General features: G+C 62.8%; 74 protein-coding genes, 6 tRNA genes, 3 rRNA genes and 6 pseudogenes (1 of these 89 running past the window's edge). 54 read left to right on the plus strand and 35 right to left on the minus strand.

What is annotated here, in order from left to right; all coding sequences use genetic code 11:
- The 3 genes from QZ656_RS00005 to QZ656_RS00015 form a co-directional block, all read left to right on the plus strand.
- Nucleotides 1-381: SapC family protein (locus QZ656_RS00005; RefSeq protein ID WP_291991487.1), on the plus strand; the 381-nt coding region annotated here is incomplete at its 5' end.
- A gap of 74 nt (nt 382-455) precedes the next feature.
- Complete coding sequence (locus tag QZ656_RS00010) at nt 456-2,249, plus strand: GspE/PulE family protein (protein WP_291991488.1); 1,794 nt, start codon at nt 456-458, stop codon at nt 2,247-2,249.
- 152 nt (nt 2,250-2,401) lie between these two features.
- Nucleotides 2,402-3,580 carry a Fic family protein gene (locus QZ656_RS00015; RefSeq protein ID WP_291991489.1) on the plus strand — a complete coding sequence of 393 codons (1,179 nt, stop codon included), beginning with the start codon at nt 2,402-2,404 and terminating at the stop codon, nt 3,578-3,580.
- A gap of 33 nt (nt 3,581-3,613) precedes the next feature.
- On the opposite strand, the gene QZ656_RS00020 is transcribed toward QZ656_RS00015, so the two are convergent.
- From QZ656_RS00020 to QZ656_RS00035, 3 genes are read right to left on the minus strand one after another with little or no spacing between them, the layout of a single operon-like run.
- Nucleotides 3,614-4,849 (minus strand): RtcB family protein, encoded by a 1,236-nt coding sequence (locus tag QZ656_RS00020; protein ID WP_291991490.1) that lies wholly within the window; start codon nt 4,847-4,849, stop codon nt 3,614-3,616.
- A 37-nt stretch (nt 4,850-4,886) separates the two neighbouring features.
- Nucleotides 4,887-7,340, minus strand: coding sequence for a PAS domain S-box protein (locus QZ656_RS23985; protein WP_366522050.1), 2,454 nt, complete (start codon nt 7,338-7,340; stop codon nt 4,887-4,889).
- Nucleotides 7,312-7,827: a Tar ligand binding domain-containing protein gene (locus tag QZ656_RS00035; RefSeq protein ID WP_291991491.1), complete on the minus strand. Its 516-nt coding sequence runs from the start codon at nt 7,825-7,827 to the stop codon at nt 7,312-7,314. Before QZ656_RS00035 ends, QZ656_RS23985 begins: the two co-directional genes overlap by 29 nt.
- Before the next feature lie 332 nt (nt 7,828-8,159).
- Between QZ656_RS00035 and QZ656_RS00040 the strand changes: the two genes are divergently transcribed.
- From QZ656_RS00040 to QZ656_RS00070, 6 genes are all read left to right on the plus strand, one after another.
- Nucleotides 8,160-11,696, plus strand: a complete 3,537-nt coding sequence (locus tag QZ656_RS00040) for a PAS domain S-box protein (protein WP_366522052.1) — start codon at nt 8,160-8,162, stop codon at nt 11,694-11,696.
- Nucleotides 11,697-11,797: 101 nt separating this feature from the next.
- Nucleotides 11,798-13,321, plus strand: coding sequence for a bacteriohemerythrin (locus QZ656_RS00050; RefSeq protein WP_291991492.1), 1,524 nt, complete (start codon nt 11,798-11,800; stop codon nt 13,319-13,321).
- A complete protein-coding gene (locus QZ656_RS00055) occupies nt 13,318-15,792 on the plus strand; it encodes an EAL domain-containing protein (RefSeq protein WP_291991493.1) in 2,475 nt (824 codons plus the stop codon). Before QZ656_RS00050 ends, QZ656_RS00055 begins: the two co-directional genes overlap by 4 nt.
- A gap of 37 nt (nt 15,793-15,829) precedes the next feature.
- On the plus strand, nt 15,830-16,129 hold the full coding sequence (locus QZ656_RS00060) for an antibiotic biosynthesis monooxygenase (RefSeq protein WP_291991494.1): 300 nt from the start codon (nt 15,830-15,832) through the stop codon (nt 16,127-16,129).
- A 34-nt stretch (nt 16,130-16,163) separates the two neighbouring features.
- Nucleotides 16,164-17,234 (plus strand): cobalamin B12-binding domain-containing protein, encoded by a 1,071-nt coding sequence (locus QZ656_RS00065; protein ID WP_291991495.1) that lies wholly within the window; start codon nt 16,164-16,166, stop codon nt 17,232-17,234.
- A gap of 40 nt (nt 17,235-17,274) precedes the next feature.
- Complete coding sequence (locus tag QZ656_RS00070) at nt 17,275-18,513, plus strand: ATP-binding protein (protein ID WP_291991496.1); 1,239 nt, start codon at nt 17,275-17,277, stop codon at nt 18,511-18,513.
- A 35-nt stretch (nt 18,514-18,548) separates the two neighbouring features.
- Here QZ656_RS00070 and QZ656_RS00075 read toward each other — a convergent pair whose 3' ends face one another.
- The 11 genes and pseudogenes from QZ656_RS00075 to QZ656_RS00125 form a co-directional block, all read right to left on the minus strand.
- Nucleotides 18,549-21,482 carry a chemotaxis protein CheB gene (locus tag QZ656_RS00075; protein WP_291991497.1) on the minus strand — a complete coding sequence of 978 codons (2,934 nt, stop codon included), beginning with the start codon at nt 21,480-21,482 and terminating at the stop codon, nt 18,549-18,551.
- A gap of 198 nt (nt 21,483-21,680) precedes the next feature.
- Nucleotides 21,681-22,796: a patatin-like phospholipase family protein gene (locus QZ656_RS00080; RefSeq protein WP_291991498.1), complete on the minus strand. Its 1,116-nt coding sequence runs from the start codon at nt 22,794-22,796 to the stop codon at nt 21,681-21,683.
- A gap of 266 nt (nt 22,797-23,062) precedes the next feature.
- Nucleotides 23,063-24,598: a PAS domain S-box protein gene (locus tag QZ656_RS00085; protein ID WP_291991499.1), complete on the minus strand. Its 1,536-nt coding sequence runs from the start codon at nt 24,596-24,598 to the stop codon at nt 23,063-23,065.
- The gene (locus QZ656_RS00090) at nt 24,595-25,833 is read right to left on the minus strand and encodes a diguanylate cyclase (protein WP_291991500.1); all 1,239 of its coding nucleotides are present in this window, start codon (nt 25,831-25,833) and stop codon (nt 24,595-24,597) included. Before QZ656_RS00090 ends, QZ656_RS00085 begins: the two co-directional genes overlap by 4 nt.
- A 19-nt stretch (nt 25,834-25,852) precedes the next feature.
- On the minus strand, nt 25,853-27,376 hold the full coding sequence (gene kaiC, locus QZ656_RS00095; protein WP_291991501.1) for a circadian clock protein KaiC: 1,524 nt from the start codon (nt 27,374-27,376) through the stop codon (nt 25,853-25,855).
- 3 nt (nt 27,377-27,379) lie between these two features.
- Nucleotides 27,380-27,685: a circadian clock protein KaiB gene (kaiB, locus tag QZ656_RS00100; protein ID WP_291991502.1), complete on the minus strand. Its 306-nt coding sequence runs from the start codon at nt 27,683-27,685 to the stop codon at nt 27,380-27,382.
- Nucleotides 27,682-28,557, minus strand: coding sequence for a PAS domain S-box protein (locus tag QZ656_RS00105; RefSeq protein ID WP_291992096.1), 876 nt, complete (start codon nt 28,555-28,557; stop codon nt 27,682-27,684). Before QZ656_RS00105 ends, kaiB begins: the two co-directional genes overlap by 4 nt.
- Nucleotides 28,558-28,752: 195 nt before the next feature.
- Nucleotides 28,753-28,905, minus strand: a pseudogene (locus tag QZ656_RS23990) (PAS domain-containing protein); the annotation flags it as partial.
- A 47-nt stretch (nt 28,906-28,952) separates the two neighbouring features.
- A complete protein-coding gene (locus tag QZ656_RS00115; protein WP_291991504.1) occupies nt 28,953-29,246 on the minus strand; it encodes a circadian clock KaiB family protein in 294 nt (97 codons plus the stop codon).
- Complete coding sequence (locus QZ656_RS00120) at nt 29,243-29,608, minus strand: response regulator (RefSeq protein ID WP_291991505.1); 366 nt, start codon at nt 29,606-29,608, stop codon at nt 29,243-29,245. Before QZ656_RS00120 ends, QZ656_RS00115 begins: the two co-directional genes overlap by 4 nt.
- A 41-nt stretch (nt 29,609-29,649) precedes the next feature.
- Nucleotides 29,650-31,170 carry an ATP-binding protein gene (locus tag QZ656_RS00125; RefSeq protein WP_291991506.1) on the minus strand — a complete coding sequence of 507 codons (1,521 nt, stop codon included), beginning with the start codon at nt 31,168-31,170 and terminating at the stop codon, nt 29,650-29,652.
- Nucleotides 31,171-31,784: 614 nt separating this feature from the next.
- Here QZ656_RS00125 and QZ656_RS00130 point away from each other — a divergent pair.
- From QZ656_RS00130 to QZ656_RS00145, 4 genes are all read left to right on the plus strand, one after another.
- Complete coding sequence (locus tag QZ656_RS00130; RefSeq protein ID WP_291991507.1) at nt 31,785-32,627, plus strand: caspase family protein; 843 nt, start codon at nt 31,785-31,787, stop codon at nt 32,625-32,627.
- 152 nt (nt 32,628-32,779) lie between these two features.
- Nucleotides 32,780-33,472, plus strand: a complete 693-nt coding sequence (locus tag QZ656_RS00135) for a hypothetical protein (protein ID WP_291991508.1) — start codon at nt 32,780-32,782, stop codon at nt 33,470-33,472.
- A gap of 1,051 nt (nt 33,473-34,523) precedes the next feature.
- Nucleotides 34,524-39,512: a CHAT domain-containing protein gene (locus QZ656_RS00140; protein ID WP_291991509.1), complete on the plus strand. Its 4,989-nt coding sequence runs from the start codon at nt 34,524-34,526 to the stop codon at nt 39,510-39,512.
- 129 nt (nt 39,513-39,641) lie between these two features.
- Nucleotides 39,642-41,612 carry a tetratricopeptide repeat protein gene (locus QZ656_RS00145; RefSeq protein ID WP_291991510.1) on the plus strand — a complete coding sequence of 657 codons (1,971 nt, stop codon included), beginning with the start codon at nt 39,642-39,644 and terminating at the stop codon, nt 41,610-41,612.
- A 42-nt stretch (nt 41,613-41,654) separates the two neighbouring features.
- On the opposite strand, the gene QZ656_RS00150 is transcribed toward QZ656_RS00145, so the two are convergent.
- From QZ656_RS00150 to QZ656_RS00165, 4 genes are all read right to left on the minus strand, one after another.
- Nucleotides 41,655-42,611, minus strand: coding sequence for a ParB/Srx family N-terminal domain-containing protein (locus tag QZ656_RS00150; protein WP_291991511.1), 957 nt, complete (start codon nt 42,609-42,611; stop codon nt 41,655-41,657).
- A 128-nt stretch (nt 42,612-42,739) separates the two neighbouring features.
- The gene (locus tag QZ656_RS00155; RefSeq protein ID WP_291991512.1) at nt 42,740-43,153 is read right to left on the minus strand and encodes a cytochrome b5 domain-containing protein; all 414 of its coding nucleotides are present in this window, start codon (nt 43,151-43,153) and stop codon (nt 42,740-42,742) included.
- Nucleotides 43,150-44,427, minus strand: coding sequence for a ferric reductase-like transmembrane domain-containing protein (locus QZ656_RS00160; protein ID WP_291991513.1), 1,278 nt, complete (start codon nt 44,425-44,427; stop codon nt 43,150-43,152). Before QZ656_RS00160 ends, QZ656_RS00155 begins: the two co-directional genes overlap by 4 nt.
- A complete protein-coding gene (locus tag QZ656_RS00165) occupies nt 44,424-44,834 on the minus strand; it encodes a hypothetical protein (RefSeq protein ID WP_291991514.1) in 411 nt (136 codons plus the stop codon). The genes QZ656_RS00160 and QZ656_RS00165 overlap by 4 nt, the downstream gene beginning before the upstream one ends.
- A gap of 131 nt (nt 44,835-44,965) precedes the next feature.
- Between QZ656_RS00165 and QZ656_RS00170 the strand changes: the two genes are divergently transcribed.
- The 9 genes from QZ656_RS00170 (at nt 44,966) to QZ656_RS00210 (ending at nt 55,396) form a co-directional block, all read left to right on the plus strand.
- Nucleotides 44,966-46,039, plus strand: a complete 1,074-nt coding sequence (locus QZ656_RS00170) for a Druantia anti-phage system protein DruA (RefSeq protein ID WP_291991515.1) — start codon at nt 44,966-44,968, stop codon at nt 46,037-46,039.
- A 38-nt stretch (nt 46,040-46,077) separates the two neighbouring features.
- Nucleotides 46,078-46,752 carry an ISAs1 family transposase gene (locus QZ656_RS00175; protein ID WP_291991516.1) on the plus strand — a complete coding sequence of 225 codons (675 nt, stop codon included), beginning with the start codon at nt 46,078-46,080 and terminating at the stop codon, nt 46,750-46,752.
- Nucleotides 46,753-47,271: 519 nt separating this feature from the next.
- Nucleotides 47,272-48,615, plus strand: coding sequence for a trigger factor (tig, locus tag QZ656_RS00180; protein WP_291991517.1), 1,344 nt, complete (start codon nt 47,272-47,274; stop codon nt 48,613-48,615).
- A gap of 32 nt (nt 48,616-48,647) precedes the next feature.
- A complete protein-coding gene (gene clpP, locus QZ656_RS00185) occupies nt 48,648-49,277 on the plus strand; it encodes an ATP-dependent Clp endopeptidase proteolytic subunit ClpP (protein WP_291991518.1) in 630 nt (209 codons plus the stop codon).
- 47 nt (nt 49,278-49,324) lie between these two features.
- Entirely contained in the window at nt 49,325-50,599 is a 1,275-nt protein-coding gene (gene clpX / locus QZ656_RS00190) for an ATP-dependent Clp protease ATP-binding subunit ClpX (protein ID WP_291991519.1), read from the plus strand.
- Between the two features lie 80 nt (nt 50,600-50,679).
- Entirely contained in the window at nt 50,680-53,100 is a 2,421-nt protein-coding gene (gene lon / locus QZ656_RS00195) for an endopeptidase La (RefSeq protein WP_291991520.1), read from the plus strand.
- 103 nt (nt 53,101-53,203) lie between these two features.
- A tRNA-Val gene (locus tag QZ656_RS00200) sits at nt 53,204-53,279 on the plus strand.
- A 30-nt stretch (nt 53,280-53,309) separates the two neighbouring features.
- Nucleotides 53,310-53,386, plus strand: a tRNA-Asp gene (locus tag QZ656_RS00205).
- A gap of 102 nt (nt 53,387-53,488) precedes the next feature.
- Nucleotides 53,489-55,396, plus strand: coding sequence for a SurA N-terminal domain-containing protein (locus QZ656_RS00210; RefSeq protein ID WP_291991521.1), 1,908 nt, complete (start codon nt 53,489-53,491; stop codon nt 55,394-55,396).
- A 271-nt stretch (nt 55,397-55,667) separates the two neighbouring features.
- Here QZ656_RS00210 and groL read toward each other — a convergent pair whose 3' ends face one another.
- Together groL and groES are read right to left on the minus strand one after the other, a co-directional pair.
- Nucleotides 55,668-57,329 (minus strand): chaperonin GroEL, encoded by a 1,662-nt coding sequence (gene groL, locus QZ656_RS00215; RefSeq protein ID WP_291991522.1) that lies wholly within the window; start codon nt 57,327-57,329, stop codon nt 55,668-55,670.
- Between the two features lie 100 nt (nt 57,330-57,429).
- Complete coding sequence (gene groES / locus QZ656_RS00220) at nt 57,430-57,720, minus strand: co-chaperone GroES (RefSeq protein WP_291991523.1); 291 nt, start codon at nt 57,718-57,720, stop codon at nt 57,430-57,432.
- Nucleotides 57,721-58,241: 521 nt separating this feature from the next.
- Between groES and QZ656_RS00225 the strand changes: the two genes are divergently transcribed.
- On the plus strand, nt 58,242-60,194 hold the full coding sequence (locus QZ656_RS00225) for a malonate decarboxylase subunit alpha (RefSeq protein WP_291991524.1): 1,953 nt from the start codon (nt 58,242-58,244) through the stop codon (nt 60,192-60,194).
- 59 nt (nt 60,195-60,253) lie between these two features.
- Here QZ656_RS00225 and fabI read toward each other — a convergent pair whose 3' ends face one another.
- Both fabI and QZ656_RS00235 read right to left on the minus strand, forming a co-directional pair.
- A complete protein-coding gene (gene fabI / locus QZ656_RS00230) occupies nt 60,254-61,087 on the minus strand; it encodes an enoyl-ACP reductase FabI (RefSeq protein ID WP_291991525.1) in 834 nt (277 codons plus the stop codon).
- Nucleotides 61,088-61,322: 235 nt separating this feature from the next.
- Complete coding sequence (locus tag QZ656_RS00235) at nt 61,323-61,907, minus strand: DUF882 domain-containing protein (protein ID WP_291991526.1); 585 nt, start codon at nt 61,905-61,907, stop codon at nt 61,323-61,325.
- Between QZ656_RS00235 and QZ656_RS00240 the strand changes: the two genes are divergently transcribed.
- Genes QZ656_RS00240 through QZ656_RS00250 form a run of 3 tightly spaced genes read left to right on the plus strand, consistent with a single transcriptional unit; the run spans nt 61,906 to nt 66,352 of the window.
- A complete protein-coding gene (locus QZ656_RS00240; RefSeq protein WP_291991527.1) occupies nt 61,906-63,669 on the plus strand; it encodes a L,D-transpeptidase family protein in 1,764 nt (587 codons plus the stop codon). The genes QZ656_RS00235 and QZ656_RS00240 overlap by 2 nt on opposite strands.
- Before the next feature lie 53 nt (nt 63,670-63,722).
- The gene (locus QZ656_RS00245) at nt 63,723-65,417 is read left to right on the plus strand and encodes a TIGR00341 family protein (protein WP_291991528.1); all 1,695 of its coding nucleotides are present in this window, start codon (nt 63,723-63,725) and stop codon (nt 65,415-65,417) included.
- Nucleotides 65,414-66,352 (plus strand): mechanosensitive ion channel domain-containing protein, encoded by a 939-nt coding sequence (locus QZ656_RS00250; protein WP_291991529.1) that lies wholly within the window; start codon nt 65,414-65,416, stop codon nt 66,350-66,352. The genes QZ656_RS00245 and QZ656_RS00250 overlap by 4 nt, the downstream gene beginning before the upstream one ends.
- Nucleotides 66,353-66,373: 21 nt before the next feature.
- Here QZ656_RS00250 and QZ656_RS00255 read toward each other — a convergent pair whose 3' ends face one another.
- The gene (locus QZ656_RS00255; RefSeq protein ID WP_291991530.1) at nt 66,374-66,541 is read right to left on the minus strand and encodes a hypothetical protein; all 168 of its coding nucleotides are present in this window, start codon (nt 66,539-66,541) and stop codon (nt 66,374-66,376) included.
- 128 nt (nt 66,542-66,669) lie between these two features.
- Here QZ656_RS00255 and QZ656_RS00260 point away from each other — a divergent pair, with 128 nt between their 5' ends.
- Nucleotides 66,670-68,823, plus strand: coding sequence for a helix-turn-helix domain-containing protein (locus tag QZ656_RS00260; protein WP_291991531.1), 2,154 nt, complete (start codon nt 66,670-66,672; stop codon nt 68,821-68,823).
- A gap of 42 nt (nt 68,824-68,865) precedes the next feature.
- On the opposite strand, the pseudogene QZ656_RS00265 reads toward QZ656_RS00260, so the two are convergent.
- Together QZ656_RS00265 and menB are read right to left on the minus strand one after the other, a co-directional pair.
- Nucleotides 68,866-70,842: pseudogene (locus QZ656_RS00265) on the minus strand (ATP-dependent helicase); the annotation flags it as partial.
- A gap of 469 nt (nt 70,843-71,311) precedes the next feature.
- Nucleotides 71,312-72,150 (minus strand): annotated as a pseudogene (gene menB, locus QZ656_RS00270) (1,4-dihydroxy-2-naphthoyl-CoA synthase).
- Between the two features lie 118 nt (nt 72,151-72,268).
- Between menB and QZ656_RS00275 the strand changes: the two are divergent.
- From QZ656_RS00275 to QZ656_RS00295, 5 genes are all read left to right on the plus strand, one after another.
- Nucleotides 72,269-72,469: a hypothetical protein gene (locus tag QZ656_RS00275; protein WP_291991532.1), complete on the plus strand. Its 201-nt coding sequence runs from the start codon at nt 72,269-72,271 to the stop codon at nt 72,467-72,469.
- Between the two features lie 9 nt (nt 72,470-72,478).
- A complete protein-coding gene (locus QZ656_RS00280; RefSeq protein ID WP_291991533.1) occupies nt 72,479-75,280 on the plus strand; it encodes a sensor histidine kinase in 2,802 nt (933 codons plus the stop codon).
- A gap of 157 nt (nt 75,281-75,437) precedes the next feature.
- Complete coding sequence (locus QZ656_RS00285) at nt 75,438-75,806, plus strand: response regulator (RefSeq protein WP_291991534.1); 369 nt, start codon at nt 75,438-75,440, stop codon at nt 75,804-75,806.
- Nucleotides 75,807-78,005: an exonuclease domain-containing protein gene (locus tag QZ656_RS00290; RefSeq protein WP_291991535.1), complete on the plus strand. Its 2,199-nt coding sequence runs from the start codon at nt 75,807-75,809 to the stop codon at nt 78,003-78,005.
- Nucleotides 77,986-79,449: a DUF294 nucleotidyltransferase-like domain-containing protein gene (locus tag QZ656_RS00295; RefSeq protein ID WP_291991536.1), complete on the plus strand. Its 1,464-nt coding sequence runs from the start codon at nt 77,986-77,988 to the stop codon at nt 79,447-79,449. The genes QZ656_RS00290 and QZ656_RS00295 overlap by 20 nt, the downstream gene beginning before the upstream one ends.
- 127 nt (nt 79,450-79,576) lie before the next feature.
- Here the strand turns inward: QZ656_RS00295 and QZ656_RS00300 are convergent, their stop codons facing one another.
- The 3 genes from QZ656_RS00300 to QZ656_RS00310 form a co-directional block, all read right to left on the minus strand.
- The gene (locus QZ656_RS00300) at nt 79,577-80,002 is read right to left on the minus strand and encodes a thioesterase family protein (RefSeq protein WP_291991537.1); all 426 of its coding nucleotides are present in this window, start codon (nt 80,000-80,002) and stop codon (nt 79,577-79,579) included.
- Between the two features lie 143 nt (nt 80,003-80,145).
- Nucleotides 80,146-80,322, minus strand: coding sequence for a hypothetical protein (locus tag QZ656_RS00305; protein WP_291991538.1), 177 nt, complete (start codon nt 80,320-80,322; stop codon nt 80,146-80,148).
- Nucleotides 80,323-80,406: 84 nt separating this feature from the next.
- Nucleotides 80,407-80,634 carry a hypothetical protein gene (locus tag QZ656_RS00310; RefSeq protein ID WP_291991539.1) on the minus strand — a complete coding sequence of 76 codons (228 nt, stop codon included), beginning with the start codon at nt 80,632-80,634 and terminating at the stop codon, nt 80,407-80,409.
- 134 nt (nt 80,635-80,768) lie between these two features.
- Here QZ656_RS00310 and gcvA point away from each other — a divergent pair, with 134 nt between their 5' ends.
- Entirely contained in the window at nt 80,769-81,725 is a 957-nt protein-coding gene (gcvA, locus tag QZ656_RS00315) for a transcriptional regulator GcvA (RefSeq protein ID WP_291991540.1), read from the plus strand.
- A 348-nt stretch (nt 81,726-82,073) separates the two neighbouring features.
- On the opposite strand, the gene QZ656_RS00320 is transcribed toward gcvA, so the two are convergent.
- Nucleotides 82,074-82,523 carry a phasin family protein gene (locus QZ656_RS00320; protein ID WP_291991541.1) on the minus strand — a complete coding sequence of 150 codons (450 nt, stop codon included), beginning with the start codon at nt 82,521-82,523 and terminating at the stop codon, nt 82,074-82,076.
- 303 nt (nt 82,524-82,826) lie between these two features.
- Between QZ656_RS00320 and QZ656_RS00325 the strand changes: the two genes are divergently transcribed.
- Entirely contained in the window at nt 82,827-84,224 is a 1,398-nt protein-coding gene (locus tag QZ656_RS00325) for a wax ester/triacylglycerol synthase domain-containing protein (protein ID WP_291991542.1), read from the plus strand.
- Between the two features lie 42 nt (nt 84,225-84,266).
- Here QZ656_RS00325 and QZ656_RS00330 read toward each other — a convergent pair whose 3' ends face one another.
- The gene (locus QZ656_RS00330; protein WP_291991543.1) at nt 84,267-84,593 is read right to left on the minus strand and encodes a hypothetical protein; all 327 of its coding nucleotides are present in this window, start codon (nt 84,591-84,593) and stop codon (nt 84,267-84,269) included.
- Between the two features lie 95 nt (nt 84,594-84,688).
- The gene (locus tag QZ656_RS00335) at nt 84,689-85,756 is read right to left on the minus strand and encodes an IS630 family transposase (protein WP_291991544.1); all 1,068 of its coding nucleotides are present in this window, start codon (nt 85,754-85,756) and stop codon (nt 84,689-84,691) included.
- A 541-nt stretch (nt 85,757-86,297) separates the two neighbouring features.
- Between QZ656_RS00335 and QZ656_RS00340 the strand changes: the two genes are divergently transcribed.
- From QZ656_RS00340 to rrf, 10 genes are all read left to right on the plus strand, one after another.
- Nucleotides 86,298-87,617 carry a replication-associated recombination protein A gene (locus tag QZ656_RS00340; RefSeq protein ID WP_291991545.1) on the plus strand — a complete coding sequence of 440 codons (1,320 nt, stop codon included), beginning with the start codon at nt 86,298-86,300 and terminating at the stop codon, nt 87,615-87,617.
- A 180-nt stretch (nt 87,618-87,797) separates the two neighbouring features.
- Complete coding sequence (gene serS / locus QZ656_RS00345) at nt 87,798-89,081, plus strand: serine--tRNA ligase (protein WP_291991546.1); 1,284 nt, start codon at nt 87,798-87,800, stop codon at nt 89,079-89,081.
- Nucleotides 89,082-89,206: 125 nt separating this feature from the next.
- Nucleotides 89,207-89,296: transfer RNA gene (locus tag QZ656_RS00350), tRNA-Ser, on the plus strand.
- 330 nt (nt 89,297-89,626) lie between these two features.
- Nucleotides 89,627-90,076, plus strand: coding sequence for a DUF4337 domain-containing protein (locus QZ656_RS00355; protein WP_291991547.1), 450 nt, complete (start codon nt 89,627-89,629; stop codon nt 90,074-90,076).
- Between the two features lie 318 nt (nt 90,077-90,394).
- Nucleotides 90,395-90,471 (plus strand) — tRNA-Met (locus QZ656_RS00360).
- 163 nt (nt 90,472-90,634) lie between these two features.
- Nucleotides 90,635-92,172: ribosomal RNA gene (locus QZ656_RS00365) — 16S ribosomal RNA — on the plus strand.
- Between the two features lie 62 nt (nt 92,173-92,234).
- Nucleotides 92,235-92,311 (plus strand) — tRNA-Ile (locus QZ656_RS00370).
- Between the two features lie 98 nt (nt 92,312-92,409).
- Nucleotides 92,410-92,485 (plus strand) — tRNA-Ala (locus tag QZ656_RS00375).
- A gap of 235 nt (nt 92,486-92,720) precedes the next feature.
- Nucleotides 92,721-95,706, plus strand: a 23S ribosomal RNA gene (locus QZ656_RS00380).
- A gap of 93 nt (nt 95,707-95,799) precedes the next feature.
- Nucleotides 95,800-95,913, plus strand: a 5S ribosomal RNA gene (gene rrf, locus QZ656_RS00385).
- Together the 16S, 23S and 5S rRNA genes with 3 tRNA genes alongside form the textbook arrangement of a ribosomal RNA operon.
- A 411-nt stretch (nt 95,914-96,324) precedes the next feature.
- On the opposite strand, the gene QZ656_RS00390 is transcribed toward rrf, so the two are convergent.
- Entirely contained in the window at nt 96,325-96,729 is a 405-nt protein-coding gene (locus QZ656_RS00390) for a hypothetical protein (RefSeq protein WP_291991548.1), read from the minus strand.
- On the opposite strand from QZ656_RS00390, the pseudogene QZ656_RS00395 reads away from it, so the two are divergent.
- Nucleotides 96,676-98,182: pseudogene (locus QZ656_RS00395) on the plus strand (ISNCY family transposase). The gene QZ656_RS00390 and the pseudogene QZ656_RS00395 overlap by 54 nt on opposite strands.
- A 525-nt stretch (nt 98,183-98,707) precedes the next feature.
- On the opposite strand, the pseudogene QZ656_RS00400 reads toward QZ656_RS00395, so the two are convergent.
- Nucleotides 98,708-99,676: pseudogene (locus QZ656_RS00400) on the minus strand (IS5 family transposase).
- Nucleotides 99,677-100,225: 549 nt separating this feature from the next.
- Here QZ656_RS00400 and QZ656_RS00405 point away from each other — a divergent pair.
- From QZ656_RS00405 to QZ656_RS00430, 7 genes and pseudogenes are all read left to right on the plus strand, one after another.
- Entirely contained in the window at nt 100,226-102,820 is a 2,595-nt protein-coding gene (locus tag QZ656_RS00405) for a bifunctional aconitate hydratase 2/2-methylisocitrate dehydratase (RefSeq protein WP_291991549.1), read from the plus strand.
- Nucleotides 102,821-103,013: 193 nt separating this feature from the next.
- Nucleotides 103,014-104,705 carry a class I SAM-dependent DNA methyltransferase gene (locus QZ656_RS00410; protein ID WP_366522053.1) on the plus strand — a complete coding sequence of 564 codons (1,692 nt, stop codon included), beginning with the start codon at nt 103,014-103,016 and terminating at the stop codon, nt 104,703-104,705.
- Entirely contained in the window at nt 104,702-105,133 is a 432-nt protein-coding gene (locus QZ656_RS00415) for a DUF1016 N-terminal domain-containing protein (protein ID WP_366522054.1), read from the plus strand. The genes QZ656_RS00410 and QZ656_RS00415 overlap by 4 nt, the downstream gene beginning before the upstream one ends.
- A gap of 174 nt (nt 105,134-105,307) precedes the next feature.
- Nucleotides 105,308-107,461 (plus strand): helix-turn-helix domain-containing protein, encoded by a 2,154-nt coding sequence (locus QZ656_RS00420; protein WP_291991550.1) that lies wholly within the window; start codon nt 105,308-105,310, stop codon nt 107,459-107,461.
- A gap of 66 nt (nt 107,462-107,527) precedes the next feature.
- Nucleotides 107,528-107,581 (plus strand): annotated as a pseudogene (locus QZ656_RS23995) (hypothetical protein); the annotation flags it as partial.
- A 114-nt stretch (nt 107,582-107,695) separates the two neighbouring features.
- On the plus strand, nt 107,696-108,229 hold the full coding sequence (locus QZ656_RS00425; RefSeq protein ID WP_366522056.1) for a DUF1016 domain-containing protein: 534 nt from the start codon (nt 107,696-107,698) through the stop codon (nt 108,227-108,229).
- Between the two features lie 380 nt (nt 108,230-108,609).
- A complete protein-coding gene (locus QZ656_RS00430; protein WP_291991551.1) occupies nt 108,610-110,091 on the plus strand; it encodes an IS1634 family transposase in 1,482 nt (493 codons plus the stop codon).
- A 423-nt stretch (nt 110,092-110,514) separates the two neighbouring features.
- Here QZ656_RS00430 and QZ656_RS00435 read toward each other — a convergent pair whose 3' ends face one another.
- A complete protein-coding gene (locus tag QZ656_RS00435) occupies nt 110,515-111,768 on the minus strand; it encodes an IS4 family transposase (RefSeq protein ID WP_291991552.1) in 1,254 nt (417 codons plus the stop codon).
- A gap of 242 nt (nt 111,769-112,010) precedes the next feature.
- Here QZ656_RS00435 and QZ656_RS00440 point away from each other — a divergent pair, with 242 nt between their 5' ends.
- Nucleotides 112,011-112,793 carry an SIR2 family protein gene (locus QZ656_RS00440; protein WP_291991553.1) on the plus strand — a complete coding sequence of 261 codons (783 nt, stop codon included), beginning with the start codon at nt 112,011-112,013 and terminating at the stop codon, nt 112,791-112,793.
- Between the two features lie 10 nt (nt 112,794-112,803).
- Nucleotides 112,804-114,315 (plus strand): type I restriction endonuclease, encoded by a 1,512-nt coding sequence (locus QZ656_RS00445; RefSeq protein ID WP_366522057.1) that lies wholly within the window; start codon nt 112,804-112,806, stop codon nt 114,313-114,315.
- On the opposite strand, the gene QZ656_RS00450 is transcribed toward QZ656_RS00445, so the two are convergent.
- A protein-coding gene (locus QZ656_RS00450) for a helix-turn-helix domain-containing protein (RefSeq protein WP_291991554.1) crosses the window boundary here: on the minus strand, nt 114,219-115,343 show its 3' portion. It continues 1,029 nt past the right edge of the window; the window shows 1,125 of its 2,154 coding nt (coding positions 1,030-2,154); its start codon lies off the right edge, out of view; its stop codon occupies nt 114,219-114,221. The genes QZ656_RS00445 and QZ656_RS00450 overlap by 97 nt on opposite strands.

A 115,343-nucleotide genomic window follows, 5' to 3' on the forward strand; every position in this document is an offset into this window, starting at 1 on the left:
CGCTATCCCTTCGTTTTCGCGAGCAGCGCCGACGGCAAGCCGACGCCCTTCGTCGACAAGGTGCTCGAATTTCTCAAGGATTATCAGGCGCAATTCGAGCGCACCCGCGTTTTTTGCCGCCGCCTCAAGGAGTTTGGCGTGCTCGAACCGATGCCGGCCAAGGTGACGACGCCCAAGGGTGAGCAGCTGACGCTCGCCGGCTTCCTGGTCGTCGGCCGCGACAAGCTGCGCGCGCTCTCCGGCGAGACCTTGCAGCAGCTGGCGAAGAGCGACGAGCTCGAATTGCTGTATCTGCATCTGGCATCGATGCGCAACTTCAACGAGGTCAAGGACCGGCTTATCGGGACGCTGGCCGACGCGCCGCCAGCCGCCGCGGCCTAGCGCTGCGGTGGCGGCGTTGAGCGGCGCCGGCCTTGTCCGGTATAGTGGCCGCTCAACGTCCAGGAAGCGCACCGATGTCCGAAGCAGCGGCCAATACCATCCACGAACATCGTCTGACGCTCGCCGAACTCCTCGGCTGGCTGGTCGAAGACCAGCTGGTCGGCCAGGCCGAGGCCGACCTGCTGCTCAAGGAGAGCCGCCTCAATCGCCTGGTCGCGCATCCGCTGGTGATCCTCGCCGACCAGAAATGGAAGTCGCACCAGGAGCCGCCCAGGGCGCTGACTCTCGAAGAACTCGGCGCCTGGCTGGCGCGCCGGATTGGCCTCGACTACCACCATATCGACCCGCTGAAGGTCGATTTCACGGCCGTCACCGAAGTCATGTCGAGTGCCTACGCGACGCGCTTCGGCATTCTGCCGATCAAGGTGACGACGCGTGAAGTGCTGGTGGCGACGACGCAGCCCTTCCTGCGCGACTGGGAAAAAGAGATCCGGCCGATCGTCAAGAAGGACATTCGCCGGGTCCTCGCCAATCCGGTAGACGTCGCGCGCTACCTGGTCGAGTTCTACAATCTGGCGCGCTCGGTAAAAAAGGCTTCGCAACTCGGCGGCCAGGGGGGCAACCTGTCGTCGTTCGAGCAACTCGTCGAGCTCGGCCGGACCAATCGCCAGTTCGACGCCAACGACCAGCACATCGTCAATATCGTCGACTGGCTGTGGCAGTACGCCTTTGAACAGCGCGCCAGCGACATCCACATCGAACCCCGGCGCGAAGTCGGCATCGTCCGCTTCCGGATCGACGGCGTCCTGCATCAGGTCTATCAGATTCCGATGAGCGTCATGGCGGCGATGGTCAACCGCGTCAAGATTCTCGGGCGCATGGACGTCGTCGAGAAGCGCCGGCCGCAGGACGGGCGGATCAAGACGCGCACCGCCGACGGTCAGGAAGCCGAACTGCGGCTGTCGACCTTGCCGACCGCCTTCGGCGAAAAACTGGTGATGCGTATTTTCGACCCCGAGGTGCTGGTCCGCAGTTTCGCCGACCTCGGCTTCACTGAAGACGATCAGCAGCGCTGGAAGACGATGTCGGAAAGGCCGAACGGCATCATCCTGGTCACCGGCCCGACCGGATCGGGCAAGACGACGACGCTGTACTCGACGCTCAAGCAACTGGCGACGCCGGCGGTCAATGTGTGCACCATCGAAGACCCGATCGAAATGGTCGAAGGCGCGTTCAACCAGATGCAGGTGCAGAACGTCATCGACCTCGGCTTCGCGCAGGGCGTCCGCGCGCTCATGCGGCAGGACCCGGACATCATCATGATCGGCGAGATTCGCGACCTGGAAACCGCCGATGTGGCGATCCAGGCGGCGCTCACCGGCCACCTGGTGCTGTCGACGCTGCACACCAACGACGCTTCGGCGGCGGTCACCCGCATGCTCGACCTCGGCGTTCCCTCGTACCTGCTCAGCGCGACGGTGCTCGGCGTCATGGCGCAACGGCTGGTGCGCATCCTCTGTCCGCATTGCAAGCAGGAGCACAAGGCCAATGCCATCGAGGACACCATGTGGGAGCAGCTGGTCGCACCGTGGAAAGCCAACCGGCCGGCGCGCTTCTACCGGCCGGTCGGCTGCCTCGACTGCCGGATGACCGGCTACCTCGGGCGCGTCGGCCTGTACGAGATTCTGCTGCTGTCAGCCGACGTCAAGCTGGCGATCAGCGAAAACAAGGACATCGCCAAGATCCGCGAGATGGCTTTTCGCGAAGGCATGAAACCCTTGCGCATCTCGGGAGCGATGAAAGTCGCCGCCGGCGTCACCACCCTGGCGGAAGTCTTCAAGGTCGCGCCGCCGATCGAACACGCCTGATGCTGGCCGATCCCGGCCAGAGTCGCTGCGTTCGTCGCGTATGATTACGTCTGCATTGGACATTCCAGATCATCCAGGGGCCTGTCGGCTTTCTTCAAGTGACTAATTTAAATATATTAAGGACTTCTTTGTGATTGGACATCCGGTCGGACATGTTGCCGCCAACTCTGCCTGAAATTTCTCGCCGCATCGAAACCGATCGTTGTCGTCCGTTTTGCTTCCAGATTGGCGTCGACGCGGCGGCACTGGTGCTGCCGATGCAGCGCGTAGAGGATGCGCACCAACGCTTCAAGGCAACGCCACTCGCGCACGTCGCCAAGCGACTGGAGCGTGAGGTCATTGCGGGCAGCGTTTTCGGTACCAACACCATCGAAGGCGGCACCTTGAGCGAAGAAGAGACCGTCGCCGCGATGGAACTCGACCCGGCCCAGATTCAGCAGGTCGAGCAGCGTCGAGTGCTCAACATCAAGGCCGCCTACGACCGCGCCGCGCAGGCGGCAACAGACCCATCATGGCGGCTGTCAGTCGACTTCATCAAGCAAATCCACGCCCTGATTACCCACCAGTTGCCGCACGCGGACAACCGACCCGGGGTGATTCGCAACAATCCCAAGGAACGCCTTACGCACGTCGGCGACAGCAGTCACGGTGGCCGTTACAAGCCACCCCAGTACGAGGGCGACATCGTACGCTTGCTCGACGGGCTGATCGGCTGGCACTCGGAGCTCGTTGCCGGCGACGTACATCCATTGATCCGCGCCCCGCTGGTCCATTATTACTATGAGCTGATCCACCCGTTCTGGGACGGCAACGGCCGTGTCGGGCGGGTGCTCGAGGCGGCTTTGCTGCTGGCGGCGGGTTACCAGTACGCGCCGTTCGCGCTGGCACGCTACTACCTTGAACAGATCGACGTCTATTTTTCTCTTTTCAACGCTTGCCGCAAGGCGGCAGAAAAGCATCGACCACAGCCGCACACCGCATTCGTCGTCTTTCACCAGGAAGGCATGCTGACCACGATCAATCGCCTCCATGACCGCGTCGACGGTCTGGTCAGCCGGCTGCTGTTCCAGACCCGCTGCCGCGAGTTGCTCGACAGCAAGAGCATCAACGCACGCCAATACACCATCGTTTCGCAGCTGCTGGCGCAGGCGCCGATCGATCTACTGGCGCTCCGTCAAGTGCCGTGGTACGCCAGCCTCTACCTGAAGCTCAACGACAAGACGCGCAGCCGTGACCTCAGCAAGCTGCGCGACTGCGGGCTGATCTTTCTCGATGCCGACAAGCGACTATGGCCGGGTAGCGCTCGCCCCGAGAAGCGGCCGCCACTCTGAAGCGGAGCATTGCTTTGCCGCTGCGGCCTTGCTTCAGCCCTTGACGCAAAGCACCTGCCGCAGCCTATGTACGACCTCGACCAGCGTGCGCTGGGCGTGCATCACCGCGTCGATGTCCTTGTAGGCCAGCGGGATCTCGTCGATGACTTCGGCGTCCTTGCGGCACTCGACGTGCGCGGTGGCGCGTTGCTGGTCGGCGAGCGTGAACCGCCGGCGCGCTTCGTTGCGGCTCATGACGCGGCCAGCGCCGTGGCTGCACGAGCAGAATGATTCGGCGTTGCCGAGGCCGCTGACGATGTAGCTACGGCTGCCCATCGAGCCGGGGATGATTCCCAGCTCGCCGCGGCGTGCCGAGAGCGCGCCCTTGCGGGTGACGAAGACTTCGCTGCCGAAGTGCGTTTCCTTCTGGACGTAGTTGTGGTGGCAGTTCACGGCGGCGGCGTCGATCGTGAAGCGCTTGCCGATCACCTGCCGCGCGGCGCCGACGACGTGCGCCATCATCAGCTGGCGGTTGCCGCGCGCGTAGTCCTGCGCCCAGCTGACGGCCTCGAGGTAATCGTCGAAGTGGACGCTGCCTTCCTTGAGGTAGGCCAGGTCGCGGTCGGGCAGATTCGCCAGATGCTGACGCATGTCGGCCTGCGCCAGCGCGATGAAGCAACGGCCGATGGCGTTGCCGACGCCGCGCGAACCCGAGTGGAGCATGAACCAGACGCGCTGTGCCTCGTCCAGGCAGACCTCGATGAAGTGGTTGCCGGTGCCCAGCGTCGCCAGGTGCTGGTGATGATTGCAGTCGCGCAGCCGCGGGTATTTGTCGGCGATGCGCTTGAAGCCGGGCAGCAGGCTCGCCCACAGCGCGTCGACGGCGGCCGGCGGTTTCTGCCAGCTGCCCTGGTCGCGCTGGCCGCGGCCGACGTTGCGGCCATGCGGCACGGCGCCTTCGATCGCCGAGCGCAGGTCATACAACTGGTCGGGCAGGTCGGCGGCGGTCAGCGTGCTGCGCGTGGCGATCATGCCGCAACCGATGTCGACACCGACTGCCGCCGGGATGATCGCCGCGCGCGTCGGAATGACGCTGCCGATCGTCGAACCCTTGCCGAGATGGACGTCGGGCATCACCGCCAGGTGGTGGAAGATGAAGGGCAGGCGGGCGGTGTTGAGCAGCTGCTGGCGCGCCGCGGGCTCGACCGGGACGCCTTCGGTCCACATCCTGATCGGCGTGCCGTCGGCGACTTCGATCACTTCGCTGGCGCTGCTCGTGGTGCCTGGCATGCTCTGTCCGATGGCGCCGCCAGTGGAGCCGGTGGCACTACCAAGTAGCCGCTGCAGAGTCCGCCGCAGCGGCCGCAACCGCCGCGGCTGGCGGCCGTTTTGCCGGCAGCAGCAAGCGGAATCGGGAGCCGACGCCGAGCTCGCTGCTGGCCTCGATGCGCCCACCGTGGCGCTTGGCGATGCCGTAGGACAGCGACAGCCCGAGGCCGGTCCCCTGGCCGACCGGCTTGGTCGTGAAGAAGGGTTCGAAGATGCGTGGCAGGTGCTCGGGCGCGATTCCCTTGCCGCTATCCTCGACCTCGACCCAAACATCGTCGCCGGTGCAGCCGGTGCGCAGGCTGATCGTTCCCCGCTGCTCGATGGCGTGCGCCGCGTTGACCAGCAGGTTCAGCAGGATCTGGTTGATCTGCGCCGCGATGCATTCGACTTCCGGAACGCCGGCGTATTCCTTGCGGAGCTCGGCCTTGTATTTGATCTCGTTCCAGACAATGTTCAGCGTGCTATCGAGCCCGGCCTCGAGGTCGGCGAACTGCCACTCGGCGGCGTCGATGCGCGAGAAGTCCTTGAGGTCCTGGACGATCTTGCGGACGCGCTGCAGGCCGGCCAGCGATTCGTCGATCAGCGTGCCGACGTCGTCGCGCACATAGTCGAGGTCGGCGGCTTGCCGGGCTTCGTTGATTGCCGCCAGCACCGCCGGATGTTCGGCGAGGATGGCGTCGGCCTCGCGGTAGGCGTCGATTACCCGCAGCAGACCACCGACCTCGCCCCTGAGGCTGCCGAGGTTGGAATTGACGAAGCCGACCGGGTTGTTGATTTCGTGCGCGACGCCGGCCGCGAGTTGGCCGACCGAAGCCATCTTCTCGGACTGCAGCAGCTGGTTCTGCGCTTCCTCGAGCTTGCCGTTGAGCTCGGTCAGGCGCTTGACGTGGGCGTGCATTTGCCGTTCGGCGGCGTATTGGTCGGTCACATCGACGCCGGAACTCAGCGTGCCGGTCACCGTACCTGCGGCATCACGCAGCAGGGCGTTGCTCCACGCCAGACGGCGGACCTGGCCGGCAGTGGTCAGGATCTCGTTCTGGTTCTCGGCAGCGATGACGCCGCAAGGCGCACCGGCCATCCAGCTCAAGAAACTGCGGCGCAAGGACTCACGTTGCGGCGCCGGGATATAGCGATCAACCCAGTCGTTGCCGACGATTTCGGTTTCGCTGCGGCCGAGCAGCTCACAGCCGGCCCGGTTGATCATCCGCACCGAGAGGTCGCAATCGATGACGACGATTACCGCTCGCGCCACGTCGAGGTAGCCCTGCGCCTGTTTGAGCGCGTCGCGCAAGGCCGTTTCGGCAGCCTTGCGGGTCGTGCTGTCGCGAATGATGCCACTGTAGAAACGCTCGCCGCGCACCGCATAGGCATTGATCGAGAGATCGATCGGGAAGCGCGATCCGTCGCGGCGCAGCCCCTCGAGTTCGACCGTCTTGCCGAGCACGGGCCCCTCACCGGTGGCGAGATGATGTGCCAGGCCGTGCTGATGTGCCTGGCGCAGTTCGGCGGGTATCAACATCGCCAGGTTCTGATCGTGCAGGGCGGTGGCCGGCTGCTCGAAGATCGTGCAGATCGCCGGGTTGAACGAGCGGATCAAACCCTGCTCGTCGATCGTGATCACGCCGTCGCGCAGGTTTTCGAGGACGCTGCGCAGTTCCTCTTCCTTGCGACGCAACTGCTCATCGGTCGCCGTCAGTTGCTGATTGCGCTGGTGCAACTCGGCCAGCAACTTCTGGCGCGCGCGCTCTGCCGTCCGTTGCTCGCTGATGTCGCGAAAGACGACGACGGCGCCAAGCGTGCGCTCGCCGGCGGCGATCGGCGACCCGGCGAAGTCGACCGGAAAGCTGCTGCCGTCCTGGCGCCAGAAGACCTCGTCGCTGGCGGCGCTCGGTTCCTGGCGAAGTCGGGCGCCGGAGAGTGGGCATTCGGCAGCCGGATACGGACTGCCGTCGGCGCGCGTATGGTGAAACATCGCGTGCGGTCGCTTGCCGAGCATCTCGGCCGCGCTCCAGCCAAGCAGGCGCTCGGCGGCCGAATTGACGTAGTTCATCCGGCCTTCGGCGTCGGTTCCGTAGAGCCCCTCGACCATCGATTCGAGGATCGACGCTTGGCGCTGCTGCAGCAGAGCGATCACCTGGCGATCGTTGTGCAACAAATCGGCGGTCTCGCCAAGCGCCACGATGATGCGCCCGAACTCGCCGCGATGACTGCCCTGGACGCGCGTTTCGAAGTCGCCGTTGCCGATCCGCTTGAGCGCCTGTTCGATAACCTCCAGCTTGTACATCACGTAGCGGAAGAGGTGGTGCGAGAAAAACAGCAGGATCGCCAGGCCGACGATGAACAGCAGGCCGCTGCCTAACAGGATATTGCGGTAGACGCTTTGCGCAGCGGCGTAGGTCTTGGCCACGTGCCCTTCCTGCAGCTCAATCAGCTGCGCGACCGGCGTCGCCACCTGCAACTGCACGGCCCACCAGTCGTCCTTCAGGAAGCCGGCGATCGCCGGCAGATCGCCAGCGGCAAGGATGGCGTCGAGGTGCGCGAAAAAAAGGCGGCAAGTCGGGAATTGCGCGGTCTATGGTTTCGCCCAGATCCTGCTCGTCGCTGCTGGCGGTTCCTTGTGCTGTCGCGCGATAGTCTGCCCAGGCCAGCGGAATGGCTCGGCCGGCAGCGCCGGCGTCGAGGCGCGCGCCCGCGGCACTGCGGTCGTCGTTGAGGACGCCGTAGAGCTGTGCGCGCAGGCGCGTGACTTGCTTGTCGATCAGAATCAGGTTCTGCGTCGGTGCGATTTCCTCTTCCAGGACCTGCCGCAAGCTCTCCTGACCGCGCCAGCTTCCCCACATGCCGAGGCCGACGACGCTGGCCAGCGTCACGCCGCCGATGCAGGTGAACAACAGCAGGCCCTGGCGGATGCTCAGTGTTCGGAGGATCGGTATGCTCATGCCACGGAGCACCCGTAGAAAGCGTTTGCCGGTAGCGCGGCCGACCATCGCCAGTCGCCCGGTCTTGTTCTGCGATGCCTAGACCCGCCTTTCAGACTGCTCACGCTTGCCCTTTCCCGATACTCTTGTGGTATTCGCCGCGCTGCTCGGCACTTTATCAGAGCACACTCCGCTCTGCTTGTCGTCAGACGCTGCCTGGCCATGCAGCCGCGGCAAGGCATGATATCCCCTGATCGGCAATGGTTTGATGGTCTTTTGCCTGCGCTGGGCTTATTCTCTCTCGCCACGAAGCAAAAAGTGCATTCACCCCGACCCGGAGAAGCCGCAGAGTCATGTCCGAGCCACGCTCGCCGACGTCGCCAGATCAACAGCCGATGGTTGCCGGAACGGCGCGGCCCGCGCCGGCCGCGCACTTCAGCCGCTATCTGGCCGCCGGAATTCTCTGCGTGAACCTCGTGGTTGCCGGTGGCGTGCTGTTTTTTCTTGACGGCTCGCGCCGCGACAAGGAAGAGAAAGCCCAGGATCGCGCCTTGAGCGTGCTGCGCCTGATCAGCAAGGACGTCGACAATCAGTACCGGCGCATCGACGTCAGCCTGCGCGCGGTCGCCGAGGAACACGCCGGGCAGCTCGCCCTCGGTCGCGTCAGCCACGAAGACTGGCTCGCTCGCGTCGCCGGGCGGCACCCGGCGCTCAATTTCATGCGCATCGCCGACGCCGCCGGCGAAGTCATTTATTCACCCGGAGACGCTGAAAAGGACCGCGCCAACGTCGCCGACCGCGACTACTTCGTCCGCTTGCGCGACGATCCGCAGGCCGGGTTGGAGATCACCGCGCCGCTGCTCGGGCGAACGTCGGGCAAGATGGTCGTCGTGCTGGCGCGGCGGCTGGCCGATCGCGCGACGCGCTTCGACGGCGTCGTCGTGGCGTCGATACCCGTCGACTACCTGAGTGGCCTGCTCGGCGAGGTGCCGGTAGGCCCGCAGGCTTACGTCGGCCTGCTCGATTCGCAGCTCAACTGGGTCGCCTCGACGGCGCCGCCGGCGGCTCTCGGCGCGTCGGCGAAACTGCCACTGGGCGAGGCGCTGCGCCAGTCGATTGCCGGCGGAGCCAAGCACGCTTCGCTGGTCGTGACGCTTGCCGACGTCGCCTATCTGCTGAGCTACGTGCGCAGCGATTCTTATGGCTTCTACACCGTCCTTGCCGAGCCGCGTTCAGGCCAACTGGCCGATTGGCGGCACGAGGCCTGGCTGGCCGCTGCCGGCGTCGCGCTGTTCGCGCTGCTGAGCAGCTTGCTCGGGCTGCTGTTGAGTCGCAACTGGCGCCAACACGCGGCGGCGACGGCCATTCTGCGCGAACGCGACGAATGGATCCGGCAGGCGGAGCGCATCGGCGGCCTTGGCCTCTACTCCTTCGAAATAGACCGCCAACGGTTTTTCGTCAGCGAGGCCTTGTATGAGATCGCTGGCATCGACGCCGCTTACCCGCATACCTGGGCTGGCTGGCTGGCGCTGGTGCACGCCGATGACCGCGATGCGCTCGATGCTGCCTTCAAGCAGGTGCTGGCAAGCGGACGCGATCTGCCGGGTATCGACTACCGGATCATCCGGCCACTCGATGGCCGCATGCGCTGGGTGAGAAGCTCGGCGCATCTGCGCGCCTCGGCCGAATCAATGACAGCGGCGAAATCACCGAAAGCAACGCTGATTGGCGTGCTTCTTGATATCAGCGAGCAAAAGCGCGACGAGGAAAAGCTTCGTGAAAGCGAAGCCGACCTGAGCGCGGCGGTCGATCAGGCGGCTGCCGGCATCGCTTTCGTCGCTCCCGACGGCCGCTGGCTGCGGGTCAACGATCGCCTGTGCGAGATCGTCGCCTACCCGCGCGCCGAGCTGCTGACGCTGCGTTTCCAGGACATCACGCATCCGGACGACCTGGCGATCGATCTGGCGCAGCTCGGGCGGGTGCTGCGCCGGGAAATCGACAGCTACACGCTGGAGAAGCGCTACATCCGCAAGGATCGCCGCTGCATCTGGATCAACCTCAGCGTCTCGCTGATTTTCAACGACGACGGCACGGCCAATCACTTCGTCTCGATCATCGAAGACATCGACGCGCGCAAGAGCGCCGAACGCGAGCTCGGCCGCACGCGCGAACTGCTCAGGAGTTTTCTCGATCACCTGCCCGGGCTGGCGTACATCAAGGATCAGTCGCTGCGCATGGTGCACGTCAATCGCCGTTGCCACGAACTGCTGCACCTTGACCCCGAAGACGTGATCGGCAAGACCAACGCCGAGATCTTTCCCGGTGAACGCGGCGAAGCGATCAGCGCTCGCGATCGCCAGGTGCTCGCTTCCGGCAAGGGCGAGATCGCCGAGCGAAGTTACGGGGGCAACAGGTATCAGTCGATTCGCTTCGTGATCAAGCAGAATGACGATCTGCCCCTGCTTGGCGGCATCACGATCGACGTCACGGCGCGTTACAAGCTCGAGCAGCGGACAGCGGCGCTGCTCGAAATCAACGAGCGCGGCGGTACGCTGCCCGAGAAGGAGTTCCTCGCTTACGCGCTCGAAGTTGCCGAAAAGCTGACCGTCAGCGGTGTCGGCTTTCTGCATTTCATCGACGACGAGGAGACCATCGCCCTGTCGACCTGGAGCGCGGGCGCGCTGCAGCGCTGCAGCGCGAGCTTCGACACGCACTACCCGATCAGCCAGGCGGGAATCTGGGCCGACTGCTGCCGCGAAAAACGCGCCGTGATGTTCAACGATTACGCCGCGCATCCCGCCAGGCGCGGTCTGCCCGACGGGCACTCGCCACTGCTGCGGCTGATCTCGGTGCCGGTGCTCGATGACGGCGCGGTGCGGATGATCGTCGGGGTCGGCAACAAGGCTGGCGTCTATGACGACTTCGACGTCACCACCGTGCAACTGATAGCCAACGACGTCTGGAACGTCGTCCGCCGCGGGCGCGCCGAGGCCGCCCTGTCGCTTCGCCTCGCCGAAGTCACCGAACTCAAGGATCAGCTCGAGCAGGCACACCTGCAGTTGCTGCAATCGGAGAAAATGTCGGCGATCGGCCAGCTCGCGGCCGGCGTCGCGCACGAACTCAACAACCCGATCGGTTTCGTCTACTCCAACCTTGGGACGCTCGCCGACTACGTCGACGACCTGCTGGCGATCGACGCCGCTGCTGACCGGGTGGCGCGCTTGTCGACCGTGAGCGACGATGGCGCGGTCGACGAACTGCGCCGGCTCAAGCTCGAGTGCGATCATCGCTTTATCGTCGAAGACCTGCCGAAGTTGATCGCTGAAAGCAAGGAAGGGCTCGAACGTGTGCGCCAGATCGTCATCGATCTCAAGGATTTCTCGCGTGTCGGCGAGGTCGAGTGGCAGTGGGCAGACCTCGAGCAGGGTCTCGACAGCACGATCAACATCGTCTGGAACGAGCTCAAGTACAAGGCCGACGTCGAACGTCACTATGCCGGGCTGCCGCCGGTCAATTGCCTGCCCGCGCAGCTCAACCAGGTGTTCATGAACCTGCTGGTCAACGCCGCGCAGGCGATCGAGACGCACGGAACAATAGTCATCCGGACGGGCAGCGAGGCCGACGCCGCCGGCGTCGTCAGCGCCGTCTGGGTGGCAGTCGAGGATAGCGGGCGCGGCATGTCGGACGAGGTCCAGAAGCGGCTGTTCGAGCCCTTCTTCACCACCAAGCCGATTGGCCAGGGGACCGGACTCGGCCTGTCGATCGCCTTCGGGATCGTCGCCAGGCATCACGGCCGTATCGACGTCGCCTCGGCGCCTGGCCGAGGGTCGACTTTTCGCATCAGCTTGCCGATCGATGGCGCCGCCAGCGTCGCGATGAGCGTAGCATGAGCAAGCGTATCGTTCCGGCCGCTGTCGCGGCCCCAGAATGAGCATCCGCCGTCGTCGTCGACGACACGCGTTTTCCGGTTCAACCCGACGAAAGAACGAAGATGGCATTCATGGACTGGAGCCGGCACTTCGTGACCGGCATCGCGGTAGTCGATAGCCAGCATCGGGGGCTGGTCGAGCTGATCAACGAGGTCGCACCGCTGCTCGGCGGCGGCGATGCGCTGGGCGCGGACACCGCCAGAAGCGTCCTCGATCGTCTCTGGGAATACGCGCTGACGCATTTCCGCGACGAGGAGCAGATCATGCGCCACGGCGGTCTCGATCCCGACGAGCTGGCGCATCACCTGCGCAGTCATCACGGTTTCGTCGACGAGGTGAAGCTGATGCAGCGCCAGCTCGACGCCGAAGGTCTGTGCAGCGGCCACGATCTGCTGCGCTTCCTGGCCAGCTGGCTGACCTTCCACATTCTCGTCGAAGACCAGCTGATGGCGCGGCAACTGCAGCTGATCGGCGCCGGTCACAGCGCCGCCGAGGCGGCGCGGCTGGCGCACGAGGCCAAGGAGGATTCGGCGCGGGCGGTGCTCGTCGACGCGCTGGTCGAGCTCTTCGCGGTCGTCTCACGGCGCAACAAGGCGCTGCTCGGCAGCAACGAACGACTGCGCGCGACGCAGGCGACGCTGGCCGAAGTCAACGCCAACCTCGAGCGGCAGGTCGCCGATCGCACCCGCGAACTGGCCGGCACGAACGCCGAACTGCTGCGCGAGCATGACGAACTGCGTGACGCGCTGCAAGCCGTCGAACGCAGCCAGGGCCGCTTGCTGCAGTCCGAGAAAATGGCCGCCGTTGGCCAGCTCGCGGCCGGCGTTGCGCACGAGATCAACAACCCGATCGGTTTCGTCAGTTCCAACCTCGGTTCGCTCAAACTCTACGTCGCGCGCTTGCAGGATCTGGTCGACGCCGCCGCGCCGGCGCTGGCGGCGCTGCCAGCCGATCATCCGGCGCGGCTGGCTGTCGAAGCGGCATGGCAAGCCGCCGACGTCGAGTTCCTGCGCCAGGACATCCCCGAGCTGATCGGCGAGTCGGCCGACGGACTGGCGAGGGTGCGCAAGATCGTCGCCGACCTCAAGGATTTTTCGCACGTCGACGCCGCCGAGTGGCAGGACGCCGACCTCAACCACGGCCTGGAGAGCACTTTGAACGTGGTCTGGAACGAACTGAAGTACAAGGCCAAGGTGCTGCGCGAACTCGCTGAGCTGCCGGCGGTGCGCTGCCTGCCGGCGCAGCTCAACCAGGTGTTCATGAACCTGCTGGTGAACGCCGGCCAGGCGATCGCGAGCCGCGGCACGATCACCCTGCGCAGCGGTCATCAAGGTGACTACGCGTGGGTCGAAGTCGAGGACAGCGGCAGCGGCATGTCGGCGGCCGTCCAGGCGAGGATTTTCGAGCACTTCTACACCACCAAGCCGATCGGTCAGGGGACCGGTCTGGGCCTGGCGATCGCCTGGGAAATCGTTCAACGCCACCAGGGGACGATCAGCGTCGACAGCCAACCGGGGCAGGGTAGCTGCTTTCGCGTCAGTCTGCCGATAGCCGGCCCGCAGCCCGGCGGGGAGGCGACGTCTTGAGCACTCCGACGCCGCAGGAATCGATCTACGACACCCTCGGCCTGCTCGTTATCCGCGTCGATCGTGAACTCAGGGTCTGGTACGTCAATTCCTTTGGCTTGCGCCTGCTTGGTTTCAGCCGCCTCGGACAGGTTTTCCGCCGCCCCCTGGTCGAGCTCTTTGGCGCCGATGCAAAGCTTGGCCCCGAGCTCCTGGCCGAGCTTCGCGACTGCAGCGCACACAGCGGCAGTCGCCAGGTCGAAGCGCCGCTGACCACCAGCGACGGCCGGCAACTGTGGTTTTCATGGTTGATCGAGTACCGCGCCAGCAGCGATTCTCTCCTGGCGCCGATTTTTCTGATCGGCACCGACGTCACGCGCGTGCACCAGAGCCTGGCATCAGCGCTGCTGTTTCGCGACATCGCCGAGAACAGTCCGCTGGCGATCGTGATTACCGACGCCGAGCTGGCGATCCTCTTCGCCAATCCGGCGGCGCTGGCGATGTCCGGCTACGCCGTCGACGAGGTGCTCGGTCGCCAACCACAGATGTTTCGCTCGGGGCTGACTGCCGACGACACCTATCGCGAGCTGTGGAGCGCGCTCAGCGCCGGCCTGGTCTGGAGCGGCGAGTTCGTCAACCGTCGCAAGGATGGCGAGCTCTATACCGAGAAGAAGACCATTTCACCGATCTTCGACCAGGCGGGAAGGCTTTGCTTCTACTTCGCCATCGGCGAAGACGCATCGCGGCAGCGCGAGGTCGAGAAGCGCCTGCAGGCGCTGAGCACCACCGACATGCTGACCGGGCTGCGCAACCGTAGCGGTTTCCTCGCCGACCTGACGCGACTGACCCAGCAGGCGACCGCCGCCAAGACGGGCGTCGCCGTCGTCCATCTGAATATCGATGATTTTTCGAGCGTCAACCGGCTGCTCGCGCACGAGGATGCCGACCGCGTTCTGGTCGACATCGGGCGCCGGCTTGACGCCACCGTGCGCGACGCGGACGTCGTCGCCCGCCTGGGCAACGACGACTTCGCGCTGGTGCTGTCGGCGCCGGGCTTTAAGCTGACCGAGCACTGCGAAGACGTCTCGGAGCGTCTGCTCGCCGCCCTGCGCGCGCCGTTTGTCGTCGGCGCGCAGACCATCGAGCTGACGACGTCGCTCGGCATCGCCTGTTTTCCGGGTGACGGGCTCGACGCCGGCGAACTCCTGGCGCGCGCCACCAGCGCGACGCGAGCCGGCAAGCGCGATGGCGGCGACACCGCCGTCCGCTTCGACCAGGCGGCGATCAGCGACGACGCTGATCGCCGCGAGTTGCTCGGCGACCTGCGCCACGCCGTCGACCGCCAGCAGCTGCGGCTGCACTATCAGCCGCAGCTGAGCCTGCAGACCGGCGTGCCGACCGGTCTCGAGGCGCTGCTGCGCTGGCAGCATCCCGACAAGGGGCTGATAGCGCCCGGGCGCTTCATACCCTGGGCCGAGGAAAGCGGGCTGATCATTTCGATCAGCGAGTGGGTGTTCGGCGAGGCCTGCCGGCAGATGCGCGAGTGGCTCGACACCGGCTTGCCGCCGATCAAGGTTGCGGTCAATCTGTCGGCGCGTCATTTCCGCTTTCCGAAGCTGTATGCGACCGTCGGCGACGCTCTGACCCGCTATCGCATCGACCCGCGAACGCTCGAGGTCGAGATCACCGAGGGGACCATGATGCACGACGTGGCGATCGCCACGCGGACCTGCGAGCGACTCAAGGAAATGGGCGTGCGGCTGTCGCTCGACGATTTCGGCACCGGTTATTCGTCGCTCGCTTACCTCTCGCGCTTGCCGATCGACGTCGTCAAGATCGATCAGTCGTTTATCCGCGACGTCACCAGCAATCCGACCAACGCCGCCATCGCGCAGGCGACGATTGCCATGTCGCACAAACTCGGCAAGATCGTCCTCGCCGAGGGTGTCGAGACCGAGGAGCAGATGCTCTACCTGCGGCGCAACGATTGCGACGAGATGCAGGGCTACTGGTTCTCACGACCGCTGCCGGCCGACGAGGTCGCCGCCTTGCGGCGCTCGGGCAAATGTCTCACTTTCGGCGCCGGCAGCGCCGCTAGCCAGCCGACGGTACTGCTGGTCGACGACGAGCCGAGTATTTTGTCGGCCTTGCGGCGGCTACTGCGCCGCGAAGGCTACCGGGTGCTGGTCGCCGATAGCGGTGCCGCGGCCTTCGTCGTCCTCGCCCGCGAGTCGGTCGAGGTGATTGTCTCCGACCAGCGCATGCCGCAGATGAGCGGTACCGAACTGCTGGAAAGAGTCAAGAAGATGTACCCGCGAACGGTTCGCCTGGTGCTCTCGGGTTATTCCGAAATTACCGCCGTTACCGACGCGATCAACAAGGGCTCGATCCACAGGTACCTCAGCAAGCCCTGGGACGACGAAGTCCTCAAGAGCGAGATCCGCGAGGCCTTCCGGGCCTGGAAGGAACGCTTTGGCCAGGATCGAGGCTGATCGGACATTCGCCGCGTATGAGGAGGAGGAAAAGACGATGTTTGTCGCCCTGAGCCGTTTTGCCGTTGCCAACGCGATGGAGGACGCCGTGCGCGCCGCCTTTGTCGCGCGTCCGCACCTGGTCGATGAGGTGGCCGGCTTCGTGCGCATGGAAGTGCTGCGCCCGCAAGGTCATCCCGAAGAGTTCTGGCTGATGACCTGGTGGCTCGACGAAGGTGCTTTCGACGCCTGGCATCACAGCCATGCCTATCATGATTCGCATGGCGGTATGCCCAAGGGTTTGAAGCTGCTGCCCGGTCGCACCGAGATCCGTCGCCTCGAGCGGATCGCCGAATGATCGGCCACAGTGGCCACCGAAGCAGGAGTGCGCAATGACTACCAGCAGTTGTTACCTCAGCGATGGCGAAACCATCGAACGTTTCCTCGCCCTGCGCGACGAAGCGATTGCCCATGCCACGGCGGCGAGCGTGGCCGCCTGGCCAGAGTTGTTCGCCCGGCGCGGTCCGCGGGCGCGCGAAGCGTGTGCCGAGGACATCGCTTTTCACCTCGACTTCCTGCGGCCGGTGCTGGAGAGTGGCGATCTGTCGCCGTTCACGGCTTATCTCGGCTGGCTGGCGCAGGTCCTGTCGTCGCGCGGCATTGCCGGCGATTCGCTGCCGCGCTCGCTCGACGACCTGGCCGAGTTCTTCGGCGGGCGATTGGCTGGCGCCGCGGCGCCGGTCGTCGCGGCGCTGAGCGCCGGTCGCGCGGCGCTGGCAGGTGGCCTGCTGGCTCCGTCCTACGATCGCCCTTGTCCCGATCCCTGGGAAGAAGCCGAGCCCTTCAGCAAGGCCGTTCTCGCCGGCCAGCGGCGCCAAGCGTCGGCCTTGTTCAACACCGCCCTCGACCGCCAGCGCTCGCTGCCGGCTGCTGAAATCCACGTCATCCAGCCGGCGCTCTACGAAGTCGGCCGCGGCTGGCAGCAGAACCGCGTTTCCGTGGCCCAGGAGCACCTCGCGACGGCGATGGCGCAGAGCGTGATGGCACAAGGTTTCGCACGCTTCGCACCGGCTGCCGACAATGGTCGCAAGGCGCTCTTCGCGTGCCCGACCGGCAATCACCACAGCGTCGGCCTGCGGATGGTCGCCGACGCCTTCGAGGTCTCGGGCTGGACGGTGCATTTCCTTGGTGCCAACGTGCCGCTGCCGGCCTTGATCGACCAGATCAGGGAGCTGCAACCCGATCTGGTCGGGCTGTCGGCGTCGCTACCGCAACAGTTGCGCGGCCTGCGCGAAGCAATTGCCGCGCTACGCACGAGGCTTGCCGGCACTGGCCCGCGCCTGGTCGTCGGCGGCCTGGTCTTCAACCAGTTCCCACTCCTCGCGCAGAGTTTTGGTGCCGAGCTGCTCGGCGCCGACGCATTGAGCGCGGCGGCAGCGGCCAGCGCGCTGCCGAGCGACTAGCCGGCACATGCAGCAGGGCTTGCTACAGGCGCTGCGATCGGTGGCGTTTGCCGAAATCAGCGTTTCGGGACGTTTGATCTCGGCCAACGATGGCTTGCACGTGCTGCTGCAGCGTTCGTCAGGCGAAGTCGTGGACGACGTCGCGCCGTACTTCAGCAATCCGAATTTCGCCGAATTGGTCGCCAGCTTCGAGCGCGCAGCACCCGGCGATATCTTGCACCAGGGATTGCTCACTTTTCTTGACGAGCTCGGCGAGCCGCACTCGCTGCTGGCCAGGGTCTTTCGCCATGGCGATCATCTGGCGCTGCTCGCCGAGCACGACGTCGGCGAGAATCAGCGCCTGCTGGCGACGGTGCTGGGACTCAACGACGAGCTCGCCGAGCAGCAGCGCGTGCTGGCTCGGGCGAATCGCCAGCTGGCCGCGGAAAAGGCCGAGCAGCGGCGCCTGCTGCAAGAGCTGGCGGCCGCGCAGGCGCATTTGGTGCAGTCCGCGCAGCTCGCTTCGGTCGGCCAGCTGGCGGCCGGCGTTGCGCACGAGATCAACAACCCGATCGGTTTCGTGCGCGCCAACCTGACGACGCTCGGCAGCTATGTTGATGATCTACTGAGCGTCGTCGATGCCTATGCGGCTGGCGAAGCGCTGCTCGCCAGCGACGCCGCGCTGCTGGCCGGCATCGAGGCCTTGCGCGCGCGTTGCGATCTTGACTTCGTCCGCGCCGATGCGCCCGAACTGGTCGCCGAGTCGGCCGCCGGTATCGCGCGCGTCGCGCGCATCGTCAGCGACCTCAAGGATTTTTCGCGTATCAACGAGTCCGAATGGCAGGTCACCGACCTGCACGCCTGCCTGGAAAGTACGCTCAACGTCGCCAGTCATGCCCTGCAGAAGGTGGTGGTGGTTCGCGAGTACGGCGCTCTGCCGGCGCTCTACTGCTGCCCGAGTCAGCTCAACCAGGCGTTCATGAACCTGCTGGTCAACGCCATCCAGTCGCTGGACGGTTCCAGACCGGGGCAGATTTTCCTGCGCAGCGGTGTCGTCGGCGATCAAGGCTGGATCGAAATCGAGGATAACGGGCAGGGCATTGCGGCGGCGAACCTGGCGCGCATTTTCGACCCCTTCTACAGCACGCGAGCGATCGGTGCCGGCACCAGGCTCGGGCTGTCGTCGGCATGGGGAATCGTCAGTGGCCACGGCGGCCGCATCGAGGTGCGCAGCGAGCCTGGCGTGGGGAGCTGCTTCCGGGTCTGGCTGCCCTTGTCGCGGACGGCGGTCAGCACCTAAGGGCGGCTTCGCCGACGACCGCCCGGTTCAGGCGCTCAGCCGCGCCGGGCGATTTCGATGGCCAGCAGGATCAATGGCCGTTCGCCGATGATGCGCCGCGCGTTGAGCTGCATGTGCAGGGGGCCGACGCCGGGCAGGTCGGCGTCGACGGCAAAATCTTCGATCACCTGATCGCTCTCGAGGATCGTTCCCAGCAGCTCGCGCAAGGCCGGCAGGTCCCACTGCCCGTCGCCCAGGTCGTACAGCCGCCCGCCGATCGTTTGCTGGCTGTCGACCGCGAAGCGGCGGTAGAACGAACGACTGGCGGCGACCACCTGCAAGTCGCCGTCGAGGACCAGCAAGGGTTCGCGTAGCGTATCGACGATGCTTTCGGAAAACTGCTGCGCGCTGCGCGCGCGTGCTTCGGCGGCGACGCGCTCGCTGACGTCGGTGAAGGTAATGACCACGCCTTCGAGGTCGTCATCGAGCGCGCGATAAGGCTTCAGCCGCGCCTGGTAGCACTTGCCGGCGATGCTCTGCAGCTCGCGTTCGCCGGGCTGCTGCGTAGCGAGCATCGAGCGGACGTCGGAAAGCAGGTCGCGACCGACGATGTTGGCCTTGATATCGGCCAGCGGCCGGCCAATGTCGCTGGCGACCAGCGGATAGAGCTCGGTCGCCTCGTGCGTGAAGCGGCGGACCCGCAGCTGTCGATCGAGGAAGATGATGCCGCCGCTGACGTTGTCGAGCAGGTTCCTGACGTCGCTCTGCGCTTTTCCCAGGTGTTCGAGGTTGGCCTGCAGCTCGCTGTTCACCGTTACCAGCTCTTCATTGATCGACTGCAGCTCCTCCTTGGACGTTTCCAGCTCCTCGATCGCCGATTGCAATTCTTCATTGGTCGACTGTAGTTCTTCGTTGGTCGACTTCAGATCCTCGTTGGTGATCTGCTGTTCCTCGATCGTTGCCTGCAGGTTCTCCCAGGTGTGCGCCAGGTCGCGTTCGAGTTCTTCGACGCGGCGCGTCTCGGGCGACTCCCGGCCGAGCGCCTGCCTGGGCGCTTCGCTGGTTGACGCGAGATCGTGAAAACTCACCAGCAGCAGCTGTTCACTGCCGTCCGGCGTGGCCAGCGGGCGCACGCTCAGGCTGAGCGCCTGCAGCTCACCGTCGATCAGCAGCGCCAGCCGCCGCGGACTCGGCGGGACACCACAGGCGGCGCCGCTTAGAGCGGCGCGCAGTTCGGGGCGCAGATCAGCGAGCGCCATGTCGACGACGTTGAGCGTCGCCTGTCCCGGCGCCGGGCGCAGGAAGCGGCCGGTGTCGCCGTGCACGAAGATGATGTTGCCGCTGCCGTCGGTGACCACCGATGGCGGCGCGAACGACTGCAGCAGCGCTTGCCGCGCAAGGTCGCCGAGATCGTTCTGCTCGCCCTTGCGGATCAGCGCTGCGCGGGGCTTGTCGGGGCGGCCGAAGCCTGGGGCCAGGCTGGCGATCATCCAGGCGCGGCTGGTGGCACTGTTGCCGATCGCCCGGTAGAAGCGCCACCTGCGGTTGAGCGGCGCGAACAGTTGGTCATGCCTGTCGAGCCCCTCGGCCGGCGACAGGAACAGTACGCCCTGCGGTCGCAAGGCGTGGTGCAGGATGGGAATCAGGCGGTCTTGCGCGGCCGCTTCGAGGTAGATCATGAGGTTACGGCAGCTGATCAGGTCGAGCCGGGTGAACGGCGGATCGCTGATGACGTTTTGAACGGCGAACACCAGCATGTCGCGAATCTCTTTCTTGACCCGGTAGCCGGCGTCTTCGGCAAGAAAGAATCGTTGCAGCCGTTGCGGCGTCAGATCGGCGGCGATGTTCGGCGGATAGAAGCCGGCGCGGGCGATGGCGATCGCTTCCTCGTCAAGGTCGGTGCCGTAGATCTGGACCTTGAACGCCCGCTGCGTCTCTTCGAAGAACTCGTGCACCACGATGGCAATCGAGTATGCCTCCTCACCGGAGGCGCAGCCGGCAACCCAGATCCGCAGCGCGTAGTCGGCAGCCTTGCCGGCGAGCAGCGCCGGCAGGATCTCGCGTTGCAGAACGTCGAAGGCGTCCGGGTCGCGAAAGAAGGCGGTGACGTTGATCAACAGGTCCTTGAACAGCGCCTGTGCCTCATCGGGATTCTCCCCGAGAAAAGTGCGGTAGTCGTCGATGTCGTGCAGTTGCCGCTGCATTATCCGTCGCGCGATACGCCGGCCGACGGTGCCCTTCTTGTAGTTCGAGAAATCGTGACCGGTGGCGGCGTGCAGCAGCTGCAGCACGGCGTCGATTGCGGCCTCGGGGGATTCGGGGGATTCGGGGCTCTCGACGAGCTGCTGTGCAGTGGCCAGCAGGATTGTTGCCATGCCGCCAACCGGTAGCACGTGCGTGGCATAACCCGAGGCGATGGCACTGGTCGGCATGCCGGCGAATTTTGCCGACGTCGGCTCCTGGACCAGGGTGATGCCGCCTGCGCCGTGGATGGCGCGTAGCCCGAGCGTGCCATCGCTGCCGCTTCCGGAGAGTACGATGCCAATCGCCTTGTCGCCCTGGTCGTCGGCCAGCGTACGCAGGAAAGCGTCGATCGGCATCCGCCGACCACGTGGCAGGGCGGGAGGGGAGAGGCACAGTCGCCCCTGCTCGATGGCCATGTCGTGGTTGGGCGGAATGATGTAAACCGTGTTCGGAGTCACCGTCACCTGATCCTTGGCCTCGAGCACCGGCATGGCCGTTGTGCGCTGCAGGATCTCGGCGAGCAGGCTGGCGTGGTCGGGATCGAGGTGCGGAACGAGAACGAAAGCCAGGCCGCTGTCGGCCGGTAGTTGCCGGAAAAACTCCTGGTAGGCCTCGAGCCCGCCGGCCGACCCGCCGATGCCGACAATGGCGAAGCGGCCGCGCCCGCTGCGCTCTGCCGGCGCGTCGGGCGCGCTCGCCGGCGCCGGCCCGGGGGGCTGATCGACTCTTGCCTGATTTTTTTCCATCGCTTTGCCTCCGATGTTTCGCGAGCCTGCTCGCGACAGGATACTACGCCAGCCCTGCGGCGGCTGTGGCTTTCTGCGCGCCGGCCGGGCGGCGCGCGCTCTGCTGGCAGAGGCGCCTGCGCGGCCGAGCTCGGATCGATTGGCGCCGCTCAGGCCGCTTGCTGCTGACCTGCCGGCGCCAGCCACGACGCCATCGCTTCAGGCCAGTGGCCAGGCACCGACGGGCCAGCCGCGCGGTGCGTCGATCGGCAGTTGCGCGCGCTCGCGCAGGGCGCTGTCGGCGAGCGCGTAGCCCCAGTTGATCAGCTGCCCCTGCTCTTTGGCGGTCAATTCCCGGAGTCGCGTCGGCAGGTGCTGGAGGCAGGCGGTGGCCGCGCTGTCGTTGGCCAGCGCGTGGTAGTCGTCGTAATCGCCGATGGTCGTGCCGATTCCCCAGTAGGCGCCGCGCCGTCGACCATCTGCGAAATCGTCAAGCAGCGAGCGTTTGCGCAGCGCCCGCGCCTGGTCGATCAGGATGTCGCGGACGCGGACGAGCTGCAGGAGGTCGTCCTCGAAAGGCGATTCGTCGATTTCGAAGGGTGCCCCGCCGTCGCTGACCAGAACGATGTCCACCGTGTCGAGCAGCGCTTCGACACCCATGTTGTCATGGATGCTGCCATCGGCGAGGACGATTCGCCGGCGCAAGCTGTCGAGATTGGGCAGGTCGCGTCGCGCATCGGCCCAGCTGCCTGCTTTGGTTTTCAGCAGTAGCGGCGAAAAGATCGGCGGAAAAGCGCTGGACGCGGCGACGGCATCGGCCAGCAGCACCTCGCTGGTGTGCGAGACGCCGAGCAGGTAGTCGGCGATGTAGTTCTGGCAAAAGCGGAAGTTACGCCCGGTCTGCATGTTGGTCGCGTGCAAGGTGAAGCGTGGCGCGCGGTCGTTGGCGGGAGTTGCGATCTGCCGTAGGCGCGTGTCGCCGAAGAGATCCCTGGCGTAGCGCCTGGCGAGGAATTCAGCCGAAGTGACAAAGGGCGTCAGGTGGCCGAGCAGCGCGCTGCCAAGGTCGACGGTCTGGCTGCAGAAGGTGCGCACGGGTTGCGCGACGACCGCGTCGAAGTTGTCGGCGTGGTCGTCGACAAAGCTGAGCTGACGCCAGCGGTGGGCGACGATGCCGGCCAGAATCGAGCCGCCGGAAACGCTGCTAATGCGCGTCAGGCGGCGCAGCAGCCCGGCGTCGTTGAGCCGCCAGAGACTGCCCAGGCCGAACAGCGCCGCCCGGAAGCCGCCGCCGGACAAGGCCAGGCCGATCGTCAGTTGCTGGTCGAGTTTCATGGGCTTCCTCCTGGTGATTGCTGCGAGAGCCCGTCGATGCGCTGGGTAGCGCTGCTGGCTGGCGTGCGGCGCTGGCCTGCCGGCCGCTTGACGCTCACTGAAGGATAGGAAATTGGGCGGCGCATGGCCAGGGTAGCTGTGCTGGTCACGAGCACTGCTGGCGACGCCGGCCGGCCAGCGGATCGCAGTGGCGCCTGGGCGGGCGAGCGGTCCGAGGACACGCTTTGCGGCGAAGCTCTAGCGGATATCTCCGGCGCGAATCATGATCAGGTCGCGGCGGGCAGGGGATCGACAGCCGCGCAATTGATCGGCAGCGTGACGCGGAAACAGCAGCCTTCGGCAACGTCCGAACGCACTTCAATGCGTCCGTGGTGACGCTGAACGATGCCAAATGAGAGCGACAGGCCGAGGCCCGTACCCTGACCCACCGGCTTGGTGGTGAAAAAAGGTTCAAACACGTGCGGCAGATCCTCTGGCGCGATTCCTTGGCCGGTGTTGTGGATCTCGATCCAGACGGTCTCGGCATCGCAAGCGGTACTGATCGTGATCCGGCCATACCCTTCGATCGCCTGTGCCGCATTGACCAGCAGGTTCATCAGCACCTGATTGATCTGCGGCGGAATGCAGTAGATTTCTGGCAGCTTACCGTAGCGCTTGTCGACTTTCGACTTGTATTTGATTTCGTTCCAGACGATATTCAGCGTGCTCTCCAGCCCCTGATGCAGGTCGCACCACTGCCAATTGCTGTCGCCGGGGCGCGAGAAATCCCGCAGGTCGAGCACGATACGGCGAACACGTTCGAGGCCCTCGCGCGACTCGCCAAGCAGCGCCATGACATCCTTGCGCAGCGCGGCGTAAGCGATTTCCCCCTTGATCTCTTCGATCCGGGCGGCGCCCTCGCTGCTGCGCGAGCTGTCTTCTTCGTAGGCGTCGACCAGCCTTAGCAGCTTCATCGTGTACTCGCCCAACATCTCCAGGTTGGAGAGCACGAAACCGAGCGGATTATTCACTTCGTGGGCAACGCCGGCGGCCAGTTGGCCAATTGCCGCCATCTTCTCCGCATGCAGCAATTGCGTGTGCGCCGCCGCGAGTTCCTCCTGGTGCTTTTTGTGCTTCGTCAGATCGGTGTAAGCGCCGACCAGATGGGTGAGCGCGCCATCGGCATCGTGAATTTTCGAAATCGCGAGCAAGGCCGGGTAGAGTGAGCCATCGCGATGTCGATTGACCACTTCTCCGCGCCAGGAACCCCTTTCGACAATCGACTGCCACATCTCGTCATAGAAAGCCGCGTCTTGCTGGTCAGACTTGAGCAGGCGCGGCGTCATGCCGAGCACGTCGGCGGCGCTGTAGCCGGTAATCACCTCGAACGCATGATTGACACGAACGATGACGCCGTCGGGCCGGGTAACGACGATGCCTTCCTGGATGCTTTCGAATACCTGCCTGTCCAGCGCCATTTCGTCCAGCAGCGCGCGCCGTACGGTCGTGTCGCGCAGGCTGACGGCAATTGCCGCTTGCCCCAGCCACTCAAATCGCGAGGAGCGCATCTCGGCCATGCCGATGTGGCCCGCGCCATCGATATACTCGATTTCGACGTGTCGACTGCCGAGCGTGAGCGGCAGGCCAAGGTTCTCGCCAATGAGGCTACGACCGCCGAACATATGCTGAGCCGTATCGTTGGCGTAGAGAACACAGCCCGACAGGTCGAGCACCAGAAGGCCATCCGGAATCGCCGAAAACAGGCCGAGGATGGTCTCTTCCTCATGCAAGGAGACTTGCGGTGGGTGGGCGTCAGCGGTCATTGGACAAGCTCTTTTGGCGTTGGGTTAAACAGACGGTAGCAATTCTTGCCGTCCCGCTTGGCCTGGTACATCGCCTGATCGGCATGGCGCAAGAGCGTCTCGGCATTGGCCGGGTCGCCTGGATACAGCGTCGCGCCAATACTGGCGGACACGGAAAGAACGGCATCGCCGATATGGATCGGATCGGCGACGACGCGCAACATCCGCGCCAGCACCGATTCGCATTCCCTGGCGTGCTCCAGGTCAATCAGCACCGCGACGAACTCGTCACCGCCGAGCCGTGCCAGCGTATCGCCCTCGCGCACGACACTCTTGAGCCGCTGCGAGACGGCTACCAGCAGCTGGTCTCCGACTTCGTGGCCGTGCGCATCATTGGCCGCCTTGAAACCGTCCAGGTCAACGAAGACCACCGCCAGCATGCGATTGCGGCGCAGACTTTGCGCGATGGCCTGCTGGATACGGTCGGTCAACACCACCCGGTTGGGTAGCTTGGTCAAAGCATCGTAATGCGCCGCGTACTCGAGTTGCGCGACTTGCTGCTCATGTTTCTTGAGCGCGGTGACGTCGTGGAACAAACCGACGTAGTTCTGCGTCTTGATGTCAGCATCACGCACGGCACTGATGGTCAACAAAACGGCATACTCTTCACCATTCTTGTGGCGACCCCAGACTTCACCCGACCAATACCCCAAGGTCTTGAGTTCATGCCACATGGCACGGTAGTACTCGGCTGCTTGGCGCCCCGAGCTGAAGACGCGCGGGTCCTGACCCAATGCCTCTTCGCGGCTGTAGCCCGACAAGCCGACGAAGGCATCATTGAGCTGGACAATGGTGCCGCTGGCATCCGTGATGACGATCCCCTCGCGGGCGTGCGCAAAAACGCTGGCCGCCAGTCGCATTTTGGCCTCGGCCAACACCCGCTCGGAAACATCGGTAAGGACAACCAGGTAGGCATCCCGCCTGCCCCAGCGTGTCTTCTGGACTCGCACCTGCGCATGACCAGGCTCCTTGGTCGAACGTACAATCTGGATTTCGGTTGCCAGCCCTTCCTCGAGGATCGGCACGCCCAGCTCAGCGCCCAGCAAGGCCGCTGCTGGCCTGTTGAACAGTTCGCCCGCGCTGGGGTTGCAGTAAAGCACTTTTCCTCTGCTATCAAGAATCAGGATGGCGTCACGCGTCGTCTCGACAATGGCGTTGAAGCGCTGGCGGTTTCCCTGCAATTTCCGGTTATCCACGTGCGACGCCCCCTCTGGCCTACTCTCCCAGTTCCTCCCTGAACAGCGAGCCCATTCTTTCGATGTCCGGCTGCGAAACCTGCATCGGCTGGCCGGAAAGGATCCCCGAAATGCCGTGGAACTGCGCTCCGATATGCATCCCCTCGCCGTCGATGGAATACTCCCGGATCCCCTTGTCATGCATCGACCCGCGCATCTTGAGCACCGTGATTCCCCGTCGCATCTCGCCGAACATCTCGACGTAGCGCAGCAGAATGATCGAGTCGGTAATGGTGGAAATATGTTCCTCGGTGATCGAGGTGCCGCCTAGCAGAGTGGGTGTTGTCGACGAAAACAGCCCGACGATTTCCTGGTGCTTGATGAACGACGTTATGCCGATGACGAACTCTCTGAAACTCTTGCCGGTGGAAACGCGCTCGAGCGCCGAAAGACTATCCACTGCGACGCGGGTCGGTTTGAAGGCAACAATCTCCCTCTTCATCCGGATCAGGTGGTCTTCGAGCCCCATTACCTCGGGATAGGTACAGACGACCTTCAGCTTGCCGTCGCGCTCCATCTTCTCGAAGTCCATGCCCCAGCCCGAGGCATTGCGAAAGAGCTGCTCGCGGCTTTCCTCGAAAGCAAACAGCAGGCATTTATCGTTCTGCTTTTGTCCACCGCTGACGAAAGCCGTGACCAGAAGCGTCTTGCCGCAACCGGTCGCGCCGGAAACGAGAATGATCGAGTCGCGAAAAAAGCCGCCGCCGCACATCGTGTCGAGTTCGTCGTTGCCCGAGCTGACGCGCACCGTAGACGACTTCTGCTCGAGCTTGGTCTCGGACAGGGGAATGACCACAACGCCTTCGCCGGGGATTACCGTAAAGGGGAACTCACCCTTGCCGTGGTCGGTACCGCGAAACTTGAGAATCTCCAGCGTCCGGCGCCGCTTTTCGTCGTCGAGGACGTTGCGCAGGATGATCACGTTGTCGGCAACGAACTCCTCGACACCGAAGCGGGCCAGCGAACCGTACTCCTCGGTTCTCTCTGCGGTCAGAATCGCCGTTACACCCATTCTTTTCAGGGCTACGGCCATGCGATGGAGCTCCCGGCGGACCGTCGGCGCTTCGGAAAGCTGACTGAAGACGGCGCCCAGCGAGTCGACCGACACGCGTTGGGCGTGCACCTTGTTGACCGCATGCTCGATGCGCGCCACCAGGGCGCCGAGGTCGTAGCTGCCGGCCTCGACAACTTCCTGGTCGGGTTGTGGACTGGCGTCGACGAAGGCCAGCTTGCGCTCGACCACGAACTCTCCGAGGTCCCAGCCGAAACTGAGCATGTTGCGCATGATGTCTTCAGGGGATTCTTCGAAGGTGACAAAGACCCCCCCCTCGCCTCTGCGGATCCCCTCGAGAAGGAACTGGACGGCAAACACCGTCTTGGAACTTCCCGCCGTTCCCGACAAGAGACAGGTACGACCCTTGGGAAGCCCACCCACCGAAACATGCTCGAAACCGGGGATGCCGGTTTCAAGCTTTTCTACCGCCGTAATCGCCGAAGTTGACATGAGTTATTTCCCCGTTTCTTTGTTGAAACCGTCGACCCGGCTGATATCGAGGCCCAACAGCACTTTTTCCGTATCACTGAGATCGCCGATGACTCGCCGCAAGGGCGGCGGGAGTTCCTTCACCAGGGTCGGCGTCGCCAGGATCTTCAGGTCTTCGGCCAGCTGTGGCTGCTCGACGACATCGATCACGGTCATTTCGTACGTCCCTTGCAACTCTTCCGCGCAGATGCGCTGCAGGTTCCTGATGCTCCTCTCGGAGCGCGGGGTCTGCCCGGTGACAAAGAGCGTAAGTCTGAACTTCTTGTTCATGCGGATTCCTTCTTCGGCCTGCGCCTGGATGCTTTGCTGTTCGCCGCGTCAACGGGGTCGAGCGGTCTCGGTGAGCGATAGTAGTTCTTACGATAAAACGAGACCAGATATCCCATCAACTCCAACACCAGGAAGCGCCCTTCTTCAATCATGGCTTTCGCCTTCATCGGCGGAACGGTCTTTGCATTATTTGCCAGTGTCATTGAGTGCAACTCGGCGACATCACGCGCTCCCGCCTGCAGATAGCCCATATCATCCGCCAGTTCCCGAAGCTGGTCCGAGACGGGGTTTTCGGCCTTGAGTGCGAGGTTCTCCAGTGCCAGCGCCAGAATCTCACCGTACCTCGAAACCAGTTCGGCAAAGACATCCCGGGCGGACTGCGAAAGTGGGACGACACTATACATGCTGCTGACGACCGATAGTGAAGCGGGATTGGCGATTGCCTCCCTGCGTTCGAGTTCCTCGCGTATCTTCTCGGATTGCCGCAGCTGCAACTTCGCCGCTTCCAGTGCGGCCTCGTCGGCCTTGCGTCGGGTCAGATCGGAAAAAATGCCGACCAGATGTGTGACCTGAGCATCGGCGTCTCGAATTCGCGAGATCGAGAGCAACTCGGGATAAAGCGATCCGTCCTTGCGTCGATTGACGACCTCGCCCTGCCAGAAGCCGTTTTTGGCAATCGCTTTCCACATCAGCGTGTAGAAGGCGCGATCGTGCTCGTGCGACTTGAGAATGCGCGGCGTACGGCCAAGCGCTTCTTCCGCGCTATAGCCGGTGATCTCGGTAAAAGAGCGATTGACGCTAACGATGACGCCGTCGGGACGGGTGACGATGATGCCTTCACGAGCGCTCTCGAACACCCGCCCGGCGAGCACCAATTGCTGCGCCAGCGCGCGTCTCTCGGTCGTGTCGCGCAGGCTGACCGCAATCGCCGGCTGGCCCAGCCAGTCGAACGCCACGGCGCGCAGCTCTGCCCAACCGATGCGGCCGGCACTATCGATAGACTCGATTTCGCTACAGCTGTTGCCCAAATCAATCGGCAGACCGAGGTTTTTTCCAAGCAGCGGGCGGCCACCGAACATGTGATGGGCGCTGGTGTTGGCGTAGAGGACGACGCCCGCATCATCAAGCACAACGATGCCGTCCGGCATCGCCGAAAACAGACCGAGAACGGCGCCCTTGTCGAACGATGACTCTAGTTGAAGCCGTGGATCAGCAGTCATTGGGCAAGTACTTGGTCATTGGCGTGGGGGATAGCGGGCGTCATCGTTCAGCGGCTCTGGTTTGGCTTTCCATCGCTGGCAATGATCGAGAGGATCTTCTCGGACTGGGCAATGCCACCGAGCAGCTTCAGGATCGGCAAAGGCACGATCCTTACCAGGGTAGGTGTGGCGAAGACGTCGCTCTGCAGCGCCTTTTCCGGCTCCTCGAGGACATCGACCACTTCCAGCGTCCAGTTTCCAGGACCGACTTCGGCGTCCATCGCCTGGCCCAGATTGGCCACCTGTTGCCGTATTTCGTCATTGGCGCCAGCGACGAACAGGCTCAATTGCAGTATGCTCATGGCTTGCTTTCCGTATCGTGGGGTGCTAAGTCGCTTGCCGTGATCGCTTTCGCGATCATTCGAATCTGCTCCGGCGACAGGGGTTTGGCAGCCAGTTGGAAAGACATGCCGTCTTCCCTGGCCTGGCGCAGTCGTTCCAGATACTCCTGCGCAAAGGCCGTAGCGATGTACACCGCTATCGTCGCGTCCATGGCTTGCAGTCGACGCAGAGTTTCCACCCCGTCCATGCCCGGCATGTTGAGATCGAGAAATACCAGATCGGGGCGCCGCGCAGCGGCAAGCTCCAGTCCGACCGGCCCGCTGTCGGCGAGCTGGACATCGTAGCCCTCGTCGATCAGCGCAAGCTCGAAGGCGTCACGCACCGCACGATCATCGTCGACTACCAGAATTACTTGCGCTGCCATCACTTTTCCTCGCGAAAAACACCAATTTCGATAGCGAAAACAGCGCCACCACCCGGCGCATCAGCCTGCGTCAGCTGCCCCCCGGCATTGTCAATCAACTGACGAGAAACTGCCAGCCCCAGGCCGGTCCCGCTGCCGGTCGACCGGGTGGTAAAAAACGGATCGAAAATCCTGGTCCGGAGGGCTTTCGGAATCCCCGGGCCGTTGTCGGCGATGCTCAGCACGGCGCGTGCTGTCTCGGGCTGCTCGAGCAGCGTAAGAGTCACCCGATGCGGCGCCGGCGACTCTTGGCAGGCGTGGCAGGCATTGAGCAGCAGATTGAGCAGCACCTGCTGCAGGGCATCACCGGTGCAGCGCAGGCGCGGCACCAGCGCTGGCAGGCGAAGATCGAAGGCCACGTCGGCCTGACGCATCTCCCCTTCAATCAGCGCCAGAGTGTCGGCAATGACCCGTGCCGGGTCGCAGTGCTGATTGGCAGCCGCTGGCTGCATACGCGCGTACACCAGCATGTTCTTGACAATGCGGGCAACGCGCTCGACTTCTCCGACCGCACGTTCAAGCATCTCGCGCGGCCGCCCGGGTTCCAGCTTGTCGATGGCGTAGGCGAGGTAGCCGTGGATACCCATCAGAGGATTGTTGACCTCGTGGGCAACACCACCGACCAGGGTGCCCAGGGCGCTCAGCTTTTCCATCTGTACCGCTTTGGCCTGTGACTGCTTGAGTTCCTGATAGGCGGATGCCAGTTTCGCCGTGCGCTTGACCACCTTCTTTTCGAGCTCCAGGTTCAGCGTTTTCAGCGCCTCGGCTGCCCGCGCTTGCGCTGCTCGCGCCCGATTCAGCTGCGCCGACATGTCGTTGAAAGTACGGGAAAGTCGACCAAACTCGTTGCCGCTGGTGATGGGCAAGGCGTGCTCCAGATCGCCGCTCGCCGCGCGCTCCAGTCCGGTGAGCAACAAGCTGAAACCCTGGCTTAGACGTCGCGACAAGAAACCCAGGGCCAGCACGCTGAAGAGAGACGAGGCGACCAGCACCGTGATGATCCGCGTATCCGCGGTGTGCTGGATGCGCTCCATCGACTGGCGCTGCAGATCGGCAAGTTGCTGCACCTTGAAGCGCAAGACCTGAACGTTAAGCAGCAGGGCCGCCATCACTTCTTCACGCGCAATATCGTGGCCGTCGAGCAACAAGTTCATCAGGCGGCCATTGTCCGCAAGATCTGTGCGGATGGCATCGAGCAGCCCGGCGCTTGCCGGCTCGCTGAAGTGCGCGTCAGCCAGCAATTCGCTTACCGCGGCATGCTGTTTGCGTGCCTGCATGGCGACTCGGGGACTGGTGTAGAGCATGTGCTCCTGATTCAGGATGATCAGGCTGGCAATCTCGCGGCTAGCCTGCTCCGCTAGCTGTGCCCCGTAGCGCGACTGATCGACGTCTTTCCAGGACGCCCAAAGGAGCGCGCCGACCAGCAGGGCGAAGACCCCGGGAAGCAGCGCGGCCAGTCTGAGTTGGCTTCGGATGAGCACGCGATCAGGCTCGGGAAATGACCGTAGCCGCTTCGTCGCGAGCCACGCTTTCGGCGCACAGGAGACGCCGCACGGCATCCGGATGTTGGCGCACGCCATCGTCTCGGCCAAGGAGCAAGAAAGGACTGACTGCCAGCCCGGAGGCGGTCCCGAGGGCCGCGAACGGGCGTGCGACACGAAAAGCGCTGCCGATAGCAGCGACGAAATCGATCAGCGGCTCTTTCGCCGCAGCCACCGTGCCGTCCAATGTCTTTCTCCTTGCTTGCCACTGCCAGTGAGAGCGGGTACGGTCATCGCTTTCTTGATCTCGGGAATCTCGACGTGCCATGACCGTTAGCTTGCCTGGTCGCCCCCTGCCAAGAGTTCCGGGAGCCGCCGCATGGCGTTTCCCGCGACTATACGCTTAACGACGGCAGCCCGATTCGAGCACCGGGCATCTGATCTACAACAGCCGCTCGCGAGCTCGCCATTACGAGGTCGACGGCAGTGGCGCTGGCGCCGCGCTGCAGTTCGCGACCGTGAGCAGCGTGCCGGCGACGCTTGTTATTCAGTCCCGGCTTGCTAGACTGAAGCCGGCAAGCCGGCAGCAAGTCATTAAACGACAGGAGACCGTGATGAGCAAACGCGCACTTTGTATGGGCATCAACAACTACCCGGGCACGCACATGGACCTGCACGGTTGCGTGAACGACGCCAACGACTGGGCCGCCGAACTGACGGCGCGCGGGTTTTCGGTCAGCAAGCTGCTCGACAGCCAGGCGACCAAGGCGGCGATGGTCAACGCCATCGAGTCGCTGATTGCCGGTGGGGTCAGCGGCGACGTGCTGGTCATCACCTACTCGGGGCATGGCACCTACGTTCCCGATAGCAACGGCGACGAGGTCGATGGCCTCGACGAGGCGCTCTGCCCCTACGATATTCAGACCGGTGGCGGGCCGCTGATCGACGACGAGATCAATACCCTGTTCGCCGCGCGCAAGGCCGGCGTGCGGCTGCTGCTGATTTCGGACAGCTGTCATTCGGGTACCGTGACGCGCGCCGCTGCGCCCGATTCCGACGCCGCGAACGCGCCGCGCCCGCGTTTCATGCCGATGGCTAACTGGCTGCCGGCGGACAAGTTGCCGCCGGCAATCGGCGGCCACCTGGTCAGCGCCGTGCCGGGCGTTGCCGGCGTTTCGCCTTTCGCCGGCGCGTTGTCGCCGATGCTCGGCGACCTGCTGCTGGCGGGCTGCCAGGAAGGACCAAACAACTTCAGCTACGATGCGACGATCAGCGGCCGCCCCTGCGGCGCCTTCAGCTATTACGCGATGAAGACGCTGAAGAGACTGCCGGCCAACGCCACCTACGCGCAGTGGCACGCGGCGATCAGTCCGGGGTCGCTGCCGTCGGCGTCGTATCCGCAGAGCCCGCAGATCTTTGGTAGCGCGGACGCCTGCAGCCGGCCGATTTTTACCTGAAGTTCCGGGGGCGCGCTAGCGCCAGGCGCCGGCCGGCGCTTGCCGTGCCCGATGCTGGCGGCTGGCCAGCCGCCAGCCGCCAGCTGTCAGTCGCGTCAGCCCGTTGCTGGGCTGGCAGCGCCGCATGCAAGCAGAACCTCCTGGAGTAGACCATGGCGAAAACCACCACTCTGAATCTCACGGGTCGACCGAGCGACCGCAAACAATTGCCGGTTCTGCTGCAATCGACGCGGCGTTCGGCCGATGGGGCGGAGGCGGCCGACGATCCCTTCCTGCCGCCCGACTACCTGCAGCTGCGGGCCAGTTTCGACGTCGGCGCGGCGGTCCGTGGTGGCGCTGCCAGCGCCCAGCAGTACGAAGCCCAGGACGACGAAGTGCTGGTCCTCGAACTGGCTGACGGCGGCGTGTTGATCACCAGCGCCGGCAAGCTCAAGGCGGCGCTGCAACGTAGTCGCCCCGAGCTGCTCGGTGCCGACGGTGACATTCTTTTCGATCGGCTGCGCGGCGACGCGGCGGCGCGCGGGGCCATCGGCGACGCTGTCGGTGGCCTGGTCAGCAAGGTCTTCGCCCTGGCCGTCGGCACCGGCAGCGATGCGATCATCGACGCGGCGCGCGACAAACTCGTCGAACTGGGGCAGGGCGGGGGTGGCGAAAAGCAGCAGCTGGGCGTCAGCTGGCTGGGCACCAGGGAAGCCGAAATGATAGAGGGGTTATGTAATACTGGAGTACGAGCGAGGGAAAACGTAAGCGGTGAACGGGGGATAGCGCTAGGGGGTGGGGAAGGAAGGGAAGGGGAAGGGCAGGGGGGGGGGTGCGGCAGGGGGGTGGGTGGGGTGCCTGGCTGACATAGGTACTGGTAGGAACAAGAACGGATGAAAAGACACGGAGGAAGGGAGAAAGTGATGACCATGGGCGACGTCAGAGGCAAAGTGACGCAAGAAGGTAGCCAGGTGAGGAGCTGATCAATCTGTGCACGAGCGCGACAGCGGCGAGAAGGGGGGGACGGCGAGTTGACATCCTTGTGATCTCGGAGACGGCGTGGAAGGTCGCAAGTGAAGCGACACCATACTGGTACAAAATAACTAGAAAGACGGATGGAGGGATGTATGCGTGTATACAAATGGATGGCGTGGGTAGAGTTGGAAACGCGTAAAGGTTAACAAGCTGTCATATATTGGTGGCAGACACAGAGAGAAGGGAAGGAGAAAGGATGTACGGCTGAACGAATCAGAGACATGCGTAATCACTACTCAGGAAATGATGTGACTGGCGTCCACAATCATGAACACTTCACTAGCAGTTACAGGCATGGCCAGTAGTGGCAGTTATACTGCCTAGGGAAGGGAAAATGACAGTGGAGCACACAGCAACCTATATAGCCGGATAGCACCAGAGTCATCAGAGCGAAAACAGAGGACACCATAACAGAAAAATTGTCATCTGAAAAAAAACTCGCGACAATGGCGCGCCGGGATTCAGCTCATCCTGGTTTGTCGCCGTGGTCGCGTGACAGGTGGGTCATGGATTTCCAAATACGGGTGGGTGGAGGTAGCTAGATTGTACTCAGGATAAACTGCGGGATATGTTATGTACAAGGAACTACATACAAATGGCACGAACTGTTCAAATAATACGCAAAGAATGGCTGGTAGTGTACCTAGGTAAGGCCAGAAGGGGATGATCGAAAAACAAGAGAATCGCGCGGAACGCAAGACGGTCTCCAAGTGAACAAGCGGAGAGCGAATACAAAAAAATGAAGAAACATACAGGATGCAATCGGGAGGACAAATAACAGCGCAAAAAGCAAAGTGAAACAAAAGACAAAAGAAAGAGGAAAGAGGAATAGAAAAAAGAAAAACCGAGCAGCGCGCGCAGCTACGGCGCCTGGCCGGCGCGTTGGCGATCAAGAAGCTGCAGCTGCAGCGCTACGTGCGGGTGGCCAGCCCGGCGCAGGGGACGCGGCTGGCGAGTGGCAACCTCGATCTCTTCCTCTCCGGCGTGCTGACTCTGATCGGGCAGGTACCGTTCTTTTTTGGCAGTCCGTTCTTCTCGGCCTTCAAGCGGGTGGTGCTGGAAATCGCCCGCAATCGCACCAATGCCCATCTGGTGCCGGGAATCGAAGCGATGCTTCCCGATTCACCGATGGCCCGTCTGTTACGCGACGCACCGGTGCGCGCCGGCATCGAAATGGCGGTGATCGCCGGCGACAGCGAAGGCGGCAATCTGCTCAAGCGCCTGGGGGTGTTGCTGACCGATTTCCTGCTTTTCGATAATGTCGATAACGATCTGGTCGTCGACTCCGCGTCGATGTTCGCTGGTATCGCCCCGCAGGCCGGCGCGCGCGCCCTGTTCGACCGCGGCCCGGACGTTTCGCATTTCCGCTATTTCGCCAATATTGACACCCGCGCCGCCCTGCGCGACTGGCTGGTGCTCAAGGACTTGCCAGCGCTGGCCACGTTCCAGGCGCTGCCGGGCACCTTCGGTGAAGCCGAAGCCGCGGCGGCGGCACGCACGGCCGGCGTCTTGCGCGGCAGCCCGGAGCGATTGGCCGAGCTGCCGGTGCTTGTCGTCCTGCCCGGCGTCATGGGTTCGCACCTGGCGGTGGACGGCAAGGATCGCGTCTGGTTCGATCCGCTCGACATTGCCACCGGTGGCCTGGGCAAGATCGCCTGGGGCAAGTCCGGCGTCGCAGCCGAGAAGCTCTTCGACATGTTCTACGGCGACCTCTGCAACTACCTGTCGGCCAGCCACCGCGTCGAGCGTTTCGCCTACGACTGGCGGCAACCGCTCGACGTGCTGGCCGACCGCTTTGGCGAATTCATCGAGCGCCTGCTGCAAGAAACCAGGCAGCCGATTCGGCTGCTCGCGCACAGCATGGGCGGCCTGGTCGTTCGCGCCAGCATCCACAAGCATCAGGAGGTAATCAACGAGCTGATGGCGCGCGACGGCGCCCGGCTGGTGATGCTCGGGACGCCCAATCAGGGCGCCTACTCGATGGTCGAAAACCTGCTCGGCAAGGGCGATACGCTGCGTTCGCTGGTCCGTCTCGACGTCACCCATGACATGCGCGAAGTGCTGCAGATCGTCGCGGGTTTTCGCGGCGCGCTGCAGTTGCTGCCCAAACCCGGTTTCGTCGATACCTTCCAGGGGCAGGACGATGGTGGCCTCGCCGGCCAGCGTTTCGAGCTGGCCGCGACCTGGCAAGCGTATCAGGCCAAGGTCTTCGACTTCTGGTTCGGCAACGGCAAGTCGGCGACTCCCGACCAGCAGCAACTCGACGCGGCGAGCTGGCTGTGGCAACAGGATGGCCCGGCGACGCCGGCACTGCCCGCGGCCTACAAGGACAAGACGACCTACGTCTATGGCGTGGCGCGCAATACCCCCTGCGGTATTCGCGAAGAAAACGGGCGGCTGAAAATGGTCGGTACGACGCTCGGTGACGGTACCGTCACCTGGGCCTCCGGACGCATCGACAACGTCGGCAATTACTACTACCTGCCGGCCAGGCATGGCGACATGCCGTCGACCCGCGAGTATTTCCCGGCGCTTGGCGAACTGCTGCAGAGCGGTGCGACGAGTGGGCTGCTGCGCAGCCCGCCGGCGCTACGTGACGGCGCGCAGCCACAGCCGGTGCCGGTGGTCTACGACGCCGGGCCGCCGACGCTGGATGGCGGCGAGGCGGTCGCCCGCGGCCTGCTCGGCGGTTCGCCGCGCAGTCGTATCGAGGCGCGGCCGCGACGCCGGCTGCAGGTGGCAGTGCGGGCGATGGACCTGCGCTTCCTGACGCAGCCGGTGCTGCTGGGTCATTACGAGCAGGATCCGATCGCCGGTGCCGAGGCCTTGATCGATCTTGAGCTGCTCGCTGGCGACCTTGGCCAGCGCTACGACCTCGGTCTCTACGCCGGGCCGCGCGGCACCGCGACGGTGGTCTTGCGCGTCCCCAACGAGCACGAACGTCGGCGCGGCAGCCTGAGCGGCGCCATCGTCACCGGTCTGGGCGCTTACGACGGCAACCTGAGCGTCGCCGATCTCACCGAGGCCGTGCGCACCGGCGTCCTGCGCTACCTGCTGCAGGTTATCGACGTGCTCGGCAAGGAAGATCGCGAACTGCCGCTGGCGACGCTGCTGCTTGGCTACAACTCGTCGGCCAACCTGTCGGTCGCGGCTTCGGTGGAGGCCTTGCTGTGTGGCGTGATGGAGGCCAATGCGCGCTTCCACGAGACGACGCGGCTGAATATTCGAGTCGGCCGACTCGAGATCGTCGAGTTGTATCAGGATACGGCGATAGCCGCGCTGTACGCGCTGCTGCGGATGCCCGAGCGGCTCGCCGAACTGACGCGTCGCTACGGCGTGACGCTGCTCTGCCGACCGCAACTCGAGGAGGGCGAAGGGTGGCGCCGGCGCCTGTTCGACAGTGGCAAGCCGAGTTACTGGCCGCGTCTGATCGTCACCGACGCCGACCGGCAGGACGGCGACAGCGCTGGCGAGCGGCAGCCGGCGGTCCGCTGCCAGGACGGCGATGGCGCTGACCCCGGCCAGCCGGTCGCGCGGCGGCCACGCACGGCGATTGCCGAACGCCTGCGCTTCCTGTACGTCGGTCAGCGTGCGCGTGCCGAGTCGGTGGTCCAGCAACGGCAGCCGGGGCTGGTCGAGATGCTGGTGCGCCAGCAAACCCAGTCGGCGGTGTGGCAGGAGGACTTCGGCCGTGTCCTGTTCCAGCTGCTGGTTCCGCACGACTTCAAGGACGCCGCCCGACAGCTCGAAAACATCGTCCTGGTGGTCGACGATTACACCGCCAACCTGCCGTGGGAACTGATGTTCGCCGACGATCGGCGCAGCAGTGGTAAAAAACTGCCATTGGCCGTGCGCACGCCGGTGGTCCGCCAGCTCGCGGCGACGCGATTTCGTCGGCAGGTGCGCCAGGGACTTGAGCGCAAGGCCTTCGTCGTTGGTAACCCGTCGGTCGAGGGTTTCGCCGCCGCATTCCGCGACCCGCAGCAACCCGCTGCCGGCGACCCGCCGCCGCTGGCCGGTGCCGAGAGCGAAGCCTACGCGGTGGCCGGCGTCCTGCAGGGCCTCGGCTACAAGGTGGTCGAGGCGATCGGTAGCGACTGGCGCGCTGGCGACGTATTGACCCGGCTCTACCAACAGCCGTATCGCGTGGTCCATATTTCGGCGCACGGCATTTTCGACCAGTTGCACGTCGATGGCCGGCGCCGTACCGGCGTCGTGTTGTCGGATGGCCTGTTGATCACCGCCGCCGAGATCGAGGCCATGGAAACGGTTCCCGAACTCGTTTTCCTGAGCTGTTGCCACCTCGGCAAGGTTGATAGCGGCGCGGCTGGCGCGGGCAACGGCGAGCGTACCGTGCGTGACGGCAACCGCCTGGCGGCGAGCATCGCGCGTGAGTTGATCAACATCGGCGTGCGCTGCGTGGTTGTCGCCGGTTGGGCGGTAGACGACCAGGGCGCGATGATTTTCGGCAAGGCGTTCTACCAGCACCTCCTGCACGAAGGGCTGTCCTTTGGCCTGGCGGTCTTCGAGGCCAGGAGGGCGGTGTGGGAAGCGCGTCCGGACGATATCACCTGGGGCGCCTATCAGGCCTACGGCGAACCCGGCTGGCTGGCTGAACCGTCCCTGCCTGGCAAGCGCCGCGAGCAGGACGCTTATGTCTCGCCAGACGAGTTGCTCGACGAATTGGCGAGTCGCCGCGCCGGCCTGGCGCGCCGCACAACGCGGCTGACGCGGCGCGAGATAGACGCCCAGCGGGCGAGCGTCGAGCGTTTGCTGAACGAGCGTTGCCCGGCGGCCTGGCGGCCGCTGCCGGCCGTGCAGGCGGCACTGGCGATGTTGTGGGCCGACCTCGGCGACTTCGAACAGGCGCACGCCGCGTACATTGCTGCGCTGCAGGCTGAGGATCGTGGCGGCCAGGTGCCGATCCGGGCGATCGAGCAATTGGCCAACCTGGAAGCGCGGATGGGTGAAGAGTCCGGCCGGGAAGGACTCATCAAGAGCGCGCTGGAACGTTTGGCCGCTCTCGACGACATCCTCGCGGCGTCTGATCCGGCGGCAGCTGCAGTGGCTGCGGAGGCGCCGATCAACGCCGAGCGTTGCGCCTTGCGCGGCAGCGCGGCCAAGCGCAAGGCCAGCGTCTTCGCCCGCGAAGTTCTCAAAGCAAAAAAGACCCGCCCCGAAATCGACGCGGCGGCGGCGAAGGTGGTCGACGCCCTGCAACAAAGCGCGGCCTTTTATGGTCAGGGCGAAGGGCGGCCGGGGGCGCCCGATTTCCGGCCGTACAACGCTTTGAACCGCCTGGCTTTGACGGCGCTGTGCTTGCCGCCGGACGCCGATCGGCAGGCCGCCGTCGATCTGGCGCGCAAGGCCGGGCAAGCGGCCAGCGAGGCTTTTCGGCGCAGCGCCAGCGTCTGGGACGGCGTCATGAAGGCCGAGGCACTGCTCGTCGAGCGCCTGCTCGACGGCGAACTGAGGGACGCTGGCGACGCCGGTCAGCGGGCGCTCGACGACGTCGCGTGCGCCTACCGCGAGACCTTGGCGACGCTCGTCGTCAAGCCGAAGGACCTGGATTCGGTGGTCGCCCAGATCTGCCTGTTGTCCAGGTTCTGCGACGCCCGGCAGCTCGCCACCGGCGAACCCGGGTGGCAACTGGCGGCCGATCGGCTGATCGATCTGGCCGGGCAGATCGGCCCCGGCTTGTGCCAGCGCAACGATCGGCCAGCCGCCGCCGATGCCGCCGATGCCGCCGATGCCGCCGAGGTCGCCGAGGCCACCGAGGCCACCGAGGCCACCGAGGCCACCGAGGCCACCGACGAGTCGCCGGCAGGCGCTGCGGCGGGCACGCGTCAACGCGGCGCACGCAAGCGCTAGCGCACCGGGATCGGCGATCATGCGGCGCGCCGGCCGTTGGCGGGACCTGAGCAGAACGGCCGACAAGGCCAGCCAGACGCCGACGCGCCGCCGCCTTGCCGATGACCCACTTTGCCGCTGGAGCACTGCATGAAACCACACGCCTTCGTCGCCATGCCCTTTGGCCGCAAGCCGGGACACGATGGTCAGCCGATCGACTTCAATCGGGTCTACGCCGAATACATCCGGCCGGCGCTGGAACTGGCCGGCCTGGAGGTCTTCCGGGCCGACCACGAACAGCGCGCGGGCGACATCCGTGCCGACCTGTTCCAGGAGCTGCTGATCGCCGACCTGGTGGTCGCCGACCTGACGCTGGACAACGCCAACGTCTGGTACGAGCTCGGTGTCCGGCACGCGCTGCGGGCACGCGGCGTGGTGCTGGTGCAAGGGCCGCGGCGCGATCAACCCTTCGATCTGCATACCGACCGCAAGCTGCGCTACGCGCTACGCGACGGCGCGCCGGACCCGCTGACTCTGGAGGCCGAACGCGCGGCCTTGACGGCGATGGTTCGCGCGACCATGGCCAGCTCGACCCGGCGCCAGGTCAGCCCGGTTTTTCAGATGATTCCCGGCTTGCTGCAGCCGCCATGGCGGCAGTTGTTGCTGGCCGAGCACAACGAGTTTTCCGAAGCCTACGGCAGCTGGTCGCGGCGCCTCGAGATCGCGCGCCAGAAGGACCGCCCGGGCGATATCCTGGTCCTCGCCGACGAAACGCCAATGCGCGCCTTGCACCTGGAAGGCAAGCGCGCCGCCGGCAACGCGCTGCTCAAGCTCAAGCAGTACGCGCTGGCGCTCGAGCAGTTCGAGACGGCGCTTGGCATCGACGCCGACGACCAGAGCTGCCGCGAAAAGAAGGCCGTTTGCCTGGGCCGTCTGGGGCGTTATGAAGAGGCCCGGGTATGGGTCAGACAGCTTACCGACGATTACCCACGCGACCCCGAGTGCTGGGCGCTGGCCGGCGCCGTCGCGAAGGCAAACTGGAGCGCGCGGTGGCGACAGTCGGGTTTGACGCCGGCACAGATGCACGCCGCCGCGTGTCACGAGAACGCCGCGCTTGGCGCGGCGATCGAGCCCTACCACGGCGCCTTTGTCAGCGATCCGGCGCACCATGGTGCGGGCATCAATGCGCTGACCCTGCAGCTGTTGCGCCGGCACTGCGCCGGCACCAGCAGCCAAACGGTAATCGACGCGCTGCGCGGCGGCGTGTTGTGGGCCAGCCTGGCCGCGCAGGAGCGCGATAGCCAGGACTACGCGGCACGCGCCAGCTACGCCGAGTGCTGCCTGCTGGGCAATTCGCTCGACAGTGTTCGCCAGGCTTACGGCGACATGGTCGCCGCCGCCAACCGGGACTGGTTCGCTCTTGATTCGTCGCGGGAGACGCTGACGCTGCTGCGCGACGTCGATTTTCGCCCCGTCGAGACGGCCGCCGCGCTGGCCATCGTCGAGCGCGAGATGGCGCGCAGCAGTCGGCCTTTCGAGCCGCGGCTGGTGCTTCTTTTCAGCGGCCACATGATCGACGCAGCGGGCCGCGCCGAGCCGCGTTTCCCGGTCGATCGGGAAGCGCTGGCGGCCGAGAAAATAGCCCAGACGCTTGACCAGCTGGCCGTTGGCCCCGACGATCTGGCGCTGTCGCAGGCAGCCAGCGGCGGCGACCTGCTGTTCCTTGAAGCGTGTCGGGCGCGCGGCGTGCGCCTGCAACCGATGCTGCCTTTCGAGGAACCCGAGTTCATCGAGCGCTCGGTCTTGCCCGCCAGCAACGGCGAGCACTGGCGGCAGCGTTACTTCAGCCTGACCAACGACCTCGATGAGGGACCACGGATCATGCCCGCCGAACTCGGTACGCTGCCACGCGACGTGGCCGGTGCCGACCTCAACGCCTTCGAGCGCTGCAACCTGTGGTTGCTGTACACCGCGCTGGCCTGCGGCATCGACAAGCTACGCTTCGTCTGCCTGTGGAATGGCGGTGGCGGCGACGGCCGGGGTGGAACGGCGCACATGTATCAGGAGGTCAGGCGGCGGACCGGGCGGGTGAGCTGGATAGACACGCGGACGCTGTGGTGACCCTCGGGCCAGGCGCGGCAGCGCTCGACCGCGCGCTGACGATCAGTCGCAGCGCTTCGGCTGCGGAACGCCGGTCTGCGCCTGCGGATGGTAGCCAGCGCCATCGCCCAGTGCCTGCAGTGCGGCCGGTGCCGCAGCCGCCTGCATGGCCGCCGGCAGCGCCTTGACCATTTGCGCATACTGCTTGTCGAGGCACTGCCGATCGAGCGGATCTTGCTGCGAACACGCGGCTATGCCTTGCAGTTCGGTCTGTACCGCCGGGACGCTGCCGAGGTAGTGGCCCCACTTGAATTCGAGGAAGAAGACGTTGGCGGCACAGCTCGCGGCTTTGGCAAACTGCTGCTGGCAAGTCGTTTCTTCGTCGTCCTGCTCACTTCCCGGGGCGTCGCACTTGACGTAACCGCAGCTGCCACGGACCCACGCCGACAGCGTCCGCATCGGATCATCCTGCATCGCGCCGATGCTCGCTGGCAGCTGACTGGGCTTGATGTCCTGGTCGGCGGGATTCTTCAGCCAGGTATTGTTGTGCTTGACCATCAACGCCCAGAACGCATCCTCATGCAGTTCGGACCAGTCGGCGATCAGGTAGGCGAAGACCTTCTTTTCCTTCTCCTTGAGGTCGGCGTTCCAGATCGCGGCTGACAGGTGGTGGTGGTCGGTCAGGTAAAAGACGCCACCCGGGCCGCGCACCAGGGGCAGCCAACGTTTTTCTGCCTGCAGGTAGCTCTTCAGTTTGCCGGCCCTGGCCTTGGCCGTGATCTTGTCCGCCTTGCACGCGGCCGCGTCCATGCCCACGGCCGACTGCGTCGGATGCAGCGCCTTGACGGCAATGACGCAGCCTTTCTTTTTCTTCTCCTTCAGGCTGACCATGCCATCGTCCTGGTCGACGACCTCGGTGTGCTTGCCGCATTGCTCGATCTTGCGGTCGTTCCTGGCTTCGGCCGTTCCGATCAAGCCGAGCAGCAGCAATCCGGAAAGCATGATGGTGATCGCGCGCATCTCTTCACTCCTTTATTGAACCAGGATGGTGCAACGGATGGCGAGCGGCCTGGCCGGCCGCCCGGATCGCCTGCAGTATCCGGGCGCCAGCAGGGCAAGTCAAATGCGTGCGCCGGTCGCGGTGCACGTCATGGTCGCCGCAGCGTGGCGATTCGGTATCGCGCCAGCAAGCGATCAGCGCGCACCGAGTGCGCTTTGCCCTTGCCTTTGCTCCGATACGCTTGCGTCGCCTCGCGGCCGCACCAGGCGACGATGACTTCGAGCTCGCTGGGGTGTTCGGGAAGATAGTTGCTGAGGTCGTAGACTTCGCCGTCGATCGCCATCCAGCAATCGTCGATTTGCGTGTGCCGGGCGACTTCAGCGAGCGACCGAGCGTTGTCCGGCGTGCCGACCAGGGCGCCGGGAACGGCGGCATCCAGCAGCGGAGCTGGTGCGGCGGCAGCGGTGGCGTTTTCGGCCGGCAACCACAGTGGGCTGGCGGCGAAGCCGATTACGGCGAGCCAGAAAGCGAGCGTCGCGTAGATGAACAGCCGGCGCGTCATCGGAAGTCGAAGCTTTCGCAGTGGATCGCCTGGTCGGCAACGCCGCGCTGCCGCAGAGCCGGCGTGATCGCCGCCAACAGCGCCGGCGGACCACACATCTGTACCTGCCTGTCGGCGAGCCCGGACACCCGCTCGAGCACGCGAGCCAGGTCGGGCTGGTCGTCGCCGGACGCCTCGTCGAGCAATTCAAACAGACGGTCTTCGTTGGCAAGTTCGTGCAGTTCGTCGACAAAGGCGGCGTCGCTTCGCTGGCGATACAGGTAGATCAGCGTCGTTGGCTGCTGGCAGCGCTCGGCACGCAGCCTGGCGATGAACGGCGTGATGCCGATGCCGCCGGCTACCCACAGTTGCGGTGCCGTCTGTAGCGCGTCGAGAAAGTTGCCGAAGGGGCCCTCGAGACGCACCAGCACGCCTGGCTCGAGCGCCTGGATGCGGCGCGAGCAGGGGCCCAGCGCCTTGACGGTGATCCGCAAGCGGCCCGCGTGGTCGCTGGCGCTGACGGTGAACGGATGGTATTCGCCGCAGCCGCGGTAGTGGACGCCGTCGGCGAACGCGGCGAGGACGAACTGGCCTGGCGTCACCACCAGCGCCGACGCGCAGGGCGCCAGCGACGCTTCGATGGTGTCGGCGGCCGCGGTGTCGACCTGCGTCACCCGATAGGGATGGGCGCTCAGGCCAAGGTCGCTGGCCAGCAGGCGCCAGGCCAGAGCGGCCATTGCCAGGGTCAGCAGGGCGAGAAACATCGGGTCATTGCCGAGCAGTACGTAGATGTGCGTCAGGCCGAGGAGCGCGCCGGCGCCGAGGACGAAATGAAATGCGCGCCAGCGTCGGTAGGGCAGGTGTACGGCGAAAGTCGTCGTCAGGCCGAGCATCAGCAGCAGCAGTCCGCCCCAGCCCAACCACAGCGGCCACGATTGCGCACCCGGGTCGAGCGTTTGCCAGGCCAGTTGCGGCGCTTCTGCCCAGCCGTCGAGCGCCAGCGCCAGCGGGTGGCCGAGTAGCAGCAGATAGGCGACCAGGCCGCAACGATGGTGCCAGCGATAGCTCAGCTCAAGGCCGCCGAGGAGTTTCGCCAGGTGCGCCTGACGGACCATCAGCAGCAAGCTGGCGACGAGCAGGCCGCTGGCCGCCCAGCCGCTGACGATGCCGACGCTGCGCCACGGCGTCAGGCCGCCGGGGAAGGCCCAGACGACGGCGGCGAGTGTGATCGACAGCGCCGCCAGCGGCGCCACGGCGCGGCGGATCGCGGAAACCGAGGTGGCGGCGGCGGTCACTGCAGCCTGCCGCGGGCACGCAGCTTGTCACAAGCCGCTTCGCGCGGTGGCGCCAGTTCAGTCCCGGCACGATGGGCGCGCGCGGCCATTTCGGCGTGGTGAGCGTTCTGGTACGTCTTGCAGTCGTCGTAGCTTGTGAAGCGGCGCATCGTTCGCTGCTGCTCGACGCGCTCGTCGGGAGTCATGAACTGCCAGCCGTAGGTGTTCTGGCGGGCGGCGTACCAGGGACCTTCGGCGAGCGCTGCAGCGAGCAAGAGCAGCCACAGCACGCTCGCCAGCAGGGTCGTGCGCAGGAGTTTGTTGATCACATCGAGCGTCCCTGGCGTCTGTTTCTCGGCGCCGGAGTTCAGGCCTTTGCCGGCTAGCGCCGAAAATAGCTCGTCGGCCGCCGTGTCAATCATGCCCATTTCAGATCTCGCCGACAAGTCGAACAGCAACAAGCGCCAGGGTGGATTTGTCCTCTCAGGCAACGCACAGGCAATCAAGCAGTTAGTTCTTCCCCCTGGACATTCGCGCCGGAAGTCCGTATAAATGGCGCATGGAAAGCGTTCTTGGTGCATTGCGTGTTCGCTTGGTGGGCAAGAGCGAAGAGGCTCGCTATCGGGAGTTGATGGCAGAGCATCACTACCTGGGCGACCTGGCGAAGATCGGGCACACGCTTTGGTACGTGGCCACCTACGGCGAAAAGTGGACGGCCTTGCTGAGTTTCTCTGCGGCGGCCTGGAAATGCGGCGTTCGTGACCGCTGGATCGGCTGGGACTATCGGCATCAGTACGATCGCTTGGGCCTGGTCGCCAACAATAGTCGCTTTCTGATCCTTCCCGATTGGCATTACCCCAATCTCGGCTCCAAGGTGCTCTCGCTGTGCGAGCGACGGATCGCAGAGGACTGGCAGGCGCATTTCGGGAAGCCGCTGTTACTGCTGGAGACCTTTGTGGACCCCTCGCGCTTCCAGGGGACCGTCTATCGCGCCGCGAACTGGACGCCTCTGGGGCTGACGCAAGGCTTTCGCCGCACCCGAGAAGGCTACAGCGCCCACCCGACGTCGCCCAAAGTTGTCTTTGTTCGCCCCTTGCAGGCGGACGCTCGCGGCCAACTTTCCCGCTCGATACTCAACCCCCGCTATCGCACAGGAGCGCCCAGGATGATGCTCACCGCCGAACAGATGCGCACGCTTCCCGATTTCTTTACCGGCATCGCCGACCCGCGGCGCGCGCAAGGAAGACGCCATCCCCTGCCGGCCGTGCTGGCCATCGCCACGGCGGCGGCGTTGTGCGGAATGCAGGGCTACAAAGCCATCGCCGGGTGGGCCAAAGACCTCACACCGAAAGCACGCGAGCGTTTCCGCTGTCGTCGCGAGAAGGGCGTTTACCGCGTACCCAGCGAGTTCATCATTCGTGACGTCCTGATCCGCGTCGATCCCACGGCACTCGACCAAGCGTGTCAGCAGTGGAACAAGGCCTATGCTCAAGACGACCCCAGTCTGGCGGTCGACGGCAAGACCATGCGCAATGCCCATGACGAGCACGGTCAGCAAACGCACATCATGAGTGTGGTCGGGCATCAGACCGGCGTCTACCACACCCAAAAAAAGTCGGCACCTTGCCCGTAAATGGCGGGGACGAGCTCAAGCAGACCAATGAAATCGGGATGTTCATACCCCTGCTCGATGCGATCGATATTCAGGGCAAGGACATCACCGCCGACGCGCTACTGACACAGCGCAAGCTGGCGACCTACCTGGTGGAGCGCAAGGCGCACTATCACTTCACGGTCAAAGGCAATCAGCCAACACTGCAAGCCGATATCGCGCTCCTCTTCCAGGATCGGAAGGGGGCAGACTTCATGGCGGTTTCGCCACCTGACCATGGTCGGATCGAGACTCGGCGTATTTGGTGCAGCAATGCCCTCAACGCCTATCTCGACTTCCCGCATGTCGGCCAGGTGTTCTTGATCGAGCGCGAAGTGCTGCACAAGAAGAGCGGCAAGCGGACGCACGAAATCGCTCTCGGGATCACCAGTCGCCCTCCAGAACAGGCCAGCCCACAGCAAATCCTCGCCATCAATCGCGGCCATTGGTCGATAGAGAACCGCTGTCACTACGTCATCGACTGGAACTACGACGAGGACCGTAGCCGTATTCGGACTGGTTACGGACCCGAGAACATGTCACGCCTGCGCCGCTTTGCCGTCGGAATCCTGCACCACTTCTCCGACGGCAAAACCAGCATTTCCGAAAAAATGCGCCACCTCAACCGCAACATCCGATTGGTCTTCGACTACCTGCGCATGACCAAAAATTCTACAGGCCACGTATCACCTTGATCCCGGCACGAGAACAAATTTACCGTGCAACAAGCGCCGTGCCCACGCTTGAGCGCTGTCGGCGAGGGCGATTTGCGCCGCGTCTGACGCCTGGCCCGGCCGTGCGGCAGCGCCGCGTAGGAGCGGCTGACAATGCCGCTGGTCGCCGCCCGCTGCGGCCGCTGTCACGAGCGCTCGGGCGTCGGCGCCGGCCGTCAACGGGTTTCGACCCTTGGCGTATTGCTGTAGAATCTTGTGCTTTTCGTATGCAGTGCGGTGAGGTCACCGTACCGACATGGACGCGAAACCAGCCCGGAGAAGTTCCCCGATGGCGAGCTCGCCGGCCAGCGGATGTTTTGCAGGCACTCTTGAAGAACCATTGCCTTGTGCATGGCGCACTCGGCGGGTTTTGCAGGCTTGCTTGCCAGCCGCTTACCTGCCGCCTCTTCGGTCTGGCTGCCCGGCGCTGCCGGACCGTGCCAGCTCTCCCGGCCGACCCGGGGTCCACCTACCTTTCAGCCCGTATCACAAGGATTCTTAATGGAAACGAATGCTGCCAATACCGACACCGATGCACCCGCCGAAGCTGCTGTCGCAGCCGCCAACGCGCTCGAGCGGCGCATTGAGCTGTCGGTAGCCATCGCCGATCTCGAAAAAGACGTCGAGCTGCGCCTGAAGCGCCTCGGCAAAAACGTCAAGATGGCGGGCTTTCGGCCGGGCAAGGTACCGTCGCAGATTATCAGGCAGCAGTATGGCGACCAGGCGCGCAGCGATGCTCTGGGCGAGATTCTCAAGGCGCAGTTCAGCGATGCCGTGAGCGCGCAGCAATTGCGTATCGCCGGTACGCCGCAGATCGAGTCGAAGGATGGCGGCAGCACGACGCATATTGAGTTCTCGGCGGTTTTCGAAGTATTTCCCGAGATTGTTCTGAGCGCCATCGCCGATCTGCAAGTCGAGCGACCCGTCCTTGAAGTCGGCGTCACCGAAATTGACGGGACGATCGAAATCCTGCGCAAACAACGTGTCCGTTATGATCCTGTCGATCGTGCGGCGGCCACCTCTGACCGGGTGAGCATCGATTTCCTCGGCAAGAAGGACGGTGTGCCCTTCCAGGGTGGCCAGGGCCAGGACTACCAGTTTGTCCTCGGCGAAGGCCGGATGTTGCCGGACTTCGAGAGTGCCGTCATCGGTACCCGCCCGGGCGAAAGCAAGTCCTTCGAGATGACTTTCCCGAGCGAGTATTTCTCCAAGGAATTGGCGGGTCAGACGGTGACTTTCGAGATCACCGTCAAGGAAGTCGGTGAGCCGATCCTGCCGGAAGTGGATGCCGACTTTGCCAAGGCGCTCGGCGTCGAAGACGGGGATCTGGCCAAGATGCGTTCCGAGATCGAGGACAACCTGCGGCGCGAGGTCAAGAAGCGTCTGCAGGGCAAGGTCACGACGCAGGTCATGGATTCGTTGCTGCAGGCCAACCCGATCGACGTTCCCCTGGCGCTGGTCGACAGGGAAATCGAGCGCTTGACGCAACTGGCGCGCCAGGATATGGAACAGCGCGGCATGAAGGTGAAGGACGTGCCGATGCAGCGCGAGTGGTTTGTCGAGCAGGCGACGCGCCGGGTACGCCTCGGGCTGATTCTTTCCGAGATCGTCAAGCAGAACGGACTGCAGGCCAGACCGGAGCAGGTGCGAGCGCTGGTCGAAGAGTCGGCAAAGAGTTACGAGCATCCGGAAGAGGTCGTCCGCTGGTACTATGCGCAGCCTGAACGCCTCGGTGATTTCGAGAGTGAGGCGATGGAGGTCAACGTCGTAGACTGGATGCTGGCCGGCGCGCAGGTGCTTGACAAGCCAGCGGTTTTCGCTGAGTTGATGGGCCAGGCGTCCTGAATATGCAGCGGTCTGCAAGCAGAGGAGCCGAGATGAGTATTGACCACGGCAGCAACTGGAATCCGCAGGGGCTCGGTTTGGTCCCGATGGTAATCGAGCAGAGTGGTCGGGGCGAACGCGCCTACGATATCTACTCGCGCTTGCTCAGGGAACGGGTGATTTTCCTGGTCGGCCCGGTGAATGACGTCACCGCCAATCTGGTGGTTGCGCAGTTGCTTTTTCTGGAAGCCGATAATCCCGACAAGGACGTCCACTTCTACATCAACTCGCCGGGTGGCTCGGTGTCGGCTGGCCTGTCGATCTACGACACCATGCAATTCATCAAGCCGGACGTGTCTACACTGTGCATGGGACAGGCGTGTTCGATGGGCGCTTTCCTGCTTACCGCCGGGACGCATGGCAAGCGTTTCGCCTTGCCCAATTCGCGGGTGATGATTCACCAGCCGATGGGTGGCTTTCAGGGGCAGGCTTCGGACATCGCGATTCACGCCAAGGAAATTCTGTCGCTGCGCGCCAAGCTCAACGAGTTGATGGCGCAGCACACCGGACAGCCGATCGAGCGCATCGAACGCGACACTGATCGCGACAATTTCCTTTCGGCGCAGGAAGCGGCCGAATATGGTCTGATCGACAAGGTGCTGGCCAATCGGGACGCACTTTGATGTCGCGTCCAGCTAGTCTCGATACCGATCGACAGTGAGGTAGGCGAATGTCGGAAAAGAAAAGTGGCAGCGAGAAGCTGCTGTACTGCTCATTCTGTGGCAAGAGTCAGCATGAGGTGAAGAAACTGATTGCCGGGCCGTCGGTGTTCATCTGCGATGAGTGCATCGAGCTGTGCAACGATATCGTCCGTGACGAAATCGCCGGCGATCAGGGTGGCAAGGGCGCCGATGGCGATCTGCTGCCGACGCCGAAGGAAATCGCGGCCCTCCTCGACCAGTACGTGATCGGGCAGAACCAGGCCAAGCGGATTCTGTCGGTGGCGGTGTACAACCATTACAAGCGCTTGCGTCACCACGGCAAGTCCGGCGACGACGTCGAACTGGCGAAGAGCAACATCCTGCTGATCGGCCCAACCGGGTCGGGCAAGACGCTGTTGGCGCAGACGCTCGCCCGGATGCTCGACGTGCCCTTCGTGATGGCCGATGCGACGACGCTGACCGAAGCGGGTTACGTTGGCGAAGACGTCGAGAACATCATTCAGAAATTGCTGCAGAAAGCTGATTACGATACCGACAAGGCACAGCGCGGCATCGTCTACATCGACGAGATCGACAAGATCTCGCGCAAGTCGGACAACCCGTCGATCACCCGCGACGTTTCGGGCGAGGGCGTGCAGCAGGCGCTGCTCAAGCTGATCGAAGGGACGGTTGCGTCGGTGCCGCCGCAGGGCGGGCGTAAGCATCCGAACCAGGACTTCGTGCAGGTCGATACGACAAACATCCTGTTCGTTTGTGGCGGCGCCTTCGATGGCCTCGAAAAAGTCATTCGCGCGCGCTCGGAGCGCGGCGGTATCGGCTTCGGTGCCGAAGTGAAAAGCAAGGACAACAAGAAGGCGATCGGCGAGATCCTGCGTAGCGTCGAGCCCGAGGACCTGATCAAATTTGGCCTGATTCCCGAGTTGATCGGGCGACTGCCGGTGCTGGCGACGCTCGAGGAGCTGTCGGTCGCGGCGCTCGTCGAGATTCTCGTTGAGCCCAAGAACGCGCTGGTCAAGCAGTACCAGAAACTTTTCGCGATGGAAGGTGTGGCACTCGAAATACGCCCGGCGGCGATGATGGCCATCGCCAAGAGAGCGCTTGAAAGGAAGACCGGTGCGCGCGGCCTGCGTTCGATTCTCGAGTCGGTCTTGCTGGACACCATGTACGAACTGCCCGGCATGGACAATGTCTCAGAGGTCATTGTCGACGAGAACACGATCGTTGGCGACGCCCAGCCCATCCTGATCTATGCGGGGCAATCGAAGGTATCCGGCGGCAACTGATGTGCTGGCCGCGGCTGGCGGCTTGAAATATGGGTTCGTGCCACCATCTCGGAGCATGGACCTCAACCTAAAGGGCACAAATGTCTGCAACCCCCAAGTTGGCTAGCGAGCTAGTCGAACTGCCGCTATTGCCTCTGCGCGACGTGGTGGTCTTTCCGCACATGGTGATTCCACTTTTCGTCGGACGACCGAAGTCGATCAAAGCCCTTGAAGTCGCGATGGAAGCGGGCAAGAACATCCTGCTCGTCGCCCAGAAGTCTGCCGTCAAGGACGAACCCGAAGCCGAGGATCTCTACGACATCGGCTGTGTGGCCAATATCCTGCAGATGCTGAAGTTGCCCGATGGCACCGTCAAGGTGCTGGTCGAAGGCACGCAGCGTGCGCGTCTGGATGCCATCGAATCGCGCGACGAAATGTTCTTCGCGCGCACCCGCCCGGTGCTCGCCGATGATGAGGTCAATCACGAGGTCGAGGCCTTGCGGCGTGCGGTGATCGCGCAGTTCGACCAGTACGTCAAGCTGAACAAGAAAATTCCGCCGGAGATCCTGACCTCGATCGCCGGCATCGAAGAGGCGGGACGGCTGGCCGATACGATCGCCGCGCACCTGCCGCTGAAGCTCGAGCAGAAGCAGGAAGTCCTCGAGATGTTCGACATCCGCGCGCGCATCGAACGACTGCTGACGCAGCTCGAAGCCGAGATCGATATTCTCCAGGTCGAGAAGCGGATCCGCGGTCGCGTCAAGCGTCAGATGGAAAAGAGCCAGCGCGAGTACTACCTCAACGAGCAGGTCAAAGCGATCCAGAAGGAGCTCGGCGAAGGCGAAGACGGCGCCGACATGGAGGATCTCGACCGCAAGGTCAAGCTGGCTGGAATGGGCAAGGAGGGGCTCGCCAAGGCGCAGGCGGAACTTCGTAAGCTCAAACTGATGTCGCCGATGTCAGCCGAAGCGACGGTGGTGCGCAATTTCATCGAAACGCTGATTGGCCTGCCGTGGCGCAAGCGGACGCGAACCAGCAAGGACCTGGCGGCGGCCGGCAAGATTCTCGACACCGATCACTGGGGCCTGGAAAAGGTCAAGGAAAGGATCATCGAGTATCTCGCCGTGCAACAACGTGTTGACCGGCTCAAGGCGCCGATTCTCTGCCTGGTTGGTCCTCCCGGCGTTGGCAAGACGTCGCTTGGCCAGTCGATAGCCAGGGCAACCGGCCGCAAATTTGTCCGCATGAGCCTCGGCGGCGTACGCGACGAGGCCGAAATTCGTGGCCACCGGCGGACCTATATCGGCTCGATGCCCGGCAAGATTCTCCAGAACATGAGCAAGATCGGCGTCAAGAACCCCTTGTTCCTGCTCGATGAAGTCGACAAGATGGGCCAGGACTTCCGCGGCGACCCGAGTTCGGCACTGCTCGAGGTGCTCGATCCCGAGCAGAATTCGACCTTCGTCGATCACTACGTCGAAGTCGAGTACGATCTGTCGGAAGTGATGTTCGTGGCCACGGCCAATACGCTGAACATTCCGGCGCCGCTGCTCGATCGCATGGAAGTGATCAGGCTCTCGGGTTACACCGAAGACGAAAAGGTCAACATTGCGCTGCGCTATCTGCTGCCCAAGCAGATCAAGAACAACGGCCTGCGCGCCAACGAACTGACGGTCGCCGAGAGCGCACTGCGCGACATCGTTCGCTACTACACGCGCGAGGCGGGGGTGCGGTCGCTGGAACGCGACATCTCCAAGATCTGCCGCAAGGTGGTGAAGACGCTGTTGCTGCGTCGGAGCCAGCAGAAAGTCGCGGTCAGCGCGCGCAACCTGGACAAGTTCCTCGGCGTTCGTCGCTTCAATTTTGGTGTCGCCGAGCGCGAGAACCAGGTCGGTCAGGTGACCGGGCTGGCGTGGACCGAGGTTGGCGGCGAATTACTGACCATCGAGTCGGTGGTTCTGCCGGGCAAAGGCAAGACGATCACCACCGGCAAGCTCGGCGAAGTGATGCAGGAGTCGGTGCAGGCGGCGGTTTCGGTGGTGCGCAAACGCGCCGCGTCGCTGGGAATCGACCATGATTTCTACCAGAAGAGCGACATTCACATCCATCTTCCGGAAGGCGCGATTCCCAAGGATGGACCGTCGGCCGGCGTCGGGATCTGCACGGCGCTGGTGTCGGTGCTGACCGGTATCCCGGTCCGCTGCGACGTGGCGATGACCGGCGAGATCACCCTGCGTGGCGAGGTTCTGCCGATTGGCGGGTTGAAGGAGAAACTGCTGGCGGCGGTCCGGGGCGGTCTGGCGCGGGTGCTGATTCCGGAGGAGAACGTTCGCGATCTCGCCGAGATTCCGGACAACATCAAGAACAAGCTGGAGATCATCCCGGTCAGGTGGATCGACCAGGTGCTCGAGCACGCGCTCGAACGCAAGCCGGAAGCGCTGTCCGGCGAGGTGACGCCGACACCGGCGGCTGCCGGAGCGGCCGCCGACAGCCCTGGTGGGCAGGCGCTGATCACCCATTAGGGCGATTGCCGGTAGCGTTCAGAGAGCGCTGCCGGCGCCGCTCGCTCTGGCCAAGTGGCCATGGATGCGCTAGAATCGCGCCTCCGCGTTGGGGTCTCACGACGGGTGCTTAGCTCAGTTGGTAGAGCGCTAGCCTTACAAGCTGGATGTCGGCGGTTCGAGCCCGTCAGCACCCACCAGCACGCGCAAGAGAGCTGCGGTGGGTTTTTGGAGTGGTAGTTCAGTTGGTTAGAATACCGGCCTGTCACGCCGGGGGTCGCGGGTTCGAGTCCCGTCCACTCCGCCATCACCTACGGGGCGAACGCAAGTTCGCCTTTTTTGTTGGTGCGTCCGGCAGGGCGCACTCACTTTTCTCGCCAATCTGCCAATGAGTTAGTGGGCTAAGACCATGATTTTTGATGCCGTTCGCAATAACAAGAGAGTCGTCCAGGTATTTCTTGCCTTGATCACCTTGCCCTTTGCGTTCTGGGGCGTCGACTCCTACGTCCGCAATGCCGGCGCAGGCCACGATCTGGCCAGTGTCGGCGACTCGAAGATCACCGCGCAGCAGTTCGATCAGGCATGGCGTAGCCAACAGGATCGTCTGCGGCAGGCCCTTGGTGCCGACTTCCGCGCCGAGGCGATGAATACGCCGGCGGCCAGGATGGCGGTTCTGAACGCGCTGATCGACCAGCGTCTGCTGTTGCTCGAAGCCGTCAAGGGACATCTTGGCGCTGGCGACGATCAGTTGCGCGAGGTGATCAGCAAGATTCCGGCGCTGCAGGAAGATGGCCAGTTCTCGATGGCGCGTTATCAGGCGGTGTTGGCCGCGCAGGGCATGTCGCAAAGCCAGTTCGAGGCCCAGATGCGCCAGGACCTGACCTTGCAGCAGTTGGTCGCTGCGGTTGGCGATACCGCGATCGTTGGCAGCGCGATGACCGACGTGGTCCTGCGAATTCAATCCGAGGAGCGTCAGGTCGCCGCGTGGCGGATTACGCCGGAGCAGTTCGCTGGGCAGGTCAAGATCGCGCCGGCCGCGGTCGAGAAGTACTACGAAGAGAACAGCAAGCGCTTCGAGGTTCCGGAGCAGGCCAAGGCCGCGTACGTCGTCCTCTCTCTCGAAGGCTTGATGGCCAGGATCAAGCCCAGCGACGGCGAAGTGAGCGCCTGGTACGACGGCCATCGGGATCGCTATCAACAAGCCGACGAGCGACGCGCCAGCCACATCCTGATCGTCGTCGATGGCAAAACCGACAAGGCGGCGGCGAAGGCCCGGGCCGAGGAGATCCTGATCGAAGTTCGGCAGTCGCCGGCGGCGTTTGCCGAACTGGCCAAGCAGTACTCGCAGGATCCAGGGTCCGCGGGAAAAGGCGGTGATCTGGGATTTTTTGCTCGCGGGATGATGGTCAAGGCGTTCGAGGAGACCGTTTTCAAGCTTCAGGAGAACGAGATTTCCGGCATTGTCGAGTCGGATTTCGGTTATCACATCATCAAACTGACCGGCATCAAGGGCGGCAAGCAACGCGCGCTGGCCGAGGTGCGTTCGGAGATCGAGGATGAACTGAAGCGCCAGACCGCGTCGCGGCAGTTCGCTGAGGCCGCCGAGGCGTTCAGCAACATGGTCTACGAGCAGTCCGACAGCTTGCAGCCGGTAGCCGATCGCTTTCATCTGACGATCGAGCACTCGGGCTGGTTGCCGCGAGACCCGAGTCCAGAGGTTCTGGCGACGTTGGCTACGCTCGGCAACGCCAAGGTCCTGAGCGCGCTGTTTGCCGCTGACTCGCTGAAGAATAAACGCAATACCGAAGCCATCGAGGTCGCTCCGAGCACGCTGCTGTCGGCGCGCGTAAGCGAGTATCGGCCGGCCAGCAGCAAACCCTTGGCGACCGTACGGGCGGCTATCGAAGCCGAACTGAAGGCCCAGGAAGCCGCTACTCTGGCGCGCCAGGCCGGCGAGGCAGAACTTGCCGCCTTGCGCGAAGGCAAGCCAGGCAAGCCGGACTGGGGGCCGCTGAAAACGGTGTCGAGAATGGCCAGCCAACAGTTGCCGCTGGTCGCGCTGAAAGCCATTTTCCGCGCCGATGTTCAGAAACTTCCGGCCTACCTCGGTGTTGAAGCTGCGGCTGGCGACTACACGCTGTACCAGATCAGCAAAGTCAGCCAGCCGGAAAAGCTTGACGACGGGCGGCGCCAGGCCTTGCAGCAGGAATACAGCACGATTCTAGGGCACGAGGATTTTGCGGCCTATCTGGCGGGCTTGCGGACGCGCTACAAGGTCGATATCAACAAGTCGGCACTGGACAGCAAGGAACGCTAGTCGGCGGCGGCTCTGGGCCGCTACGGCGCGCGTAGCTGTTGCGGCGAGCTATACGGCAGCGGTTTGGCTGGCGTCTGGTGGTCGGCCGCTGCGGGCTCAAGCTTGAGCCGTGGCGACTTTGCCCTGCACAGCCGTGCCTTGCTTGCCGGCGTGCTTGGGCAGCGCAGGGGCCAACAGCGAGCCTGAACGCGGTGACCATCACCGGGTAGTAGCCAAAAAAAACCCCGCCGAAGCGGGGTTTTTTTGCGATCGGGCAAAGCCCGGACACAAATTACATGTCCATGCCGCCCATGCCGCCCATACCACCCATGCCACCCATGCCACCACCCATGCCGCCGCCCATGGCCGGCTTGTCCTCAGCCAGCTCGGCGACCATGCAATCGGTCGTCAGCATCAGGCCGGCGATCGAAGCCGCGTTTTGCAGTGCGGTACGCGTCACCTTGGTCGGGTCGAGGACGCCCATTTCAACCAGGTCGCCATACTCGCCGGTCGCCGCGTTGTAGCCGAAATTGCCGGTGCCCTGCAGCACGGCGTTGACCACCACCGAGGGTTCTTCGCCGGCATTGGCGACGATTTCACGCAGCGGCTGCTCGAGTGCGCGCAGGACGATCTTGATACCAGCGTCCTGATCGGCGTTGTCGCTCTTGACTGCGGCGAGTGCGCTACGGGCGCGCAGCAGGGCCACACCACCGCCAGGAACGATGCCTTCTTCAACGGCGGCACGCGTTGCGTGTAGGGCGTCTTCGACGCGCGCCTTCTTCTCTTTCATTTCGACTTCGGTGGCTGCACCAACCTTGATCAGGGCGACGCCGCCAGCGAGCTTGGCAACGCGTTCCTGCAGCTTCTCTTTGTCGTAATCGCTGGTCGCGGTCTCGATCTGAGCGCGGATTTGCTTGACGCGAGCTTCGATGCTGGCGGAATCGCCGGCGCCGTCGATGATCGTCGTGTCTTCCTTGCCGATTTCGATGCGCTTGGCCTGACCCAGTTCAGCGAGGGTGGCTTTTTCGAGCGTCAGACCGACTTCCTCGGCGATCACCTGGCCACCGGTCAGGATGGCGATGTCTTCGAGCATGGCCTTGCGGCGATCGCCGAAGCCCGGTGCCTTGACGGCGCAGGTCTTGAGAATGCCGCGGATGTTGTTGACCACCAGCGTCGCAAGCGCTTCACCGTCGACGTCTTCGGCGACGATCAGCAGCGGCCGGCTGGCCTTCGCGACCTGCTCGAGAATCGGCAACAAGTCACGGATGTTGGAAACCTTTTTGTCGTAGATCAGGACATAGGGGTTTTCGAGAATGGCGTTCTGCTTCTCGTTGTTGTTGATGAAGTAGGGGCTCAGGTAGCCACGGTCAAACTGCATACCTTCGACGACGTCGAGCTCATTGTTGAGCGACTTGCCGTCTTCAACGGTGATCACGCCTTCTTTGCCGACCTTGTCCATGGCCTTGGCGATGATGTCGCCGATGTCGACGTCAGCATTGGCCGAAATCGCACCGACCTGAGCGATCTCCTTGTTGGTCGAGCACGGCTTGGAGAGCGTCTTCAGCGCCTCGACGGTCGCCGTCACGGCTTTGTCGATGCCACGCTTGAGGTCCATCGGGTTCATGCCGGCGGCAACGTACTTCATGCCTTCGCGGACGATCGACTGGGCGAGAACGGTCGCCGTGGTGGTGCCGTCACCGGCGATGTCGGAAGTCTTGGAGGCAACTTCCTTGAGCATTTGGGCGCCCATGTTGGCGAACTTGTCCTTGAGCTCGATTTCCTTGGCGACCGAGACTCCGTCCTTGGTGACGGTCGGAGCGCCGTACGAGCGCTCGAGAACGACGTTGCGGCCTTTCGGGCCGAGGGTGATCTTGACCGCGTCGGCCAGAAGGTTTACGCCTTCGACCATGCGAGCGCGTGCGCTATCGCCAAACTTGACGTCTTTAGCTGCCATAGAGGTAACTCCTAAAATTCTTCAATGATTTGAAATGAAAACTCAGCGCGAAAACTCGGCGCCATGGTGGGGAGGGCGCGAGCTTGCCGGCCCGGAAGCTTTACGCTTCGACGACGCCCATGATGTCCTCTTCACGCATGACCAGCAGTTCCTCGCCATCGACCTTGACGGTCTGGCCAGCGTACTTGCCGAACAGGACCCGGTCACCGACCTTGACGGCGAGCGCGCGAACCGAACCATCGTCAAGCACTTTGCCATTGCCGACGGCGCGGATCTCGCCCTGGTCGGGTTTTTCAGCAGCTGCATCGGGGATGACGATACCGGAAGCGGTCTTGCGCTCCTCGTCAAGACGCTTGACGATGACGCGATCATGCAGTGGACGAATTTTCATGCGGTTTCTCCTTGGGATAGGCATACAAGCAAACAAACTAAAACCAGCAAACCCCGCCGCCGCGAAGACGCGGCGCAAGGTCAGAGTTATTAGCACTCAAGCTGAGTGAGTGCTAATAATAGGGGCGGATCGCTCCAATTTCAAGAGCTGTCTATGTCCAGGATCGTTTCGGCGGTTTGCTCGGGCCGCCAAAAACCGTTGACCGCGCGGCCCGCGCGCGGCTGCCGGCCGCGCTCCCGTGAGCGTCTTGGGGCGCCCTGGTCGAGCACATAGGCATTTAATCGCCAGTCCGCAACAGCCGACTGTAACAAAGAGCACGAGAGGTGATACTGTTGGCAAGGCCGGCGCGGGGGTGGTAAAAAGCCGAGTTTGGCGGGCGCACTGCGGAGCGCCGCCCGTGTGCCCGCCAGAGCACACGGGGCACGGGCAGCGAATTGGTCATGGCTTTCATGATCTGGGGTATCTCGACAGGTCATGACCGTTAGCCCGGAAATCAAGAAGGCCAGCGGGAGGAGAACAGCATGCGCAGCAAAATAGTTACTGCCGACGAAGCAATCGCCCTGATCCGGGATGGTGATACGCTGGCCAGTACCGGCTTCGTTCAGACCGGCTTCGCAGAAGCGCTACTGTCGGCGCTCGAGCGCCGTTTCCTGGCCGGCAACGGCCCCAGGAATCTGACCTTGTTCGCGGCCGCCGGCCAGGGTGACGGCAAGACCCTGGGACTCAATCACCTCGGCCATGAAGGTCTGCTGCGACGGGTCGTCGCGGGCCACTGGGGGCGGATGCCGAAGGTCGCGCAACTGGCGCTCGACAACCGTATCCAGGCCTATAACCTGCCGCAGGGAATTATTTGTCAGTTGTTCCGCGATCTGGCCGCCGGCAAACCCGGCTCGTTTTCCAAAGTCGGACTGCATACCTTCGTCGATCCCCGCTACGGCGGCAGCCGGATCAACGCCGCGACCACCAGGGACATCGTCAGCCTGGTCGAGGTCGGTGGCGAGGAGTGGCTGTTCTACAAGGTCGGCGAGGTCAACGTCGCTTTCGTTCGCGGCACCACCGCCGACACGTTTGGCAACATCACGATGGAGCGCGAAGCGCTGACGCTCAACAACCTGGCGATGGCCATGGCGGCCAAGAACAGTAACGGCATCGTCATCGCTCAGGTCGAACGGATCGCCGAGCGCAACGGCTTGCCGCCGCGGCAGGTCAAGATTCCGGGGATCCTGGTCGATTGCGTGGTCGTCGCCGAGCCGCTGCAGCACATGCAGACGCTGGCCACCCAGTACAGCGCCGCCTATGCCGGCGAGTTTCGCGTTCCTCACCCCAGCCTGGTGTCGACGCCGCTGACCGAGCGCAAGATCATCGCCCGTCGTGCGGCGTTCGAATTGCCGCCCAACGGCATCATCAATCTGGGCGTCGGGATGCCCGAAGGCGTGGCGTCGGTGGCCAATGAGGAGCGCATTTCGCACCTGCTGACGATGACCGTCGAATCGGGCCTGATCGGCGGGATTCCCTCGACCGGTGGTAACTTCGGGACCGGCGTCAACATGGATGCGGTGATCGATGAAAATCAGCAGTTCGATTTCTACGACGGCGGTGGTCTCGATATGGCGTGCCTGGGTATGGCCGAATGCGATGCCGCGGGCAACGTCAACGTCAGCCGCTTCGGTGGCCGCCTGACCGGCGCCGGCGGCTTCATCAACATCAGCCAGAACGCCCGGCTGGTGGTCTTTGTTGGCACCCTGACCGGCAATGGCCTGAAGGTCGAGGTCCATGATGGCAAGCTGCGGATTGTCGAAGAGGGCCGGCACCGGAAGTTCGTCAAGCAGGTCGAGCAAATCACCTTCAACGGCCAGTACGCCTACGATAGAGACAAACCGGTCTACTACATTACCGAACGCTGTGTCTTTCGGCGGGTCAGGGGTGGGCTGGCACTGATCGAGGTGGCGCCGGGCATCGACGTCGACCGGGACATCCTGCCGAACATGGATTTCGAGCCGATCATCGGTGAATACGGCGAGATGGACGCGCGCATCTTCAATACCAACCCGATGGGCCTGGAGGCCGAGCTACTCAACCTGTCGCTGCCGGAACGTGTCATTTACGACCCGGAGCGCAACATCCTGTTCCTCAACTTCGAGGGCATGCACGTGCGCGTCGAGGAAGATGTGAAAGCGATCTGGGATATTTGCGAACTGCGCTGCAAAGCGGCCGGCAAGCGCGTCGGCGTGATCATCAACTACGACCGCTTTCGCATCAACCAGGACATGTACGACGCCTATGCCGAAATGGATCGCTACTTCCTGGCCAACTATTTCAGTCAGATCACCCGCTACGCGACCAGTGCTTTCCTGCGTGCCAAACTCGGCGAGGCCTTCTCGGCGCGCAGCATCGCGCCGCACATTTTCGAGCGCCGCGAGGAAGCGCAGGCCTTCCTGGCCGAGCGCAGCGGCGATGCCAGCCGCCGGACATGAGCCGGGACGGCGCACCAGCGCTGCCGGCCGCGTGCGGCGATGCTGCCAATCCGGGCTGTTTAGCCGACGACGTGGTAACCGCCGTCCACGTACAGCGTGTCGCCGGTAATCAGCTTGGCATAGTCGGTGGCGAGAAAAGCGGTCGCCATGCCGACGTCTTCGATGCTGACCAGCATCCGAGCCGGCGCGCGCGCGGCGGCTTTCTCCATCAGTTCGTCGAAACGGCCGATTCCCGACGCCGCGCGGGTGGCGATCGGTCCTGGTGAGATCGGCGTGACGCGAATTCCTTGCGGACCCAGTTCGGCGGCAAGGTAGCGCGAGGTGGCCTCGAGCGCGGCCTTCACCGGCCCCATCAGGTTATAGTTCTCGACGGCCTTTTCGGCGCCAAAGTAGCTCATGGTGAACAGCGAGCCACCGTCTTTCATCAGTGGCTCGGCCAGCCTGGCCATGCGGATGAACGAATGGCACGAGACATCCATGGCCATCAGGAAGCCGTCGCGCGAGCAGTCGGTGACGCGGCCATGCAGGTCTTCACGCGGTGCGAAGGCAATTGAGTGGAGGGCAAAGTCGAGCCGGCCCCACTCCTTTTCGATGCTCTCGAAGACCGCTTCCAGTTGTCCTTCCTGGCGAACGTCGCAGGGCAGATAGAGCGATGGTGCGACGTCGAGTGCCTGCGCCAGCGGCTCGGTGAACTTCCTGGATTTTTCGTTCAGGTAGGTGATGCACAGCTCGGCACCCAAGCCGCGAAAAGCCTGCGCGCAGCCCCAGGCGATGGACTGGTCGTTGGCGATGCCGATGACGATCCCTTTCTTGCCTGCCAATGGCAGCTGTCCCTGCTCGCTGCGCTGTCGCAAATCGCCAAGCAATTTGACGTTTATCGTTTTTTCGGTCATCGAATTCTCTCTTTCCAGTGGGTCAGGCAGCGCCGCGGCAAAGCGTTGCCAAAGCGTAGAAACTTGTGCGTGCCGTGATGGTCAATCCAAGTCGGGCGTGCAGCGCCAACCGGGAAAACAGATGCTGCTCTCTTCCTTCCTGTCAGGCTTTGCCGGCCGTCACATCGGAGGCGGCCGTGCGGCCGCGGCACGGGTTTCGCGGCGGCGTTGCCGAGCGCCGTCGGCCTTATGCCGTTCAGCCGCGCATTGCTCCCCAGACGCGCACGTCACCGGTGTCGACGTGCAGGAAGTCCGATTTCGGGTAATATCCTACGCCACCAAGGCCGAGCGCCACCGCGGCGTCGCGCAGACGGGCGGTGTTGGAGCCGACCAGGCGCACGTCGATGGCGCGAGCATCCATGTGCAGACTGTGTTTGGCGACACCGCGGCCCTTGGTCTTTCGCAGCATCGCGTTGGTCGTCGGCGAGCGGTAGGCGGAGATAATTTCGAAGGTTTCGCTACCGCAGCTTAGGCTGAGCGCGTGCAGGATGTCGAACAGGCGCGGGTCGATGCTGGCCATTTCGCCCGAGACATGGTCGCGCAACAGCCAGTTCAGGCGTTCGAGCGCCGGGTTGATGTAGCCGCTGCTGTCGCGGAAGGCGATCGCCAGGCGCTCGTCGGTGTGGGTGTGGTGAAACTTCAGTTGGCAACTGCCGACGCTGGCGGCGCTGGCTGAGGAGAAGGGCAGCGCCAGCGGCAGGGTGGCCAGGCATTTCAAGAGCAAACGACGGCGCGGCGCATCGCTGCGCCGCTGAGCACAATTAGCGGAGTTGTTGAGCATGAGTTGGATTGATTCCGGAAAAGTACTTGAAGGCGGCATCGTACCCGATGTAGCGCCACTGTTGAACCGCTGGCGCGGCCTTGTCGTCGCGGCGCCGCTGCTACTAATGGTTTTTTCGCCGCTTTCTGCGCGCGCAATCGACGAATCACCGGCGCTGGCGGGCAAGAGTGCCCTGTTTTCTGCTTCGCCGCGTGGTGCCGCCGCACTGCCGCTGCTGATCGAGCAGCTACTCCATGAGCAAGAGGAGGCTGGCGACGGCAGTGACCGTCTGGCCGTCGCGTCGAGCGACGCTGCGGTGGTCCGGCTGCTCTACTATGAGCGCGGCTATCGGCCGCTGTGGACCAGCCGCGCGCGCATGGCCGAGCTGATCGCCGCCGTCGGCGCCAGTTCGGAGCATGGCCTGGCGCCGGCTGATTTTGCCATCGACGCGCTGCGCCAGGCGGCGGCCGCTGGCGGCGACGATCCGGCGTTCATCGTTCGGCGGGACTTGCTGTTCACCGACGCGCTGGTGCGTTTGGCGCGGCAATTGCACTACGGCAAGGTCAATCCCAATTCGCTGTATTCGACCTGGAGCTTCTCGCCGGTGCCGGGTGCGCCGGAGCGCGCGCAGATGCTGGGCGCCTTGCTCGAAGCGGCGTCCCTGCAGAACGCCCTGACGGCGCTGGCGCCCCAGGACGAGGCCTACCGCGCGCTGCAGAAGGCGCTGTCGCGCTTGTCCGCGCTGGCGGCCGGTGGTGGCTGGGCAAGCGTGCCGGCTGGCCCGACCATTCGCCCGGGCGAGCGCGGGCCGCGCGTCCGCGCGCTACGCGCGCGGCTGCAGGCCGAGGGCTGGATGGCAGCCGCCGTTCCGGTCGTAGCGGGCGCTGACGGCACCCGCTACGACAAGGCGCTGGTTGCGGGCGTGGAGCGTTTCCAGAGCGCCCACGGCCTAAGCGCCGACGGGGTGGTCGGCAGTGCCACGCTGGCGACGCTGAACGTCAGCGCCGCCGAACGTGCCGCGCAGGTTCGCGTCAACCTCGAGCGCCAGCGCTGGGTGGCGCGTGATATGGTCGCCGACCGACTGCTGGTGGACATCACCGGCTTCAATGCCGAACTTCGCCTCGACGGCGCGACGGTGTGGTCGTCGAAGGTCGTGGTCGGGCGCCCGGCCCGCGCAACGCCCGTGTTGCTCGACGAGGTTCAGCACCTGGTGCTCAATCCGAAGTGGGTCGTGCCGCCGACCATCCTGAAGCAGGACGTCATCCCCGGCGTGATCGGCAACGCCGGCTACCTCCAGAAGCACCGGCTGCGCGTCGTAGACCGCAGCGGGCAGGCCGTTGCGGCGGCGCAGGTCGATTGGAATGGCGTCGCCCGGACGGGTTTCCCGTATCGCGTCGTGCAGGAATCCGGAGCCGGCGGAGCGCTCGGCCAGGTCAAGTTCTCGCTGTCGAACGGCTACGCGATCTATCTGCACGACACGCCGTCGCGGGCGCAGTTCGGGAAACCGCTGCGGGCGCTCAGTTCGGGCTGTGTGCGACTCGAAAAACCGCGCGATCTGGCCTTGTTGTTACTCGGCGATCCGGATCGCTGGAGCAAGGATACGCTCGACGCGGCGATCGCCACCGGTCGGACGCAAACGCTGTCGGTCGGGCGTTACGTGCCGGTGATGTTGCTCTATCGGACGGCCGTCGCCGATCCGACCGGGCTGGTTTCCTTCCGTGCCGACATCTACAACCAGGACGGCCCGGTGCTGGCTCTGCTCGACAGGCAGCCGCGGCCCTGAGCGTGAGTTGCCGCCGCCAAGCCGTCGCCATCCCTTCGACCGTCCGCTAGAAAATGCCTGAGTCCGCAGCGCTATCGGCAAGCCCGGTGACTGCCAGCGCCAACGAGGCGACCGGGGACCATCAGAACCGGCGTGCTTCGCCGGGTTTCTTGCGCGTACTGTTGCTGGGGCCCAGAGCGTGGGCGCTGTGGTGGCGGGCGCTCGTTGCCGGCCTGGACCATCAGCAAATTCTCGAGCAGGTCGAGCAGGACGCCAGTTTTTCGTTCAACTTCAGTTTCATGATCGTCGTCGCTGGCGGTATTGCCACCATCGGTCTGTTGCTCAACTCGCCGGCGGTAATCATCGGCGCGATGCTGATCTCGCCGCTGATGGGCCCGATCGTCGGCAGTGGCATGGCCATCGCCACGCTCGACGTCGACCTCGGACGCAAGAGCGTCCGTACGCTGGCGCTGGGGACGGTCGCGGCGGTCGCCTTCACGGCGCTGATCGTTCTGCTTTCGCCGGTCAAGGAGCTGACGCCGGAGTTGCTGGCACGCACCCGTCCGAACCTGTTCGACCTGGTCGTCGCCATCCTTTCCGGCACCGCCGGTGGCTATGCGATGATCCGCGGCCGTGGCGGCGCGATCGTCGGCGTGGCGATTGCCACCGCCCTGATGCCGCCGTTGGCGACGATCGGCTACGGTTTGGTTACGGAAAACTGGCCGGTGGCGCGTGGTGCCTTGCTCCTGTTTGTCACCAACATGGTGGCGATCAGCCTGTCGGTCGCCGCCGTCGCCGAGTGGTATGGCTTCGGCCGTGGTGGCTTTCGTAAGCGTTTCGCCAAGCAGGCGGCGATTTCCTTGCTGCTGCTGATCCCGCTGGCGGTGCCGCTGTTCATTTCGCTGAAAGCGATCGCCTTCGAGAGCTTCGCGCAGATTCGTGTTCGCCGCGTTCTCGAAGCCGGCGCGGAGTCTTTGCCGGCGGGGCAGCTTGGCGCTGTCGACGTGCGCTTCATCGACGGCCAGCCGCCACGCGTACGGGCGATGGTCTTGAGCGCGGCGCCGGCCAAAGATCTGGCGCAGGATCTGGAAAAGAAACTGCACCGGGAATTGGGGCAGAGCGTCGACCTGCAGTTGACGCAGTTGCGCACTTCCGAGCCGGCGTCACCGCAATTGCTTGCCTACGGGCTCGCCGATGCCACGCCGAGCAGCGCCGTGGCGGAGGATCCACGGCGCCGTCTCGCCGACAGCCTGCGCAGCGCTTTCCCGCTGCCCTTGGCGGCGTTCGACGCCGATGCCGAGCAGCAGCGCATCACGCTCGTGCCGGCAGCGCAAGCCGGCATCGATCTCGCGGCCTGGCGGGCGATGGAGGCCGATCTGGTGAGGCGCTACGGCGATTGGACGATCCGTCTGCTGCCGCCCTTGCAGGCCTTGCCGGCGATCCATTTTGAAAACGGTAGCAAGCTTCTTGACGGCGCCGCGCAGGAGCGCGTGGAAACCATCGTCTGGGCCGCGCAACGCTGGAAAATCGACCGCCTCGCGGTCATTGGTCATGCCAGCAGCGACGGCGGTGGATCGCGGCGTCTCGCCGGCGTGCGTGCTGAACGCGTTGCCGACGCCTTGCGCGCGCAGGGTATCGAGGTCGACTCGCTGGCCCGCTATCCGCTACCGAATCAGTCGGCTGGCGAACGTGAGTTGGGCGAAGCCGCATTCCGAGCGGTATCGGTGATCGCGCCGGGCGGCGCCACGACTACCGTGGAGGGTCGGTGATCGACGCCGGGATTCCGAGCCAATTGCTCGACTGGAGCACGCGTCCGTGGTTTCGTCTGGGCAACACCGACATCACCTTGCTGCGCGTCGTCGGGCTGATCGTGATCCTCTGCTTCTTCTGGTGGTTTGCCTCCTTGCTGGAGCGCAGCCTGCGGCAAATGGTCCGCGCCGGCAAGATCGTAAAGCTCTCCGAAGCCGCCGTTTTCGCGCTTACCCGCATCGTTCGCTACGTCGTCTGGATCGTCGGCAGCATCGTTGGCCTGGCGTATCTTGGTTTCGACGTCGCCAGCCTGGCGATCGTTGGCGGGGCGCTGAGCGTCGGCATCGGCTTCGGCCTGCAGAACATCTTCAGCAACCTGGTTTCGGGGGTTCTCATCCTGATCGAGAAGTCGCTGAAGGTCGGCGATTTCGTCGATCTGCAGTCCGGGGTGGTCGGCAGGGTCACCGAGATTGGTCTGCGCTACACGCGCGTGACGACCAACGACAACGTCGACGTGATCGTTCCCAATTCGGAGTTCGTCAATGGGCGGGTGACCAACTGGACGCTCGATGACCATCTGCGGCGCATCCACGTTCCCTTCGGCGTCGCCTACGGCGCCAACAAGGACGCCGTCCGTGACGCCGTCACCGCCGCGGCGCGGCAGGTCAGCGGCACCATCGATCAGGCCGGTCGCGTTCCCGAGGTGTGGCTGGTCAACTTCGGCGAGAGCAGTCTCGACTTCGAACTGGTGGTCTGGGTCGGGCAGGAGTTGGCGCTGTCGCCGGGTCGTACGCACGCTCGCTACCTGTGGGAGATCGAAACGGCACTGAGCGCCGCCGGCATCGAGATTCCCTTCCCGCAGCGCGACCTGCACCTGCGCTCGGGACGCCTGACGGTCGATCTGGCGAATCCGTCGCTGGCCGCTGCCGCCGGCAAGGAAACGGCAGGGCGATAAATTCCGGCTCACTGCTCGGCGCTACTTCCACATCGCGCGCATCCGCGCCGCCAGGTCGAAGGCTTGCTGCCTGGCGTCGGGATTGGCAGTGATGCTTGGCGGCGGCGCTGGCCAGGTCAGCTGCTCGAAATGCAGATTTCCTGATCCCGGCCGGGAATGTAGGTAGAATTCCGGAATTGCACGTGGCACTTTATTTTGACGGCCATGATTTTCTTATGGCATAAACCAAGCTTCGCTAGGAGTGCAAGGAGGAGCAGACGTTGAGGCAATCGTGGCTTCCAGGGTTTCCGGATGGTGCGCAGAAAGTGGGAGAAGGGTTGGCGATTCTGGAGAAGGATGGCCAAGCGATCTACTTTGTTGGGGGAGACAATTACTTCTCGCACCCCGTAGGAGACGACGCTGGCCGCAGGTTCGCTCTGACCAGCCTGATGGAGAACGGGCACGTCAAGGCGGTCGAACTGGAAAGGCCACCGCTGTGCATCCCGCACCGCACGCTGATGAACTGGGTGGGACAAAGCCGCAAAGCCGGGCCATCGTCTTTCTTTCGACCGGCGGCGGCGAGCCGGCCGCGGATCATGACGCCGGACAAGAGTGCCGAATGCGCGCGGCTGTTGAGCGAGGGAAAGCGTCCTGCCGAAGTGGCACGGCAGGTGGGCGTCCAGGAGTCGACGCTGCGCAAGGCGATCCGGCGCCAGGGCGTGCCGCAGTTGGCCGCCTTGCCGCAAGAGGCAGGGGAGTTGGAAGCGGCGAGCACCAAGAGTGAGCGCAGCCGGGCGGATGCGGAAGCCGCCGCGGGGATGGGCACCGCCTGCACGCGCGCCGACGAGCGGATCCAAACGGCGCTGGGATTGGCGACCGGTGCGACGACGCGCTTCGAAGCGAGCCACGATGTGGCGATGGGGGGGCTGTTGGCCGGCTTGCCGGCCTTGTGCGCGAACGGGCTACTGACCGGCCTGGATCGCCATCTCAAGCTGCCCCGGGGATTCTACAGCGCCTTGCACATCCTTCTCGTCCTCGGCTTCATGGCCCTGGGGCGAATCAAGCGGCCGGAACATCTGCGACAAACCTCGCCCGGAGAACTCGGCAAAGTCATCGGCCTGGACCGGGTACCGGAAGTCCGCACCCTGCGGGAAAAGGTCCATCTGCTGGCCAAGACGGGTGACCCGGCAGCCTGGATGCGGGATCTCGCGAAGCTCTGGATGGAAAGCGAGCCAGAAGAAGCGGGTTACCTGTATGTCGATGGTCATGTTCGGGTGTATCACGGCGAGCAGGCCAGGCTGTCGAAGCGCTACGTCTCGCGCGAACGCCTGTGCCTGCGGGGCACCACCGACTACTGGGTTAACGATGCCCTGGGTCGCCCGTTCTTTGTGGTTTCGCAGCCGCTCAATGACGGACTCGCCGAGACCCTGCTCAAGGACATCGTCCCCCAACTGCTGGAGATTGTCCCGGGACAGCCGACGCCGGCCGAACTGGACGCCGACCCGACCCTGCACCGGTTTGTCATGGTCTTCGATCGGGAAGGGGCCACCCAGAGTCTCCTCGGCAGACTCTGGAAACAGCGCATCGGCGCACTGACCTACCGCAAGAACGTCAAGGACCTCTGGTCCGAAGAGGTGTTTCAGGAACAGGAAGTCCATCTGCCGGCAGGCGGCAGCACCGGGATGAAACTCGCCATGCGCGAAACCCGACTCGGCACAGGCGATGGCAGCCTGGCCGTGAGCGAAGTTCGTCGGCTGACCCAGACGGGACATCAAACAGCCGTGATCACGACCGCCCGGCAACTCGGAAACACCACCATCGCTGGGCGGATGTTCGCCCGTTGGTGCCAGGAAAACTACTTCGCGTACATGATGGAACATTATGATATTGATGGGCTTATCGAGTACGGAGACGAATCTCTTCCCGGCACTCACCAGGTCGTTAACCCCCGCTGGCGGGAACTCGACAAGGCCGTCAGGCAAACCCGCCAGAGCGAAAGAAAACTGCAGGCCGCAATCGCCAGGACGGCCTTGAACGACGGCGGCGAAATCCAGAAAAACGCCGAGTCTGTCGAAGCACTGCAGGCCGTTCAGGAGGAGCTCAAGCGACTTTGCGCGGCGCGCAAGGCAAGCCCCCGAAAGGTGACGATCGACAGTCTGCCCGAGGCCGAGCGACCGACCCAACTGCCGCCGCTGAACAAGATGCTCTGCGATACCGTGAAAATGGTCGCCTACCGGGCCGAGACCGCCATGGTGGCGCTATTGCGCCGCCACTTGAAGAAGGAGGACGACGCACGTGCGCTCATTCGCGAATTGTTCGTTTCTTCCGCTGACATCGAACCGAACGCGCTAGCCAACACCCTGACCATCAAAATTCACCGGATGGCCAGCCCAGCTCATGATCGCGCTATCGCCGCGCTCCTCGAGGAACTCACCCTGCAAGATTTTCCGCATCCGGAAACCGGGGCAAGAATGACCTTCACTCTTGTCTGAAGTGCCAACCCGGTTTCCTCCGAGATCAGGAAATCTGAAATGAGGCAGCAGCGCGTGGCTAATGAAGCGCGTGCGGCTGGCATACAGATGGCGGTCGCCGAAGCCCGCCTGGTGGCTGACGTAGAAGCGCTGCGGCACGATGATCTCGAGATGTTCTTTGGCGCGCGTCATGGCGACGTAAAGCAGGCGGCGTTCCTCTTCGATCTCGACCGCCGAGCCGGTGGACATGTCGGACGGGATGCAGCCGTCGACGGCGTTGAGCAGCGTCACCGCAGTCCATTCCTGGCCCTTGGCCGAGTGGATCGTCGACAGGATCAGATAGTCCTCGTCAAGTAGCGGCGGTCCGGCCTGAGCGCTGCTGGCGTCAGGTGGATCGAGAGTCAGTTCGGTCAGGAAGCGTTCGGCGCTGGCGTAGCTGATCGCCATTCGCGCCAGTTGCTCGAGGTCGGCCTGACGGACCAGCGCGTCTTCGTGCAACCGCTCGATTTGCCTCTGGTACCAGTCGCAGATCGTTGCGAAGGCGGCCGGCCACGACGCGCTGGCCGGATCGCTGGCGACGATCATCGCCGCAAATTCGCGCCAGGCCAGGCGGCCACCTTCGGGTACCGGCTGCTCTTCGAGCAGCGCACACGCCGGAGCGGCCGCACCGAGATTGTTGAGGACCGCGCCGGCGGTCTTCGGCCCGATCCCGGCGACCAGCTGCATGGCCCGGAAACCGGCCAGCCGGTCGCGCGGATTCTGCGCCCAGCGCAGGATCGCCAGCACATCCTTGACATGCGCCGCTTCGAGAAACTTGAGCCCACCGAATTTGACGAAGGGGATATTGCGCCGCGTCAGCTCGACCTCCAGCCGCGCGCTGTGTTGCGCCGTGCGAAACAGCACCGCCTGCGCTTTCAGGCGGGTGCCGGCCTCGCGTCGGGCGAGGACCTGCTCGACGACGTACGCGGCCTGCTCGGCGTCGTCGCCAACGGCCACCAGCAGCGGCTTTTGCGAGGACTCTCGCTCGCTCCACAAATCCTTGCTGAAACGCTCGCTGGCGAGCGCGATGACGCCGTTGGCGGCGGCGAGGATGGTCTGCGTCGAGCGGTAGTTGCGGTCCAGGGTGAGGCGATGCGCCGGCGGTTCGAAGTGCGCCGGGAAGTCGAGGATGTTGCGCACCGTCGCGCCGCGAAAAGCGTAGATCGACTGCGCGTCGTCGCCGACGACGGTGAGGCCACGGCCGTCGGGTTTGATCGCCAGCAGGATGCTCGCCTGCAGGCGGTTGGTATCCTAGTACTCGTCGACCAGCACGTGCGTGAAGCGCTCGCCGAGTTCGCGCGCCAGCACCGCTTCGCCGAGCATCTGCGCCCAGTAGAGCAGCAGATCGTCGTAGTCGAGGACCTGCTGTGCCTGTTTCGTTTCGACGTATTCGAGAAACAATCGCTTGAGATCGGCTTCCCATTCGGCGCACCAGGGGAAGGTCGATTGCAGCACCTCGCGCAGCGGCGCCTGCGTGTTGATCGCCGCCGAGTAGATCGCCAGGCAGGTCGCTTTCAGCGGAAAGCGCTTGCTCTTCGCCGACAGCCCCTGCGCGTGCCGGACCAGGTTGAGCAGGTCGGCCGAGTCCTGCCGGTCGTGGATGGTGAACGCCGGATCGATGCCGATCCGCCCGGCGTATTCGCGCAGCAGGCGCGCCGCGACGCCGTGGAAGGTGCCCGCCCAGCTCAGCGCCGGCGTGCCGGCCAGCGAGCGCGTGCCGCGGCGCTGCCGCAGCAGCCGTTCGACGCGGCGCGTCATTTCGCTGGCGGCGCGCCGCGAGAAGGTCAACAGCAGGATTCGCCCGGGATCGGCGCCGTGGTTGAGCAGCTGCGCGACGCGCTGCGCCAGCGTCGTCGTCTTGCCCGAGCCGGCGCCGGCGATGATCAGCAGCGGGTGATGCTGATCATCGTTGCCGGCCGCATTGCGACGATCGTCATCATTACCCGGCTCGCCGATGCCAAAGCAGGCGGCGGCGCGCTGCGCCGTATTCAGCTGCGCCAGCGGGTCGGCGTTGGCCGGCGCTGGCTGGCGAACCTTAGGCGCGGCGCCGCCGCTGGCGCGCGGGTTTCCGGCTGCGAGTTCGCGAACGGCCCGATTGACTTTCACCCGACGCTCCTTGATCACTGTGATTATCAACAGTATAACGCAGCTGCCTGGTCGGGCGGGTCGGCCAGCCCGCTCAGACCGGGTCGGCGCGGGTGATCGTGGAGAAAACGATTGGCGCTCCCGGCGTGAAGCCCAGTCCCGCTGCAGCGGCTAGCGTCAGGCGGCCAGCGGCGATTGCCGGGGGTGTTCCGGTGTCGTCGAGAAGCCACGTCGATGTCGCCAGGTCGTGCGCCAGGCCGTTGTCCAGAGCGGCCGCCAGCTGCGCCGCGGCGGTGACGGCGAGCGTTGGCCAGTGAGCCTTGGCCCTGGCTGATCCGTGTTCAGTACTTAGCCAGGTCGCGAGCGGCAGCGGCGCGTTCGGCCGCTAAGGGCGTCGCCGGTACTTCGAAAAATCCGCGGGGCGCTTTTCGAGCCAAGCATTGCGGCCTTGCTGGCCTTCTTCGGTGATGTAGAACAGGCCGGTGGCCTTGCCGGCGAGTTGCTGGACTCCCGCCAGAGCGTCGGTATCGGCGTTGAACCCGGCCTTGATCATGCGCAGTGCCATCGGCGACAACAGCAGCATTTCGCGGCACCAGCGGACGCTTTCCTCTTCGAGCTCGGCCAGTGGCACGACGGTATTCACGAGCCCCATCGCCAGCGCTGCCGGCGCGTCGTACTGCCGACAGAGCAAGCAGATTTCCTTGGCCCGCTTCATGCCGATGGTTCTTGCCATTAGACCGGCGCCGAGGCCGGCGTCAAAGCTGCCGACGCGCGGTCCGGTCTGGCCAAAGCTGGCGTTGGCGGCGGCGATCGTCAGGTCGCAGACCAGGTGCAGGACGTGCCCGCCGCCGATCGTGTAGGCGGCGACCATCGCCAGCACCGGCTTCGGGCAGCGGCGAATCTGCATCTGCAGGTCGAGGACCTTGAGGTGCGGCATCCCCGATTCGTCGTGCTAGCCGCGTCGTTGCCGCCTACGGTCTGGTCGCCACCCGCGCAGAAGGCCTGGTGTCCGGCGCCGGCAAGAATGATCACGCCGAGCTCGGGATCGAATTGCGCCCGCTGCATGGCATCAATCAGCTGCTGGATGGTTTCCGGTCGAAAGGCATTGCGTCGCCCGGGCCGATTGATGACAATGCGGGCGATGCCCTCGGCAAAGTCGCAACGAATATTGGAGTAGGCTTGGCCGGTGGCGCGTCGCTGCCAGTCGAGAGCGGCGCGGACCATCTGGGTGGTTTCCTCAACGAGGGGGCGACGGCGGGCGGTATGGCTGTCGATTGACGATGGAGCGGAAGCGGCCGCTGCGGGCTTCCGGCAGCAATCACTTTCGCGCTGGGAGGGTGACATGCATCGCAGGATACTCGCTGGTGATCGACTGATCGCGGCCTTCCTCACCGGCTGCGCGTTGTTCAATTACCCACTGCTGTCGCTGTTCGACCGGCCGACCGAGGTTTTCGACATGCCGGTGCTCTATGCCTACATTTTTGCCGCCTGGGCGCTGGTCATTGCCTTGATGGCGTGGGCCGTCGAACGGCCTTTCAAGTAGCTGGCGGCGATGCTTGAAGCCCCGGTAGTCATTGCCGCCTCGCTGCTCTATCTCGGGCTGCTGTTTGCCGCCGCGTGGTGGGGCGACCGGCGCGCCGATCAGGGACGGTCGATCATCGCCAACCCGACGATCTACGCCTTGTCGATGGCGGTCTACTGCACGACCTGGACCTTCTATGGCAGCGTCGGTCGCGCCGCCGTATCGGGAATCGGCTTCCTGCCGGTATACCTGGGTCCGACGCTGGTGATGTCGCTCGGCTGGATCGTGCTGCTCAAGATGATTCGCATCGTCAAGGCCAACCGCATCACGTCGATCGCCGATTTCATCTCCTCACGCTATGGCAAGAGCCATGGCCTCGGCGGCCTGGTGACGATTATCGCCGTGGTCGGGATCATTCCCTACATTGCCCTGCAGCTGAAAGCCGTCTCGAGTACCGTCAGCCTGTTGCTCAGCTATCCGGAAATCGTCATGCCGCATCGCAGCGCGACGATACCGGTAGTCGCCGACCTGAGCTTCTACATTGCCCTGATCCTGGCGGCATTCACCATCGTTTTCGGCACCCGTCATCTCGATGCCACCGAACGCCACGAAGGGATGGTGGCGGCGATTGCCCTCGAATCCGGTGTCAAGCTGGTCGCTTTTCTGGCCGTCGGCATTTTCGTCACCTACGGCATCTACGACGGCTTCGGCGACATCTTCGACCACGCCGCGGCGCAGCCACAACTGCAACATCTGATGACCGCGACTCCGTCCGGTACCGGCTATAGCAGCTGGTTTTCGTTGATTATTCTGTCGGGACTGGCGGTTCTCTTCCTGCCACGGCAGTTCCAGGTCGCGGTCGTCGAGAACGTCAACGAGGCGCACCTGAAGCGCGCGGTATGGCTATTCCCGCTGTATCTGCTGCTGATCAATATCTTCGTCTTGCCAATTGCGCTTGGCGGTTTGATGCACTTCGCCGGGCAGGGCGTCGATGCTGATACTTTCGTACTCACGTTGCCGATGTCGCAGCGCCAGGAAGGCCTGGTTTTGCTGGTCTTCGTCGGTGGCCTGTCGGCAGCGACCGGCATGGTCATCGTCGAAACCATCGCGCTGTCGACGATGGTCTGCAACGACCTGGTGATGCCGATGCTGCTGCGCCACAAGCGCGCCGCGCTCGACGAGTCGAAGGACGTTTCCGGTCTGCTGCTCAATATTCGTCGTGGCGCCATCGTCGCCATCCTGCTGCTTGGTTATCTCTACTTCCGGCTGGCGGGTGAGGCCTACGCGCTGGTTGCCATCGGGCTGATCAGTTTCTCTGCGGTCGCCCAGTTTGCGCCGGCGTTGATTGGCGGCATGTATTGGCGAGGCGGTACCCGCGGTGGCGCGCTCGCCGGCCTGTCGGCCGGCTTCGCGGTCTGGGGCTACACCTTGTTGCTGCCTTCGTTTGCCAAGTCCGGCTGGCTTCCGGGTGATTTTCTGACGCAGGGTTTGTTCGGTGTCGAGCTCTTGCGACCGCAGCAACTTTTTGGTCTCACCGGCCTCGACGGGATTTCGCATTGTCTGTTCTGGAGTTTTCTGGCCAACATCGGTGCCTACGTCGGGGTGTCGCTGGTCAGGCCGCCGATGGTCGCCGAGGCCACGCAAGCGACCTTGTTCGTCGACGCGCTGAGCGAATCCGGGCAGGGTGGTGCCGTGTTGTGGCGCGGCCGCGCGCAAGTCAATGACCTGCAGGAACTGGTCGGCCGCTTTCTCGGTCCGGCGCGTGCGCAAACGGCATTCGCCGCTTTCGCGCGCCGGCAGGGCGGCTCGGGCAGCAGTGGCAGCAGTGGCGACGGCCGGCCCGAGGCCGACGCCAAGCTGGTGCAGTTCGCCGAGTCGCTGCTCGCCGGTGCCATCGGCAGCGCATCGGCGCGGGTGATGGTTGCCTCGGTGGCCAAGGAGGAGCCGCTGAGTATCGAAGAAGTGATGCATATTCTCGACGAAGCGTCGCAATTGCGCACCTACAGTCGTGAACTCGAGCGCAAGTCGCGCGAGCTTACGGCGGCAACGCTGGAACTGCAGGCGGCCAACGAGCGCCTCCAGGAGCTTGATCGCGTCAAGGACGACATCATGTCGTCGGTGACGCACGAATTACGCACGCCGCTGACGTCGATCCGCGCCTTCTCGGAACTGCTGCGCGACGATCCGAAAATGCACCTGGCCGATCGCGAGCGTTTTCTCGGCCTGATAGTCGGCGAGACCGAGCGATTGACGCGACTGATCAACCAGACTCTCGACCTGGCAAAGATCGAGTCGGGCAGGGCTGACTGGAACGGTTGCGAGCTCGACCTGAAGGAAGTTATCGAGCAGTCGATCGCCGCGATCAGCCAGTTGGTCCGTGAGAAAGAGGCGCACGTCGAGGTCGATCTGCCCGATAATCTGCCACTGATTCTTGCTGACCGAGACCGCCTGATCCAGGTCATGCTGAATTTGTTGTCCAACGCCGTGAAATTCCTGAAGCCGGGCAGTGGCCGGATTCGCGTCACCCTCGCTCTGCTCGCCGACGGACTGGAAGTCGGCGTTGCCGACAACGGGCCCGGGATCCGCCCGGAAGATCAGCAACTGGTTTTCGAGAAGTTCCGCCAGGTCGGGGACACGATGACCGCCAAGCCGTCGGGTACCGGCCTGGGGCTGCCGATCAGTCGCCGCATTGTCGAGCACTTCGGCGGCAGGCTGTGGGTTGAAAGCGTGGCGGGTGAGGGCGCGACGTTTCGTTTTACCTTGCCTTTTGCGGTGGTGCAGCAGCCCGCCGCAGTCGTGCCGGAGGCCGGGACGGGTGGTTCGTTGTCGTGAGAGTCGCCGTCGGCGATCTGCGAAGCTCTCTTTTTGCGCGCGCGGGCGAAATGTCGGGGAAAAGTCGGGGAAGAGGGAAACGGTCGTGAGTCGCATGTTTTGGGGTGTATTGACAAGTCATGACCGTTAAGGTCGGTCATTCATGAGCGGAGTATTGATGAGCAAGAAAATTCTGATTGCCGACGACGAGCAAAACATTGTCATTTCGATCGAGTTTCTGCTGCGCCGGGAGGGTTTCGAGGTGCTGATCGCAGGCGATGGCGAAGAGGCTCTGGCGAAAGTGCGTGCCGAGAAACCCGATCTCGTCCTGCTCGACGTGATGATGCCCAAGATGAATGGTTTCGACGTCTGCCAGGCGATGCGCGCCGATCCCGAGCTGAGCGCCACGCGGATTCTGATGCTCACCGCCAAGGGACGCGACACCGAAGTCAGCAAGGGTCTCGGCCTCGGTGCTGACGGTTACATGACCAAGCCCTTCTCGACCAAGGAGCTGCTCGCCGAGGTGCGAAAGCTCCTGGAGATGTAGATGCCAGCACCGCGCAAGTTGCTCCTGGCGGCGGCGTTCGGCTGCCTGTTTGTGCTTGCCGTGGTACTGGCGACGGCGACCGTGATGCGGCTCACGGAAGGTGATGCGGGCGGCGGATGGTCGCCAGGGGGAAGGATTTTTCTGCTATTGCTGCTGACGCTGGCCGGCTGTGCGCTCAGCTACCGGCTAATTGCCCTCCTGTACGCGCGCTATGTGAACGCGCCGCTACGGATGGCCGAAGACCTGGCGGCGATGACTGCCCACAGTGGGTTGCGCCTGCCCGAGGCGGCCAGCGAAGAGCTGCGCGCGCTGGCGTTGGCGGCCAACCACCTGCTGGCCAGCCGCGACGCTCTGGAGAGCGACGTCGCCGAGCGCGTGCGCGAGGCGCGCGCTTCGCTCGAGGAGGAACGCAGCCGCCTGGCGGCGCTGATGGCCGATCTCAGCCAGAGTGTGGTGGTCTGCAATCTTGATGGCCGGGTGTTGCTCTACAACCAGCGTGCCAAGCGTGAGCTTTCGGAGGGGCCCGACGGCAGCAACGCCGAATTGCTCGGTCTCGGGCGTTCGATTTACCGAGTCTTTGACCGGGCGCTCATCGAACATGCGCTGGAACGTCTGCAGCCGGCCGCCGGCGACCTTGCCGGCGCGGCTGACGACGGCAGGAAAGCGATCGGCTCGGCGCAGTTCGTCACCGCCACCCGCGCCGGTCGCCTGTTACGTGCGCACATGTCGCCGGTGCTCGGCAGCGATGGTCAGGCCGGAGTGCGCGTCGGCAACCTGGCGGTCAGCGGTTTCGTGTTGGTGCTCGACGACGTGACGCAGACCAACGAGCGGCACGCGCGCCGCGACGAGTTGATCCAGTCGCTGATCGAGGGCGGACGCGGTCCGCTGGGCAGCCTGCGGGCGGCTGCCGAAATGCTCTCCGATTTCGCGGACATCGCGCCGCGGCAGCGCGACCGCTTCCTCGGCGTCATCCGCGACGAGGCGAGCGCACTGTCGGCGCAGTTCGAAAAAGCAGCGGCGGCGTTTTCGAATGACTTGCGCGAGCGCTGGTTGCTTGAGGAGATTCTCGGCGTCGAGCTGCTGGCAGTGGCCGCGCGGCGGATCGGCGAGCAGCGCAGCGGCGAGCAGCGCCGGCTGGTGGTCAAGACGGAGAACGTCGATGAAAGCCTGTGGCTGCGCGTGGACAGCTTTGGTTTGCTGCAGGCCTTGCGCTATCTGGCGTGGCGCCTGCAGGACGAGTACGAGGTTCGCGACGTGCGCCTGTCGCTGCAGCGCAGTGGTCACCTGGCGCAGCTCGACCTCTACTGGGTCGGCACCTTCATGAACAACGAAGTGGCGATGAGCTGGTTGCAGGATTCGATGAGCGTTGACGGCGAGTCGTCGCCGCTCAGCGTCGTCGATGTCGTCGAACGCTGCAATGGCGAGGTCTGGTTCCAGCGCGAACGCGTTTCTCACCGTGCCTTTTTCCGGACCATGCTATCGGCGGCCGAGGCTCCGAAGGAGCTTCCCAGTGCGATCATCCCGGCTAGCGACGGCGAGCGTCCCGAGTTCTATGACTTCGATATCTTTCGCTGGTCGGCGGGCAGTCACGAACTCGATGATCGGCCGCTCGCGGAGTTGTCCTATACGGTCTTCGATACCGAAACGACGGGCTTGCAGCCTTCAGCTGGCGACGAGATCATCCAGATCGGTGCGACGCGGATCGTCAACCGCCGCCTCTTGCGCCACGAGTGCTTCGACCAGTTGGTCGACCCGCGTCGCCCGCTGTCGCAGGAGTCGGTCAAGGTGCACGGCATCACCCGCGATCTGCTCGCCGGGCAGCCGGTGATCGCCGTCGTTCTGCCCACTTTTCACGCTTTTTGCGCCGACACGGTGATGGTCGGCCACAACGCCGCCTTCGACATGCGCTTCCTGCAACTCAAGGAAAGACAGAGCGGTGTGTGTTTCGACCACCCGGTGCTCGACACCCTGTTGCTGTCGGCGGTCCTGCACCCCAACCAGAGCACGCACCGGCTGGAGGCGATTGCCGAGCGCCTGGGCGTGTCGGTGTTCGGGCGCCACACGGCGCTTGGCGACGCCATGGTCACTGGCGAAGTCTTTTTGAAGATGCTGCCCTTGCTCGCCGAAATGGGGATCACCACCCTGCGGCAAGCGCGTGAAGCGAGCGAGAGGACCTACCATGCCCGACTCAAGTATTGAGCTGAACGCACGCGTTGCGCCGTTCTCGCCGTATGTCGCGCTACGGCATCTGGTCCGCAGTCTGCCCCTGACGGTCGGCCCGTCGACCAGTGTGCGCGAGACCTTGCTGCTGCTCGACAGAACACATGGCGACGCCGTCGTGGTGGTCGACGCGACGAATCGCGTGCCCTTGGGCATCATCACCTTGCACGATGTCGTGCGGCGCGTGGCGCTTGAGGCCGGCGATCTGCAAGCGCCGATCGCGGCGGTGATGACCAGCGGCCTGATTACCGTGCCGGCGGATAGCACCGCGCATCAGGCGAGCGTGATAATGGTCCGGCGCGGCGTTCACCATCTGGTACTGGTCGAAGCCGACGGCAGCTACTTCAATATCGTTTCGCAAACCGATCTCTATACCTTGCCCGGCGCGCAAAGCACCGACCTGGTGACGTCGATTCTGGCGGCGCGTGATCTTTCGACGCTGGTCACCCTGGCCGGTGAAATACGCGCACTGGTTGGCCGCATGGTCGCCGAGCGGGTGAGCGCCGACGCGCTCTGCAACCGACTTTCGTCGCTCAACGATCTGCTCACGCTGCAGGTGATCGAACTGGTCTCCGGCCAGTTCGATCTACCGTACGTGCCATGGTGCTGGCTGGTTTTTGGCTCCGAGGGGCGACTCGAACAGACGCTCGCCACCGATCAGGACAATGGCCTGATCTTCGCCGCCGACTCCGATCAGCAGGCAGCGGTCCTGCGCGAGGCCTTCGCACCTTTCGCCTGGGCCGTCAATGAGGCCCTCGACGCCTGTGGTTTCCCCTTGTGCAAAGGTCATATCATGGCCAGCAACCCGCAGTGGTGCCTGTCGGCTGACGAATGGCGGGCGGCTTTCTCCGGCTGGCTGGAGAGCCCACAACCCGAGGCGGTGCTGAATTCGAGCATCTTCTTCGATCTGCGTGGGCTTTACGGCAACGAGACGCTGGCCAACGATTTGCGCAGCTGGCTGCTGGCCAGGGCGCACTTGTATCCGATCTTTCTGCGGGCAATGGTCGACAACACGCTCAACTGGGAGTCGCCACTCAACTGGTGGAAGGGCTTCCGCACCGCTCTCGACAAGGAATTCCCGCATACCATAGATTTGAAAAAGCACGGCTCGCGACCCTTCGTCGACGCGGCGCGGGTCTGGGCTTTGGGGCGGCAGATACCCGATACCAATACCGTCGAGCGCCTGCGCCTGGCCGGCGAGCAGATCGGCATCGCGGCGTACGACATGGCGGCGCTGATCGACGCTTTTCAGCACATTCAGCGCCTCAGGCTGGAGCAGCAGGTGAGCGGCGGCGAGGAGGCGCTTGCCAACCGCGTCGATCCCGACGAGTTGCACGAACTCGATCGCCTGATCCTCAAGGAGTCGTTCAAACAGGTCGGCTATCTGCAGAAGCGCCTGATTCGCGAGTACGCGCCGGGCTAAGCGCCTGATTTTCGGCCGTCTTCAAGGTGCGACAAGCGGCGCTTGGTCGAATCCGGCCACTATTGTCGTAACACGGAAGACGCGCGCAACGACCAGCAAGGTGGCGTGTTCTTCGCGAGGAAACGCCCTAGCTTTCAGCGCGGATGCGAAAGTTCTCTGGCACGCCGGTGACCCGGCGCGTCGCATAGTCGAAAAAGACGATGCCGGTCTTGCCGCGTGCCACTTCGCGTTGGCTCGACTTTTCATGCATCCGCCACAGCAAGTCGCAGCCCTTGCTGGCGAAGTCGCTGGCGCGCAGTTCAACGACCATTACCTCGCCGTGAAAGGCCTCGGATTTGTACTGCACGGCGGCGTCGGCGACAACGATGCCGACGCCTTCGATATTCACCTCGCTATAGCCAAGCGACTGGAAGAAGCGCGCTCTGGCCTCGGACACTACCGACAGCAGCAGGGCGTTGTCGAGGTGCCCGGCGAAGTTCATGTGGCTCAGATAGAGCGTGATCTCGGTCGAGTAGGTGAAGTGTTCGGGGAGTTCGATGTGTACTCTGGGCATGGCTTGGTCCGCGACGGCTGGATGGGAAGTGGCATCGTACTTCGCGGCCTTGATCATGTCACGGCCGCTGGCCGCCAGCCCACCATCATCCGGTGGGCGGCGGCCAGGTACGCGGGTAGGCGCGTTAGCGGCAGGCTTCGGCGCTACGCCCTGCTGGCATCGACCCGCAGGGTCTCGACGAGCTTCTCAAAGCCTCTGGCGGCCCAGTCAAGGACTTTGCTGGGCAGTGTGGCGAACAATTCGCCGATGGCGGCATTGCGCTCTCGCGTTGCACGGGCAATGATCATCGTCATCTGCTCGTGGCTAAGGGAGGGTTTCATTTTGTATCGTATTCCTGTGCTGTTCTGAACTGTTGAAGCTGGTTTCAAAGGATTTTGCTACGGGTGCCTGGTCGCGATCAAAGATCAAACGAAGGCCGAAGTGTCGAAGGAGTTGGTGTGGCGGCCTTCGCTGTTCAGGTGATAGCCCGCCTGCTGCGCGGGTTTCGCCTGCGTGTTGTTGGTGCCTCTTTCGATCCAGTCAAACAGCTTGTGAAGGGTCATCGCGATGAGCCTGCCAAGGGCGATAGAACGCTCGTTTCTGGCGTGTTCAATGTGCATGGCGATCTGGTCATGGTTGAGGTCGGTTTTCATTTTGGGTTCCTTCTGTCCTTGCGTTGTTCTCGCGTTGTTGTCTGTTGGCGAGAGGTCAGGTGCCACTGTATTTCTTTGCCGGGGGGCCGGCAAACGATCAAATGTCAGCCGATGCGTGAGAATATCTCAGCCATATGACTTACCGCCTGCCCCCCCTGAGTTCGCTGCGAGCCTTTGAAGCGGCGGCGCGCCACTTGAGTTTCAAAGACGCCGCGGCCGAGCTTGCGGTGACCCCGACGGCGATTAGCCACCAGATTCGTGGCCTCGAGGAATACCTCGACCTGTCGCTTTTTCACCGGCTGACGCGCGCCCTGGAGCTGACCAGCGAAGGCCGGGCAATGCTGCCGAAGGTGCGCGAGGGTCTGGAGTGCTTTGCGGCGGCGATCGAGAACACGCGCCAGCACGCCGGCGGTGGTCGTCTCGTCGTCACCTCGCCGCCGGCTTTTGCCGCCCGCTGGTTGATGCGCCATCTACCGGACTTCACCGCCGCGCACCCCGAGGTGCGGCTGCACATGGCAACCTCGCTCGACGCCATTGACGCCAGCGATGGCGCGCACATCTCGGGGCTTGCCACGGTCGACCTGCGTGACGATGAAACCGAAACCTTCATTCGCTACGGTCGTGGCCAGTATGATGGCTGCCGGGTCGACCGCTTGTTCGCGCCGGTGTACACCGCCGTATGCAGTCCGTCGCTGCTAAGAGGAATGCGGCCCCTGAACGCGCCGGCCGATTTGCGGCGCCACAATCTCCTCCACAACGAGTCGGTCACCGACCTGCACGACCGTCCGAACTGGGGGCAATGGCTGCAGGTCGCCGGCGTCACCGGCATCGACGCCGAAGCGGGAACGCGGATCAGCGACCCCGGCCTGGTTCTCTCGGCAGCGATCGATGGCCTTGGCGTTGCCTTGGCGTCAAAGCCGCTGATCGAGGCCGAGGTGGCCGCGGGTCGCCTGGTGATCCCGTTCGATATCGTCATCCGCCGGTTGCAGGCTTATTACCTGGTCGTTCCAGAAGCCGTCGCCGATCGACCGGTGGTAAGCACCTTTCGCGATTGGCTGCTCAGCGAAGCGGCGAAGGTTCGACAGGAGTAGGTCGGCCGCTGCCACGCCTTCGCGCTCGGCGGTCGCTGTCGAGCAATGATCTGGAGGCGCTGGCCGTCGTTGCTGCGCTATCGCACCGTCGCTTCTGCCGACGGCCTCAACGCTCACGAAAACTGACCCTTTTTCGCTCACGGAAATTGACCCACCGTTGGCGCGCGCCAACACCCAGGTTTTCGCCTCGGAGCGGGGTCAAGGGCGGGCTGCGGTTTTTGCAGCCCGGCGCAGCGTACCCTTGACGCCGTGTAGAGGCGAGTACGCTCGGGAATGGCTGTGTGCGCGGCATTTTCGCGCGCAAAGCCATGACTACTAGGCGGGTCCGGTTTTGTGAGCAAAAGTGGGTCAATTCCTGAGAGCGTCAAGGGACGGCTGCTCGAGCCGCTCTGCGGGCTTGGCGGGCTTCGCCCTGGCCGGCACGGCAGTGAGCTTTTGCACCTCGGAGGTCAGCTGCAGCAGGCGCTTCGAGATCTGCCCGACGTCACGCTTGCTGGCCGGTAGCAGGCCATCGAGCGGCCGAGCAATCCGCCTGGCGAGCAGCTGTTCGCCGCGATCGATGGTCGCCGATGCGTCGCTCATCAATTCAGCGGACTTTTCGTCGATCTGACGGCGCGCCCGGGGTCTGAAGGCCTGGCCTTCACGAACCAGCATGGCAAAGGTCTGCACGCCGCTCCGGGTGGCCAGCGAGTAGGCGCCGAGGCCAAAAAGCCACAGCTTGCGTGCTGATTCGCGGGCTTTCAGCAGCAGTTGTTCATTGCTGGCCCGATCGACCAATGTAGTCAGTGTCGTGCTCATGGTGTTTCTCCTTTATCCGATTGGACATGAATGTTCTTGTAGTTGCCAAGGTAGCTAGCGAGAGAAAGTCTAGCGATGATGGCTAGAGGGCACACACTAAATGGCTGGGGGTTTTCCGCTAAAACGCTGTTCCAGTGATGCTGTATCCTTGGCAGGCCATGCGCCGGGGACTGACCGAGCCTGGCTGGTGGACGGCCAGTGCGGCGGCGGCGCTGAAGCGGTTTTCAGGTGTCATCGGCGTGAATCATATAGCGCGTTCGCCAGCCAGGGCGCAGCACAGAACAAAGGGCGAAGGGAGTCTCGATGAACAAACTGTCCTTGCTGGACGTGGCCTTTTTCGTAGCCGAGTCGGCGGCTAGCCCGAAGCACGTCGGTGGCTTGATGATCTGCAAGCGCCCGGCGCGGTCGCGGAGCGCCTTCGTCGCCGATCTCTATCAGGAGTTGCTGACTTTCACCGACGTCGAGGCGCCGTTCAACCGCGTCATTCACTTCTCGCTGACCGGCATGCCGACCTGGCAAGATGTCGCTGCGGTGGATCTCGAACAGCACGTTTTCTACCACCGGCTGCGTCGCGGCAAGAACGGGCGACACGATCTCTACGGTTTGGTGGCGGAGCTTCATCAACCGATGCTCGACCGTTGTCGTCCCCTGTGGGAACTGCATGTCATCGATGGCCTCAGCGACAGGCGCTTTGCGCTGTACGTCAAGATGCACCACGCCAGCGCCGACGGCGTGACGATGGTGCGTTGGGCGGCGGAATCACTGGCCTCGTCGGCCAGCGATCTGGAGCTGCGGCCGATGTGGTCGGTCGCGCGCTGTGCCGCCGTGCGAAAGGAAAAGCGGCTCAAGGAGAAGATGACGCAGTCGCTGCTCGGCGACCTCGCCGGCGCTGGCAAGCGTTTCCTGGGGATCGGCCGCCTGGGCGCGATGCTGCTTCTGGAGAGCGTCAAGCTGACCAAGAACGCCATCTCGCTACCCTTCGTCGCCGACGGCAACACGCCGCTGACCGGGCAGGTTACCGCCGGTCGCCAGTTCGCGACAGCCAGCGTGACCATGGCGCGGGTCAAGGCGATCTGCGCCCGGACGCGGTCGACGCTCAACCACGTCGCGCTGACCTGCCTCGATGGCGCCCTACATCGCTATCTGGCCGACGAGGGAGTCGATCTGCAAAAACCGATTACCATCCAGATGCCGGTCAATTTGCGTAAAGATGGCGAACACGGCACCGGCAACAAGATCGGCATCATCCAGGTCGAGCTGTCGCCGCCAACCGACGACCCCTACGTGCGCCTGCGCAACATCGGTTTTTCGTTGCGCAATGTGCGGACGATGATCGATTGCGTCGCGCCTGACGCGATCGAAGCGTACACCTTGATCACCGGTGTCGTCGGACAACTGGCGGAAATGCTCGGCCTCAGCGACCGCTTGCCGCCGACCGGCAATACCCTGGTATCGAACATCCCGGGGCCGCGCGAGTACCTGTACATCAAGGGCGCCAGAATGGACGAGCTGCATCCGATCAGCACGTTGCCGGCTGGCAATCTGTTGAACATCACGCTGTTCAGCTACGCCGGGCAACTGTTCTTCGGATTGATCGCCACCGACGAGCTGCCCAACCTCGAGCGCTTGAGCGGCTACGTGGCCGAGGCCTTCAGCGAGCTCGAGCAATCGGTTCTCGACGCGCACCAGGCCGCTCACTGAGCGGGCCAGTCGGGGCAGGGCGCGCGCAACGCCACGCCCGCCTCATTCGATCATGCCGAGGCGGCCGTTGTGACTGCCCATGTACCCGTAGCGGCCCTGCGCGTCGATGATCGCTGCGGCAGCGCGCCAGGCGTGCTGCCGTAGGTCGAACCGCCGGCCGAGAACGCCGTCGTTGGTCAATACACGCTGCCCAGCAGGCAGCGAACCAGCCGCGAGTTTGCCATTACCGTCACCCTGGCCGCGGGCCTGCGCGACGATTGCTGGCGACTTTTCCGCGCGCTGCGACGCCGCTGCTGGCAACTTTCCCGAGGTCGGGCGATGCCGCCGCGTCGGCAGGCGCAGCACGGTGTCAGCAGAAAATTCAGACAAAAAAAGACCGGGTATTGCACCCGGTCAAATGCTCGGTATCCAGCTTGCTGCAGGGCCGGATTGTGCCCTTGCTACTTTTGCTACATCGCTAGTGTTTAATTGCATAGATTAACGATAGTATTCCGCAGCTGCGCGCCCTTGACCTCTCGCTTTCGCCAGGCGAATGGGGCGGCGTTCTGGTTGTAAGCCGCGGTGAAGCTGTGAATGGCGGCAACGAGTTGATCCAGGCTCGAGAAGCTGGCGTTTCTCAGGGTCTTGCGCTGGAAGATGCCGAACCAAATCTCCACTTGGTTTAGCCAACTGGCGCTGGTGGGCGTGAAGTGAAAGGTGACGTTGGGGTGAGCGGCGAGCCACTCGTCGTTTTTCTTGTGCGTGTTGAGGTTGTCCAAGATGACGTGGATCTCACGGTCGACGGGTTCATCAGCGATGGTCTCCTCCATGAAGGCCTGGAAATCAGCGCGCTTCTTGGTTAGGGTAGTCTTGCCTCGAATGACGCCGGTGGCCACTTCGAGGGCGGCGAACAGGTTGACCGTGCCATGGCGTTTGTAGGTGCTTTTCAGTCCCTGAACCACCTTTCCGCTACTGGTTTGGACATAGCCGCGCCGACGCTCCAGAGCCTGGATCGAGGGTTTCTCGTCGACGCTCAGGACCAGCGCGTTTTCAGGTGGGTTAAGGTACAACCCGATGACATCCGCTGCTTTGGCGGCGAACTCTGGGTCCGTGCTCACGCACCAGGAGCGATGCCGCTGCAGCTGGATGCCCTCCCGACGCAACACGCGCCACACGGCATCGTCCGATACTTCCAGCGCCTTCGCCAGCGAACCACCATCCCAACTTGCCATACCTTCCGGCGGTGTCCGTTCGAGTTGCGCCAGAATGCGGTCACGCAGATCCTGCCCGTACTTCGCCGGCTTGCCCGGCCGCGCAGCATCACGCAAGCCCGACAAACCATGCTCGGCAAAGCGCCGACGCCACAGCCCCACCGTGTTCGCACGTACGCCAACTGCGCGGGCAACCTCGTCGTTTCGCAGACCCTCCAAACAACCCAGCACGATTCTCGCTCGCTCGGCCAAGCGAACCTCGCCACTGCGACTCCGTGACATACGCTCCAATTCCTCCTTCACCTCCGCTGTGCAAGACAGCGCCACCGCCACACGTCCCACCACATCTCCTCCACCACGAAGCAATGGAGAAGCATGATAGTTACTACCGGTTAATAATGCAATTAGACACTAGCGCCAGGTAAAGGCGCCTTGCCGAGCGGACACCCGCGACGTGGTGCCTTTTATTGCCCCCTGGAAGGACAAAGCGTGTGTGGTAAAGCCTGTCGGCGTAGCGCGGCGAACGCCGAGACGAAGGCGGCGAACGGTACTTCGGCAACCTTGGGGAGGCGACGCTCGGGTCTACGGCGGCGTTCGGCGATTTTTTCCGGCGGGCCCATGTCGAGCTGGCGCCTGTCGACTTTGCTGCGTGCTATCCGGATTTTCATTGCGTGCTCCCTTGCCTTGAATGTTCTGGAAGTGACGAGCGAACGATAGCGCGGGTCGGCACGAGCGTCCGTGCACAATGTCACACGGCCGGCGAGAACGAGGGCCCTGAGAGCTGCGGCCGTGCGCCTCGGGTTGGCTCGAGAAAAGCTGCTAGCATGCGGGCTCAGATGGCAGAGCTCTGCCGTGGCAGGCGCCGCATGGACGGGAAAGAATGATGGACGATCTGTTTGCCGTGAACCAACCCGATGCACCGCTCGCCGAGCGCTTGCGGCCGAGAGCGCTCGGCGAGGTGATCGGGCAGCGGCATCTGCTCGGCCCGGGCAAGCCGTTGGCGATGGCATTCCAGTCCGGGCAGTTGCACAGCATGATCCTCTGGGGTCCGCCGGGTGTCGGCAAGACGACGCTGGCGCGCTTGATGGCCGACGCATTTGAAGCCGACTTCATCGCCCTCTCGGCCGTTTTCTCGGGGGTCAAGGAGATTCGCGAGGCGGTCGCGCGCGCCGAAGCGACGCGCGCGCGCACTGGCCGTCGGACGATTCTCTTCGTTGACGAAGTCCATCGCTTCAACAAGGCCCAGCAGGACGCGTTTCTACCGTATGTCGAAGGCGGGCTGCTGACCTTCGTCGGGGCAACCACCGAAAACCCGTCGTTCGAGGTCAATTCCGCGCTGCTCTCACGCGCCTCGGTTTACGTGTTGCAGCCACTCGCTGCCGACGAAATGGCTCAGCTCTTCGAGCGCGCCTGCGGGCAGGCGCTGCCCACCTTGCGCTTTGACGACGAAGCGCGGGCGCGGGTCGTCGGCCTCGCCGACGGTGACGCACGACGCCTGCTCAACGTCCTCGAGCAGCTCGGTACCGCCGCCGCGACCGCCGGCACGACGGCGATCGACGGCGCTTTCGTCGACAACACGCTGGCGCAGAGTCTGCGTCGCTTCGACAAGGGGGGCGACGCCTTCTACGACCAGATCTCGGCACTGCACAAGGCCGTTCGCGGCTCGTCTCCCGACGCTGCGCTGTACTGGTTTTGCCGGATGCTCGATGGCGGCGCCGATCCGCGCTATCTGGCCCGGCGGATTGTTCGCATGGCCTGGGAAGACGTCGGGCTGGCCGACCCGCGGGCGGCACGCATTACCCTCGACGCGGCCGAGACCTTCGAACGTCTGGGCTCTCCCGAAGGCGAGCTGGCGCTGGCCCAGGCGGTCCTTTACCTGGCGATGGCCGCCAAGTCGAACGCGGGTTACCTCGCGTATAATGCGGCGCGAAGTTTCATCGGCAAGGACTCATCGCGGCCGGTGCCGGCGCATCTGCGCAATGCACCGACGCGGCTGATGAAAAACCTGGGTTACGGCAAAGACTATCGCTACGCGCACGACCAAGACGAAGCCTATGCCGCCGGCGAGACTTATTTTCCCGAGGGCATGCCAGCAGTTGACTGGTATCGGCCGGTAGACCGCGGTCTCGAGATCCGAATTGGCGAGAAGCTGGCGCATCTGCGTGCACTCGACCGCCGTGCGCGAGAAGAGAAGAAGGATTAGCAGGCGCCGAGCAGCTTCCGCTGGCGCGCCGCAGCATCGGTAAACTGACGGTCATGACCATTCGAAACGTCGCTGATCACCAAGGTCATGACCATTTTCCTCTACCCCGGCCTTTCTCCCACAGCGGCGAGAAGGGAGGTTTGTGAGTCGCCGACGCGACTGTCACAGTAAGGACTGAGCATGCTCGACATCCAATTGCTGCGCAACAACATCGATGCACTGGCTGAACAACTGGCGACGCGCGGCGTCGTACTCGATACCGCCGCCTTCCAGCGCCTGGAAAGCGAGCGCAAGACGCTGCAGACGCGCACCCAGGACCTGCAGGCGAGTCGCAACAGTCTCTCCAAACAGGTCGGGATGCTCAAGAGCCGCGGTGAAGATGCCGCGCCGGTAATGGCCCAGGTGGCCGCGCTGAAGGACGAACTGGAGGCCAACGAAGCTCGTCTCGGCGACCTGCTGAAGGAGCTCGACTCGTTTCTGGCGGTGTTGCCCAATCCACCACACGCCAGCGTCCCGGTCGGCCAATCCGAAGCCGACAACGTCGAGACCAGGCGCTGGGGCGCGCCGCGCAGCTATGACTTTGCTGTGAAGGATCATGTCGACCTTGGCGAGACACTCGGCCTACTCGACTTTGCCACCGCTGCGAAAATCGCCGGCACGCGCTTTTCGCTACTCAAGGGGCCGCTGGCACGCCTGCATCGCGCGCTGACCCAGTTCATGCTCGACACGCATACCGAGCAGCACGGCTACACCGAGGTCTACGCGCCTTATCTGGTCAACGCCGCCAGTCTGCTCGGCACCGGCCAGCTGCCAAAATTCGAAGAAGACCTGTTCAAGGTCCTGCGCGCTGATGGCGAGCCGCTGTACTTGATTCCGACTGCCGAAGTGCCGGTCACGAATATCGTTCGTGGCGAAATTCTCGCTGCCGAGTCCTTACCGCTCAAGCTGGTATGCCACACGCCGTGTTTTCGCTCGGAAGCGGGCTCCTACGGTCGTGACACGCGCGGCATGATCCGCCAGCATCAGTTCGACAAGGTCGAGCTGGTACAGATCGTCGCCGCCGAAGAATCGCTGGCCGCACACGAGGAACTCACCGGCCACGCCGAGCAAATTCTCGAACTGCTCGAACTGCCGTATAGACGCGTCACCTTATGCACCGGTGACATGGGCTTCTCGTCGGCCAAGACCTACGATCTCGAAGTCTGGCTGCCGGCGCAGAACGCGTACCGCGAAATCTCTTCTTGTTCCAACTTTGAAGCTTTTCAGGCCCGACGCATGCAGGCCCGCTACCGCAACGAACGCAACCGTACCGAACTGGTGCACACCCTCAACGGCTCGGGCCTTGCCGTCGGACGAACGCTGGTGGCGATCATGGAAAACTTCCAGAATGCCGATGGCAGTATCAGTGTGCCAGCGGTGCTGCGCCCGTACTTGCGTGGCCTGGAGAGAATCAGTGCCCCTTGACGAGTCCGCTGCACGTCGAGCGGGCTCGGTGCGACGAGGCGAGGGCAGCGGCAATCGCCGGAGCACGCAAAAATCTCACGAACAGCGTATCCGCGCGCTGTCCTGTGCTAACATTGCGCCCCGTCGGAGAGGTGGCAGAGTGGCCGAATGTACCTGACTCGAAATCAGGCGTAGGTGTGAGCCTACCGAGGGTTCGAATCCCTCCCTCTCCGCCAGCAATGCTGCAGCAAGATTGCGCCACCAAGACAATCACCCCGCCGGGCGCCACGTCCTGCGGGGTTTTTCGTTTACGGCTTCCAGTGCAAGTTGCGTTCGCGACTCACAGAGCTCGTTTCTCTCCTGGGCGACACAGAGGGAAGCGGTCATGGTCTCTTGATGATCCGCGGTCTCTGTTCGGGTGGTCGCCGTGTTCGCTATCGGCGCTCTGGTTGCCACGCAGCTGTACCAACTTTGAACCCGCTCGTTAGCGTGATTGCCGTGCTGGTGGTCGTCCTGGCGACGGTGATGGCACTGATCAGCATCAAGGGTGGAATGTCGGGCAGACGATGGTGCAGGCGGGCAGCGTGAACGCTTGGGCGCACGTTCAGGCCAAGCGCACCAAGAAAAGGGTTGCCGAGAGCATCCTCGATCAACCGACCGTCGAGCGAAAGTTGTGCCTTGGGCTGAAAGCCGAGGTCGCCGCCTTGCGGGATAGCATGATCGAGATCGGCCGGGCGAAGCTGAGTCGCTACGAAGGCGAGAAGCAAGAGGTCAAGGTGCAGGCCGAAGCGTACGAAAAACAATACGTCAGGCTCAACGTCCACGATGATCGCCGCGATATTGCTGAGGCCGCGATCAATATTACCGTGGCGGCGCTGGGCGTTGCCGCATTGACGCGTCGCCGGTGGCTGGTCGGCCTGGCGTTGACGTTCGCCGGCGTGGGCCTTGCTTCCGGACTAGCCGGTTTTGCCGGTGGTGACTTCCGCCTGCCTTTGTCGGGCAACATCCCCTGCTGATCCTCGCTGCGGGTCATTCGCGCCCGCCGGGATCGAGGCTGGATGAGGCTTTGCAACCCGTCGCGCTGAGGATCCGCGTCTGCGGTCAGTTCTGCGTGGAGTCGGCGAAACCCGTGTCACGCCCTGTTTGGGCGAGCCTCTAGAGATAAATATCCAAGTTTTGGCCCATGGGTGTTGACCTTGGGTTGGAGCGTTGCTACAATGCTTCCTCTTCGCAGCACGGGTTTGTTTGTTGATTGGTTGGCGGCGCTAACCGGTTACCGGCAGATAACTTGAGGCGAAGTGAATGGCAGCATCGAAGGCAATAGCCTTCTCGGTCGCGGGGTGGAGCAGTCTGGCAGCTCGTCGGGCTCATAACCCGAAGGTCACAGGTTCAAATCCTGTCCCCGCAACCAGCTCTTTAAAAATGAGACAACCGATAGGTGTGGGTTCTCGGTCTGGGATGGTCTGCGCAAGTGGGCTGTTGTAAAAGATGGAGTAACTCGCACGGAAGTAATGATGCTGACCTGGGGAGATCTGGGTTGGTATTGAGAACGTCGAGCGAGGGTTTTAGGATTTAAACTGAAGAGTTTGATCCTGGCTCAGATTAAACGCTGGCGGCATGCCTTACACATGCAAGTCGAACGGCAGCACGGGGGCAACCCTGGTGGCGAGTGGCGAACGGGTGAGTAATACATCGGAACGTGCCCTGGAATGGGGGATAACGCAGCGAAAGCTACGCTAATACCGCATATTCTGTGAGCAGGAAAGCAGGGGATCGCAAGACCTTGCGTTCTAGGAGCGGCCGATGTCGGATTAGCTAGTTGGTGGGGTAAAGGCCTACCAAGGCGACGATCCGTAGCGGGTCTGAGAGGATGATCCGCCACACTGGGACTGAGACACGGCCCAGACTCCTACGGGAGGCAGCAGTGGGGAATTTTGGACAATGGGCGGAAGCCTGATCCAGCCATGCCGCGTGAGTGAAGAAGGCCTTCGGGTTGTAAAGCTCTTTCGGCGGGGAAGAAATTGCTTGGGTTAATACCCTGAGTAGATGACGGTACCCGAATAAGAAGCACCGGCTAACTACGTGCCAGCAGCCGCGGTAATACGTAGGGTGCGAGCGTTAATCGGAATTACTGGGCGTAAAGCGTGCGCAGGCGGTTTTGTAAGTCAGATGTGAAATCCCCGGGCTCAACCTGGGAACTGCATTTGAGACTGCAAGACTGGAGTTTGGCAGAGGGGGGTGGAATTCCACGTGTAGCAGTGAAATGCGTAGAGATGTGGAGGAACACCGATGGCGAAGGCAGCCCCCTGGGCCAATACTGACGCTCATGCACGAAAGCGTGGGGAGCAAACAGGATTAGATACCCTGGTAGTCCACGCCCTAAACGATGTCAACTAGGTGTTGGGAGGGTTAAACCTTTTAGTGCCGTAGCTAACGCGTGAAGTTGACCGCCTGGGGAGTACGGCCGCAAGGCTAAAACTCAAAGGAATTGACGGGGACCCGCACAAGCGGTGGATGATGTGGATTAATTCGATGCAACGCGAAAAACCTTACCTACCCTTGACATGTCAGGAATCCCGGAGAGATTTGGGAGTGCTCGAAAGAGAGCCTGAACACAGGTGCTGCATGGCTGTCGTCAGCTCGTGTCGTGAGATGTTGGGTTAAGTCCCGCAACGAGCGCAACCCTTGTCATTAATTGCCATCATTTAGTTGGGCACTTTAATGAGACTGCCGGTGACAAACCGGAGGAAGGTGGGGATGACGTCAAGTCCTCATGGCCCTTATGGGTAGGGCTTCACACGTCATACAATGGTCGGTTCAGAGGGTTGCCAACCCGCGAGGGGGAGCCAATCTCAGAAAGCCGATCGTAGTCCGGATCGCAGTCTGCAACTCGACTGCGTGAAGTCGGAATCGCTAGTAATCGCGGATCAGCATGCCGCGGTGAATACGTTCCCGGGTCTTGTACACACCGCCCGTCACACCATGGGAGCGGGTTCTGCCAGAAGTAGTTAGCTTAACCGCAAGGAGGGCGATTACCACGGCAGGGTTCGTGACTGGGGTGAAGTCGTAACAAGGTAGCCGTAGGGGAACCTGCGGCTGGATCACCTCCTTTCTAGAGAAAAACTGGAACGAGAGCTCACAACCTATCGGTTGTCACAAGCGGCACAAGCGGAGGGGTCTGTAGCTCAGTCGGTTAGAGCATCGTCTTGATAAGGCGAGGGTCGTTGGTTCGATTCCAACCAGACCCACCAGCGTATCGGCGTCAGTATGAGCGGAAGACTCCTGTGTGCGTAGGCAACGATCGAATGCTCTCTGGCGCGAGTTGGAGGGCATTCGGACCCGTCTTTGCGGGGGATTAGCTCAGCTGGGAGAGCACCTGCTTTGCAAGCAGGGGGTCGTCGGTTCGATCCCGTCATCCTCCACCACCCGCGACTTGTGAGATGTCAGGCCTGAAGAGTTGTAGACTCTTCAGGCCTGACCCCTTACGGGGCCAGTGCTCTTTAACAAAATGGAAGAAGGTTGTATCACCGGTTAAACGCAGTCGTCATGATGCGTGGAGAGGCTGGTGATACGGTTGTGATTGCATCGATCCCCTGTAAGAGGGGGAGCACAATGAGTTGCCTGTAGCTTGGGGTCTCGGAAGAGAGCTCAAGGTTATAGGATCAAGCGAATAAGTGCATGTGGTGGATGCCTTGGCGATTACAGGCGATGAAGGACGTACAAGCCTGCGAAAAGCTCTGGGGAGCTGGCAATGAAGCTTTGATCCAGAGATATCCGAATGGGGAAACCCACTCCGCGAGGAGTATCCCACGCTGAATACATAGGCGTGAGGAAGCGAACCCGGCGAACTGAAACATCTAAGTAGCCGGAGGAAAAGAAATCAACCGAGATTCCCAAAGTAGTGGCGAGCGAACTGGGAACAGCCTGCAAGTGATATCGATTGGGTTAGTGGAAGCATCTGGAAAGTTGCGCCGTAGTGGGTGAAAGCCCCGTACGCGAAAACCTGATCGTGGTACTAAGTTTGCGACAAGTAGGGCGGGGCACGAGAAATCCTGTCTGAATATGGGGGGACCATCCTCCAAGGCTAAATACTCGTAATCGACCGATAGCGTACCAGTACCGTGAGGGAAAGGCGAAAAGAACCCCGGGAGGGGAGTGAAATAGATCCTGAAACCGCATGCATACAAACAGTGGGAGCCCCTTCGTGGGGTGACTGCGTACCTTTTGTATAATGGGTCAGCGACTTACGTTCAGTAGCGAGCTTAACCGCATAGGGGAGGCGTAGGGAAACCGAGTCCGAATAGGGCGCTAGTTGCTGGGCGTAGACCCGAAACCAAGTGATCTATCCATGGCCAGGATGAAGGTGCGGTAACACGCACTGGAGGTCCGAACCCACTAATGTTGAAAAATTAGGGGATGAGCTGTGGATAGGGGTGAAAGGCTAAACAAACTTGGAAATAGCTGGTTCTCTCCGAAAACTATTTAGGTAGTGCCTCAAGTATCACCGACGGGGGTAAAGCACTGTTATGGCTAGGGGGTCATCGCGACTTACCAAACCATTGCAAACTAAGAATACCGTTGAGTGCGAGCTTGGGAGACAGACATCGGGTGCTAACGTCCGGTGTCAAGAGGGAAACAACCCAGACCGCCGATTAAGGTCCCCAAGACATAGTTAAGTGGGAAACGAGGTGGGAAGGCTTAGACAGCCAGGAGGTTGGCTTAGAAGCAGCCATCCTTTAAAGAAAGCGTAATAGCTCACTGGTCGAGTCGTCCTGCGCGGAAGATGTAACGGGGCTCAAACTATGCACCGAAATCGCGGATATGTGCGTTCCACTTTAGTTCATTCGAAGGAAGAGGTTGTTGGCGCGTTGCGCTGGCAGCTTGGCGCCCCATGTTGATTGTTGGGGTTGAGTGGATTAAAGGGAACGCACATATGGTAGGAGAGCGTTCTGTAAGCCGTTGAAGGTGTCTTGAGAAGGATGCTGGAGGTATCAGAAGTGCGAATGCTGACATGAGTAGCGATAAAGGGAGTGAAAAGCTCCCTCGCCGAAAGCCCAAGGTTTCCTGCGCAACGTTCATCGGCGCAGGGTGAGTCGGCCCCTAAGGCGAGGCTGAAAAGCGTAGTCGATGGGAAACAGGTCAATATTCCTGTACCTCTTTGTAATGCGATGGGGGGACGGAGAAGGTTAGGTCATCCGGGTGTTGGACGTCCCGGTTCAAGCGTGTAGGAAGGCTCTCTAGGCAAATCCGGAGGGTCAATTCTGAGGCGTGATAACGAGTGGTTTTATACCGCGAAGTGATTGATACCATGCTTCCAAGAAAAGCCTCTAAGCTTCAGTTACATAGAGACCGTACCGCAAACCGACACAGGTGGGCAGGATGAGAATTCTAAGGCGCTTGAGAGAACTCAGGAGAAGGAACTCGGCAAATTTGCACCGTAACTTCGGGATAAGGTGCGCCCTGACAGGTTGAAGCCCCTCGCGGGTGGAGGCTGAAAGGGTTGCAGTGAAATGGTGGCTGCGACTGTTTAATAAAAACATAGCACTCTGCAAACACGAAAGTGGACGTATAGGGTGTGACGCCTGCCCGGTGCCGGAAGGTTAAGTGATGGGGTGCAAGCTCTTGATCGAAGCCCCGGTAAACGGCGGCCGTAACTATAACGGTCCTAAGGTAGCGAAATTCCTTGTCGGGTAAGTTCCGACCTGCACGAATGGCGTAACGATGGCCACACTGTCTCCTCCTGAGACTCAGCGAAGTTGAAATGGTTGTGAAGATGCAATCTCCCCGCGGTTAGACGGAAAGACCCCATGAACCTTTACTGTAGCTTTGCATTGGACTTTGAACCGATTTGTGTAGGATAGGTGGGAGGCTGTGAAACTGGGACGCTAGTTCTGGTGGAGCCAACCTTGAAATACCACCCTGGTTTGTTTGAGGTTCTAACCATGGCCCGTGAATCCGGGTCTGGGACCGTGCATGGTAGGCAGTTTGACTGGGGCGGTCTCCTCCTAAAGTGTAACGGAGGAGTACGAAGGTACGCTAGGTACGGTCGGACATCGTGCTGATAGTGCAATGGCATAAGCGTGCTTGACTGCGAGACACACACGTCGAGCAGGTACGAAAGTAGGTCATAGTGATCCGGTGGTTCTGTATGGAAGGGCCATCGCTCAACGGATAAAAGGTACTCTGGGGATAACAGGCTAATACCGCCCAAGAGTTCATATCGACGGCGGTGTTTGGCACCTCGATGTCGGCTCATCACATCCTGGGGCTGTAGTCGGTCCCAAGGGTATGGCTGTTCGCCATTTAAAGTGGTACGTGAGCTGGGTTTAAAACGTCGTGAGACAGTTTGGTCCCTATCTGCCGTGGGCGCTGGAAATTTGAAGGGGGCTGCTCCTAGTACGAGAGGACCGGAGTGGACGAACCTCTGGTGTACCGGTTATGACGCCAGTCGTATTGCCGGGTAGCTAAGTTCGGAAGAGATAAACGCTGAAAGCATCTAAGCGTGAAACTCGCCTTAAGATAAGATTTCCCTGGGGACTTGATCCCCCTGAAGGGTCGTGGTAGACCACCACGTTGATAGGCTGGGTGTGGAAGCGCAGCAATGCGTTAAGCTAACCAGTACTAATTGCCCGTGAGGCTTGATCCTATAACCTTGAGCAGCAACTCGTAACGAAACAATCACAACACCTTCTTCCCATTTTGCGCACCTCGCCAGCAGGCGGCGTGCGAAACCGTTATGCTTGGCGGCCATAGCCCTTTGGACCCACCCCTTCCCATCCCGAACAGGACCGTGAAACGAAGGCACGCCGATGATAGTGCATACTACATGTGTGAAAGTAGGTCACCGCCAGGCTCCCCTAAAACAAAGCCCTCCCCGCATCCGCGGCGAGGGCTTTGTCCGTCTACTCGATCCGCTCACCACGCACGGCGGACAGCACTTAATCTCGGACGACCGCGCGATCAGGAACTGGCAGTTCGCCGTCTGCCAGCAAGCGCGTCGCCTTTCGCTTTCCGGTGATGGTTAACCCCGTCGCGGCTTGTCTCGATCATCAGGAAAGCTGGACGACCTCGGCGATTCGCCAGGTGCCGCCGCCGGCACCGGTATCAGGCTAAGCGGTACGACCGACAAAACCCGGGAAGGCCGGCGGCCTCTGGGGAACTCGCCAGGTAGCGCGCATAGGCGAGCTTCTCCCCGTAGTCATCGGGGTCGGCCTTGTGCCTTGTAGCGCGGCACCATCGCCGCAGGCTTGTGATCCGGCATGCTCTAGACCAGGATCAGCTTGCCGCCCATCATGTGCGCACGGCTCAAGGCCTGCGGGTCGATCGCGTAGGTAAATAGTGCGTGACCGAAAACCCCTTCATCCCAACAGTAGCAAGGGATTGGGCGGATTTCCGAGCGATGAAGAATTGATAGCCGCAGGGTGATTTGTGGTGAAAACATCGCAATTTGGGCTTCTGAGGACAAATGAGTAGAGATCTTCGTGCCCGAACTGGTCATCAATCCGGCAGCGGAAATAATCTTCGCTCGTTTTTGAAAGGCCGTCACGCGTAGACCAAATGCATTATAATTGCCATTATCGAAGAGCACGAACAGACGAATTTTTGGAGGCAAGCGATGCGAGTTGTCCAGAACACCCAGATGCACATTGGCGAAGTCGATGTTTCTCATATTGTTCTTGACGCCAAGTCGCGTGACGACATCCCGCAGATTCTGCGAGGTTTGCAGTACCTCTACCAAGATCCAGACAAGCGGGCAACGCTTTTCCAGTTGCTTGAGTCAGACATGGCCCCGAAGGTCGACAAACGGACGGGGCGTCCCGGGATGACGCTCTGGTCGATCTTCGTCTGCGGAGTGATCCGGCTTGACCTGAACATCGACTACGACCGTCTGCATGAGTTGGTCAATCAGCACAACACCATTCGGCAGATGCTCGGGCATGGGTTGTTCGACCCGACGTCGTACCACTACCAAACACTGAAGGACAACGTCACCTTATTCACGCCGGAACTGCTGAACAAGATCAATCAAATCGTCGTCGATGCGGGTCATGAACTGGTCAAAAAAAGGCGGAAGGCGAAGTCCTGCATGGGCGTTGCGACTCCTTCGTGGTTGAGACTGATGTGCATTACCCGACTGATATCAACCTGCTCTTTGACGCCACGCGCAAGGTCATCGAACTGACGGCGCGCCTGAGCGCCGATCAAGGGATGAGCGACTGGCGGCAGCACGCCTACAACGTCAAGCACCTCAAGCGGCACCTGCGCACGGCGCAGAGCACAAAGCACCGCAAGGCACGTAGCGAAGCGCAGCAAGAGGCCAATGACAATCGCCTTATCGAGGCCTACCAAACCTACTTGGGGGTCGCCCAAGCCTACCTGGACAAGGCACGGGAGACGCTGAGCAAGACCCCCGCGTGTAGCGTTGCTGGCGGCATTGAGTATCTGGCAGCCAAACTCGAGATCGAACAGTTCATCGCACATGCCGTACGGCAGATTGACCAGACCCGGCGGCGCGTCATTCTGGGAGAAACCATTCAGCATGCCGAGAAGGTCTTTTCGGTATTCGAGACGCACACGGAATGGATCAACAAAGGCAAAGCCGGCGTGCCGGTCGAACTGGGTTTACGGGTCTGCGTCATGGAAGACAACACCGCTTCATCCTGCATCATCAGGTCATGGAAAAGCAGACGGACGACCAGGTCGCCGTGACCATGGTCAAAGAGACCAAGCAGCATTTTGCCAACCTGGAGGCCTGTAGTTTTGACAAAGGATTTCACTCACCAGCAAACCAGCAGGAACTACAGGCGCATCTGAAACTGGTGGTGTTGCCGCGCAAGGGCAAGCTGTCGCAACAGGCACAAGCGGTGGAAAGCGCGGAGGATTTTGTCAAGGCGCGACGTCAGCACTCGGCGGTCGAGTCGGCGATCAACGCACTGGAGGTCCATGGTCTTGATTACTGTCCGGATCATGGCCTTCACGGGTTCCAACGCTACGTGGCGCTGGCTGTAGTGGCCAGGAACATCCATCGCATCGGCGCCATCCTGAGGGAACGGGAAAACCGGCGTGCGAAGCGCAAAACCCGATACGCAGATCGCGACATGCCCCACAAAATGGCGGCATAGCCCGCCAAGCGTTTTTCCATGCAGTAACTCCGACCGTTGTCCGAATGGCTTGCTCGAACACCATGACATTCGGGCATTATGGCTCGCATTCGACAGAAGTCGACCAGCGCAACTCGGGACGAACGAGAAATTCAATGCCAACCGATATTTTCAAGGCGGCGCGCTCGCCAAAAACCGGAGTTTTCGGTCAGGCACTAAATAGCTCCGCCGACAGATCGACCTTGATGATGTTCGCAAGTGAGTACGCTTCGGCGCGCCGGAAAAAATCCAGCGCCAGCATCCGGTAGAGCGGGCGTTGATAGGCGATCAGGCCGACACGGACGAGGTCGCCACGTGGCTGGCTGAGCCGGGCAAGCCGGCGTCTATCGAGTACGGCTTCCGAGTAGTTGCTGAGCCTGGGTGTCGGCGATGGTGACCAGAAACCGATAGAGTACCGCGGCGTTGGTGCACTATTAGTAACCGCGAATATACTATATGACTAATCCCAGCATTTTGGGCGCGAACTTCCCCTATCCCCGTCCTACTTCATGCGGCAGGCGCACTTTGCCCAACCCCGACGGATTGCGGCATGCCCAGATAGGTAAAGGTGTTGATGATGGCGGCCCTGACGTGCGCTTCGGTCACTTGCCGCTCGAAGGTTCGAGAGTACAGGCTGTCGCCCAACTGCTTCAGCCGGTACATCATGTTTTCGGCAATGCTGCGCCGGTGATAGTCGCTATCGTTCTTCCAGCCGGCGCTGCCCTTGGCGGCGATCTCTTCGAGAATGCCGTCACGGGGATGATCGTCGCCCCAGGGAACCGCGCCGTCCCGCGGGGGAATGGTGGCACGGGCGTCGCGGTCGGCAATGGCGGCATGGCAGCCTTTGGTGTCGTAGGCGCCATCGGCGGACACTTGAGAGACTTCGCCTTCGACCTGGTCAAGCAGACGGGGGAACACTTCGCTGTCGCCCCAGTCGGCCGTCGTCACTTCAATGCCGATGATGTCCTTGGTGGTTTCGTCGACGGCCAGGTGGATCTTGCGCCAGGTGCGGCGCTTACCGACTCCGTGCTGACGGACTTTCCATTCACCTTCACCGAAGATCTTCAGGCCCGTCGAGTCCACCACCACGTGCGTTGGCCCTTTGCGCGGCCGCCGGGGAATTTTCACCGAGATCTCTCCCGCACGCCGGGACATGTGGGTGTGGTCCGGTACCGGAAGGTCCAGTTGGCTCAAGCGCATCAGCGACTTCATCAGTCCTTCGGTGGCGCCGTACGGCAACTGGAACAGGGCCTTGATCGTCAGACAGGTCTAAATCGCAGTCTCCGAGTACAGCCCAGGCTTGCCCCGACCGACCGGTGGCGGGGGCGTCCAGTTGTCTTTGATACTGGCGTCGTCCAACCAGATCGTCAGGTTGCCCCGGTTGACAAGCGAACGGTCGTACTCAGACCAGTTCGTCACCCGATACCGCTGCTTCGACGTCGCCTCGCCAGTGTCTGGCCTGACCCTCGCTGCCATCCGAGTTCTCCTCTATCGCCGCTGAGCCCCGACTCTGGGGTGCATGCCATTATACTGCTCCAACGCCGAGTGCCGCCGCCGGGCGATCACAACGATCGAGCTAAGGTCCCGCACCAGACGGTTGTCGGCCCAACTGAACTGGGCCGGGATCGTTCGCATCCGTTTGGGACAGAGCACCCGCTTGACGGTCATCGCGGATCATCTCCGCCGAGATGTCATGCCCCAGTTGTCGCCGTTGCCGGGCGCTCCTGGCGGTGTCACCCTGTAACACTCAGTGAACTGCTCAAGACGGCACGATGCCATGAACGCCACTTACCGGGCCAGAGCAGAAGCTCGCTGATCGTGGGAGCGCAGCACCAGCCCAGCACGCTTGAGTAGTATGTCTTATATAATACATACTACTCAAGCGTGCTGGGCGGCGATGATCTGCCGTCCCGGGTGTTACAAACCCGTCCGCAGTGATTGTCATGCGCCGCGCGCCGCTTGCCGTTCTGGCCTTGCAGTACAATTGCACCTTTGCTGCCATACACTTTGAGAAAGGACGTCGCCGTGCTGGAATCCTATCGTGCCCATGTTGCCGAGCGTGCTGCGCTTGGTATCCCGCCGCTGCCGCTGACCGCGCAACAGACCGAGGAACTCGTCGGTCTGCTGAAGAACCCGCCGCAGGGCGAAGGGGAAAACCTGGTTGAGCTGCTCACCTACCGCGTTCCGGCCGGCGTCGACGACGCCGCCAAGGTCAAGGCCGAGTTCCTGGCCAAGGTCGCCAAAGGCGAGGAAAGCTGCACGCTGATCTCGAAGGAAAAAGCGACCGAACTGCTCGGTACCATGCTCGGCGGTTACAACGTCAAGCCGCTGACCGAACTGCTTGGCGGGGCGACCGGCGAAATCGCCGCCGCCGCGCTCAAGAAGACCCTGCTGGTTTTCGACTTCTTCCACGACGTCAAGGAGCTTGCCGACAAGGGCAACGCCAACGCCAAGTCGGTCATGCAAAGCTGGGCCGACGGCGAGTGGTTTACCTCGCGTCCGGAAGTGCCTGCGTCGCAGAAACTGACCGTCTTCAAGGTCACCGGCGAAACCAACACCGACGACCTGTCGCCGGCACCCGACGCCTGGTCGCGTCCCGACATCCCGCTGCACGCGCTGGCGATGCTCAAGAACGCGCGCCCCGGCATCGAAGCCGACGTCGCTGGCGAGCGCGGCCCGATCAAGCAACTCGAGGCACTGGCTGCAAAGGGCAACCTGATCGCCTACGTTGGCGACGTCGTCGGTACCGGTTCGTCGCGCAAGTCGGCGACCAACTCCGTGCTCTGGTTTACCGGCGAGGACATTCCCTACGTCCCGAACAAGCGCTTCGGCGGCTTCTGCCTGGGTTCGAAAATCGCGCCGATCTTCTTCAACACCATGGAAGACGCAGGCGCCTTGCCGATCGAACTCGACGTCGAGCAGATGGAAATGGGCGACGAGATCGAATTGCAGATCGACACCGGCACCACCAAGGTCACCGCGCTCAAGAACGGCACAGTGATCGCCGAATCGCAACTGAAGACGCCGGTGATCCTCGACGAAGTGCGCGCCGGTGGCCGCATCCCGCTGATCATCGGCCGTGGCCTGACCACGCGCGCGCGCGAAGCGCTGGGTTTGCCGGTATCGACGCTCTTCCGCCTGCCGCAAAATCCCGCCGACACCGGCCAGGGCTACACGCTGGCGCAGAAGATGGTCGGCCGCGCTTGTGGTCTGCCGGAAGGCAAGGGAGTGCTGCCCGGCACCTATTGCGAACCGCGGATGACCACCGTCGGCTCGCAGGACACCACCGGCCCGATGACCCGCGACGAACTCAAGGATCTGGCGTGCCTCGGCTTCTCGGCCGACATGGTGATGCAGTCCTTCTGCCATACCGCCGCGTATCCGAAGCTCATCGACGTCAAGATGCACCGCGAGCTGCCGACTTTCATCAGCACGCGTGGCGGCGTTGCGCTGCGTCCGGGCGACGGCATCATCCATTCGTGGCTCAACCGCCTGCTGCTGCCAGACACCGTCGGCACCGGCGGCGATTCGCACACGCGTTTCCCGATCGGCATCTCGTTCCCGGCCGGTTCGGGCCTGGTGGCCTTCGCCGCGGCCACCGGCGTCATGCCGCTGGATATGCCGGAATCGGTGCTGGTGCGCTTCAAGGGCAAGCTGCAGGACGGCGTCACGCTGCGTGACCTGGTCAACGCGATTCCCTACTACGCCATCAAGCAGGGCCTGCTGACCGTCGCCAAGAAGGGCAAGAAGAACATCTTCTCGGGCCGCATCCTGGAAATCGAAGGGCTGCCGGACCTCAAGATCGAACAGGCCTTTGAGCTTTCCGACGCCGCCGCCGAGCGTTCCGCCGCCGCCTGCGCAATCCAGCTCGACAAGGCGCCGATCATCGAGTACATGCGGTCGAACATCACGCTGATGAAGTGGATGATCGCCACCGGCTACGAAGACAAGCGCACGCTCGGTCGTCGCATCAAGGCCATGGAAGCGTGGATCGCCAAGCCCGAACTGCTCAAGGCCGATGCCGGCGCCGAGTACGCCGCGGTGATCGAAATCGACCTCGCCGACGTCACCGAGCCGATCGTCGCCTGCCCGAACGACCCCGACGACGCCAAGCTGCTCTCCGAAGTCGCCGGCACCAAGATCGACGAAGTCTTCATCGGCTCGTGCATGACCAACATCGGCCACTTCCGTGCCGCCGGCAAGGTCCTCGAAGGCAAGACCGACATCCCGACGCGCCTGTGGGTCGCGCCGCCGACCAAGATGGACGCCGCGATTCTCAACGAAGAGGGCTACTACGCGATCCTCGGCAAGTCGGGTGCGCGCATGGAAATGCCCGGCTGCTCGCTGTGCATGGGCAACCAGGCGCAGATCAGGAAGGGCAGCACGGCGATGTCGACCTCGACGCGCAACTTCCCGAACCGCCTCGGTATCGACACCTTCGTCTACCTCGGCTCGGCCGAACTGGCGTCGATCTGCGCGCTGCTGGGCAAGATCCCGACCGTCGCCGAGTACATGGAACAGGTCAAGGTGGTGAACGCCAAGGCCGCCGATGTCTATCGCTACATGAACTTCGACAAGATCAAGGAGTTCAGCGACGTGGCGGATACCGTTACGGTCTGAGCTTCGCAGCAAGCGACAGTAGAACAAGCCCCCGCCGGCAGTTTGGTGGGGGCTTTTTTCTGGTGCGAGGCTTGATCGCCAATGCCATCGGCTTCGTCGCCGCCGCTACCTACGTAGAATGACGATTTTCGAGCGCGGGGTAGCGCGCCGACAAGCATCGACCTGCTTGCCAGCCAAAGGAAGAGCACTTGAAATGAGCAACGACGGGCAACAGTATTTGAACGATCTCGACAAACGCCTATGGTCAGCCGCAGACCGTTTGCGCGCCAACGTCAACCCTGGCGACTACATGCACGTCGTGCTCGGCCTGGTCTTCCTGAAGTACATCTCGGATGCTTTCAAGGAACGCCGCGCGGAGCTCAACAAGGCCTTTTTCGACCCGGCCAATGACTATTACCTCGGCGACGATTCGCGCAACGTCGATGCCGAAATGCTTGAGCTGGAACTCGAAGCACGCGACTACTACACCGAAAAGAACGTCTTCTGGGTGCCGGCGCTGGCGCGTTGGGACTTCATCAAGGACAACGCCAAGGTCGCCGCCGGGACCACGCTCGAGGTCAAGAACGGCAAGACCTATCAATACGAATTCAAGGGCATCGGCCGCCTGCTCGACGACGCGCTCGACGCCGTCGAAAAGGAAAACCCCCGCCTCAAGAACGTCCTCGACAAGGATTACGCCCGCAAGCGGGTGGACGAAGCGCTGCCCGGCCTGATCGACCTGTTGTCCACCGTGCCTTTCCAGCACGAATCGCTCAAGGCCAAGGACATCCTCGGTCACGTCTACGAATACTTTCTCGGCGAATTCTCGATTGCCGCCGGCAAGCGCGGCGGCGAGTTCTACACGCCCAAGAGCATCGTCAGCCTGATCGTCGGAATGCTCGAACCCTTCCAGGGCCGGGTGTATGACCCCTGTTGTGGCTCCGGCGGCTTCTTCGTACAAAGCGAGCGCTTCGTCGAAGAACACGGCGGGCGCATCGGCCAGCTCTCGGTCTACGGGCAGGAAGCCAACCCCACCACCTGGCGCCTGGCTTCGATGAATATGGCCATCCGAGGCATGGATTTCGACTTCGGAAAGGAACCCGCCAGCACCTACACCCGTCCGCAACACCCGGATCTTCGCGCCGATTTCATCATGGCCAACCCGCCCTTCAACATGAAGGACTGGAACGAAGGCGTCAAGCAAGATGACGTGCGCTGGAAATACGGCGTGCCGCCGGCCGGCAACGCCAACTTCGCGTGGATGCAGCACATGATCCACCACCTGGCGTCCAACGGCAGCATGGCGCTGCTGCTCGCCAACGGCTCGATGAGCAGCAACACCAACAACGAAGGCGAAATCCGCAAGGCATTGATCGAGGCCGATCTTATCGAATGCATGGTCGCGCTACCCGGCCAGTTGTTCACCAATACGCAAATCCCCGCCTGCATCTGGTTCCTCGCCCGCAACAAGGGTGAAAGGAATGGCTCACGCAATCGCAAGGGCGAAACCCTGTTTATTGACGCCCGCAATCTTGGCTTCATGAAAGACCGCGTTCTGCGCGACTTCAAGCCCGAAGACATCGCTAACGTAGCCGATACTTTCCACGCCTGGAAAAAAGGTGCCGGCCACGCAGACATCGCCGGTTTCTGCAAAGCCGTCACCCTCGAAGAAATCCGCAAACACGACCATGTCCTCACCCCCGGCCGCTACGTCGGCGCCGCCGCGCAGGAAGAAGACAGCGAGCCTTTCGAAGAAAAGATGGCCCGCCTGACCGTCACCCTGGGACGGCAGTTTGCCGAAGGTGCCCGCTTGGAAGCGGAATTCGCAAGAACCTGGCGGGGTTGGGCTATGAAATCTGATGTACGCACTTGTGCAATGACCGCTTGCACAAGCTGCACGCCATGACGCCCCCAAAGAAACCCGCCCCGAGCAAAGCCCAGCCGACGGCCACGGAGCGCCGGCAGCGTGGTCGCGTCGACCGCAGCGCCATGTTCCCGCTCGCCGCGCCGGCCGCCGAAATGCCTGCTGACTACGCCGCCTGGTTGGCCGAGATCAAGAGCCGTATTCATGGTGAGCGCCTGCGGCTGGTGCTGGCCAGCAACAGCGCCATGCTCATGCTCTATTGGGACATCGGCCAGCGCATCCTGGACAAGCAGGTGGAACAAGGCTACGGCAGCAAGGTCATCGACCGGCTGGCGAGCGACCTGCGCGAAGCCTTCCCCGACATGAAGGGCTTCTCGCCACGCAACCTCAAGTACATGCGCGCCTTCGCCGCCACCTGGCCGGATGCCGAACTTGTGCAACGGTCCGTTGCACAACTGCAGATTTCCTGATCCCGGCCGGGAATGTAGGTAGAATTCCGGGAATTGCACGTGGCACTTTATTTTGACGGCCATGATTTTCTTATGGCATAAACCAAGCTTCGCTAGGAGTGCAAGGAGGAGCAGACGTTGAGGCAATCGTGGCTTCCAGGGTTTCCGGATGGTGCGCAGAAAGTGGGAGAAGGGTTGGCGATTCTGGAGAAGGATGGCCAAGCGATCTACTTTGTTGGGGGAGACAATTACTTCTCGCACCCCGTAGGAGACGACGCTGGCCGCAGGTTCGCTCTGACCAGCCTGATGGAGAACGGGCACGTCAAGGCGGTCGAACTGGAAAGGCCACCGCTGTGCATCCCGCACCGCACGCTGATGAACTGGGTGGGACAAAGCCGCAAAGCCGGGCCATCGTCTTTCTTTCGACCGGCGGCGGCGAGCCGGCCGCGGATCATGACGCCGGACAAGAGTGCCGAATGCGCGCGGCTGTTGAGCGAGGGAAAGCGTCCTGCCGAAGTGGCACGGCAGGTGGGCGTCCAGGAGTCGACGCTGCGCAAGGCGATCCGGCGCCAGGGCGTGCCGCAGTTGGCCGCCTTGCCGCAAGAGGCAGGGGAGTTGGAAGCGGCGAGCACCAAGAGTGAGCGCAGCCGGGCGGATGCGGAAGCCGCCGCGGGGATGGGCACCGCCTGCACGCGCGCCGACGAGCGGATCCAAACGGCGCTGGGATTGGCGACCGGTGCGACGACGCGCTTCGAAGCGAGCCACGATGTGGCGATGGGGGGGCTGTTGGCCGGCTTGCCGGCCTTGTGCGCGAACGGGCTACTGACCGGCCTGGATCGCCATTTCAAGCTGCCCCGGGGATTCTACAGCGCCTTGCACATCCTTCTCGTCCTCGGCTTCATGGCCCTGGGGCGAATCAAGCGGCCGGAACATCTGCGACAAACCTCGCCCGGAGAACTCGGCAAAGTCATCGGCCTGGACCGGGTACCGGAAGTCCGCACCCTGCGGGAAAAGGTCCATCTGCTGGCCAAGACGGGTGACCCGGCAGCCTGGATGCGGGATCTCGCGAAGCTCTGGATGGAAAGTGAGCCAGAAGAAGCGGGTTACCTGTATGTCGATGGTCATGTTCGGGTGTATCACGGCGAGCAGGCCAGGCTGTCGAAGCGCTACGTCTCGCGCGAACGCCTGTGCCTGCGGGGCACCACCGACTACTGGGTTAACGATGCCCTGGGTCGCCCGTTCTTTGTGGTTTCGCAGCCGCTCAATGACGGACTCGCCGAGACCCTGCTCAAGGACATCGTCCCCCAACTGCTGGAGATTGTCCCGGGACAGCCGACGCCGGCCGAACTGGACGCCGACCCGACCCTGCACCGGTTTGTCATGGTCTTCGATCGGGAAGGGGCCACCCAGAGTCTCCTCGGCAGACTCTGGAAACAGCGCATCGGCGCACTGACCTACCGCAAGAACGTCAAGGACCTCTGGTCCGAAGAGGTGTTTCAGGAACAGGAAGTCCATCTGCCGGCAGGCGGCAGCACCGGGATGAAACTCGCCATGCGCGAAACCCGACTCGGCACAGGCGATGGCAGCCTGGCCGTGAGCGAAGTTCGTCGGCTGACCCAGACGGGACATCAAACAGCCGTGATCACGACCGCCCGGCAACTCGGAAACACCACCATCGCTGGGCGGATGTTCGCCCGTTGGTGCCAGGAAAACTACTTCGCGTACATGATGGAACATTATGATATTGATGGGCTTATCGAGTACGGAGACGAATCTCTTCCCGGCACTCACCAGGTCGTTAACCCCCGCTGGCGGGAACTCGACAAGGCCGTCAGGCAAACCCGCCAGAGCGAAAGAAAACTGCAGGCCGCAATCGCCAGGACGGCCTTGAACGACGGCGGCGAAATCCAGAAAAACGCCGAGTCTGTCGAAGCACTGCAGGCCGTTCAGGAGGAGCTCAAGCGACTTTGCGCGGCGCGCAAGGCAAGCCCCCGAAAGGTGACGATCGACAGTCTGCCCGAGGCCGAGCGACCGACCCAACTGCCGCCGCTGAACAAGATGCTCTGCGATACCGTGAAAATGGTCGCCTACCGGGCCGAGACCGCCATGGTGGCGCTATTGCGCCGCCACTTGAAGAAGGAGGACGACGCACGTGCGCTCATTCGCGAATTGTTCGTTTCTTCCGCTGACATCGAACCGAACGCGCTAGCCAACACCCTGACCATCAAAATTCACCGGATGGCCAGCCCAGCTCATGATCGCGCTATCGCCGCGCTCCTCGAGGAACTCACCCTGCAAGATTTTCCGCATCCGGAAACCGGGGCAAGAATGACCTTCACTCTTGTCTGAAGTGCCAACCCGGTTTCCTCCGAGATCAGGAAATCTGAACTGACCTGGGGCCAGAACATCACCCTGCTGGAAAAGCTCGACCAGGCCGAAGATCGCCTCTGGTATGCGGCCCGTACACTGGAGCACGGCTGGTCGCGCGACATCCTCAGCCTCCAGATTCAGGGGCAGGCCCATCGCCGCCACGGCAAGGCGCAGAACAACTTCCCCGCCACGCTGCCACCCAGCGACTCCGACATGGCCGTACAGGTCTTCAAGGATCCCTACCTGTTCGATTTTCTCGGTACCGATGCGCCGCGCCGGGAAGCCGAGCTGGAACGTGGCCTGATGGCGCACATCCAGAAATTCCTGCTCGAACTCGGCCAGGGCTTCGCCTTCGTCGGTCGCCAGGTGCATCTGGAAATCGGTGACGATGACTTCTACCTCGACCTGCTTTTCTATCACCTCAAGCTGCGCTGCTACGTCGTCATCGAACTCAAGGCGCGCAAATTCGAACCCGGCGACGGCGCCCAGCTCGGCATGTACATGACCGCCGTCGACCGCCTGCTGGCCCACCCCGACGACAAGCCCACCCTTGGCCTGCTGCTGGTGCGGGAAAAAAATCGCGTGCTGGTCGAATACGCGCTCGGCGGCAGCAGCCAGCCGATCAGCGTCGCCGAATGGGAAACCCAATTGACGCGGGCGCTGCCGAGCGAACTCAAGGGTAGCTTGCCGAGCATTGAGGAGATTGAGGCGGAGTTGAGCGGGGATGTGGGGGGCGAAGATGAGTGAAGCGTTGTTCGCTATCCCCGAACGGTGGGAACCAACCACGCTCGGCGAAATTTGCAGACGTGGCGGTGGCGGCATCCAAACCGGCCCTTTCGGAAGCCAGCTTCACGCTTCCGACGGATCTTCCACGCACCATCAATGTAAGTCGTTGATGTAATTGAAGTAAGCCATAAATCGCCCGAACGCGTAGGCATGTAACAATGTATTTACGGCTTTACAAACATGTCGTTATATTGTTAAGTGTCGGCATGTACATCGCCCACATCCCCAACCGCAAGTCTAGGCCAGCCATTCTGCTTCGCGAATCGTATCGCGAGGGGGGCAAGGTCTGCACACGGACTATCGCCAATCTGACGAATTGGTCTGCGGAGCAGATCACCGCGATGGAACGTCTGGTGAAAGGCGAGTTCGACGATTGGTCCGGGGAGATGACCAGTGGTGAGATTTTCGGTGTTCTGTTTGCGCTCAAGCATCTGGCTGACCAGGTGGGCATCACGCGGGTGCTGGGCACGGCCCCGGAAAGCAAGCTCAACTTGTTCCTGATTCTGGCACGCATCGCGCATGGTGGGTCGCGGTTGTCGGCGGTGCGCTGGGCGCAGCAGCACGCGGTGGCCAGCGTGCTGGGGGTGGACGACTTTGATGAGGATGATCTCTACGCGGCGCTGGACTGGCTGGCGAGCCAGCAGGAGCGCATTGAGCGCGAGCTGTACCAGGCCTATGTCAAACAACAGGGCCAGCCACCGGTATTGGTGCTCTACGACGTCACCTCGAGCTACTTTGAAGGGGAATGCAACGAGTTGGGGCGGTACGGTTACAACCGCGACGGCAAGCGGGGCAAGCAGCAAATCGTCATCGGTTTATTGACCGCGGAGGACGGGGAGCCCCTGGCTGTGCGAGTCTTCGAAGACAACACGGCGGACCCGACGACGGTGGCCAGTCAGATCACGATTCTCAAAGAGCAATTCGGCCTGGCCGAGGTGGTGCTGGTCGGCGACCGGGGAATGATCAAAGCCAAGGGGAAAGCGGCGCTGTCGGCGCAGGGCTTTCGTTATATCACCGCCTTGACTGACGCCCAGGTGCGTACCTTTCTCAAGCAGGGCGTGTTGCAGACGGATCTCTTCGACGCACATCTGTGCGAGGTGGAGCACGGCGACAAGCGCCTGATCGTGCGCCGCAACGATACCGTGCGGGTACGCGAGGAGCGGCGGCGGGACGACAAGCTGACCCAGTTGCAGGCAAAGATCACCGCACGTAACGCCTTCGTCAAGGACTCCACCCGCGCCAGCGCCGCGACAGGCCTGGCCGCCCTGCAGAACTGGGCCAAGCGCCACAAGCTCAGCGGGTTTGTCACGCTGACGCTGGAGGAACGCGTCATTGTCTGGTCTATCGACGAGGAGGCCAAAGCGCAGGACGCTCTGCTCGACGGCTGCTACCTCCTGGAAACGAACGTGCCGGTGGACATGATGGATGCCAAGACGGTCGATGCGCGCTATCGGGACCTGCAAAAAGTCGAGCGCAACTTCCGCACCGTGAAGACCGCCTTCCTGGAAATCCGTCCGATCTTCCTGCGCAAGGCCGAGCGCACCAAAGCGCATGTGTTCGTGGCGATGCTGGCGTTGAAGATCACCCGACAGTTTGAAGCGGGGCTGCGTCAGGCCTTCGGCACGACCGAAAGCAGTAGTACCGCCATTACCTCGGACGACGCCCTACTGGCGCTCGGACGACTGACCTACCTCTACAGCACCGACCGCAACGGTCAGCGTCACACTCACCTGCCGCGCCCGGACGAGCAACAGGCACAGATCCTCGGTGCCATTGGCCTTGCCTTCCCCCTCAAGCCAAAAGCCCAGAAGCGCGCTGCGTAGGCAGAAGCCGATCTCGCTTCATCCACCGTTATTTAAAAAAATACAAAGACATACAGCAGAACTTCGGCTACCAGCGCGAGGAAGATCCGTCCGACTACGTGCCCTGTGGTATCCCATCCATCATGCCGCAGAATATCGGCGACAACCGAATCTGGGAAAAAGGTATCGCGCGTATTACTGAGGATGACGCACGGCGTCTATCTCGATACTTGGTTCGATCTGGAGATATTGTCTATAGCCGACGCGGAGATGTCGAACGTCGTGCCTTGATTCGAGGACGTGAAGACGGCTGGCTTTGTGGAACCGGGTGTCTGAGAGTTCGATTTGGTGAGGGCGTCGTACACCCTCCCTACGCGGCTTTCTATCTTGGGCATCCGCTGGTGAGAGAGTGGATCATTCGGCATGCAACGGTGTCCGGCTGCCTCATAGGTATGCCAACAACAATGGCCGCAACTGGGCCTCGTAGAGCGCCTGCGAGGCGGGTTTGTGAAAACAGTGCTTAAAAAACCGCAGGACTTGGCGGCTCACCTTGGAGGTGTAGCGGAATACCGGGGCAGTCCAGTCGGGGCGATCGGTCCCGTCGGTCGCCGAGGTCTGGCGCCGGTCCTGCTTGCGCAAAGCCTTCTCGTCCACGATTCCGTGCTGCCCCATTCTGTAGTGCACCAGCAGGGCCACCAAGAGGCTGGTGACAACGGCCAGGCGGACCTGATTCTCGATGGCCGCCACACTGGCGCCCCATGCCTTGGCGAGGCTGAAGTCGTTCTTCCATGTGTCGAAACATTTCTCCTCCTCCCAGCGGCGGGAGTAGAGGAAGGCGATGACGCCGGGCGCGAGGTCGAACTCGTTGGTCAGAAACTCCACGAGATGTCCTCGTCGGCTGCGGAAGGTGATCAGGCGCCAGTGTTGGCGGGAACTGAGCAAGGTGATGCGCAGATCGTTGAGCACCCCGTCGTTGGCCGGGACATCCTCGATCTTTAAGGGCTCGGTGGACTCGACGCACAGGCTGCTTTTCATGCGCGTGATCATGGTCACGCCCAAGCTCTTTTTCCGGTCATCCCAAAACGTCGCGTCGATGAAAGCGCGGTCGACCAGCCACAGCGCGCCCTTGTCACGGGTCATGGCCTGCGCGGATTGGTCATAGTCGCGCAACAGAGTGATTTCGTGGCGACTGCGGGTGTCGACGTGCACGTCGGTGGGGCAACCCAGGCGCACGTCGTAGAAGCTCAACAGCGCGTGCCCCTTGGGATTGTCCGTCCCGCCCTGGCGGGGCGTACACCGCCCGTAGTGGGCGCTTTCGCTCTGATAGGTCCCATCCATTGCATACACCGGCCGTCCTTGCAGGGCTGGGAATTGCGCCAGGCGATCCGGCAGCGCGGCCCGGGCCTCGGTGAGCAACGGCGGCATCGCCGCCTCCAAGACCGTGCGGCGGCGGCGCGAGGACAGCGCGTCCGACCAGGTGGAACGTGCCAGCGGGACGCGCTGCGCCGTCCCCGGCTCGCAATGCAGCAGCGACTGCACCTGCTCGCGCAGGGTGCGCATGCCCTGCAGGTGGCGCAGCACCCCCAGGCCGATAAAATCCGCCATGCTCAACACTCGCGATACCGCGTCGGTACCGCGCACCTGCGCCAAGGCACGAGCCATCGGCGCCAACAATTCACCCAAGACGGTTTGGTTCATGAGGCTATCCATGACCGCAGTTAATCGTTCGGTATCCACAAGACACTCCAATAAGCTGTTGTTTATACAGCCAAAATTGCGAGCATTTTGCCAAACCTTTGTCAAGTGTTTTTCGCATTATTTTAAAAATATTTTTGCCGCCTCAATATCCGCGCCATAGAGCACGTCGATTTCGAACCTGCCGCTTTTCTATTAAATACTCAAATTATCCGCGTATAACACGACTGCGACGCCGCCTTGTGGTGGATTACCTGCTTCGGCCAAAATTCAAGCCGGACACCGTTGCACTATTGCTCGGGCGCCTTCCTGGGGCAGATTCGACGGCGATCAATGCGTTGGTCACCGGAGGCGCTTATCTTGAGGCAGCGGAGGTGCTTGCCGCGCATGATCAAGTACAGACCTCGCATTTTATCCGAACCACTTACCGTGCGCAGAAATTGAGGCTGGCTGGACCTTTGCTGAAACTTCCCAAGTTTGCGAAAGGCTGCATCGTTACGACGAATTTTGATGATGCCATTGAGAAAACATACGAAAGAAATAGCATCGAGTTCAAGGCGTACATGCACGGTACGCAGGAACACAATTTTTTCCAGCGATTGGTCCGGGGCGACCGTTGCCTGCTCAAGCTGCACGGCGATGCGGAGAATGATGCAACACATATTCTGACAAAGACTCAATACGAAGAAGCGTACGGTGAGCCCTTCGATTTCCAGAAGCCATTACCTAAGGCGCTCCGGCAAATCTATATTTCCCAGTCGCTTTTCTTCTTGGGGTGCAGCCTTGATCAGGACTGGATAATGGAATTGTTCAAGACGGCCAATGCAGGCGATGGGTATCAGGTTCCTATCCACTACGCTTTACTGGCTGCGCCTGTTGATGCACAAGCAAAGCAGCAAAAGGAAACTCGCTTGCTCGCTTTGAATATTCATCTGATTTGGTACCCAGACGGGCAATACGAACTCATTGAGCGGATATTGGATTTGATTGTCGATGTTGCCGACAAGCGCGTCGTGTTCGCTGGCTGAGGGCATTAAAGTGATCACCGAAAACGAACTCGAAAAGCTCGCGCTGACTTGGTTCCAGGACACCGGCTGGGAGTTCCGCCATGGTCGCGATATCGCCCCGGATAGCGACACACCCGAGCGCACCGACTACCGCCAGGTTCTGCTGCCCACACAGCTTCGCTCAGCATTGGGTCGTCTGAATCCCGATGTGCCCAAGGCCGTCCTCGACGAGGTGCTGCATCACATCGCCAAGCCCGACCATCCTTCGCTGATCCAGAGCAATCGCGCTTTCCACGAGGCGCTGATCGATGGCGTGCCAGTCGAGGTGGAAGGCGAGGGCGGGCGGCGCGGGGACCGGGTGCGCCTGATCGATTTTGAGAATCCGGGGCGCAATCGTTTCCTGGTGGTCAATCAATTCACCATTCAGGGTAGGAAGCAGCCGCGCCGGCCCGATCTGGTGTGCTTCATCAACGGCTTGCCGATTGCGGTAATTGAGCTCAAGAACGCCGCTTCGGAGCAGGCGGATATCTGGTCGGCTTTCAATCAGCTGGCAACCTACAAGGAAGAGATTGCCGATCTTTTCGTCTTCAATGAGGCGCTGGTAATTTCGGATGGCCTGCATGCCCATGTCGGTTCGCTGACCGCCAGCCGCGAGCGTTACCTGCCGTGGCGCACGGTGAAGAACGAGAACGACCGGCCGCTTTTGGAGTTCGAGCTGGAAAAGGTCGTGCGCGGCTTCTTTGCGCCCGAGTTGCTGCTCGACTACCTGCGCTATTTCGTGCTCTTCGAGACCTTCGACGGCAAGCTGACCAAGAAGATTGCCGGCTACCACCAGTTCCACGCCGTGCGCGAGGCGGTGCGGGTCGCGATCAAGGCGGCGACCATGCCGTTGTTGCCCGAGGGCAATCGGGTGGAAGAGCCGCGGGCGACCTACGGCAAGCGCGTCGAGGCGCGCAAGGGCGGCATCGTCTGGCACACCCAGGGTTCCGGCAAGAGCATTTCCATGGTCTGCTTTGCCGCCAAGTTGATGCAGCAGCCGGAAATGCAGAACCCGACGCTGGTCGTGGTGACCGATCGCAACGACCTGGACGGCCAACTATTTCAGACCTTTACCGGCGCGCGTTCCTTGTTGAAGGAAGCGCCACAGCAGGCGGCCGACCGCGACGAGTTGCGCGCCTTGCTCGACGGTCGACCGTCCGGCGGCATCATTTTCACGACGGTGCAGAAGTTCGCGCCGGGGACCGATGAAGACGCGTTTCCGTTGCTGTCGGCGCGCACCAATATCGTGGTCATCGCCGACGAGGCGCACCGCTCGCAATACGGCTTCCGCGCCGTGCTGGACAAGAAGACCGGCAAGTACAAATACGGCTTCGCCAAGCATCTGCGCGACGCGCTGAAAAACGCCACTTCAGATTTCCTGATCTCGGAGGAAACCGGGTTGGCACTTCAGACAAGAGTGAAGGTCATTCTTGCCCCGGTTTCCGGATGCGGAAAATCTTGCAGGGTGAGTTCCTCGAGGAGCGCGGCGATAGCGCGATCATGAGCTGGGCTGGCCATCCGGTGAATTTTGATGGTCAGGGTGTTGGCTAGCGCGTTCGGTTCGATGTCAGCGGAAGAAACGAACAATTCGCGAATGAGCGCACGTGCGTCGTCCTCCTTCTTCAAGTGGCGGCGCAATAGCGCCACCATGGCGGTCTCGGCCCGGTAGGCGACCATTTTCACGGTATCGCAGAGCATCTTGTTCAGCGGCGGCAGTTGGGTCGGTCGCTCGGCCTCGGGCAGACTGTCGATCGTCATCTTTCGGGGGCTTGCCTTGCGCGCCGCGCAAAGTCGCTTGAGCTCCTCCTGAACGGCCTGCAGTGCTTCGACAGACTCGGCGTTTTTCTGGATTTCGCCGCCGTCGTTCAAGGCCGTCCTGGCGATTGCGGCCTGCAGTTTTCTTTCGCTCTGGCGGGTTTGCCTGACGGCCTTGTCGAGTTCCCGCCAGCGGGGGTTAACGACCTGGTGAGTGCCGGGAAGAGATTCGTCTCCGTACTCGATAAGCCCATCAATATCATAATGTTCCATCATGTACGCGAAGTAGTTTTCCTGGCACCAACGGGCGAACATCCGCCCAGCGATGGTGGTGTTTCCGAGTTGCCGGGCGGTCGTGATCACGGCTGTTTGATGTCCCGTCTGGGTCAGCCGACGAACTTCGCTCACGGCCAGGCTGCCATCGCCTGTGCCGAGTCGGGTTTCGCGCATGGCGAGTTTCATCCCGGTGCTGCCGCCTGCCGGCAGATGGACTTCCTGTTCCTGAAACACCTCTTCGGACCAGAGGTCCTTGACGTTCTTGCGGTAGGTCAGTGCGCCGATGCGCTGTTTCCAGAGTCTGCCGAGGAGACTCTGGGTGGCCCCTTCCCGATCGAAGACCATGACAAACCGGTGCAGGGTCGGGTCGGCGTCCAGTTCGGCCGGCGTCGGCTGTCCCGGGACAATCTCCAGCAGTTGGGGGACGATGTCCTTGAGCAGGGTCTCGGCGAGTCCGTCATTGAGCGGCTGCGAAACCACAAAGAACGGGCGACCCAGGGC

The organism is Candidatus Accumulibacter sp. ACC003 (assembly GCF_907163085.1).
Lineage (GTDB): Bacteria > Pseudomonadota > Gammaproteobacteria > Burkholderiales > Rhodocyclaceae > Accumulibacter.

Excerpts from the sequence above, each read along its gene's own strand:
- QZ656_RS00425 (WP_366522056.1), top strand. The coding sequence starts at position 107,696 with ATGGCCGTACAGGTCTTCAAGGATCCCTACCTGTTCGATTTTCTCGGT.
- QZ656_RS00235 (WP_291991526.1), bottom strand. The coding sequence starts at position 61,907 with ATGCTCAACAACTCCGCTAATTGTGCTCAGCGGCGCAGCGATGCGCCG.
- groES (WP_291991523.1), bottom strand. The coding sequence starts at position 57,720 with ATGAAAATTCGTCCACTGCATGATCGCGTCATCGTCAAGCGTCTTGAC.
- QZ656_RS00175 (WP_291991516.1), top strand. The coding sequence starts at position 46,078 with ATGTTCATACCCCTGCTCGATGCGATCGATATTCAGGGCAAGGACATC.
- QZ656_RS00075 (WP_291991497.1), bottom strand. The coding sequence starts at position 21,482 with ATGGAAAAAAATCAGGCAAGAGTCGATCAGCCCCCCGGGCCGGCGCCG.
- gcvA (WP_291991540.1), top strand. The coding sequence starts at position 80,769 with ATGACTTACCGCCTGCCCCCCCTGAGTTCGCTGCGAGCCTTTGAAGCG.
- QZ656_RS00010 (WP_291991488.1), top strand. The coding sequence starts at position 456 with ATGTCCGAAGCAGCGGCCAATACCATCCACGAACATCGTCTGACGCTC.
- QZ656_RS00060 (WP_291991494.1), top strand. The coding sequence starts at position 15,830 with ATGTTTGTCGCCCTGAGCCGTTTTGCCGTTGCCAACGCGATGGAGGAC.
- QZ656_RS00040 (WP_366522052.1), top strand. The coding sequence starts at position 8,160 with ATGTCCGAGCCACGCTCGCCGACGTCGCCAGATCAACAGCCGATGGTT.
- QZ656_RS00310 (WP_291991539.1), bottom strand. The coding sequence starts at position 80,634 with ATGAAAACCGACCTCAACCATGACCAGATCGCCATGCACATTGAACAC.
- QZ656_RS00280 (WP_291991533.1), top strand. The coding sequence starts at position 72,479 with ATGCTTGAAGCCCCGGTAGTCATTGCCGCCTCGCTGCTCTATCTCGGG.
- QZ656_RS00115 (WP_291991504.1), bottom strand. The coding sequence starts at position 29,246 with ATGAGCATACTGCAATTGAGCCTGTTCGTCGCTGGCGCCAATGACGAA.
- kaiB (WP_291991502.1), bottom strand. The coding sequence starts at position 27,685 with ATGAACAAGAAGTTCAGACTTACGCTCTTTGTCACCGGGCAGACCCCG.
- QZ656_RS00050 (WP_291991492.1), top strand. The coding sequence starts at position 11,798 with ATGGCATTCATGGACTGGAGCCGGCACTTCGTGACCGGCATCGCGGTA.
- QZ656_RS00210 (WP_291991521.1), top strand. The coding sequence starts at position 53,489 with ATGATTTTTGATGCCGTTCGCAATAACAAGAGAGTCGTCCAGGTATTT.
- QZ656_RS00290 (WP_291991535.1), top strand. The coding sequence starts at position 75,807 with ATGCCAGCACCGCGCAAGTTGCTCCTGGCGGCGGCGTTCGGCTGCCTG.
- QZ656_RS00150 (WP_291991511.1), bottom strand. The coding sequence starts at position 42,611 with ATGCGCGCGATCACCATCATGCTTTCCGGATTGCTGCTGCTCGGCTTG.
- QZ656_RS00390 (WP_291991548.1), bottom strand. The coding sequence starts at position 96,729 with ATGAGAAACATCGACTTCGCCAATGTGCATCTGGGTGTTCTGGACAAC.
- lon (WP_291991520.1), top strand. The coding sequence starts at position 50,680 with ATGTCTGCAACCCCCAAGTTGGCTAGCGAGCTAGTCGAACTGCCGCTA.
- QZ656_RS00285 (WP_291991534.1), top strand. The coding sequence starts at position 75,438 with ATGAGCAAGAAAATTCTGATTGCCGACGACGAGCAAAACATTGTCATT.
- kaiC (WP_291991501.1), bottom strand. The coding sequence starts at position 27,376 with ATGTCAACTTCGGCGATTACGGCGGTAGAAAAGCTTGAAACCGGCATC.
- QZ656_RS00325 (WP_291991542.1), top strand. The coding sequence starts at position 82,827 with ATGAACAAACTGTCCTTGCTGGACGTGGCCTTTTTCGTAGCCGAGTCG.
- QZ656_RS00295 (WP_291991536.1), top strand. The coding sequence starts at position 77,986 with ATGCCCGACTCAAGTATTGAGCTGAACGCACGCGTTGCGCCGTTCTCG.
- QZ656_RS00355 (WP_291991547.1), top strand. The coding sequence starts at position 89,627 with ATGGTGCAGGCGGGCAGCGTGAACGCTTGGGCGCACGTTCAGGCCAAG.
- QZ656_RS00430 (WP_291991551.1), top strand. The coding sequence starts at position 108,610 with ATGGAACGTCTGGTGAAAGGCGAGTTCGACGATTGGTCCGGGGAGATG.
- QZ656_RS00085 (WP_291991499.1), bottom strand. The coding sequence starts at position 24,598 with ATGACCGCTGACGCCCACCCACCGCAAGTCTCCTTGCATGAGGAAGAG.
- QZ656_RS00225 (WP_291991524.1), top strand. The coding sequence starts at position 58,242 with ATGCGCAGCAAAATAGTTACTGCCGACGAAGCAATCGCCCTGATCCGG.
- clpP (WP_291991518.1), top strand. The coding sequence starts at position 48,648 with ATGAGTATTGACCACGGCAGCAACTGGAATCCGCAGGGGCTCGGTTTG.
- QZ656_RS00320 (WP_291991541.1), bottom strand. The coding sequence starts at position 82,523 with ATGAGCACGACACTGACTACATTGGTCGATCGGGCCAGCAATGAACAA.
- QZ656_RS00020 (WP_291991490.1), bottom strand. The coding sequence starts at position 4,849 with ATGCCAGGCACCACGAGCAGCGCCAGCGAAGTGATCGAAGTCGCCGAC.
- QZ656_RS00245 (WP_291991528.1), top strand. The coding sequence starts at position 63,723 with ATGCCTGAGTCCGCAGCGCTATCGGCAAGCCCGGTGACTGCCAGCGCC.
- QZ656_RS00065 (WP_291991495.1), top strand. The coding sequence starts at position 16,164 with ATGACTACCAGCAGTTGTTACCTCAGCGATGGCGAAACCATCGAACGT.
- QZ656_RS00240 (WP_291991527.1), top strand. The coding sequence starts at position 61,906 with ATGAGTTGGATTGATTCCGGAAAAGTACTTGAAGGCGGCATCGTACCC.
- QZ656_RS00300 (WP_291991537.1), bottom strand. The coding sequence starts at position 80,002 with ATGCCCAGAGTACACATCGAACTCCCCGAACACTTCACCTACTCGACC.
- QZ656_RS00155 (WP_291991512.1), bottom strand. The coding sequence starts at position 43,153 with ATGACGCGCCGGCTGTTCATCTACGCGACGCTCGCTTTCTGGCTCGCC.
- tig (WP_291991517.1), top strand. The coding sequence starts at position 47,272 with ATGGAAACGAATGCTGCCAATACCGACACCGATGCACCCGCCGAAGCT.
- QZ656_RS00435 (WP_291991552.1), bottom strand. The coding sequence starts at position 111,768 with ATGAACCAAACCGTCTTGGGTGAATTGTTGGCGCCGATGGCTCGTGCC.
- QZ656_RS00170 (WP_291991515.1), top strand. The coding sequence starts at position 44,966 with ATGGAAAGCGTTCTTGGTGCATTGCGTGTTCGCTTGGTGGGCAAGAGC.
- QZ656_RS00165 (WP_291991514.1), bottom strand. The coding sequence starts at position 44,834 with ATGGGCATGATTGACACGGCGGCCGACGAGCTATTTTCGGCGCTAGCC.
- QZ656_RS00415 (WP_366522054.1), top strand. The coding sequence starts at position 104,702 with ATGACGCCCCCAAAGAAACCCGCCCCGAGCAAAGCCCAGCCGACGGCC.
- QZ656_RS00015 (WP_291991489.1), top strand. The coding sequence starts at position 2,402 with ATGTTGCCGCCAACTCTGCCTGAAATTTCTCGCCGCATCGAAACCGAT.
- QZ656_RS00135 (WP_291991508.1), top strand. The coding sequence starts at position 32,780 with ATGGCGAAAACCACCACTCTGAATCTCACGGGTCGACCGAGCGACCGC.
- serS (WP_291991546.1), top strand. The coding sequence starts at position 87,798 with ATGCTCGACATCCAATTGCTGCGCAACAACATCGATGCACTGGCTGAA.
- QZ656_RS00080 (WP_291991498.1), bottom strand. The coding sequence starts at position 22,796 with ATGAAACTCGACCAGCAACTGACGATCGGCCTGGCCTTGTCCGGCGGC.
- fabI (WP_291991525.1), bottom strand. The coding sequence starts at position 61,087 with ATGACCGAAAAAACGATAAACGTCAAATTGCTTGGCGATTTGCGACAG.
- QZ656_RS00410 (WP_366522053.1), top strand. The coding sequence starts at position 103,014 with ATGAGCAACGACGGGCAACAGTATTTGAACGATCTCGACAAACGCCTA.
- QZ656_RS00035 (WP_291991491.1), bottom strand. The coding sequence starts at position 7,827 with ATGAGCATACCGATCCTCCGAACACTGAGCATCCGCCAGGGCCTGCTG.
- QZ656_RS00275 (WP_291991532.1), top strand. The coding sequence starts at position 72,269 with ATGCATCGCAGGATACTCGCTGGTGATCGACTGATCGCGGCCTTCCTC.
- groL (WP_291991522.1), bottom strand. The coding sequence starts at position 57,329 with ATGGCAGCTAAAGACGTCAAGTTTGGCGATAGCGCACGCGCTCGCATG.
- QZ656_RS00340 (WP_291991545.1), top strand. The coding sequence starts at position 86,298 with ATGGACGATCTGTTTGCCGTGAACCAACCCGATGCACCGCTCGCCGAG.
- QZ656_RS00305 (WP_291991538.1), bottom strand. The coding sequence starts at position 80,322 with ATGAAACCCTCCCTTAGCCACGAGCAGATGACGATGATCATTGCCCGT.
- clpX (WP_291991519.1), top strand. The coding sequence starts at position 49,325 with ATGTCGGAAAAGAAAAGTGGCAGCGAGAAGCTGCTGTACTGCTCATTC.
- QZ656_RS00130 (WP_291991507.1), top strand. The coding sequence starts at position 31,785 with ATGAGCAAACGCGCACTTTGTATGGGCATCAACAACTACCCGGGCACG.
- QZ656_RS00145 (WP_291991510.1), top strand. The coding sequence starts at position 39,642 with ATGAAACCACACGCCTTCGTCGCCATGCCCTTTGGCCGCAAGCCGGGA.